The sequence below is a fragment of the Amycolatopsis sp. NPDC051758 genome (assembly GCF_044453095.1).
Classification (GTDB): domain Bacteria; phylum Actinomycetota; class Actinomycetes; order Mycobacteriales; family Pseudonocardiaceae; genus Amycolatopsis.
The window spans coordinates 1-115,343 of record NZ_JBITCJ010000012.1 but is presented as its reverse complement, the minus strand read 5'-3'; the positions used below and the strand labels follow the sequence as shown (position 1 = coordinate 115,343).

89 protein-coding genes and 2 pseudogenes (1 of these 91 running past the window's edge) are annotated in these 115,343 nt (G+C 67.9%); 48 read left to right on the top strand and 43 right to left on the bottom strand.

Going from position 1 to position 115,343, the window contains the following annotated elements; translation table 11 throughout:
• Together ACIA5G_RS42360 and ACIA5G_RS42355 are read left to right on the top strand one after the other, a co-directional pair.
• A pseudogene (locus ACIA5G_RS42360) lies at nt 1-3,284 on the top strand (type I polyketide synthase); its annotated part reaches 1,870 nt to the left of the window's first position; the annotation flags it as partial.
• Nucleotides 3,285-3,953, top strand: coding sequence for an alpha/beta fold hydrolase (locus tag ACIA5G_RS42355; RefSeq protein WP_395934426.1), 669 nt, complete (start codon nt 3,285-3,287; stop codon nt 3,951-3,953). It begins immediately after the preceding pseudogene.
• A gap of 280 nt (nt 3,954-4,233) precedes the next feature.
• Here the strand turns inward: ACIA5G_RS42355 and ACIA5G_RS42350 are convergent, their stop codons facing one another.
• The 9 genes from ACIA5G_RS42350 to ACIA5G_RS42310 form a co-directional block, all read right to left on the bottom strand.
• Nucleotides 4,234-6,963: an AAA family ATPase gene (locus ACIA5G_RS42350; RefSeq protein WP_395933994.1), complete on the bottom strand. Its 2,730-nt coding sequence runs from the start codon at nt 6,961-6,963 to the stop codon at nt 4,234-4,236.
• A gap of 1,067 nt (nt 6,964-8,030) precedes the next feature.
• Complete coding sequence (locus ACIA5G_RS42345) at nt 8,031-9,278, bottom strand: nucleotide sugar dehydrogenase (RefSeq protein WP_395933992.1); 1,248 nt, start codon at nt 9,276-9,278, stop codon at nt 8,031-8,033.
• 42 nt (nt 9,279-9,320) lie between these two features.
• Complete coding sequence (locus tag ACIA5G_RS42340) at nt 9,321-10,043, bottom strand: PIG-L deacetylase family protein (protein WP_395933990.1); 723 nt, start codon at nt 10,041-10,043, stop codon at nt 9,321-9,323.
• Between the two features lie 196 nt (nt 10,044-10,239).
• Nucleotides 10,240-10,911 (bottom strand): response regulator, encoded by a 672-nt coding sequence (locus ACIA5G_RS42335; RefSeq protein WP_395933988.1) that lies wholly within the window; start codon nt 10,909-10,911, stop codon nt 10,240-10,242.
• Nucleotides 10,908-12,071: a sensor histidine kinase gene (locus ACIA5G_RS42330; RefSeq protein ID WP_395933986.1), complete on the bottom strand. Its 1,164-nt coding sequence runs from the start codon at nt 12,069-12,071 to the stop codon at nt 10,908-10,910. Before ACIA5G_RS42330 ends, ACIA5G_RS42335 begins: the two co-directional genes overlap by 4 nt.
• Before the next feature lie 5 nt (nt 12,072-12,076).
• Nucleotides 12,077-12,223: a GGIII-like transmembrane region-containing protein gene (locus ACIA5G_RS42325; protein ID WP_395933985.1), complete on the bottom strand. Its 147-nt coding sequence runs from the start codon at nt 12,221-12,223 to the stop codon at nt 12,077-12,079.
• Nucleotides 12,224-12,257: 34 nt separating this feature from the next.
• The gene (locus ACIA5G_RS42320) at nt 12,258-12,521 is read right to left on the bottom strand and encodes a hypothetical protein (protein ID WP_395933983.1); all 264 of its coding nucleotides are present in this window, start codon (nt 12,519-12,521) and stop codon (nt 12,258-12,260) included.
• 324 nt (nt 12,522-12,845) lie between these two features.
• Nucleotides 12,846-14,537, bottom strand: coding sequence for a flavin monoamine oxidase family protein (locus ACIA5G_RS42315; RefSeq protein ID WP_395933981.1), 1,692 nt, complete (start codon nt 14,535-14,537; stop codon nt 12,846-12,848).
• Nucleotides 14,538-14,684: 147 nt separating this feature from the next.
• Complete coding sequence (locus ACIA5G_RS42310; RefSeq protein WP_395933979.1) at nt 14,685-14,897, bottom strand: DUF5988 family protein; 213 nt, start codon at nt 14,895-14,897, stop codon at nt 14,685-14,687.
• Nucleotides 14,898-15,114: 217 nt separating this feature from the next.
• Here ACIA5G_RS42310 and ACIA5G_RS42305 point away from each other — a divergent pair, with 217 nt between their 5' ends.
• The 5 genes from ACIA5G_RS42305 (at nt 15,115) to ACIA5G_RS42285 (ending at nt 19,236) form a co-directional block, all read left to right on the top strand.
• Nucleotides 15,115-15,864, top strand: coding sequence for a thioesterase II family protein (locus tag ACIA5G_RS42305; RefSeq protein WP_395933977.1), 750 nt, complete (start codon nt 15,115-15,117; stop codon nt 15,862-15,864).
• Between the two features lie 76 nt (nt 15,865-15,940).
• Nucleotides 15,941-17,137 carry a glycosyltransferase gene (locus tag ACIA5G_RS42300; RefSeq protein ID WP_395933975.1) on the top strand — a complete coding sequence of 399 codons (1,197 nt, stop codon included), beginning with the start codon at nt 15,941-15,943 and terminating at the stop codon, nt 17,135-17,137.
• Nucleotides 17,134-18,108, top strand: a complete 975-nt coding sequence (locus ACIA5G_RS42295; protein WP_395933973.1) for an ATP-binding cassette domain-containing protein — start codon at nt 17,134-17,136, stop codon at nt 18,106-18,108. The genes ACIA5G_RS42300 and ACIA5G_RS42295 overlap by 4 nt, the downstream gene beginning before the upstream one ends.
• The gene (locus ACIA5G_RS42290) at nt 18,105-18,956 is read left to right on the top strand and encodes an ABC transporter permease (RefSeq protein ID WP_395933971.1); all 852 of its coding nucleotides are present in this window, start codon (nt 18,105-18,107) and stop codon (nt 18,954-18,956) included. The genes ACIA5G_RS42295 and ACIA5G_RS42290 overlap by 4 nt, the downstream gene beginning before the upstream one ends.
• Before the next feature lie 154 nt (nt 18,957-19,110).
• Nucleotides 19,111-19,236 (top strand): hypothetical protein, encoded by a 126-nt coding sequence (locus ACIA5G_RS42285; protein WP_395933970.1) that lies wholly within the window; start codon nt 19,111-19,113, stop codon nt 19,234-19,236.
• Nucleotides 19,237-19,241: 5 nt separating this feature from the next.
• On the opposite strand, the gene ACIA5G_RS42280 is transcribed toward ACIA5G_RS42285, so the two are convergent.
• The 7 genes from ACIA5G_RS42280 to ACIA5G_RS42250 form a co-directional block, all read right to left on the bottom strand.
• Entirely contained in the window at nt 19,242-20,870 is a 1,629-nt protein-coding gene (locus ACIA5G_RS42280) for a helix-turn-helix domain-containing protein (RefSeq protein WP_395933968.1), read from the bottom strand.
• Nucleotides 20,870-22,255 carry a carboxylesterase/lipase family protein gene (locus ACIA5G_RS42275; protein WP_395933966.1) on the bottom strand — a complete coding sequence of 462 codons (1,386 nt, stop codon included), beginning with the start codon at nt 22,253-22,255 and terminating at the stop codon, nt 20,870-20,872. Before ACIA5G_RS42275 ends, ACIA5G_RS42280 begins: the two co-directional genes overlap by 1 nt.
• Nucleotides 22,252-23,634: an FAD-binding oxidoreductase gene (locus ACIA5G_RS42270; RefSeq protein ID WP_395933964.1), complete on the bottom strand. Its 1,383-nt coding sequence runs from the start codon at nt 23,632-23,634 to the stop codon at nt 22,252-22,254. Before ACIA5G_RS42270 ends, ACIA5G_RS42275 begins: the two co-directional genes overlap by 4 nt.
• Nucleotides 23,635-23,733: 99 nt before the next feature.
• Nucleotides 23,734-24,096 (bottom strand): nuclear transport factor 2 family protein, encoded by a 363-nt coding sequence (locus ACIA5G_RS42265; RefSeq protein WP_395933962.1) that lies wholly within the window; start codon nt 24,094-24,096, stop codon nt 23,734-23,736.
• On the bottom strand, nt 24,093-24,542 hold the full coding sequence (locus ACIA5G_RS42260; protein ID WP_395933960.1) for a cupin domain-containing protein: 450 nt from the start codon (nt 24,540-24,542) through the stop codon (nt 24,093-24,095). Before ACIA5G_RS42260 ends, ACIA5G_RS42265 begins: the two co-directional genes overlap by 4 nt.
• Nucleotides 24,539-26,035, bottom strand: a complete 1,497-nt coding sequence (locus ACIA5G_RS42255) for a flavin-containing monooxygenase (protein ID WP_395933958.1) — start codon at nt 26,033-26,035, stop codon at nt 24,539-24,541. The genes ACIA5G_RS42260 and ACIA5G_RS42255 overlap by 4 nt, the downstream gene beginning before the upstream one ends.
• 98 nt (nt 26,036-26,133) lie before the next feature.
• Entirely contained in the window at nt 26,134-26,934 is an 801-nt protein-coding gene (locus ACIA5G_RS42250; protein ID WP_395933956.1) for an IclR family transcriptional regulator, read from the bottom strand.
• A 41-nt stretch (nt 26,935-26,975) separates the two neighbouring features.
• On the opposite strand from ACIA5G_RS42250, the gene ACIA5G_RS42245 reads away from it, so the two are divergent.
• The 4 genes from ACIA5G_RS42245 to ACIA5G_RS42230 are packed head-to-tail and all read left to right on the top strand — an operon-like array spanning nt 26,976 to nt 30,104.
• Complete coding sequence (locus ACIA5G_RS42245; protein WP_395933954.1) at nt 26,976-27,752, top strand: SDR family oxidoreductase; 777 nt, start codon at nt 26,976-26,978, stop codon at nt 27,750-27,752.
• Between the two features lie 14 nt (nt 27,753-27,766).
• Complete coding sequence (locus tag ACIA5G_RS42240) at nt 27,767-28,273, top strand: cupin domain-containing protein (RefSeq protein WP_395933952.1); 507 nt, start codon at nt 27,767-27,769, stop codon at nt 28,271-28,273.
• Complete coding sequence (locus ACIA5G_RS42235) at nt 28,270-29,169, top strand: alpha/beta fold hydrolase (protein WP_395933950.1); 900 nt, start codon at nt 28,270-28,272, stop codon at nt 29,167-29,169. The genes ACIA5G_RS42240 and ACIA5G_RS42235 overlap by 4 nt, the downstream gene beginning before the upstream one ends.
• A complete protein-coding gene (locus tag ACIA5G_RS42230) occupies nt 29,169-30,104 on the top strand; it encodes a 2,3-dihydroxyphenylpropionate 1,2-dioxygenase (RefSeq protein ID WP_395933948.1) in 936 nt (311 codons plus the stop codon). The genes ACIA5G_RS42235 and ACIA5G_RS42230 overlap by 1 nt, the downstream gene beginning before the upstream one ends.
• Nucleotides 30,105-30,142: 38 nt before the next feature.
• Here ACIA5G_RS42230 and ACIA5G_RS42225 read toward each other — a convergent pair whose 3' ends face one another.
• The 5 genes from ACIA5G_RS42225 to ACIA5G_RS42205 all read right to left on the bottom strand — a co-directional run bounded on the left by ACIA5G_RS42225 (nt 30,143) and on the right by ACIA5G_RS42205 (nt 37,762).
• Nucleotides 30,143-31,498: a lamin tail domain-containing protein gene (locus tag ACIA5G_RS42225; protein WP_395933946.1), complete on the bottom strand. Its 1,356-nt coding sequence runs from the start codon at nt 31,496-31,498 to the stop codon at nt 30,143-30,145.
• 252 nt (nt 31,499-31,750) lie between these two features.
• On the bottom strand, nt 31,751-32,365 hold the full coding sequence (locus tag ACIA5G_RS42220) for a LysE family translocator (RefSeq protein ID WP_395933944.1): 615 nt from the start codon (nt 32,363-32,365) through the stop codon (nt 31,751-31,753).
• A gap of 2 nt (nt 32,366-32,367) precedes the next feature.
• Nucleotides 32,368-33,129: a thioesterase II family protein gene (locus tag ACIA5G_RS42215; protein ID WP_395933942.1), complete on the bottom strand. Its 762-nt coding sequence runs from the start codon at nt 33,127-33,129 to the stop codon at nt 32,368-32,370.
• Nucleotides 33,126-33,389: an acyl carrier protein gene (locus ACIA5G_RS42210; protein WP_395933940.1), complete on the bottom strand. Its 264-nt coding sequence runs from the start codon at nt 33,387-33,389 to the stop codon at nt 33,126-33,128. The genes ACIA5G_RS42215 and ACIA5G_RS42210 overlap by 4 nt, the downstream gene beginning before the upstream one ends.
• Nucleotides 33,386-37,762 (bottom strand): amino acid adenylation domain-containing protein, encoded by a 4,377-nt coding sequence (locus ACIA5G_RS42205; protein WP_395933938.1) that lies wholly within the window; start codon nt 37,760-37,762, stop codon nt 33,386-33,388. The genes ACIA5G_RS42210 and ACIA5G_RS42205 overlap by 4 nt, the downstream gene beginning before the upstream one ends.
• A 144-nt stretch (nt 37,763-37,906) precedes the next feature.
• Here ACIA5G_RS42205 and ACIA5G_RS42200 point away from each other — a divergent pair, with 144 nt between their 5' ends.
• Genes ACIA5G_RS42200 through ACIA5G_RS42180 form a run of 5 tightly spaced genes read left to right on the top strand, consistent with a single transcriptional unit; the run spans nt 37,907 to nt 43,156 of the window.
• The gene (locus tag ACIA5G_RS42200) at nt 37,907-39,106 is read left to right on the top strand and encodes a MalY/PatB family protein (RefSeq protein WP_395933936.1); all 1,200 of its coding nucleotides are present in this window, start codon (nt 37,907-37,909) and stop codon (nt 39,104-39,106) included.
• A gap of 12 nt (nt 39,107-39,118) precedes the next feature.
• Nucleotides 39,119-39,778 carry a winged helix-turn-helix transcriptional regulator gene (locus tag ACIA5G_RS42195; RefSeq protein WP_395933934.1) on the top strand — a complete coding sequence of 220 codons (660 nt, stop codon included), beginning with the start codon at nt 39,119-39,121 and terminating at the stop codon, nt 39,776-39,778.
• On the top strand, nt 39,775-40,764 hold the full coding sequence (locus ACIA5G_RS42190) for a PLP-dependent cysteine synthase family protein (protein ID WP_395933932.1): 990 nt from the start codon (nt 39,775-39,777) through the stop codon (nt 40,762-40,764). Before ACIA5G_RS42195 ends, ACIA5G_RS42190 begins: the two co-directional genes overlap by 4 nt.
• A gap of 50 nt (nt 40,765-40,814) precedes the next feature.
• Nucleotides 40,815-41,936 carry a serine hydrolase domain-containing protein gene (locus ACIA5G_RS42185; RefSeq protein WP_395933930.1) on the top strand — a complete coding sequence of 374 codons (1,122 nt, stop codon included), beginning with the start codon at nt 40,815-40,817 and terminating at the stop codon, nt 41,934-41,936.
• Nucleotides 41,937-41,941: 5 nt separating this feature from the next.
• Nucleotides 41,942-43,156, top strand: coding sequence for a GNAT family N-acetyltransferase (locus tag ACIA5G_RS42180; protein ID WP_395934424.1), 1,215 nt, complete (start codon nt 41,942-41,944; stop codon nt 43,154-43,156).
• A gap of 4 nt (nt 43,157-43,160) precedes the next feature.
• Here the strand turns inward: ACIA5G_RS42180 and ACIA5G_RS42175 are convergent, their stop codons facing one another.
• Complete coding sequence (locus ACIA5G_RS42175) at nt 43,161-44,837, bottom strand: MFS transporter (protein ID WP_395933928.1); 1,677 nt, start codon at nt 44,835-44,837, stop codon at nt 43,161-43,163.
• A gap of 231 nt (nt 44,838-45,068) precedes the next feature.
• Between ACIA5G_RS42175 and ACIA5G_RS42170 the strand changes: the two genes are divergently transcribed.
• From ACIA5G_RS42170 to ACIA5G_RS42155, 4 genes are read left to right on the top strand one after another with little or no spacing between them, the layout of a single operon-like run.
• Nucleotides 45,069-45,680, top strand: coding sequence for a dihydrofolate reductase family protein (locus tag ACIA5G_RS42170; RefSeq protein WP_395933926.1), 612 nt, complete (start codon nt 45,069-45,071; stop codon nt 45,678-45,680).
• A 30-nt stretch (nt 45,681-45,710) separates the two neighbouring features.
• Nucleotides 45,711-46,034 (top strand): YciI family protein, encoded by a 324-nt coding sequence (locus ACIA5G_RS42165; RefSeq protein ID WP_395933924.1) that lies wholly within the window; start codon nt 45,711-45,713, stop codon nt 46,032-46,034.
• A gap of 8 nt (nt 46,035-46,042) precedes the next feature.
• A complete protein-coding gene (locus ACIA5G_RS42160) occupies nt 46,043-47,305 on the top strand; it encodes an RNA polymerase sigma factor (RefSeq protein WP_395933922.1) in 1,263 nt (420 codons plus the stop codon).
• A gap of 12 nt (nt 47,306-47,317) precedes the next feature.
• Nucleotides 47,318-48,076 (top strand): MBL fold metallo-hydrolase, encoded by a 759-nt coding sequence (locus ACIA5G_RS42155; protein ID WP_395933920.1) that lies wholly within the window; start codon nt 47,318-47,320, stop codon nt 48,074-48,076.
• A gap of 7 nt (nt 48,077-48,083) precedes the next feature.
• Here ACIA5G_RS42155 and ACIA5G_RS42150 read toward each other — a convergent pair whose 3' ends face one another.
• Nucleotides 48,084-48,620, bottom strand: a complete 537-nt coding sequence (locus ACIA5G_RS42150) for an HPF/RaiA family ribosome-associated protein (RefSeq protein ID WP_395933918.1) — start codon at nt 48,618-48,620, stop codon at nt 48,084-48,086.
• Here ACIA5G_RS42150 and ACIA5G_RS42145 point away from each other — a divergent pair.
• The gene (locus tag ACIA5G_RS42145) at nt 48,595-49,551 is read left to right on the top strand and encodes a cyclase family protein (protein WP_395933916.1); all 957 of its coding nucleotides are present in this window, start codon (nt 48,595-48,597) and stop codon (nt 49,549-49,551) included. The two genes, ACIA5G_RS42150 and ACIA5G_RS42145, sit on opposite strands and share 26 nt — an antisense overlap.
• 16 nt (nt 49,552-49,567) lie before the next feature.
• Here the strand turns inward: ACIA5G_RS42145 and ACIA5G_RS42140 are convergent, their stop codons facing one another.
• Nucleotides 49,568-50,005: a VOC family protein gene (locus ACIA5G_RS42140; RefSeq protein WP_395933914.1), complete on the bottom strand. Its 438-nt coding sequence runs from the start codon at nt 50,003-50,005 to the stop codon at nt 49,568-49,570.
• A 182-nt stretch (nt 50,006-50,187) separates the two neighbouring features.
• On the opposite strand from ACIA5G_RS42140, the gene ACIA5G_RS42135 reads away from it, so the two are divergent.
• Together ACIA5G_RS42135 and ACIA5G_RS42130 are read left to right on the top strand one after the other, a co-directional pair.
• Entirely contained in the window at nt 50,188-51,222 is a 1,035-nt protein-coding gene (locus tag ACIA5G_RS42135; RefSeq protein ID WP_395933912.1) for a Gfo/Idh/MocA family protein, read from the top strand.
• Nucleotides 51,219-52,130, top strand: coding sequence for a TIGR03621 family F420-dependent LLM class oxidoreductase (locus ACIA5G_RS42130; protein WP_395933910.1), 912 nt, complete (start codon nt 51,219-51,221; stop codon nt 52,128-52,130). The genes ACIA5G_RS42135 and ACIA5G_RS42130 overlap by 4 nt, the downstream gene beginning before the upstream one ends.
• Before the next feature lie 117 nt (nt 52,131-52,247).
• Here the strand turns inward: ACIA5G_RS42130 and ACIA5G_RS42125 are convergent, their stop codons facing one another.
• The 5 genes from ACIA5G_RS42125 to ACIA5G_RS42105 all read right to left on the bottom strand — a co-directional run bounded on the left by ACIA5G_RS42125 (nt 52,248) and on the right by ACIA5G_RS42105 (nt 59,191).
• Nucleotides 52,248-53,252 (bottom strand): NAD-dependent epimerase/dehydratase family protein, encoded by a 1,005-nt coding sequence (locus tag ACIA5G_RS42125; protein ID WP_395933908.1) that lies wholly within the window; start codon nt 53,250-53,252, stop codon nt 52,248-52,250.
• Nucleotides 53,249-54,670, bottom strand: a complete 1,422-nt coding sequence (locus tag ACIA5G_RS42120) for a nucleotide sugar dehydrogenase (protein ID WP_395933906.1) — start codon at nt 54,668-54,670, stop codon at nt 53,249-53,251. Before ACIA5G_RS42120 ends, ACIA5G_RS42125 begins: the two co-directional genes overlap by 4 nt.
• Nucleotides 54,671-54,793: 123 nt before the next feature.
• Nucleotides 54,794-56,023 carry a class I SAM-dependent methyltransferase gene (locus tag ACIA5G_RS42115; protein ID WP_395933904.1) on the bottom strand — a complete coding sequence of 410 codons (1,230 nt, stop codon included), beginning with the start codon at nt 56,021-56,023 and terminating at the stop codon, nt 54,794-54,796.
• A gap of 328 nt (nt 56,024-56,351) precedes the next feature.
• On the bottom strand, nt 56,352-57,701 hold the full coding sequence (locus tag ACIA5G_RS42110; protein WP_395933902.1) for a nucleotide disphospho-sugar-binding domain-containing protein: 1,350 nt from the start codon (nt 57,699-57,701) through the stop codon (nt 56,352-56,354).
• Nucleotides 57,702-58,153: 452 nt separating this feature from the next.
• Nucleotides 58,154-59,191: an FkbM family methyltransferase gene (locus ACIA5G_RS42105; RefSeq protein ID WP_395933900.1), complete on the bottom strand. Its 1,038-nt coding sequence runs from the start codon at nt 59,189-59,191 to the stop codon at nt 58,154-58,156.
• A gap of 540 nt (nt 59,192-59,731) precedes the next feature.
• On the opposite strand from ACIA5G_RS42105, the gene ACIA5G_RS42100 reads away from it, so the two are divergent.
• The 3 genes from ACIA5G_RS42100 to ACIA5G_RS42090 all read left to right on the top strand — a co-directional run bounded on the left by ACIA5G_RS42100 (nt 59,732) and on the right by ACIA5G_RS42090 (nt 63,482).
• The gene (locus tag ACIA5G_RS42100; RefSeq protein ID WP_395933898.1) at nt 59,732-60,139 is read left to right on the top strand and encodes a hypothetical protein; all 408 of its coding nucleotides are present in this window, start codon (nt 59,732-59,734) and stop codon (nt 60,137-60,139) included.
• Nucleotides 60,140-60,847: 708 nt separating this feature from the next.
• On the top strand, nt 60,848-62,242 hold the full coding sequence (locus ACIA5G_RS42095) for a hypothetical protein (protein WP_395933896.1): 1,395 nt from the start codon (nt 60,848-60,850) through the stop codon (nt 62,240-62,242).
• 25 nt (nt 62,243-62,267) lie between these two features.
• Complete coding sequence (locus ACIA5G_RS42090; protein ID WP_395933895.1) at nt 62,268-63,482, top strand: hypothetical protein; 1,215 nt, start codon at nt 62,268-62,270, stop codon at nt 63,480-63,482.
• Nucleotides 63,483-64,440: 958 nt separating this feature from the next.
• Here ACIA5G_RS42090 and ACIA5G_RS42085 read toward each other — a convergent pair.
• Both ACIA5G_RS42085 and ACIA5G_RS42080 read right to left on the bottom strand, forming a co-directional pair.
• Nucleotides 64,441-65,373: a tetratricopeptide repeat protein gene (locus tag ACIA5G_RS42085; protein ID WP_395933893.1), complete on the bottom strand. Its 933-nt coding sequence runs from the start codon at nt 65,371-65,373 to the stop codon at nt 64,441-64,443.
• Nucleotides 65,366-67,846 (bottom strand): hypothetical protein, encoded by a 2,481-nt coding sequence (locus tag ACIA5G_RS42080; protein WP_395933891.1) that lies wholly within the window; start codon nt 67,844-67,846, stop codon nt 65,366-65,368. Before ACIA5G_RS42080 ends, ACIA5G_RS42085 begins: the two co-directional genes overlap by 8 nt.
• 14 nt (nt 67,847-67,860) lie before the next feature.
• Between ACIA5G_RS42080 and ACIA5G_RS42075 the strand changes: the two genes are divergently transcribed.
• The 7 genes from ACIA5G_RS42075 to ACIA5G_RS42045 all read left to right on the top strand — a co-directional run bounded on the left by ACIA5G_RS42075 (nt 67,861) and on the right by ACIA5G_RS42045 (nt 78,632).
• On the top strand, nt 67,861-70,314 hold the full coding sequence (locus ACIA5G_RS42075; RefSeq protein WP_395933889.1) for a tetratricopeptide repeat protein: 2,454 nt from the start codon (nt 67,861-67,863) through the stop codon (nt 70,312-70,314).
• 931 nt (nt 70,315-71,245) lie between these two features.
• On the top strand, nt 71,246-72,514 hold the full coding sequence (locus ACIA5G_RS42070) for a 7-cyano-7-deazaguanine synthase (protein WP_395933887.1): 1,269 nt from the start codon (nt 71,246-71,248) through the stop codon (nt 72,512-72,514).
• A gap of 49 nt (nt 72,515-72,563) precedes the next feature.
• Nucleotides 72,564-74,009, top strand: a complete 1,446-nt coding sequence (locus tag ACIA5G_RS42065) for an aldehyde dehydrogenase family protein (protein WP_395933885.1) — start codon at nt 72,564-72,566, stop codon at nt 74,007-74,009.
• Nucleotides 74,010-74,064: 55 nt separating this feature from the next.
• Complete coding sequence (locus ACIA5G_RS42060) at nt 74,065-75,072, top strand: hypothetical protein (protein WP_395933883.1); 1,008 nt, start codon at nt 74,065-74,067, stop codon at nt 75,070-75,072.
• 11 nt (nt 75,073-75,083) lie between these two features.
• Nucleotides 75,084-76,271, top strand: coding sequence for a radical SAM protein (locus tag ACIA5G_RS42055; protein ID WP_395933881.1), 1,188 nt, complete (start codon nt 75,084-75,086; stop codon nt 76,269-76,271).
• A gap of 15 nt (nt 76,272-76,286) precedes the next feature.
• Entirely contained in the window at nt 76,287-77,273 is a 987-nt protein-coding gene (locus ACIA5G_RS42050) for an asparaginase (protein ID WP_395933879.1), read from the top strand.
• A gap of 33 nt (nt 77,274-77,306) precedes the next feature.
• Nucleotides 77,307-78,632 (top strand): ATP-grasp domain-containing protein, encoded by a 1,326-nt coding sequence (locus ACIA5G_RS42045; RefSeq protein WP_395933877.1) that lies wholly within the window; start codon nt 77,307-77,309, stop codon nt 78,630-78,632.
• Nucleotides 78,633-78,936: 304 nt separating this feature from the next.
• Here ACIA5G_RS42045 and ACIA5G_RS42040 read toward each other — a convergent pair whose 3' ends face one another.
• From ACIA5G_RS42040 to ACIA5G_RS42015, 6 genes are read right to left on the bottom strand one after another with little or no spacing between them, the layout of a single operon-like run.
• Nucleotides 78,937-79,431 carry an NUDIX hydrolase gene (locus ACIA5G_RS42040; RefSeq protein ID WP_395933875.1) on the bottom strand — a complete coding sequence of 165 codons (495 nt, stop codon included), beginning with the start codon at nt 79,429-79,431 and terminating at the stop codon, nt 78,937-78,939.
• 58 nt (nt 79,432-79,489) lie between these two features.
• On the bottom strand, nt 79,490-80,305 hold the full coding sequence (locus ACIA5G_RS42035) for an endonuclease/exonuclease/phosphatase family protein (protein WP_395933873.1): 816 nt from the start codon (nt 80,303-80,305) through the stop codon (nt 79,490-79,492).
• Nucleotides 80,296-80,928 carry a dTMP kinase gene (tmk, locus tag ACIA5G_RS42030; RefSeq protein WP_395933871.1) on the bottom strand — a complete coding sequence of 211 codons (633 nt, stop codon included), beginning with the start codon at nt 80,926-80,928 and terminating at the stop codon, nt 80,296-80,298. The genes ACIA5G_RS42035 and tmk overlap by 10 nt, the downstream gene beginning before the upstream one ends.
• Nucleotides 80,925-82,031, bottom strand: coding sequence for a radical SAM protein (locus ACIA5G_RS42025; RefSeq protein WP_395933869.1), 1,107 nt, complete (start codon nt 82,029-82,031; stop codon nt 80,925-80,927). Before ACIA5G_RS42025 ends, tmk begins: the two co-directional genes overlap by 4 nt.
• Before the next feature lie 46 nt (nt 82,032-82,077).
• On the bottom strand, nt 82,078-82,338 hold the full coding sequence (locus ACIA5G_RS42020) for a hypothetical protein (protein ID WP_395933867.1): 261 nt from the start codon (nt 82,336-82,338) through the stop codon (nt 82,078-82,080).
• On the bottom strand, nt 82,335-83,165 hold the full coding sequence (locus ACIA5G_RS42015; RefSeq protein ID WP_395933865.1) for a Scr1 family TA system antitoxin-like transcriptional regulator: 831 nt from the start codon (nt 83,163-83,165) through the stop codon (nt 82,335-82,337). The genes ACIA5G_RS42020 and ACIA5G_RS42015 overlap by 4 nt, the downstream gene beginning before the upstream one ends.
• Nucleotides 83,166-83,763: 598 nt before the next feature.
• On the opposite strand from ACIA5G_RS42015, the gene ACIA5G_RS42010 reads away from it, so the two are divergent.
• A complete protein-coding gene (locus ACIA5G_RS42010; protein ID WP_395933863.1) occupies nt 83,764-85,125 on the top strand; it encodes a helix-turn-helix domain-containing protein in 1,362 nt (453 codons plus the stop codon).
• On the opposite strand, the gene ACIA5G_RS42005 is transcribed toward ACIA5G_RS42010, so the two are convergent.
• Complete coding sequence (locus ACIA5G_RS42005; RefSeq protein ID WP_395933861.1) at nt 85,116-85,673, bottom strand: NUDIX hydrolase; 558 nt, start codon at nt 85,671-85,673, stop codon at nt 85,116-85,118. The genes ACIA5G_RS42010 and ACIA5G_RS42005 overlap by 10 nt on opposite strands.
• 167 nt (nt 85,674-85,840) lie before the next feature.
• Here ACIA5G_RS42005 and ACIA5G_RS42000 point away from each other — a divergent pair, with 167 nt between their 5' ends.
• From ACIA5G_RS42000 to ACIA5G_RS41980, 5 genes are all read left to right on the top strand, one after another.
• Nucleotides 85,841-86,173, top strand: coding sequence for a hypothetical protein (locus ACIA5G_RS42000; RefSeq protein ID WP_395933859.1), 333 nt, complete (start codon nt 85,841-85,843; stop codon nt 86,171-86,173).
• 17 nt (nt 86,174-86,190) lie between these two features.
• A complete protein-coding gene (locus ACIA5G_RS41995; RefSeq protein WP_395934422.1) occupies nt 86,191-87,174 on the top strand; it encodes a TRM11 family SAM-dependent methyltransferase in 984 nt (327 codons plus the stop codon).
• A gap of 176 nt (nt 87,175-87,350) precedes the next feature.
• Nucleotides 87,351-88,058 (top strand): hypothetical protein, encoded by a 708-nt coding sequence (locus ACIA5G_RS41990; protein WP_395933857.1) that lies wholly within the window; start codon nt 87,351-87,353, stop codon nt 88,056-88,058.
• 290 nt (nt 88,059-88,348) lie between these two features.
• Complete coding sequence (locus ACIA5G_RS41985; RefSeq protein WP_395933855.1) at nt 88,349-90,661, top strand: Piwi domain-containing protein; 2,313 nt, start codon at nt 88,349-88,351, stop codon at nt 90,659-90,661.
• Nucleotides 90,658-91,923, top strand: a complete 1,266-nt coding sequence (locus ACIA5G_RS41980; RefSeq protein WP_395933853.1) for a hypothetical protein — start codon at nt 90,658-90,660, stop codon at nt 91,921-91,923. The genes ACIA5G_RS41985 and ACIA5G_RS41980 overlap by 4 nt, the downstream gene beginning before the upstream one ends.
• 307 nt (nt 91,924-92,230) lie before the next feature.
• On the opposite strand, the gene ACIA5G_RS41975 is transcribed toward ACIA5G_RS41980, so the two are convergent.
• Nucleotides 92,231-94,363, bottom strand: coding sequence for an AIPR family protein (locus ACIA5G_RS41975; protein WP_395933851.1), 2,133 nt, complete (start codon nt 94,361-94,363; stop codon nt 92,231-92,233).
• Between the two features lie 115 nt (nt 94,364-94,478).
• Complete coding sequence (locus ACIA5G_RS41970) at nt 94,479-95,705, bottom strand: hypothetical protein (protein ID WP_395933849.1); 1,227 nt, start codon at nt 95,703-95,705, stop codon at nt 94,479-94,481.
• Between the two features lie 1,385 nt (nt 95,706-97,090).
• Here ACIA5G_RS41970 and ACIA5G_RS41965 point away from each other — a divergent pair.
• From ACIA5G_RS41965 to ACIA5G_RS41955, 3 genes are read left to right on the top strand one after another with little or no spacing between them, the layout of a single operon-like run.
• Nucleotides 97,091-98,659 (top strand): N-6 DNA methylase, encoded by a 1,569-nt coding sequence (locus tag ACIA5G_RS41965; protein ID WP_395933847.1) that lies wholly within the window; start codon nt 97,091-97,093, stop codon nt 98,657-98,659.
• On the top strand, nt 98,652-99,848 hold the full coding sequence (locus ACIA5G_RS41960) for a restriction endonuclease subunit S (protein ID WP_395933845.1): 1,197 nt from the start codon (nt 98,652-98,654) through the stop codon (nt 99,846-99,848). Before ACIA5G_RS41965 ends, ACIA5G_RS41960 begins: the two co-directional genes overlap by 8 nt.
• Before the next feature lie 3 nt (nt 99,849-99,851).
• Entirely contained in the window at nt 99,852-102,929 is a 3,078-nt protein-coding gene (locus tag ACIA5G_RS41955) for a type I restriction endonuclease subunit R (protein WP_395933843.1), read from the top strand.
• 430 nt (nt 102,930-103,359) lie between these two features.
• Here the strand turns inward: ACIA5G_RS41955 and ACIA5G_RS41950 are convergent, their stop codons facing one another.
• Nucleotides 103,360-103,764, bottom strand: a complete 405-nt coding sequence (locus ACIA5G_RS41950) for an Lsr2 family protein (protein ID WP_395933841.1) — start codon at nt 103,762-103,764, stop codon at nt 103,360-103,362.
• Between the two features lie 199 nt (nt 103,765-103,963).
• Between ACIA5G_RS41950 and ACIA5G_RS41945 the strand changes: the two genes are divergently transcribed.
• Nucleotides 103,964-104,545, top strand: coding sequence for a hypothetical protein (locus tag ACIA5G_RS41945; RefSeq protein ID WP_395933839.1), 582 nt, complete (start codon nt 103,964-103,966; stop codon nt 104,543-104,545).
• Nucleotides 104,508-105,155, top strand: coding sequence for a hypothetical protein (locus tag ACIA5G_RS41940; protein ID WP_395933837.1), 648 nt, complete (start codon nt 104,508-104,510; stop codon nt 105,153-105,155). The genes ACIA5G_RS41945 and ACIA5G_RS41940 overlap by 38 nt, the downstream gene beginning before the upstream one ends.
• Before the next feature lie 56 nt (nt 105,156-105,211).
• On the opposite strand, the gene ACIA5G_RS41935 is transcribed toward ACIA5G_RS41940, so the two are convergent.
• Nucleotides 105,212-105,532, bottom strand: coding sequence for a helix-turn-helix domain-containing protein (locus ACIA5G_RS41935; RefSeq protein ID WP_395933835.1), 321 nt, complete (start codon nt 105,530-105,532; stop codon nt 105,212-105,214).
• Nucleotides 105,533-106,424: 892 nt separating this feature from the next.
• Between ACIA5G_RS41935 and ACIA5G_RS41930 the strand changes: the two genes are divergently transcribed.
• The 4 genes from ACIA5G_RS41930 to ACIA5G_RS41915 all read left to right on the top strand — a co-directional run bounded on the left by ACIA5G_RS41930 (nt 106,425) and on the right by ACIA5G_RS41915 (nt 114,797).
• Nucleotides 106,425-106,748, top strand: a complete 324-nt coding sequence (locus ACIA5G_RS41930; protein ID WP_395933833.1) for a trypco2 family protein — start codon at nt 106,425-106,427, stop codon at nt 106,746-106,748.
• Nucleotides 106,748-109,984 (top strand): trypsin-like peptidase domain-containing protein, encoded by a 3,237-nt coding sequence (locus ACIA5G_RS41925; protein ID WP_395933831.1) that lies wholly within the window; start codon nt 106,748-106,750, stop codon nt 109,982-109,984. The genes ACIA5G_RS41930 and ACIA5G_RS41925 overlap by 1 nt, the downstream gene beginning before the upstream one ends.
• 675 nt (nt 109,985-110,659) lie before the next feature.
• The gene (locus ACIA5G_RS41920; protein WP_395933829.1) at nt 110,660-113,572 is read left to right on the top strand and encodes a hypothetical protein; all 2,913 of its coding nucleotides are present in this window, start codon (nt 110,660-110,662) and stop codon (nt 113,570-113,572) included.
• A gap of 115 nt (nt 113,573-113,687) precedes the next feature.
• Nucleotides 113,688-114,797 carry a pentapeptide repeat-containing protein gene (locus ACIA5G_RS41915; protein WP_395933827.1) on the top strand — a complete coding sequence of 370 codons (1,110 nt, stop codon included), beginning with the start codon at nt 113,688-113,690 and terminating at the stop codon, nt 114,795-114,797.
• 193 nt (nt 114,798-114,990) lie between these two features.
• Here ACIA5G_RS41915 and ACIA5G_RS41910 read toward each other — a convergent pair.
• Nucleotides 114,991-115,343: pseudogene (locus ACIA5G_RS41910) on the bottom strand (hypothetical protein); the annotation flags it as partial.

Below are 115,343 nucleotides of genomic sequence, written 5' to 3'. Positions count from 1 at the left end.
TTGTCGGCCACTCCCAGGGTGAGGTTGCCGCCGCTTACGTCGCCGGCGGCCTGGACCTCGACGACGCGGCGCTGATCGTCGCCGCGCGCAGCAAGGTCTCGGCGCGGCTGTCCGGTCATGGTGCGATGGCGACCGTGGCATTGAGCCAGGACCAGCTGACGCCGCGCCTCGAGCCGTGGGGCGACCGGCTGTCGGTCGCGACGGTCAACAGCGCGTCCTCCTGCGGTGTCTCCGGGAACCCGGACGCGCTGACCGAGTTCCTCGCAGCGTGCGAAGCGGACGGCGTCTGGGCGAAGCGGGTGCCCGGCCTCGACACCGCCGCGCACTCCGCGCAGGTCGACGCCCTGCGCGACGACCTGCTGCGCAACCTGGCCGGGATCCGGCCCCGGCGGTCGTCGATCCCGATGTACTCGACGGTCACCGGCTCGGTGCAGGACACGGCGGGCTTCGACGCCGAGTACTGGTACCGCAACCTGCGTCAACCGGTGCTGTACCAGCCCGCGGTCGCCGCGCTGGCCGAAGACCGGCACACGGTGTTCGTCGAGTGCAGCCCGCACCCGGTGATCGTCATGCCCACCCGACAGACCCTCGAAGACGCCGGCGCCGAGGCGGCGGTGATCCCGTCCCTGCGCCGCGACGACGGCGGCCGCTTCCTCGCGGCCCTGGCCGAGGCCCACGTGCACGGCGCGGCCGTCGACTGGGCCGGCGCGATCGACGGCCGGCTCGCCGACCTGCCGACGTACCGCTTCCAGCGGCAGCGTTACTGGCTGGGCACGCTGAAGTCCGGCAATGTCGCGGCCGCGGGCCTCACCGGCACCGGCCACCCCCTGCTGGGCGCGGCGATGCCACTCCCGGAGTCGGACGCGGTGCGCTACACCGGCCGGGTTTCGCTGGCCACGCACCCGTGGCTGGCCGACCACGCGGCGATGGACGCCGTGCTGCTGCCGGGCACCGCGTTGGTCGAGATGGCCATTTCCGCTGGTGCCGAGTGGGGCTACGGAACTCTCGCCGATCTCACCCTGGCGGCTCCGCTGGTGTTGCCTCCCGAGTCTTCGGTGCAGCTGCACCTGGCACTGGGCCCGGCCGGAGACACGCGGTCGGTGGACATCTATTCGCGGACCGAGGGTTCTTCGTGGACTCTGCACGCGACGGGTTCGCTGGTTCCGACTTCTCCGCCGGTAACCTTCGATGCTTCGTGGCCGCCCGCGGACGCTTCGCCGGTGGATCTTGACCACATCTACGCCGAGCTTTCGGCGATCGGCCTGGTGTACGGGCCGGCGTTCCAGGGGCTGCGCGCCGCGTGGCGGCGGGGGGACGAGGTGTTCGCCGAGGTTGATCTCGAGTCCGCTTCGGACGGGTTCGCCGTTCATCCGGCGCTGATGGATGCTGCTTTGCACGGGGCTCTGCTGGGTGGGTTGCTCGGTGACGGACGTCCTGGGCTGCCGTTCTCGTTCAGCGGGGTGCGGGTGCTGTCATCTGCTGCCACTTCCTTGCGGGTCCGGCTCTCGCCGGGGGCGTCGGGGATGCGGCTGGAGGCAGCGGATTCGTCTGGTGCTCCGGTGTTTTCCGTGGATGCGGTGCAAACGCGGGATCTGCCGTCGACCGGGCTCGATCCGTTGTACCAGGTGGACTGGACGCCGGTGACGGTGCCGGAGTCCACTGTGGATGCCGCGGTGCTGGGCCCGGACCGGTTCGGCCTCGGTCTGCCGGTGGTCGAGTCGATGGTGTCGGCGCCGGCCGTCCTGCTGGCCACAGTGGACTCATCGGGTCCGGACCTCGCCGCCGCGGCGGGGAACGCGGCTCGGTCGGCACTCTCCCTCGTCCAGCGTTGGCTGGCCGAAGGACCGTCCGGCAGCAAGCTTGTTGTGGTCACCCGCGGGGTGGCCGCCGCGACGGCCCGCGGGCTCCTGCGTTCGGCGTCGGCGGAAGAGCCTGGCCGGTTCGGCCTGGTGGACCTCGACGAGGGTCCTGCCGGGGTGCTGCGCGCGGCGCTCAGCTCCGATGAACCCGAGCTGGCCCTGCGCGAAGGCGTTGTGCTCGCCCCTCGGCTGGCGAAGACTCCGCCGCCCGAGTCGGCAGCGAGCCTGGACCCCGACGGCACCGTGCTGATCACCGGCGGCACGGGCGCGGTGGGCGCCCTGCTGGCCCGGCACCTGGTCACGTCGTACGGCATCCGCAACCTGCTCCTGGTCAGCCGCCGGGGTCCCGAGGCACCCGGCGCCAACGCGCTGTCGGCCGACCTGGCCGCGCTCGGCGCCACGGTCACGATCGCCGCCTGTGACACCGCCGACCGCGATCGCCTGGCCGAAGTGCTGCGGACGATCCCTGCGGCACACCCGCTCACCGCCGTTGTGCACTCCGCCGTGGTTCTCGACGACGGCCTGGTCAGCAGCCTCACCCCGGACCGGCTGGAGCGCGTGCTGCGCGCGAAGGTCGACGCGGCGGTGGCCCTTCATGACCTGACGGCCGGGATGGACCTGGCGGCGTTTGTGCTGTTCTCGTCCGCGGCAGGCGTCTTCGGCAACCCGGGCCAGGGCGCGTACGCGGCGGCGAACGTCTTCCTCGACGCCTTCGCCGAACACCGCCGCGCTTCGGGACTGCCCGCGCACTCGATGGCGTGGGGCCTGTGGGAAGAACGCGGCGAGTCCACGGCCGCGGTCTCCGGCGGCGGCCTGTCCACCGGGTCGGGCCTCGCCCTGTTCGACGCGGCGCTCGCCGGGGAACAGGTGCTGTCGGTGCCGATCCGGCTGGACGTCCCGGCGATCCTGCGTGCCCAGGACGGTGACGTGCCGCCGCTGCTGCGTGGCCTGGTGCAGGCACCCGCCCGGCGCAAGGTGGCGTCGTCCTCGCAGTTCCGCACGCGGATCGCGGGCGCGAACCCGGCGGAGGTGGAGAAGCTCGTGGTCGACCTGGTGCGCGGGCACCTAGCCGACGTGCTCGGCCACGGCGACAGCACCGAGATCGAAGCGGGCGCCCGGTTCCTGGAGCTGGGGGTTGACTCGCTGACCGGCGTCGAGCTGCGCAACCGGATCAACGGCGCCACCGGCTTGACCCTGCCGGCGACGCTGGTGTTCGAGCAGCCGACGGTCCTCGACGTCGCCCAGACCGTGGCTTCAGCGCTGACTTCGCCGGTCCAGCCGGCTCCGGAGCCCGCGGGCTTGTTCGGTCCGATGCTGGCGGAAGCCGGCCGGACGGGCCGGTTCGGCGAGTTCGTCGAGCTCCTGGCCCGCGCGGCCCGGTTCCGCCCGGCGTTCGAGGCCGGCGCGCAGCCCGACGGTGTCGACGTGGTCCGCCTCGCCAAGGGCGGCGACGGGACCGAGCTGATCTGCGTGCCGTCCGTGCTGGCGATGTCCGGGCCGCAGGAGTACGCGCGGTTCGCCGCGGCCTTGCGGGATCTGCGGGACACGTCGGTGCTGACCCTGCCCGGCTACCACTCGGGTGAGCCGCTGCCGTCGTCCGTGCCGGCGCTGGTTTCCGTGCTGGCCGAGGTGCTGCTGCGGCACACCGAGGGACGTCCGTTCGCCTTGGCGGCCCACTCGTCCGGTGGCCCGGTGGCGCACGAACTGGCGCGGTTGCTGGAGACCCGCGGTGCTGCTCCTCGCGGAGTGGTGCTCCTGGACACGTACCTGCAGAGCGCGGACGTCCTGGCCGACGTCCAGGGCGAGCTGACGGGGGAGATGTCCGGCGCATCGGTCGGTGACGCCCGCCTGACGGCGATGGGCGGCTACCTGGAGATCTTCGACGGCTGGACGCCTTCTTCCCTTGCCACACCGACACTTCTGCTGCGGGCTTCGTCCCCGCTGCCGTCGTGGTCCGGCCGCCCGGACTGGCAGGCGACGTGGGAAACCCCGGGCAGTTCCGTCGCGGACACCCCGGGCGACCACTTCACGATGATGCGCGAACACGCGGCTTCCACCGCCCACCAGGTGAACAGCTGGCTCGCCACGCTGTAACCCCTACGTCGGGGGCAGCCCGGACGTCATGAACGACCCTTTCACCTCGTCCGACGAGGTGAAAGGGTCGTTCACTGCATCACTGCCGCCGACCCTCCAGGCACATGAGCCGACCCTCCGGGTACGCGAGCCGACCCTCCAGGTACGCGAGTCGTCCACCTGGGTACGCGTGTTGTCCGCCCGTGTACGCGAGTCGTCCCTTCGATCACGCGTGATGCCCTCGGCCGCCGGACATGGCAAAGCCGCGGTCCCCGAAGGAACCGCGGCCCGCCACTCCGTCCTACCAGGAAACCACTTCGTGACGCGGCATCTGCTCCACCTCACTGGCGTGCGACAGCCACCGATGCCCGCTCGGCAGCTCGGTCCGCCGATTGATGTTCAGCTTCCGGTACACCCGGGTCAGGTGCTGCTCCACCGTCGAAACGGTGATGTACAGCTTCCGCCCGATCTCCCGGTTCGTGTGCCCCAGCGACGCCAGTGAAGCGACCCGCTGCTCCGCCGCACTGAGCGCGGACGGGCTCAGATCCTCCGGCGCCTGCTCGGTCACCGCCGGCGCCCCGGCCGGAGTCAGGCTCCGCCACAACGGATCCGCGCCGCACGACTTCGCCAGCTGGACCGCCCGGCGCTGCGCCGTGCGGGCCCGGTTGTAGTCACCCAGCATCTGCGCACACTCGCTGAGCGCCGCGAACACGTGGGCCAGCTCGTACCGGTCGTCGCAGGTCTGGAGCTGCTCCGCCGCCTTGCGGAGCATCGGGAGACGCTCCTTGAACTCGCTCACCTCGGCCAGCGCCCGCAGGCACACGGCGTGGGCGCGGACCCGCTCGTCCCCGCACCGCTCCAGCTGGTCACGCAGGAGCTTGCGGGCCTGGTCGGCGTGGCCCAGGCGCGCGTGCGCCTTGGCCGCGCTCAGACGCCACGGGACCAGCTCCGGGTGATCGATTTCCCACCGCACGGCCAGCGTCCGGACCGTCGCGAAGTCCTCGAGGGCCGCGTGCAGCCGGTCCGTCGCCAGGTAGTGGTTGCCGCGCGCGGTCAGGTACTGCAGCCAGAACCCCGTGCGCCGCATGCCCGGCGGGATGTCCCGCTTGAGCTCGGCCGCCGCCTCCTCGTACCGGCCCATCCTGGTCAGCGCGTCGACCAGGTGCGCCAGCGGCAGGCCGATCAGCGTGCCCCAGCTCTGCGCCGGCAGGATCGTCAACGCCTCCCGCGCGCACCGCTCGGCCGCGTGCAGGTCACCCAGCCGCAGCGCCACGCCGGCCTTGACGTCGGTGATCACCGCGCGCAGGGTCGGCGAGCTCTGCACCGCCTTCATCCGCAGGAGCTCGTCGCACCAGCGGTCCGCGCGGTGCGGCTCGCCGGCGAGGATCAGCGCCTGCAGGGCCGCGACGACCTCCTCCAGCTGCGGGACCTCGATCAGCCAGCAGCTCTCCAGCACCTGCTCGGCGGCCGCCAGGGCCTCGTCGCGGTACTTCGACGACAGCGCGAGGCTGAGCGCCTGGCCCGAGCACGTGCCGTCGTAGCCGGCCGCCCCGCGGTCGCGACGGCGTTCGCCCGCCACCTCCGGGTACCAGACGCGCACCCACTGGTTGTCCGTGAAGCACTCCGCCTCGGGCCGGCCCAGCACGGTGGCGGCCCGGTCGAGCCGGCCGTGCCACAGCAGCGAGTAGACGTAGTCGGCGGTGTGCTGGGTGCTCAGGTGCCCCTGGTCGAAGGACTCGCCGAGGGGGCCGAGCCGCATCGCCGCCGCCGCGGGGTTGGTCCGGTTCTGGATCTGGACCAGCCGGGCGGTGAACGCGGCCGCTTCGCGCGGCCCCAGGTCCGCCGGCTTCGGCAGCGTCAGGCACGCCACCGCCACCTCGGCCCGGTCGTCCCGCAGCGCTTCCTGCGCCGCGTTCCACAGCACCGGCAGCGACCACGGCTCGGCCGCCCCGCCGCGCAGCAGGTAGTCCGCGACCACACCGTCCGGCTTGCCCTGCTGGTGCAGCCGCCGCGCGACCTCGAGGTTGAGCGCCCGGGCGTCCGCCTCGGGCAGCTCGGCCCGGACGGCCTTCGCGGCCCGCTCGTGGCGGAACCGGTGGTGCTCGATCAAGCCGCTGTGCTCGAGCATGTGGAGCGCCGCGGCCACTTTGGACTGGTCGAGCCGCAGGATCTGCGCCAGGTCCTCCTCGTCGCCGTGGCCGTCGAGGACCGCGACCGCCCGGGCCGTCCGCACCAGGTGCGAAGGGCTGCGGTGCAGGCAGCTCAGCACCGCGTGCTCGTACGCGATCCCGATGGTCGGCTCCGTCCCGCCCGCCGACTCGTAGTCGTCGGCGAGCGCGTGCGTGAGCAGCGGGTTGCCGCCGGTGAGCCGGTGGCACGCCCCGGCCAGCCGGCCGGCCGCCTCCGTGCCCAGCCGCTCGGCCAGCACCTGCGCGACCCCGCCGACCGACAGCGGGGGCACGGTCAGGTGCCGCGCGTGCGGCTGCCGGATGATCTCCGAGTGCAGCCGCGACCGGGCCGGCCGGGCACTCGCGCTCTCGGTCAGGATCATCAGGATGCGCGACACGCCGATGCGGTGCTGGATGTAGAGCAGTGTGCGCAGTGACGCCCGGTCGGCGAACTGCATGTCGTCGACCATGATCACCAGCGGCCGCTCCTTGGACAGCTCGAGCAGCGCCACGCAGATGCCGTGCGCGATCCGCGCGTCGAAGCGCAGGCCGTTGTTCGTGTCCGCGTCCGCCGCCGAGCCCATGATCCGGTGGGCCTGCGTGACGGTTTCGGGCGGGAGCAGCGGGTTGCCGAACAGCTGGTCCAGCATGCCCAGGTGCACGTCCTCTTCCGCGAACGAGCCGCAGGCGCTCAGCACGAGCGCCCCCGAGTCGCCGGCCCGTTCGGAGAACCGGCGGAGGAGGCTGGTCTTGCCGCTGGCCACGCCCCCGGTCAGGAGCGCCACGACCCCGTTGCCACGGCGGCTTTCGTCGAGGAGCTCGATCAGACTGTCTAGAACCTTTTCCCGTTCCACCAAAGCCATGTGCCTATCACCCCAGTGATGTTCCCCGCCGAAGGTGTGTGACCACCCCAGTGACAACCTTCGGCGTAGCTTGCTATCCCCAGTTACTTCCGGTGACGAAGAGCTCGTAACCATCAACGACGTTCTCTTCGACAAAAACAAACGTAGTCGCCTCGGCAGAGGTTGACCAGCGCAGGTGGAGGCGTCGGCGTGTTCGTCCCATCACCGTCGGACGCAGCTTTCCCCAGGGTGAAAAGCGTTCGTTTTTCGCGGTTCTCGACGGGGAGATCGATCCACTCAATCACCCGAAAGAGTGAAAATCTGGCTTCGGAGCGTCAGCTGGGCCCGATTTTTGACGGTTGGTGGCAAGGCCGTCACGGAGGGGTGCAGAGTGCACGAGCGGAGCAGGCGGGATGAATGGGTCGAATCGGGCACTCCGTCGGAATCGATCGAGGGTCTAACTCGTTCGGCCTAAACTGACGCGCTCCGTGGTCGAAGCTCGGGTCGAAGACTACCCAGAGTGTCTGCCACCAAGGGCGGAGACGGGCCGGCGACCCTGGCTCGGTGCGGTTTTCGGAGATGATCTCCAGGTCGGGGCGTTGCGAATTAGTCACCGTCGGGGACAAATCCTTGACCGGGAGTGAACTACCATCACCCGTTCGGACTAGAACTGGGCTCCACCTCGGGTGGCGACCGGCTCTCGGGGTCTCCACCCCGGACGACCTCGATCGTTGTGACCCAGATCTTCGATCGAACCTCGACGATAGGGGTCCGGTAGGGGTGTCACCCCGCACCGGTACCCCTGAACCGGGCAAAACGTCCGGGGGAGGCCGAGGGGGGATTTTGCCTCTCCACCCCCGGCGGCCGGCCTTTCCGGTGACGCCGGACGTCATGGTGTCACGGCCGGGCCCGAAACGAGAACGGCGGGAAAAGGGGGCGGGAATTCCCCGGGGCCCACTGAGCGGGAACATGCTCGCCTGCCACCCGACAGAAATTTTACAAGGCAGGCGGGCAACTCTTCCGCCAAAACGAAAAGCCGCCTTGAACAGCGTCGGACGCTGTCAAGGCGGCTCTCGGGGAGGGCGGAACTACAGGCTGGTCACCGTGGTGACGCCGGTGGCGGCGCCGGTCGTGTCGAAGAGCCGGGCCGCGCCGCCGAGCACCTCGGCGGTGTACTCCCGGTGCGGCTGGAGCAGCACGACCAGGTCCGCCGCGGCCAGCGCCGCGCCGAGGTCCGGGACACACTGCAGGCCGCCGAACACGTCGATGTACGGGTCGTGGAACGACACGTCGGCGCCGCGGTCGCGGAACTGCTGGATGATCGGCTCGGCCGGTGTCTCCCGGGTGTCGGCGACGTCCGGCTTGTAGGTGACGCCCAGCACCAGGACCTTGGCCCCGTCGACCGCGACGGAGTTGTCCTCCAGGTGCTTGCACACGCGGTCGGCCACCCAGAGCGGCATGCCCTTGTTCACGTTGTGCGCCGTCTCCGCCATCTTGAACCGCAGCCCGAGTGTGGTGGCGTGGTGCACCAGGTACAGCGGGTCGGCCGGGATGCAGTGCCCGCCGACCCCCGGACCCGGCCAGAACACCTTGAACCCGTACGGCTTGGTCGCCGCCGCGCGGATCGTGTCCCAGACGTCGAGCTCCATGCTGTGGCACAGCTGCGCGAACTCGTTCACCAGCGCGATGTTCACCTGGCGGAACGTGTTCTCCAGGATCTTGGCCGCCTCGGCCTCACGCATGCCCTTGGTCAGGTGCACGAGGGTGACGCCGCGGTAGAAGTCCGCCGCGCGGTCGCGCGAGGCGTCGGTCAGCCCGCCGACCAGGCGCGGGGTGTTGCTCAGGTCGAACTTCGCATTGCCCGGGTCGATCCGCTCGGGCGAGTACGCGAGGTCGAAGTCGACGCCGGCCAGCAGGCCCGACTCCTCCAGGATGGGCAGCAGCAGCGCGTCGGTGGTGCCCGGGTAGGTGGTGGACTCCACGATCACCAGCTGGCCCGGCTTCAGGTGGTCCCGCACGGTGGCCACCGCGGACTCCAGCGGCACCAGGTCGGGCTGGTCGTCCTCGCGGACCGGGGTCGGCGCGCACACGACGACGACGTCGGCCTCGGCGAGCACGGACGGATCGAGCGTGGCGCTGAGGTTTCCGGCCACTTCGGCCAGTTCGCTGTCGAGCACGGTGTCCACCGGCGACCGCAGCGCGTTGACGGCGTCGACGCGCTCGGCGTTGATGTCGAAACCGATGACCTGACGGCCGAGGCGCGCCTGCGCGACGGCCAAGGGCAGACCGGTGTACCCGATCCCCAGAATTACGATATGCCGATCGGTGTCAGCCATGGCGATATCCTCGGATTCTCAGTTGGTTTGATTCGCGAGCGGTTACCAGGACATCCGGTACGGCACGAACGATTCGCCGTATTCCCAGCAGTGCGACCCGCCGGTGGCGGCGTCGATGGTCCGGACGTGGTTCAGCGACCGGGGCTGGTTGCCCGGCCGCATCTGGGTGCCATAAGCGCGCAGCGCTTCTTCTTTGTCGCCCCAGTGCGCGGAGGTGTCGACGTGGACCCACCACGGCTCCGAGTCGGCGGACCAGCGGTCCTCGACACCGCGGTAGCCGAGCACCATCTCGGGGGTCGGCTTGAGGCCGGGGCCCTGGATCCGGGCGGCGGCGAAAGCGGCGCGGAACACCGCCTGGTGGTCCTGGTGGTAACCACCGGCCGCGGGGATGATCAACGCCTTCGGCCGCACCGCCGACAGCGAGCACTCCTCGTGCTTTTCGATGAGGTTGACCAGGTCACGCTGCTTGACGGTGATGTCGAGGTCGCCGGTCTCGTCGACCCAGGCGATCGTCTGCGTGGTGACGCCCAGCGCCTTGCACGCGGTTTCGAACTCGGCGAGCCGGGTGTTCGGATCGCTGTGGGAGCCCCACATCTTGGCGGCCCGCACCGTCACGCACAGGACGTGCACGCCGATGCCGGCGGCGGCCAGTCGCGCGACGGTGCCGCCGGGGCCGATGGTTTCGTCGTCGGGGTGCGGGGCGACAACGAGCACCTGGTCGCCCGTGGACAGCCCGAACGGGTGTCGTGAACTCTCGTTGGTCATCAGCGCCGGCTCTTTCGTCGTCGGCCCGCCGGATTTTTCCCGGAATGCACGCGGGATGCGGGCGGTGCGCATTCCCGGAATTCCGGGAACGAACGAAAGGCTAGTCAGCGTAATGAATGCCGGACAACCCCTGCCGGGATTCGGCGACCCCTAGCGGGCCCCTGGATCGGCGCCGGTGAAAATAGGGGTGCGCGGATTAGTCGGCGAGTCCGTGCTGGTAGACGTACCGTACCGCCTCGCTGCGGTTGCGCACGCCGATTTTCATGAAAACATTGTTGGCGTGCGTTTTCACGGTCGCCTCACCGATCAGCATGGCGGTGGCGATCTCGGCGTTGCTCAGCCCGCGGGCGATGTGGGAGAGCACTTCGGACTCGCGGGTCGTCAAACCGGGAATTCCGGTGCGCGGGGGCGGCGGTGTGCTCACCGCGGCGGTCCCGGTGTGGTTGAACGCGGCGACCAGCCGCTGCGAAACGGCGGCGTCGAAGGTGATCTGCCCCGCGGCGGCGGCGCGCAACGCGGCCGCGATCTGCTCGCGGCCGGCGTCCTTGGTCACGTAACCTCTGGCGCCCGCGTGCAGCGCGGCGGCGATCGACTCGTCGTCGACGTAGGTGGTGAGCACGAGCACCGCGATGCCGGGGTGCTCGGCGGCGATGCGCCGGGTGGTTTCGATGCCGTCGAGCACCGGCATGCGCAGGTCCATCAGGACCGCGTCGGGCGGGTCTTCGGCGATCACCCGCAGCGCCTCTTCGCCGTTGCCGACGTTGCCGATGACTTCGATGCCGTCCATCAGGTCGAGCAACGCGACGAGGCCTTCGCGCATGATCTGCTGGTCGTCCGCGACGATCACGCGGATCGCCTGGTCGCTCATTCGGGGACCTCGGCGGTGACCAGCCAGCCGCCGCGGGCCGAGTCGGCCGGCCGGGCGACCAGGGAGCCGCTGACCAGCGCCAGCCGTTCGCCCATCCCGACGAGGCCGTACCCCGAAGGCTCGGCGACCTGTTGCGGCGGAACGGACACCGGCTCGTTGTGCACCCGCAGGGTCACCTTCGCCGCCGAATAGTCGAGCACCATGCCGATGGGGGCGCCGGGTGCGTGCTTCGCGGCGTTGGTCAGCGCCTCACGACCCGCGCGCAGCAAGGAGATCGCGGTCTCCGGCCGCACCGGACGCGCGGTGCCGGTGGACTCGAAGGTGACCGGCACACCGTGGTCGGCCTCGTGTTCGGAAGCCAGCTCCTGCAGCGAAGCCGGCAACGGCGGCGAGTTGTGCCGCAGCGCGGCAACCGCCCGCCGGGCCTCGTTCAGGCCTTCGTTCGCCAGGCGCCGGGACCGGCGCAGCCGCTCCAGCGCGGCTTCGCGGTCACCTTTGACACTCAGCAGTCCTTCGGCGAGATCCAGCTGCACACTCAAGGCGCCGAGTGAATGTGCCAGCACGTCGTGGATCTCCCTTGCGATGCGGGCGCGTTCCTGCAGCGCCGCGGCTTTGGCGTGTTCGTCGTGCATCAGGCGCGTCTGCTCGAGCAGCAGTTCCGCCTGGTGCGCCTGGACCTGGTACTGCCGCCGGTTCAACCCGAACAGCGTGGAAATCAGCATCACGATCGCGTAGCCGAGCATCGTCACCCACGACTGGTGGGCGAGCGCGCAACTGGCCACGACCACGCCGACTTCGAGCCCGGCGAAGGCGATGATGAGGTTCGCGCTGACCCCGGCCAGCGCCGCGAACACGCCGAGCGGGACGCCGGCCATCAGCATCGCGGTGCCGTCGGTGCTCCACCCGACCACGAGCGTGGGCAGGACCGAGCACAGGGCGAGCGAGGCGGTCGAGAGCCGCGGCCACGTCCGGTCGGACAGCGCGAACAGCAGCCAGCAGAGGAAGCTGACGCCGCAGACCGTCCACACCAGCGGGGACGCCCGCGCCGTCAGCAACGCGCCGAGCAGCAGCAGCGTGCTGATGACCTGGACGACGAGCCACCCCGGTGCGACCCGTTCGGCCAGCCCCAGTTCGGTGTCCTCGTCGCCGGAGCCCTGCATGGTCCTTAGCTCTTCTTCTTGAACATCAGGACGATGACGCCCAGGAGCAGGATCGCGAGCAGCGCGACGCCGCCGATGATCAGGTACCGCTCGAACATGAGGTCCATGACGTCGCTCATGCTGGTGTCCGCGAGGACGGTGGTGGTGTTCATGGTGGTGCCTCCCCGTCAGCCGTTTCCGGCTGGGTCAGTCGTTTTCCTTGTGCTTGACGTTGCCCTGCTTCTCGCGCTCGCTCAGGTAGTCGAGCGCCTTGGTGCCGAGTGCGCCTTTGTAACCCTGGCTCTTGTTCAGCTTGTTGCGCACGACCGGCTCCACCATCTGCTTCGCCTGGTCGAACCGGCCCGTCTTCTTGAGGGCGAACACGACAACGCCGATGAGCAGCAGGAGCAAGATGATTCCGCCGCCGATCATGGCGAAGCGGAGAAGCATGAAACCGATTACTTCACCCATGGCAGATTTCCTCCGTATGACTGTCCCGGCACCCGTTTCCGGATGCTTTCCTCCGCCGGTTCCGACTGCTTCCGACACGTTGGACACTACTGCTCCACCCGGGTGGAGCAGGACCTCCGCACGGTGGAGATCCGGGTGGAGGTCCGGCGGCCGCGAAGGGGGGAGCCGGCCCCCGTCGACCGGGGGAACCGAGCGCTGAAACCGCCCCTGACCTGGATAGACAGCAGCCGGGCACGCGGTTCGCGTGCCCGGCTGCTGTCATGCCCCCGAGTTCGGCGCCGGGGGAGTGAGCGCCTGCTCCGGGGTGGCGCTTGTGATGGCCATTCACTCCATCGGCAGGTCCACCGGGGCGAGTTCGGAAAAGAGGTCACCCGGTCCCGGATTGCCCGGAACCGTGGTGCCGCCGAGGTGGTTCAGTACGCCCCAGACCGCATTCAGCGCCGTTGTCACGGCGCCTTCCGCAAAACCGCCTGTCCAAGATATGTCATCTCCGGCGAGAAAGAAACCCCGCTGTTCGGGTGGCAGCTCCTGCTGCATGAAATGGGTGTACAACCGCCGTTGGTAGCGGTAGTGGCCCGGCAGGTTCGCCTTGAACGCGCCGTTGAAGTTCGGCTCGTTCTCCCACGTCACGGTGATCGGCGGGCCGACCAGGCGGGCGCGGATGTCGACGCCGGGGTAGATGCGTTCCAGCGCGGCCAGGATGCTGTCGATCCGCTCGCCGTCGTCGAGCGTGGCCTGCTTCGCCGAGTCGTCGTTCCAGGTGTAGGACAGGCACATCACGCCGGGCCGGTCCGGGCCGTCGTCCATCAGGTAGACGCTGCGCGGCCCGCGGTCGGTCAGCGTCATGCTCAGCGTGTCTCGGCCGGTGCCGGGGTCGAGGTCACGCCAGAACGGCCGGTCGGTGAGCACGAAGACCTTGGACGAGCCCATGTAGTGGGTGCGCTCCACCGCGGTCCACAGTGGACGCGACAGCAGGCTTTCGTCGGTGCGGATCCGGGTGGTGAGCAGCCGGACGTGCGGGGTGAAGACCACCGCCGGGTACGTCCGCGCGTCACCGCAGGTGTCCCGCACCGTGATCGCCTCGCCGGCACGCTCGATGCGCGCGACGCCCGGTCGGGGCTGCCCGCCGTGCAGCTCGGCGAGCGACGTCCCGTCCGGCCAGTGGGCGAGGCCGCGGTGGCGGTGCGTCCAGAGCCGCTCGGGCAGCTGCTGGCAGCCGCCGACGATGCTGCGCTGCTCGTCGTCGGCCCCGCTGAACACCACCCGCAGGATCTCCAGGATCGAGTTGGGGAAGTCGGTGTCCCAGCCGCCGGTGCCGAAGCCGACCTGGCCGAAGATCTCGCGGTGGCGGAAGGAGGAGAAGGACGTCGAGTTCGCGATGAACTCGTAGAAGGACTGGTCGTCGAGCCGGGAGACGAGGCTGTTCCAGATGGCCTTGATGCTGCCGACGTCCCGGCGGCGGATGGCGTCCTCGATCGCCGGGCGCTCGGCGTTCTCCTGCAGTGCCTTGTCCCAGGCGTCGGACACCTGCTGGTAGACCGACGGCAGGTCGGCGGCGGTGCGCGCCCAGGTCGTGCGGCCCTCCAGGTCGATCACCGTGCTCGGCGTGGCCGGGTCGAGCGGGTTCGGGAACGCCTTCGTGTCCAGGCCCGCTTCGGTGATGTAGTGGTAGAGCGAGGTCGCCGACACGGGGAACCGCATGGCGCCGAGCTCGGCGACCGAATCCGGGTGGCCGTCGAAGGCCGCCGAGCGCATCCGGCCGCCGAGCTGCTGTTCCGCTTCGTAGACGACCGGGCGCAGGCCCAGGCGGAGGAGCTCGTGCGCGGCGACGAGGCCCGCGATGCCGCCGCCGATGACGGCCACCTCGGTGCCGTGGACCCCGTCGGGCAGGGTGCCCAGGCCGCCGGGGTGGGCGAGCCAGTCGTCGTAGGCGAACGGGAAGTCCGGCCCGAACATCGTCAAGGGTCCGGAAAGCGTCCCGTTCTCCCGCGGACGCTCGAGGGGGAAGGTAGTCATGAGCGATCGTGCCTTTCTGCGGGCCGGATCGAATTCGGTGGCCGAGCACGAGAAAGAATGGCGATGAACATGGACGGATACATCGTGCCCGTGCCGAAGGTATTCGCCGCCGCGTGCGGCCGGATACCCCTGGCCACCCCTAACCGATCACTCGGCGACCCGGGTGCGGCCGCACCAGGTGAACACCGGCACCTGGGCGCCGCCGGTGGTCGTGGTGAACTCCCCCTCGTGGGTGAAGTGCTCGTAGCCGGCGCCGTAGCTGACCTTGGCGACGTCGCCGATGCTGCCGACCGTCCACTCGCGGTGGCGCTCGATCAGCTCGGCGGGACCGCCGGAAAGCGTGACCGTGATCTTCGACATGGTTCGTCCTCCGTGGGTTCGGTTTCGAGGGGCAAGAATGCAGATAATGTGTTCTGCGTCTCTCGAGGATGCAGGTTCGCGGAACGCAGTGTCAAGGTGATCGGCTCCTATTCGTGAATGGCGCCGATCAGGGGTGACGCGGTATTCGGTAGGGGTTGTCCCCGGTCCGCGCGTCCTGCGAATCTGCCGGGGAAACCACTGGGAGAAGGGGAGTGCCGTGCACGAAAGCAGCTGGATCCGGAGTTTCCACCGGCGGCCCGGGGCCGGCCACCGGCTGGTGTGCTTCCCGCACGCCGGCGGTTCGGCCAGTTACTTCTACCGGATGGCGAAGGTGTTCGCCGCGGATCCCGACGGCCCGGCGGAAGTGGTCGCCGTGCAGTACCCCGGCCGTCAGGACCGGCGCGCCGAGCCGTTCGCGGCCGGCATCGGGGAGCTGGCCGAGAAGATCGCCGCGGTGCTGGCCGGCGCCGACGACCGGCCGATGACACTGCTGGGGCACAGCATGGGCGCCACGGTGGCGTTCGAAGTGGCGCTGCGGCTGCGGTCCGCGGTTGCGGCCGTCGTCGTCTCCGGCCGCGCGGCGCCGTCGGCGCATCGCGGCGGCACGTCACACCTGCTCGGTGACGACCAGCTCATCCGCGAGGTCCGGGCGCTGGCCGGCACGGACGCCGCCCTGTTCGGTGACGACGAACTGGTGCGCATGGTGCTGCCGGCGATCCGGGCCGACTACCGCGCGGTCGAGACGTACGAGCCCACCGCCGGCGCCGCGGTGGACGTCCCGATCACCGCGCTGACCGGCACCGAGGACCCGCGGGTCACCGTGGCGGAGATCGCCGCCTGGGAGCACCACACCCGCCGGGAGTTCGTGCTGCACACCTTCCGCGGCGGGCACTTCTACCTCGACCACCACCTGCCGGCGGTCGTCTCGCTGCTGCGCCCGGCCCTGCGGGAGCCCGCCGTCGCGTAGGGGTGCGTAAGGGTGTCGCCGGGCGTGGCCGCCGACCTAGGGTCCGAACCATCATCCACAAGGGAAGGTGTAGATCGTGCGGGTTCTGTGCACTGTGACCGGCTCGCCCTCGCACGCCAGGGCGATACTCCCGATCGCCAGGGGCCTGGCGGAGGCGGGGCACGAGATCCTCGTCGCCACCTCGGAGTACCTGGTGCCGACCTACGACGGTGAGCCGGTGAACGTCCAGGTCACCATGCCGGACCTCGGCGAGGTCATCTTGAACATCCGCGAGTACTCCGCCATCCACAACGGCGGGGTGCCGGACGAGCGGCTGGACATGATCTCGTTCGCCGGTGAGAAGCACGTCACCACCGCCTACGAGAAGACTTTCCCGCTCGCCAAGGACTTCGCGCCGGACCTGGTCCTGCGGGACGGCTCCGAGCTGTCGGGCTGCCTGATCGCCGAGGCGCTGGACGTGCCGCTGCTGTCCGTGCCGTCCGGCGCGGGCAACTCCCTCGACCCGGACGGCCTGCTGCCGCTGCTCAACGAGCGCCGCGCCGAGGTCGGCTTGCCGGAGAGCACCGACCGCAACGCGATCTACCGCAACGGCCGCATCGACTGCATGCCGCACCGCTACTCCTTCGCCAACTACTCGCCGCCGCAGGCGTTCGCCTACCGGCAGCCGCTGGACGTCAAGCGCAACCTGCGCCTGCCCGCGGAGGTCGCGGCCCTGTCCGGGGACAAGCCCCTCGTGATCGCGTCGATCGGCACCACCCTCGGGATGGTCAAGACGATCCGCGAACAGGGCGTGGCGGCCGACGAGCACTCACCGGAGGCGGCGACGCCGCTCGCCGCGATCGTCAGCGGACTGTCCGAAGTGGACTGCCACGCGGTGGTCGCGACCGGGGGCTACCCGGTCGAGGTCCCGGTGGGTGACAACGTGCACCTCTACGACTGGATCCCGCAGCCGCTGCTGCTGCAGTGCGCGCAGGTGTTCCTGACCCACTGCGGGTACAACAGCACCCGCGAGGCGGTCGGCGCCGGCGTTCCGATGGCCGGGCTGCCGCTGATGGGCGACCAGGAGTACCACGCCACCCGCGCCGAGGAGATGGGGCTGGGCAAGAAGGTCCCGGAGGAGAGCGGCGCCGCGATCGCGGAGACCGTGACGGCGCTGCTCGGTGACGGCGACGTGCGGGCCGAGATGCGCCGCGCACACCGCGAGATGCTCGCCCTGCCCGGGGTCGACGGTGTGGTCGAGCACCTCGAGAACCTGGTGGCGCGGAAGTCATGAGCACCGAGTTCGCCATCGAGGCGGCGGGGCTGACCAAGACGTTCGGGAAGGCCCGCGCGGTGGACGGCGTGGACCTGGTGGTCCGCACCGGCGGCGTCTACGCGATCCTCGGCCCGAACGGCGCCGGGAAGACGACCACGGTGCGGATGCTGTCCACCCTGCTGCCCCCGGACGGCGGCACCGCGCGGGTGCTCGGCCACGACGTGGTGACCGAAGCCGACCAGGTGCGCGGGCGGATCAGCCTCACCGGGCAGTTCGCCTCGCTGGACCAGGACCTGACCGGCCGCGAAAACCTGGTGCTGCTCGGCCGGCTCTTCGGGTTCCGCGGCCGGGAAGCCCGGGAACGGGCCGACGAGCTCCTGGAAGTCTTCGAGCTCACCGAAGCCGCGTCACGCCCGGTGAAGACGTATTCGGGCGGCATGCGGCGACGCGCCGACATCGCCGCCGGGCTGGTCGTCGCGCCCGACCTGATGTTCCTCGACGAGCCGACCACCGGGCTCGACCCCCGCAGCCGCAACCAGGTCTGGAACATCGTGCGCGCGCTGGTCGCCGCCGGCACCACGGTGCTGCTCACCACGCAGTACCTCGACGAAGCCGACCAGCTCGCCGACCGGATCGCGGTCATCGACCACGGCCGGGTCATCGCGGAAGGGACGTCCGGGGAGCTGAAGGCGTCGGTCGGCTCGGCCGCGCTGCGCCTGCGGCTCACCGATCCGGCCGACCGCGAGCGGGCCCACGGGGTGCTCGCGGTCGAACTCGGCGTCGCCGTGCACGCCGGTGCGGAGCCGGGCACGCTGACGGCCCAGGTCACCGAACGGGCGGCCGACCAGGCGTCCGCCGCCCTGGCCGGGCTGTCGCGGGCGGGCATCGGCATCGCCGGCTTCGGCCTCACCCACCCGAGCCTCGACGACGTCTTCCTGACCCTGACCGGGAAGCCGGTGGCGAGCGAGGAGAAAGGCGTGCTGACGTGACGGAAGTCCAGGCCCCGCCCCGCCCGGCGGACGAACTCGCGCTGGCGCACCTGCGCGGGGTGCTCACCTCGCGCCCGCGGCCGCCGCGGCCGGGCCCGCTCACGACGTCCCTGGTGTTCGGCAAGCGGACGCTGCTCAAGCTGAAGCACCTGCCCGAGCAGCTGATCGACGTGACGGCGTTCCCGATCATGCTCACCCTGATGTTCACCTACCTGTTCGGCGGCGCGATCGCCGGCTCGACCGGGGACTACCTGCAGTACCTGCAGCCGGGCATCCTCGTGCAGACCATCGTGATGATCACGATGACCACCGGCAGCGCGCTGAACACCGACCGCGTGTCCGGTGTGTTCGACCGCTTCCGTTCGCTGTCGATCTGGCGCCCGTCCGCGCTGGTCGGCGCGCTCCTCGGCGACGGCGCGCGGTACCTGCTCGGCTGCGTGATCGTGATGACGCTGAGCCTGGTCCTCGGCTTCCGGCCGGCGGGCGGGTTCGGCGGGGTGCTCGCCGGGGTCGCGCTGGTCCTGGTGTTCTCGTTCAGCCTCGGCTGGCTGTGGACGATGCTCGGCCTGCTGCTGCGGACCCCGCAGGCGGTGACGTCGTTGAGCATGTTCGTGATGCTCCCGCTCACCTTCGCCAGCAACATCTTCGTCGACCCGAAGACGATGCCGGGCTGGCTGGAAACCGTGGTGGGCCTCAACCCGATCACCCACCTGACCACCGCGGTCCGGGCGGCGATGCAGGGCACGCTGACCTCCGGGCAGACCGGCGTGGTGCTGCTCTGGTGCGCGGGGCTGGTCGGGGTCTTCGCGCCGGTCACCATGCGCCTTTACCGAACCGGCCAAAAGTAGGCCGCCCCCCACGCGGCACGTAACCTTTGGCACGAAGTCATTCGGCCGTGGCTGTGGTCGGATCGGTAATCATCGATACTGTATCGGACCAGGCACTGAGCGTGAACTTTTGGTACCCTGAAATCGAAGATCCACAACTGGGAGGAATCGGATAATGGGCTTGTTCTCGAAGGTCGCCGGGCTGCTGGGCGGCAAGAAGGGCATCGACCGCGAGCGCCACAACCGGGACAAGGACCTGGAGAAGGAGCGCCGCCGCGACAAGAACGGCAACCGTCGCTAGTCCACTTAGGACAGCTCTCGGCTCAGGCGGTGGAGGCGCAGGGCCAGCTGGACGTCCAGCGCCCGGTCGCCGTCCTGCCAGTCGTCGCCCAGCAGCGCGGTGATCCGGTCCAGGCGCTGGTACAGCGTGTTCGGGTGGATCGTCAGCTCTTCGGCCGCCGTGGCCTTGCGGCGGCCGCACCGCAGGAACACCTCCGCGGTGCGGACCAGATCCGTGCCGCGTTCCTCGTCGTGGGCCAGCAGTGGTGTGAGGGTGCGGGTGACAAACGTGCTGGCGTCCGCGCGCCCGGCCCGGCCGAGCAGGTAGCGGTACGGGCCGAGGTCCGCGGGTGCCGCCGTGGAACCACTGCGGCCCAAGGCTTCCAGGACGCGGACGCACGCCGCCGCGTCGTCGTGGGCCTCGGCCAGGGCCGTGGCTCCCGTCGCTGGGCCACCGAGGCCCGTTGTGCCCAGTCGTAGGGCTGCGCGGGCGGTTTCTTCGTCCGCGCGCACCAGGGCGATCGCACTTCCGTCCACTGTGGCCGCCAGACCGCCGTGGCGCGCGGCGAAGTCCCGCAACCGTGGCAGGGCTTCGACATTCGGCGTCACCACGGCCAGGTGCGGGCGGCGCAGGTCCAGGCCGAGGGAACGGGCGCGGCGGGCGAACGCCGCCTCGTCGCGCACCCGGCGCGTCACCAATTGCTCAACGAGTTCTTCCGCCGTCCGGCGCTCGGCGTCCGCCACCGCACGCTCGACCGACGCCACCAAGGCCACGGTCAGCGCCGACCGTTCGAGCAGGCGGACGTCCGCGTCGTCGAGCGGTTCGGTCACAACCACTTGCAGTGCCCCGAAATACGCGTTCGCCGAGGCGACCGGCACGGTCACCGTCCGCTCGGTGACGTCGGTGCGCCGCGCGGCCGGGTCCGCGAACCACACCGACGGCGTGCCGACGAGCGCCGCCTCCACCGGTACCCCGTCCCGGGCGGCGGCGCGGACTTCGTTGTGCTCGTCGGCCACCACGACCAGACCGGGGACCAGCTCCGACAACGGGACGACGACGTCTTCGGGAGCGCCGCCGTGCAGCGCCACCTCGGACAGCTGGTCGTGCAGCCGCACGGCGCGTTCCAGCCGGTTGTTCGCCGCCGCCAGCGCGGTCACCAGCTTCGCGTTCTCGATGGCGATCGCGGCGAACGAACCGAGCGAGGTCAGCAGCGACGACTCCGCCGCGGTGAACCGGCGGACGGCGCGCTGCGACACCATCAGCACCCCGGCCACCTTGCCCCGCAACCGCAACGGCACGCCGAGGATCGTGCGCAGGCCCTCGTCCTCGGCGACGCGGTCGACCTCACCGAGGTGCGTCAGGCCGCTGTCGCCGAGGTAATCGGTGCTCTGCACGGGTTCCCCGGTGTCGGCCACGCGCCCGGCCAGCCCGCTGTGCGGCGGCAGCACCACCCCGCGCAGCCGCGGGCCCAGCGAGCCGTCGGTGACCCGGATGACGAGCGAGCCGTCCGGTTCCGCCAGCGCCAGGTAGGCGACGTCGACACCGAGGAGCCGCCGTGCGTGGTCGACGACTTCCTGCACCAGCGCGTCGAAGTCGTGGACCGCCGACAGCCGCAGCACGAGGTCGTAGAGCTCGCGCAGCCCGTGGGTGTCCATCAGCCCAGGCGGGCCGTGGTGCCTTCGGCCCAGCCGGGGTCACCCGTGGCGGCGAAGGAGTACCACGCGGTGTTGAGCTCGCGGGCCAGCTCGGCCGGCGGGTGGTCGCCGACCATGCTGCGCGCCGCGTCCAGCGAGTCGAACACGAACGGCAGCTCCATGCCGTGGCAGGCGCCGAGCACCGGTGCGCGCCACTCGAACTCGTACCGGTACGACCGGCCCTGGTGGTTCTCGACGAGTTCCTCGACCCCGTCGCGGAAGACGAGGTCCGTCATCGCTTCGACGAACACCTCGCCCGCCGGCCGGCCCTGGCCCAGGCCGTAACCGGCGAGCACGGCCGCCGCGTCCGGGTGGGACGCCGACAGCATGGCGACCGCCTGTTCGTCGGTCAGCGTGTCCACCAGCCCGGTCGGGCCGAAGTACAGGAGCATTTCTTCCCGGCAGGTGCCGGCGACGAGGTCGACGTCGGCGCTCGCGCCGTTGCGGATCGCCGTACCCGGGTGCTCCGGGAGAACGTCGTCACCGACCAGCGGGAGGAACGGGCTGAGGCCGTGGCTGCGGTCCCGGCCGTCCTCGTCCCGCAGGTCCGGGGCGCCGCCGGGCTTGAGGACGGCGTCCTGCGCGTCGAGCAGCTGCTCGGTGGTCAGCTTGCGGAAGGCCGCGGCGGTGGGTTCGACACCCAGGCCACCGGCGACGACCTCGGCCAGCCGGTCGAGCTCCGCGCGCCCGCGCACCATGTTCGCGTGTCCACTTTGGACGACCGCGCGCCGGAAGAGCCCGGCGGACAGCGGTGAGCCGAGCAGGCAGGCGACGCTGACCGCGCCGGCGGACTCGCCGAACAGCGTGACGTTGGCGGGGTCGCCGCCGAACGCCGTGATGTTGTCCTGGACCCAGCGCAACGCGGCGAGCTGGTCACGCAGGCCGAGGTTGGTCGCGCCGCCGTCGAGCGGCAGGAAGCCTTCGATGCCGAGCCGGTACTGCAGTGTCACCAGCACCGCGCCGGCGCGGGTGAAGCCGGTGCCGTCGTAGACCGGGGCGGAGCCGGTGCCGCCGATGAACGCGCCACCGTGCACGAACACCAGCACCGGGAGGCCCTTCGCCTCGGGGTCCGGCGTCCAGACGTCGACCGTCAGGTAGTCGGAGCCGGCAGGCCCGGGGCGGCCGACCAGCGGCGTGAGGTCGAGACCCGGGATCTCGCGGTGCCGCTGCGAGGCCATCGGCCCGGCTTCGCGGGCGTCGCGGACGCCGTCCCACGCCGGCGCCGGGACGGGCGGTGCGAACCGCAGCTCGCCTTCGGGCGCGGCGGCGTAGGGGATGCCGCGGAACCGGGCGCCGGTGGTGATCGGTGCGCCCTGGACGTCGCCGGAGGTGGTGCGGACGATCATGCGGGTGTCCCTTCGGGGAAGACCTTGCCGGGGTTGAGGATGTGGTGCGGGTCGAGCGCGTGCTTGACCGCGCGGTGCAGGTCGAGCACACCGGGCCCGAGCTCGCGCGCGAGGCCGGGTTGCTTGAGCAGGCCGACGCCGTGCTCGCCGGTGACGGTGCCGCCGAGGTCGAGGGCGCCGGCGATGATGTCTTCGAACGCGGCTTGAGCGTTCTTCTTGGCCGTCTCGTCGCCGGCCGGCGTGACCAGCAGCGGGTGCAGGTTGCCGTCGCCGATGTGGGCGACGTTCGCGATGAGCACGCCGTGCCGCTTGGCCGCGGCGTCGATGCGGCCGAGCATCTCGGGCACGGCCTGCGTCGGGACGCAGACGTCCTCGGTGAGCACCGGGCCGAGGCGTTCCAGCGCGGGGTAGGCGAGGCGGCGGGCGGAGAACAGCGCGTCGGCCTCGGCCTGGTCGGTCGACTGCGCGGCCCAGGTCGCGCCCGCCTGCTCGAAGCAGTCGAGGATCTCCGCGGCTTCGTGCTCGCCGAGCGCGCCGGGGGCGTCGGTGCGGGCCAGGAGGACGACGTTGGCGTCGGCGCTGAGGCCCATGTTCTTCCACTTGTCCACCGCGGCCAGGCAGTGCCGGTCGACGAGCTCGAGCGCCGAGGGCAGCACACCCCGGGCGGCGACCGCGGCGGCGGCCTCCCCGGCGGCGACGGTGGTGTCGAAGTACCCGGCGACGGTGCGTTCCGCGGCGCGGGCGGGCCGCAGCCGCACGGTGACCTCGGTGACCACGCCGAGGGTGCCCTCGGAGCCGACCATCAGCCCGGTCAGGTCGTACCCGGCAACACCCTTGGCGGTGCGGCGGCCGAGCCGGACGAGCTCCCCGGTGCCGGTGACGACCTGCAGGCCCAGGACGTAGTCGCGGGTGACGCCGTACTTGACGCAGCAGACCCCGCCGGCGTTCGTGGCGACGTTCCCGCCGATCGTCGACCACGGTGAGCTGGCCGGATCGGGCGGGTACCAGAGCCCGCGCTCGGCACAGGCGGCACGAAGGTCGTCGTTGACCACGCCGGGTTCGACCACGGCGAGCCGTTCCTGGGTGTTGATCTCCTTGACCGCGGTCAGCCGGTCGGTGGCCAGCACCACACAGCCGTCGACGGCGTTCGCGCCCCCGGACAGCCCGGTCCCGGCCCCGCGGGTGACCAGCGGCGTCCGGTGGGTGATGCAGGCGCGGACGACGGCCTGGACCTCTTCCGCGGAGTGCGGCCGGACGACCACCGCGGGCAGCGCGTAGGGCGCCCACTCGGCCTCGTCGTGCGCGAAGCTCCGCACGACGTCAGGGTCGCGGACCAGCCGGTCGGCCGGCAGGGCGGCAGCCAGGTCGTCGATCAGCATCCGCGGGAACCTCCTCGTCACCGGCCTCCCACGCTAGGGCGGTGCGCGAGGTCTGGCCATGGGGAAAGTCCCCACCGGGTGACCGGGGAGATGTGCAGATCACCCAGTGAGCGCCGGTGTGAGGTCCATGTGGACGCGGTAGTCCGACACCAGGTCGCCGTCCAGCCACATCACCGTCACGCACGGCAGGGCCAGCGACTTGCCGTCCGGGGCCGCGGTGGTGATCGTGAAGCGGCAGAACAGCTGGTCGCCCACCGCGGCGACCTGGTCGACCACGTGGTGGACCCAGGGCAGGGCGCCCGCCGCGCCGGCCGTGGCCGCGGTGATCGCGGCCCGGCCGGTCAGCGGCTCGTTGTTGCCGAACACGTACGTCGCGTCGTCGGTGAACCACGCGGCGAAGGCCGGAGCGTCCCCCGCGTCGACCGCCGCGCACATCTCACGGACCATCCGCTCGCGGTTCACTTCTGCAGGGCCAGGCCGTAGCGGGTCATCACTTCCGCCACCAGCTTCATGTCGCGCCCGGGCGGCAGCTCGGACAGCTCCCGGTAGTAGCTCTCCAGCCCCGGCGGGGAAACCACCGCGATGATGCGGGTCTCCTCGTCGAACGGGTTGCGGAACACGTGCGGCACCCCGCGCGGCATGAGCAGGGAGTCCCCCTGGCCGAGGACGTGCCGGACGCCGTCGAGCTCGACCTCCACCTGGCCCTGGACGCAGGTGAACAGCTCGTCCTCACGGCTGTGGATGTGGGTCGGCGGGCCGCCGAGGCCGGGCGGCACGACGTATTCGAACAGCGAATACGCGCCGTTGGTGTCGGCGCCGGTCAGCCGGGCGTGGATGCCCAGCCCGATCGCGCCGAGGTTGGTGCCGTCGCCGGGGTGGATGACGTGGTGGCCGGTCGCGGTGCTCATCGGGGTCCTCCTGGGGTCAGAGCCGGTTCGGGGGTGTCCGCCAGCCGGGCCAGGACGGCGGGCGTGAGCGACCGGTAGGCCGCGGGGGCCACCGGGTTCAGCCAGTGCGTGAAGCGGGTGAAGCGGCCGATCTGCACACCGAGGTCACCGAGCACCTCGTCGACGTTGTGGATCGAGAACGGGATGATCTTGGTGCCGCGGCAGTGGTGCGCGGCGGTCGCGGTGTCCAGGAAGGCGAGCTGGGCGACGACGTCGGCGCGCCGGGCCGCCTCGTCCGGCAGGGTCAGCGCACCCGCGAGGTCGGCCGCGATCCACAGCGCCGCCATCTCGGCGTTGAGCGGGCTGAAGAACGAGGAGTTGTACCCGTTGAAGTACAAGCCCGGCGCGGCCAACGGCTGGATCTGCCGGTACAGCAGGAAGTTCCCGCGTTCGTCGAACAGCTCCTTCTGCACCGGGCCGGGCAGGAACGGGACGCCCTGGGTGAAACCGGTCGCGCAGACGACCAGGTCGGCGGGCAGCACCGTGCCGTCGGCCAGTTCGGCCTTCGGTCCGTTGTCGGCGAACAGCCGCTTGATCACCTGGTCACGACGGACGCGGATCGAACCGTCGGCGACCCCTTCGAAGAACCCTTCGGTCGCCAGGCCGATCGCGTTCTTGACGATGTCCTCCATCCGGCCGCGCGGCACCAGGTCGTGGCGGGCGAGCCCGAACTGCCGCACCGACACCGTCCCGATGGAGTTCAGCATCGCGCGCCGCATCCGGTTTCCGGGGCCGTGCAAGAACTTCTCGAAGCCGCGCAGCCACCGGTAGCGGAACAGCGCCTCGCCCATCCGGGTCAGCAGCAGCATCTTGAAGTTGAGCACCCCGGCGATCTTGCGCGGGACCTTCCACAGCAGCTGCCGGGCGATGACGTCGGTGCTCTCGGCGACTTCGGAGAGCGCCACGGTGACGTCGCAGGCCGACTTGCCGTAACCGACGACGAGCACGTGCTTGCCGCGCGCTTCCTCGACGTCGTGGAAGTCCGAACCGGCCAGCAGCCGCCCGCCCGCCGCCTCGAACTCCGCCCGGCCGGGGTACTCCGGCAGCGCGGGCTCGCAGAACACGCCGTTCGCGACGACCACCCGGTCGACCACCGAGGCCCCCTGCGCCCCGGTGGTCACCACCCACCGCGCGCCTTCGGGGACCACGGACTCGACCGTGGTTCCCAGCCGCACATGCGGGGTGACGCCGTACGCGTCGGCGTAGGCCGCGAGGTACTCCTGGATCTGGGCGCCCCCGGGCCATTCCGGGAACTCCCGCGGCATCGGGAAGTCCGAGAACGAGTACTGCGCCTTGGGGCTCTGCGTGGTCAGCCCGGGGTAGCGCCGGGTCCTGCTCCACACCCCGCCGACGTCCGGCGCCTTGTCGAAGACCTCGACCTCGTGCCCGGCCTGCAGCAGCACCTTGGCCGTGGTGAGCCCGGCCAGCCCGGCCCCGATGATCGCGACGCGCATGCCTGGTCCTCCTCGTCCGGCAGCCGTGCCGGGAACCCGGCTCGGCGTGCGCCACAGCGTGGAACAGCGGCGGCCGAGGGGCCAACCGGCAGTCCTAGTCACTGGGACGGCAGCTCCGGCCGGGTGACCGCCCACCGCCGGGCGGAGTACGCGCGGCTGGCCGCGGCGGCCGCCATCCGCACCGCGGGCCCGATCCGGTCGGGCTGCACGGCGGCGCTGGGCCCGGTGACCGACAGGGCGGCCGTCACGTTGCCGGTGAAGTCGAAGATCGGGGCCGCGACGCAGCTGATGCCGGGATTGCCCTCCTCGCGGTCGTAGGCCCAGCCGCTGTCGTGGACCACGGCGAGCTCGCGCGCCAGGGCGTCGGCGCTGGTGATCGTGCGCGGCGTACGCCGGGTGAGCCCGCCGGCGACCACCGCGTCCACCGTTTCGGCGTCCGACCAGGCGAGGATCGCGCGGCCGAGGCCGGAGCAGTGCGCCGGGATGAACCCGCCGACCTGGTCGAGCATGGGCAGCTGCCGGTGCCCGCTGATCTTCTCGACCACGAGCACCCGGGTGCCTTCGAGCACACCGAGCTGCACCGTGGTCTTGGCCGCGGCGTAGAGGTCCTGCAGGTAGGGCAGCACGGCTTCACGCAGCTCGTGCCGCACCGGCACCAGGCCGGACAGCTCGAACAGGCGCCGGCCGATCCGGTACTTCTCGCCCGGCTTGTCCAGCCAGCCGAGCTCGATCATCCGGGCCGCGGTGCGGTGCACGGTCGAGCGGGGCAGCCCCGAGCGTTCGACGAGCCGGGCCAGGGTCAGCTCGCGGTGCGACGCGTCGAAGGCGTCCAGGAGCGCGGCGGCGCGTTCCAGCGCCCCGGACGCCGAGGCGTCCGAGTCCCGGGCAGTGGGACTCATCCTTGGCCGTCGGAGGTCATGGCCCGAATGTAGGTCACATCATGGAGACCAACCAGACCCGCGTCGCCCTCGTCGGTGGCGGAGCCGGTGGCATCGGCGCCGCTTGCGCGACCGCGTTGCTCGCCAGGGGACACCGCGTGGTGCTCGCCGGCCGCACGGAGGCGACGCTCGCGGAAACCGCGTCGGCACTCGGCCAGGGTGTCGACCACGTCGTCTGCGACCTCGCCATCCCGGCCGCGTCGGCCGACGCGGTGCACCGCGTGCGGGCGCGCTACGGCTCGCTCGACGTGGTGGTCGCCAACGCGGGCGGCCCTGCGCCGGGCCGGGTGTTCGACGTCCCCGCCGAGCAGTGGCACCACAACCTCGACCTGCTGGTCCTCGGCCCGCTGGCGCTCATGGGCGCCGCGCTGCCCGGGATGGCCGAACGCGGGTTCGGCCGGGTCGTCGTGATCAGCTCCACGGCGGTGCGGCAGCCGCAGCCGGGGCTCGCCGCGTCGACGGTGCTGCGGTCGGCGACCACGTCGGCGGCGAAGCTGGCCGCCCTCGAATACGCCGACCGCGGTGTCACGGTCAACTGCGTGGCCGTCGGAGCGACGCTCACCGCGCGGCGCCTGGAGATCGTGCGCAGCCGGGCCGGCGCGGCCGGGGTCGACGTCGCGACCGCGATGGCCGAGGACCTCGCCGCCATTCCCGCCGGCCGGGCCGCGGCGCCCGGGGAGGTCGCGGCCGCGGTGGCGTTCCTGGCCTCGGCCGAAGCAGGGTATGTCAACGGAACCGTGCTGACCGTCGACGGCGGCCGCACGGAATGTCCCGCCTGAGCGGAAGGTGCGAGATGACCACGACCGGACCCGGCTTCGCCATGACCGACTTCCTCGCGAGCATCGCCCACACCGTTCGCCCGGGAGGTGAACGTCCGCTGGTGGTGCACGACGACGAGCTCGAAGAGATCCCGCCGGGCACCGTCCCGAACCCGACGTCACTGCGGATCGCCGGCACGCTGCCGACCACGACGTTCGAGCTGTTCCGCCAGGTCATCCCGGCCGGGGAGAGCTCGGACATGCAGCGTCACCACCACGAGACCGTCCATTTTGTCCTCACCGGGGACGGTCGCAGCGAGATCGAAGACGAAGTGGTCAGCTGGACGACCGGCTCGTTCGTCTACACCCCGCCGTGGACCTGGCACCGCCACCACAACAACTCGGCCGAGCACCCGGTCGAGTTCCTGACCATCGAGAACTCGCGGCTGCTGGGCCTGTTCGGGCTCGGCCGCCGCCAGAGCGCGGGCCTGGCGACGCTGGCCGAGGCCCGCGCCCGCTTCGACCACCGGGAGGACCAGTGACCACAACTCCGCCGATCCCCGACCACGTCGGCATCTGGGGTGAGCTGGGCGAGCTCGAGCACACCCTGCGCTACGTCGACGTGCCGGTGGACGGCCGTCCGGTGCGGACCCGGGTGCTGCAAGCGGGCGCCGGCCCGGACCTGGTGCTGCTGCACGGCACCGGCGGGCACCTCGAGGCCTACGCCCGCGACCTGGCCGGCCTGGCCCGCGACTTCCGCGTCACGGTTTACGACATGGTCGGCCACGGCTGGTCGGACCTGCCGGACCGGCCGTACACGATCGACGTCCTCTCGGCACACCTGGTGTCCCTTTTGGACGTTCTCGGTATCGAACGCGCGCACCTCTCCGGTGAGTCGCTCGGCGGCTGGGTGGTCGCCTGGACCGCCGCGCACCACCCGGACCGCGTGGACCGGCTGGTGCTGAACACCCCGGGCAACATCGCGAACAAGCCCGAGGTGATGGCGCGGATGCGCGACAGCACGATGGCGGCGGTGCTCGACCCCAGCGACGAAACCGTGCGCCGCCGGGTGGAGTTCCTGTTCCACCACAAGGAGATGGTGACCGACGAGCTGGTGAACCTGCGCCGCCGGATCTACTCCCGGCCGGGTTTCGTCCAGGCCATCGGCAACACCCTGGTGCTGCAGGATCCCGAGGTGCGCAAGGACTTCGCGTGGGACCCGTGGTGGGTGTCGCGGGTGAAGGCGCCGACGTTGCTGCTGTGGACGAGCCACGACCCGACCGGCGGGCTCGACGAGGCGGACCTCCTGCTCGGCTGGCTGCCCGACGCACGGCTGCACGTCATCAACGACGCCGGTCACTGGCCGCAGTGGGAGAAGGTTTCCGAGTTCCTCGACGTCCACCGCACCTGGCTGCTGTCCGGAGAGGACCCGTCCTGATGGCCGAGATCGCCGGGTTCGCCGGCATGTCGCACAGCCCGTTCGCGACGCTGCTGCCCCCGCCGGCCGACGGCGGGCCGGGCGCGAAGTTCCTCGCGGACGCCGCCCGGGTCCGCCGCGCGGTCGAAGTCCTCGCGCCCGACGCGATCGTCGTGCTCGGCCCCGACCACTTCCACGGCAACTTCTACGACGTGATGCCGCCCTTCGTCCTGGGTGTCGAACACGCGGTGGGGTTCGGGGACTTCGGCAGCACCGAAGGCCCGCTGCCGGTGGCGGGCCCGCTGGCCTGGTCCGTCCACAACGGACTGACCGATGCCGGGTTCGACGTGTCGCTGTCGTATTCGCTCACGGTCGACCACGGCATCGTGCAGACCTACGAGATGATCACCGGCGGCACGTCGCTGCCGATGGTGCCGCTGGTCGTCAACACGGCCGCGCCGCCGTTGCCGACCCTGCAGCGGTGTGTCGGATTGGGACACGCGCTCGGCGCGGCCCTGCGTGCGGCGGACTTCCCCGGCCGCGTCCTGGTGGCGGCGAGCGGCGGGCTGTCACACTGGCTGCCGTCGAACGACCCCCGCGACCCGGCGGTGGCGGGGGAGCGCCGCGAATCCCTGATCCACGGCCGGGCGGACGTCCACGCCTTCGCGGCGGCCCGCGAACCCCGTGTCCGCGCGATGGGTGGCGACCCGGGAGCCCGGGTGAACACCGACTGGGACAACTGGTTCCTGACTCGCCTGGCCGAGGACGACGCCGCAGCGGTGACGCAGCTCGGGCACGAGGGCCTGGAGGAGTCCGCGGGCACCGGCGGCCACGAGGTGCGCTGCTGGCTGATCGGCCAGGTCGCGGCGGGGGCGCCGCTGGTGTGGACCAGCTACGAGCCGGTGCCCGAGTGGATCACCGGCATGGGGATCGGCACCACCTTCCCGGTGGCCTGACCGGGCGGCGCCTTCCGGGGAAGACGCCGCCTCGCCGGTCAGCAGGTGATGGTGCCCTTGCGCAGGGCGTGGCCGCCGTCGTTGCTGTCGTCGGACCAGTAGACCGGCTTGGTGCCCCCGGCGCACTCGCTCGCGGGCGCCACCGAGAAGCCCTCGTTGTTGTAGTCGCCCATGCCGCTGGGCCGGTTGTAGACGGCTGCGGTGGTGAACTTCCCGGAAGCGTCGATCTTGAACGTGCGGTGCTGGCCGTGGCAGGTGTCGTCGCAGACGGCCCACAGGCGTGATGCCTGCGGCTCCCACTGCAGCTCCATGACCCCGCTCATCCCGCCGGCGAAGGAAGCCACGCGGGTGAAGGCGCCCGAGTCCAGCAGGACGTAACCGTGGGCCATGCCGGTGCCCTCGACCCCGACGAAGAACACCCCGCCGCCGTGGGCGCCGTAGTGCGCGGGGTCGTAGGCCGCGCCGGTCGAGGCGTCGGCGAACCCGGCGCCGGTCAGGGCCGCGTCGGGAACCCAGGTGATGCCCTCGAAACCGAGGTTGGCGCCCACCGGCGGCAGGTCGGCGGTCAGGTTCCACTCGCGCGTGGCGGTCAGGGTGGAGCCGGTCCCGCTGACGTCGTAACGCAGCACGGACGTGCGGCTGCTGCCGGAACCGTTGCGCTCACTGGCGACGAACACCCCGGCCCCGGTGACGGTCACGCCCTCGCTGTCCGGATTGCCCGAGCCGCCCGGGAACCGCAGCGTCTTCCCGGCCGACCAGCCGGACGCGGTGTCCGGCTTCCAGCCGCCCGAGCCGTTGGGCAGCAGGCGCCACAGCTTCCCGGAGTTCTGCGCGGCCCACAGCACCCCGCCGTCCTGGAACAGGCCGCTGAGGTCTTCACCGAAGACGTTCGACGCGTCCGCTGTGGTCACCGCGCTGCCGCCCGGCCAGGCCGCCGTGGTGCTTCCGCAGCTGTTCGCGGCGCCCAAGGTCACCGCGGCCTTCGCGAACGAGCCCGTGCCGTCGGGGCAGCGTGACCACGACGGATCGGACTGCTTGCTCCAGCTGAAGCTGTCGACCAGCGTGTCGCCACGGAACAGCCGGGCCTCGTCGTCGTCGCCGAGGCCGAAGGCGTTGTGGACGTCGAACGCGCGGAAGGCGCCGGCCGCCAGGGTTGTCCCGGCCGGGATCTTGAACTTCGAGCTGTCCTTGTCGTCCTTGAGGACCCACCCCGAGACGTCGACGGCGGCGCTGCCCGTGTTGTAGAGCTCCACCGAGTCGTTTCCGGTGGTCACGACCTCGTTGATGCGGACGGTCTCGGCCGCCGCCTGCGCCGGGCCCGTGAGGGTGACGGCGGCCAGCACCGGTCCGGCGATCAGGCAGAGGGCACGGCGGTGTGCACGCGATGGGAGCAAGGGGTCCGTCCTCGGAGGGTCGTGGGGACACGGCCCTCCGAGGTTTCCGGCACCGGCCGAACGGCGGTACCCCCGCAGGTGGGTTTCCCCTGAACTCCGGCCGAACTCCGGTGGTTCGGCCCGGCCGCCATGCACCCAATGTGGCATTGGGTGCGTTGGACGCACCGAACGCCACATTGGGTGCATCGCCCTGCTGTCGCCGAGGACCGGGCGTCTGCCTTCGCCTGCCCCGATGCGTCCCCGGGTGATTCCCTACGGAATCCCCTGGATCGCCAGCCCGACCCCGAAACCGAGCAGCAGCACACCGGTGCTGTACTCGATCCCGGAGCGCACCTTCGGCCGCCGAAGCACGGCGCCGATCCGGTCGACCGTGAACACGTACAGGCTGAACCAGGTCAGGTACAGCGCCGCGAACACCCCGCAGTAGGTCAGCGCCTTGCCCAGCACCGGCCCGTCCGTGGGCAGGAACTGCGGCAGGAACGTCAGGAAGAACACCGCGAGCTTCGGGTTGAGCGCGTTGGTCAGGAAGCCCTTGCGCAGGCAGCGCAACGGCTTCCGGTCGGTCGGCTCACCGGTCGGCTGGCTGGTCGCCGCCTTGCGGGCGATGCGGACGGTCTGCACGCCCATCCACACCAGGTAGATCGCGCCGACGACCTTCAGCACGGTGAACGCGATCGGGGACGCCACCAGGATCGCGGTCAGCCCGAGCGACGCCGCCGCGGCGTGCACGGACAGGCCGGTGGCGCCGCCCAGCGTGGTCATGAAGCCCGACCCCTTGCCGCGGACCAGGGCCTGCCGGGTGATCAGGGCCTGGTCCGGGCCGGGAATGATGATGATGACGAGCGCGGCCGCGATGAACACCCACATGGCTACGCCGCCCGATCCGCGACGGCGGTCGTCCGGACGACCGCGGCCAGCGCACGCAGGACCACTGCCGGGTTTTCCCGGAAGTAGAAGTGGTCACCGGGGAACTGCCGCACGGTGACCGCCTCCGTCACGTGCTCCTGCCACGCGCGCAGCTCGTCCTCGCCGATCGAGTCGTCCCGGCCGCCGAACACCGTCAGCGGCACGGGCAACGGCTCCTCGGGACGCCACTCGTACGTCTCGAGCACCTGGTAGTCGGCCCGCAGGTACCGGGCGACCATGGCCTTCAGCTCGGGATCGGTGAGGATCTCGCCGGGCAGGCCGCCGTGCCGCGTGGCCACCTCGGCGATCAGCTCGTCGTCGGGCAGGCCGTGCACGGGCGGTTCGGTGCGCTGCGTCGAGGGCGCCGGGAAGCCGGAGACGATCAGGCGGTCCGGCAGCCGGCGCCCGGTGCGGCGCAGTTCGCGGACGACCTCGTAGGCCACCAGCGCGCCGAGGCTGTGCCCGAACACCGTGTACGGCGCGGTGGTCGGCATGACCTCGACCACCGCGGCCACCACTTCGTCCATGGTGGACAACACCGGTTCGGACAGCCGCGACCCGCGCCCGGGCAGCTGGACGGCGCTCAGCTCGACGGAAGGCAGCTGGCGCGACCAGCGGACGAACTCCGCGGCCGACCCGCCGCCGTGCGGGAAGCAGAACAGCTTGGGCCGGCCGGGCCGCGCCTGGCCCTGGACGAACCACCGGCCGGTGGGGCGGGGCTTCACGAGCGTTCGCCTCCCACCGCTTCGAAGGTCACCAGGTGCTCGACGACCGCGTCGATCGTCGGGTTGCTGAGCACCTCGATCGGCTGCACGGTCCGGCCGAGCACCACCGACAGGTCGGCGACGAGCACCAGCGTCATCGCCGAGTCGACCCCGAGCGACTCCCACGGCGCGCCCGGGTCGACCTCCTCCGGGCCGATGTCGAGGACGTCGGCGACGAACGTCGTCAGCCACGCCCGCAGGTCCTCCTCGTGCGCGTTCACGATGCGATCTCCGTAACGTCGGGAAGCAGCTCGGAAGCGCCGAGGATCTGCTCCAGGTAACCGTCGAGGAGTTCGACGGTCGGGTATTCGAGCACCGTCGCGACCGCGACCGTGATGCCGAACGCCGAGGAGATGGTGGCGACCAGCCGGGCCGCGAGCAGCGAGTCGCCGCCGGCTTCCAGGAAGTCGTCACCGAGGTCGGCGTGGCTGAGGCCGAGCACCGTGCACCAGATCTCGACGAGCTTGCGCTGCCGTTCGGTGCGCGGCGGCTTGGCCGGCCGCCCGGCCGCCGACGCCCGGCCGCGCGCCTTGGCGAGCGAGGCGCGGTCGACCTTGCCGGTGCTGGTGAGCGGGAGCTCGTTGATGGCGTGGATCGTGCTGGGCACCATGTGCTTCGGCAGGTGCAGCCCGAGGAACGCGCGCAGCTGCTCGCCGTCGAACCGGCGGCTCTCGTTCGGCGCCTGCCCGACGATCACGTCGAAGCCGACCGAAGCCATCCCGCTGCCCTCGGGCGTCAGCACGGCCGTGTCCGCGAACCCGGCCTCCGCCAGCTCGGAACACCACGTGGCCGCGTCGAGCAGCGGGTGCGCCGACCGCAGCTCGGTGTCCTCGTACCCGTCGAAACCCTGCTGCAGCCCCATGGTCAGGTCGAACCAGTCGTGGAACGCGGTCTGCTCGACCAGCAGCAGCATCCCGCCCGGTGCCAGCACCGAGCGCAGGTTGCCCACGGCGCGCCGGATCTGCTTGGCGTCGTGCAGCATGCTGCCCGCGATGACGAGGTCGAACGCCTTGCCGTCGAGACCCTGGATGTCGGCCGGCTTGTCGACGTCGAAGAGGTCGAAGCCGATGTTCGGGTAGTCCGCGTACTGTTCCCGCGCCCGCTCGGTGAAGTAGGTCGAGATGTCGGTGAACGTGTACTCGGCCCGTTCGGGCAGCAGCGGCACGACGTGCTTGGTCAAGGTGCCGTAACCCGCGCCGACCTCCAGGATCCGCAGCGGCTTGTCCTCGGGCCAAGCCGCGGTGACCCGCCGGATGGCTTCGGCGGCGGCGTGGTGCACCGGGCCGAACAGGTGCTCGTAGACCGCGGGGGTGCGGTCGTTCGCGTACAGCTCGGCGGAGTGCATGTTCTGGGTGAGCACGCCTTCGACGTTCGCCGCGATGGTCATCAGCCAGTCGGTCAGGTCGCTCGGCACGCCCAGCTTGTCACCGAGCACACGGTGCGTGGCGGCGACCAGCTCGTCCGGAACGGCCGTGGGCAGCGAACCCGGCAGCATGCCCCGCTCGGTCAGGTTGACGGCCGCGCGGTGCAGCCACCGCTCGTACCGCGGGGCCACACCCGCGGAGCGCAGCAGCGCCGGGACGTCGACCTCGTCGGTCACGCCGAACGAGCTCAGGGCCACCGCGGCCGCGTGGGCGTACACGTCGTTCAGCTGCGCCCACGCCGCCTGCAGCTCCGCGGCCGACGGGCCGGGGGCGGGCAGCGCGCCCTCGCACAAGGCGCGCCACGTCTGCGCCGACTCGGCCGGGTCGGCGGTTTCCTTGCGGTACAAGGAATCCGGCCCGTCCACGGCGTCACGGCCGGGGATGACATAACCGAGCAGCCGGGCGCCGGCGCCGTCGTCGTCCGCCTTCACCGCGACCGCGCGGTCGACGCCGGGGTGCTGGCCGAGCACGGCTTCGATCTCGCCGAGCTCGATGCGGTGCCCGCGGATCTTGACCTGTCCGTCGCGGCGGCCGAGGAACTCGATGATGCCGCCGGGCAGGTACCGGCCGTAGTCGCCGGTGCGGTAGAGCCGGACGCCGGTCACCGGGTGCCGCAGGAAGCTGGCGTCGGTCTTCTCCGGGTCGCGCCAGTACCCGCGGGCCAGGCCGGTGCCCTCGATGTACAGCTCACCCGGCACCCAGTCCGGGCAGGGCCGCAGCCCCGCGTCGAGGACGTGGAACCGCTGGTTCCGCAGCGGGACGCCGTAGGGGATGCTGCGCGTGCCTTCGGGCACCTCGTCGACCTGGTGGTAGTTGGACCAGATCGACGCCTCGGTCGCGCCGCCCATGCTGATCACGGTGGCGTCCGGCCAGAGGTCGTGGATGCGGCCGGGCAGGTCGACCGGGATCCAGTCACCGCTGAGCATGACCAGCCGCAGGCCCTCGGGAACGTCACCGACGGCTTCCACGTGGTCGACCAGCATCTGCATCTGCGCCGGCACGGAGTTCCACACGGTCACGCCGTGCTCGCTCATCAGCTCGGCCCAGTGCGCGGGCTCCCCGGCCTGGTCCGGGTCGGGCAGCACGAGCGCCGCGCCCGTGCCCAGCGCGCCGAACAGGTCGTACACGGACAGGTCGAAGCTCAGCTCCGCCAGCCCGAACACGCGGTCGTCGGCGGTCACGCCGAACCGCTCGGTGATGTCGGCGACGGTGTTCAGCGCCGACCGGTGCTCGATCATCACGCCCTTGGGCCGCCCGGTCGAGCCGGACGTGAACAGCACGTAGGCCAGGTCCGACGGCTCGGCGGTGCTCGACGGCGGGGCGTCGACGGCCGTCAGCTTGTCGATCGGCACCAGCGTGGTGGCACAGCCGGTCCAGTCGAGCTGGTCGGCCAGCCGGGAGGTGGTGACGACCGTGGTCGCCTGGCCGTCGGTGAGGATCCCGTTGCGCCGCTGCGCCGGGAGCCCGGCGCCGGCCGGCAGGTACGCCGCCCCGGCGAGCAGGACGCCGTACGCGGCCGCGACCTGGTCGGGGCCCTTGTCCAGGCTGACGCCGACCAGCCGGTCGCGCACCGGGGAGCCGTCCCCCGAACGCCGGATCGCGTCGGCCACCGCGCCCGCCCGGCCGGCGAGCTCGCGGTAGGTGACGGTGCCCGCGCTGGTGATGACGGCGGGGGCGTCCGGGTGCTCGGCGGCCGCGGTCAGGAACGGCTCGTGCAGCAGGCCGGCGGGCAGCGGGCCCGCGGTCCGGTTGACCTCGTCGCGTTCGGTGAGCTGGTACTGCGGCGGGGTGACCCGCAGTTCGCCGTCCCAGCAGGCGCTTTCGGCCGCGAGCCGTTCCACCAGACCGGTGTAGGCGGCGAACATGTCGTCGAGCAGGTTCGCCGGGAACAGCTCCTCGACGACGTCCCACGTCAGGTCGAGCGAGCCGGTGAAGTCGACGACCTGGTGGTCGAACCAGACCTGCGGGGTCTGGCTGATCCGGTAGGTGATGTCGCCGAAGAAGTCGCGCGGGCCGGTGACGTCGGCGACCGTGCCCAGGCCGCTGGTGAACACGACCGGCATGGTGCCGAACGCGGTGTCCAGCCCGAGCCGGCGGCGTTCCCGCAGCGTGTGCAGCGCGCTGACGTGCCGGTGCCGCAGGTCCTGCTGGAGCTGGCGCTGGGTGCGGCGCACGCGCTCTTCGAACGTGCCCTCGGCGGTGTCGACCTCCAGCAGGCAGATCGAGGTGAAGTCGCCGACCACCCGGCGCAGGTGCGGGTGCAGGATCCGGTGGCCTTCACCGTCTTCGGCGAGCAGCAGCGGAAGGCGGTTGAACAGCGTCAGGTTCAGCGTGAACTTCAGCGTCCCGCTCCACGCGGCGAGAACCTCGGAGAACGCGGTCGCCAGCACGGTCGTCGGGGTCAGCCCGCGCTCCTCGGACCGGTCGCGCAGGCGCTTCCAGGCGTCCGGGTCGAGCTGGAACTCGCGGTGGGTGAACCGCGGCTTGTGCACCGCGACCGGCGACGCGGCCAGCGGCAGGTCCGGCGGCGGCGCGAGCGTGGCGGCGCGCGACGTCCAGTATTCGAGGGCCCGCTGGGTGCGCGGGGAGTCCGCGTTGCGTTCCAGCGCGAGCACGTAGTCCCGGAAGGACACGTCGATCGGCGGGAGCTCGTGCGCCGGGTTCTCGCAGAGCAGCTGCCATTCGCTGAACAGCACCGTGACGCTGGCCAGGTCCACCATCAGCAGGTCGAGGCTGATGTGCAGGCGGTCGGCGTCGGCCAGGCGGGTGATGCGCACGTCGAACAGCGGCCACTGCGAAGCGTCGTACACCCGATGCGACATGTCGGACCGGATCTCTTCGAGCTTGCCCTCGACCTCGGCCGCGGGCGCGTCCCGCAGGTCGACGACGTCGATCACGAACCGGGGCACCTCGGGCAGCATGCGCTGGTTCCCGTCGGTGCCGACCACCGCGCGCAGCATGGGGTGCCGGTCGATGAGCCGGTTCCACGCCGTGGTCAGCGCGCCGGGGTCCAGCCGCCGGCCTTCGAGCTCGAAGTAGGCGTGCGGCGCGACGTTGCCCAGCACGAAGTTCGGCCCGCGACCGACCCAGTACGCGTACTGGATTTCGGTCAGCGGAAAGGGACTGTCGCTGTTGCCCTCGGCGGGTTCGCTCGTTTGTTGCGCGGCCATCCGGATCGCGTTCCTCTCCGTCTCCGACACAGGTCACTGCTGGTCAGCATGGTGTGTCCACGCAGTGGGAAGCACCTCCGGGTGTGCTATGCGCTGAGCACCTCCGGAGATGACATTCCGTTGCCGGCACGGTGTTCTTGACCCATGCGCGCATCGCACGGGGCCCGGTACGTCGTCTTCGACCGGCTCGACGAACACACCCTGCGGTTCCGCCCCGGGGTGAAGTGGGGTGCACCGGCGCCGGACGTGCTCCCGGCGTCGATCGCGGACATGGACTTCCCGGTCGCCGAGCCGATTTTGGCTTCCCTGCGGGGATATCTCGACCTGGGGGACCTCGGCTATCCGAATTGGACGGACAACGCGAGTCCGTTGCGCGAAGCCTTCGCCCAGCGGATGAACGCCCGCTACGACTGGTTTCCCGCCGCGGAGCACGTCCGTGAGTTCACCGACGTGACCCACGCCGTGCGGACGTCGCTGGAGCTGAGCACCCGGCCCGGGGACGGCGTCGCGATCCACACGCCGGCGTTCGGGCCGTTCCCGGCGATGATCAGGCAGCTGGGCCTGCGGATGGTCCCGATCCCGATGCTCGACACCCCGGCGGGCTGGGTGTTCGACGCCGAGGACTTCGCCCGCCGCGTCGCGCGCGAAGGGTGCCGGGCGCTGATCCTGGTCAACCCGCACAACCCGACCGGCCGGGTGTTCACCCGGGCCGAGCTGCTCGCGCTCGGCGAGGTCGCCGAACGCCACGACCTGACGGTGATCTCCGACGACCTGCACGCCGATCTGACCTACGCACCCCACCGGCACGTGCCGTTCGCGTCGATCGGCTCCGCGCTCGAAGCCCGGACGGTGACGCTGTACGGCGCGAGCAAGGCGTACAACCTCGCCGGCATGCGCTGCGCGGTCGGCCACGTGGGACCGGTGGCACTGCGGGAAAAGCTCGCCGCGCTGCCGGCCGGGCCGAACGTCAACGTGCTCGGCATGCGCGCGAGCCTCGCCGCCTGGACCGAGGCCTCCGACTGGCTGGACACCGTGGTCGGCTACCTCGACGACAACCGGCGGCTCATCGCCGGCATGCTCGCCGAGCGGCTGCCGGAAGTCCGGTACCACCTGCCGGAAGCGACCTACCTGGCCTGGCTGGACTGCCGGGCGCTCGGCTGCGGTGACAACCCCGCCGGGTACTTCCTGGAGCGGGCCCGGGTCGAGCTGGCCGCGGGCACCAAGTACAACCCCGGCGGCGACGGCTTCGTGCGGCTCAACTTCGGCACCGCGACCCCGGTGCTGCGCGCGATCCTCGACCGGATGACCGACTCGGTCGCGACCCCGCGACGACTGGCGAGCTGAAGGGGACCCGGCATGACAGACCGATCGCTCGGCCAGCACTGCGGCCTGGCGCGGGCATTCGAGATCATCGGCTCGCGGTGGTCGGTGCTCGTCGTCCGGGACCTGATCCTGGGCCCGAAGCACTTCGCCGAGCTGCACGAGACGCTGCCGCGCGTCACCGCGGAGATCCTGGAGCGCCGGCTCGGCGACCTCGTCGAGGACGGCGTGATCCGGGTCGGCGCGTCCGGCGCCTACGAGCTGACGGACTACGGCCGGGCGCTGGAGCCGGTCCTGATCCAGCTCGGCCTGTGGGGCGCGCGCTCGCTCGGCGACCCCCGCCCCGGTGACCTCTTCTCGCTGGACATCGTCATCCTCGCGCTGCGCTCGACGTTCCGCCCCGACCGCGCCCGCGGCGTCCGGGCGAGCTTCGAGATCCGCTTCGGGGAAATGGTCGTCGGCGCCCGCGTCGACGACGGTGTGCTCACGGTCGAGGAAGGCGAGCTCCCCGGTGCCGACCTCGTCATCGAGACGCCGTTGCTCAAGCACCTGATGGCCGGCGAGCTGAGCCCGACCGACGCGCTGTGGCTCGGCCTGATCGAGGCGAAGGGCGACCCCGGCCTGATCGCGACGTTCGTCCGGCTCTTCCACATCCCGGCGGCTCCCGAGACCCCAGCGGAAAGGATCCCCTCGTGATCGAGGACTGGAACGGCATCGAAGACCCGCGGCTCGTCGCGGAGAGGATGCTCGAGGGCTTCGCCGATCTCCCGGTCCTCGACTGCGGCCCGATCGCGGGCGGCCGGGGCCGGCTGCGCGCCATCTACGGCATGACCACGACCGAGTCGAGCTTCAAGTCGATCCTCGGGTTCGGGATCCTGCTGCTGGCCTACGAAGCCGGGCTGCTCGAGCCCGGCCAGACGGTGATCGAGTCGACGTCGGGCTCGCTCGGCGTCAGCCTGGCGCTGGCCGGGAAGATCCTCGGCAACCCGATCGAGCTCGTCACCGACCCGAACATCCCGGCGATCACCCGGCGCAAGATCGAGCTGCTCGGCGCCAAGCTGCACATCGTCAGCGGCCCGCACCCCACCGGCGGCACCCAGCAGTCCCGCGTCGAGCTCCTCGAGGCGCTGCTGCGGGAGCGTCCCGGCATGCACTGGACCGACCAGAACAACTCGGACCTCAACCCGGCGGTGTACCGCCGCTGGCTGGTGCCGAGCGTCACGCCGAAGCTGGACCTGGACTGGATCGACGCGGCGATCTTCGTCGTCGGCACCGGCGGCCACTTCGTCGGCCTGTCGGAAATGCTGCGCAGCAAGGGAATCCCGTGTTACGTGGCGGACCGGGTCGGCTCGGCGACGTTCGGCCTCGAGCCCGGCCCGAGCGTCCTGCGCGGCATCGGCAACATGAACTGCGTGCCGAAGGTGATCGGGTCCGGCATGCACCTGGTGGAGGACGTGTACTACTCGGACGACGAGGAAGCGGCCGAAGGGGTGCGTGAGCTCGCCGGCCGCGGCATCTACGCGGGCGGCACGTCGGGCATCGCGCTGCAGGGCGCGGTCAAGCTGGTCGAGGCCACCGGCGCGCGCAACATCCTGACGTTCTTCCCGGACCGCGGTGACCTCTACGGTGACCAGTTCCTCGGCGCGTCCCCGGAGACCGAGCTGGTGAAGGTGGCCGCCTAGCCGCGGTAATTCGGTACGACCCGCTCGCCGGAGCGTCTACATTCGGCGACATGGTCGTGCAGGGGTTCGCCCGGGACGCGTATGCGCCGGTGAAGGCCGCCTTCGCGGAGAATCTGGCCGGCGGCACGGACCTCGGCGCGGCCCTGTGCGTGACGGTCGAGGGGGAGCCGGTCGTCGACCTCTGGGGCGGCTTCGCCGACGCGGCGGGCGCCCGCCCGTGGGACCGCGACACCATCGTCAACGTCTACTCGACCACCAAGACCGTGACCGCCCTGACCGCGCTGCTGCTCGCCGACCGCGGTGAGCTCGACCTCGACGCGCCGGTGGCCCGCTACTGGCCCGAGTTCGCGGCGAACGGCAAGCAGGACGTCAAGGTCAGCCACGTGCTGAGCCACTCGGCCGGGCTGCCCGGCTGGCGGCAGCCGATGCGCACCGAAGACCTCTACGACTGGGAAAAGGCCACCACGCTGCTGGCCGCGCAGGAGCTCGACTGGGCGCCCGGCACGGCGTGCGGGTACCACGGGCTGACCCACGGTTACCTCGTCGGCGAGGTGGTGCGCCGCATCACCGGGCGTTCGCTGGGGACGGTGCTGCGCGAGGAGATCACCGGGCCGCTGGCCGCCGACTTCCACATCGGACTGCCGGCGGCCGAAGAGCCGCGCGTCGCCGAACTGGTGGCGCCGCCGGACGGGCCGCCGCCCGAGCTCGCCGTGACCGAACTGCAGAAACGTGTGGGCGGCAACCCGGCGCCCGAGGTGGCGGAGGTCAACTCCCGCGCCTGGCGGGCCGCCGAAATCCCGGCCGCCGGCGGGACCGGCAACGCGCGTGCGGTGGCGCGGATCCACACCATCCTCGCCAACGGCGGTGTCGCGGACGGGCGGCGCTTCATGTCCGAGGCCGGCTGCCGGCGTGCGCTCGAACTGCAGGTCTCGGGGCAGGACCTGATTCTGAACATGCCCGTGCGGTTCGGCCTCGGGTTCGCGCTCGGCGATCGTCTGATGCCCAACCCGAACACCCTCTACTGGGGCGGTTACGGTGGTTCGCTGACCATCGTCGACCTCGACGCCCGCACCGCCTTCTGCTACGTGATGAACCGGATGTCCGGCAAGGTCGGCGACCTGCGGGGCGTCGGCCTCGCGATGGTCCTGTGGGAAGCGATGGGAATCCTTTGACAGCAGTGGAAATCCGGGCCACGACGGACAACGACCGAGACGTCTTCCTCGACACGTTCCACACCGCCCTCGGGCGCTTCACGGAACCCCAGGCCGACGGCGGCGGCGCCTGGTGGTCGGCCCTCGAAATGGACCGCAACCTGCTCGCGGTGACGGCGGACGGGCGGCCCGTCGGCACCGCCGGGGCGTACTCCTTCGAGCTCACCCTGCCCGGGGAGGTCATCGTCCCGGCCGCCGGGGTGACCGCCGTCGGCGTCCTGCCCTCGCACCGGCGGCGGGGTGTGCTCAGCGCGATGATGCGTCACCAGCTCGGCGAACTGCGGGCGCGCGGGGAGTTCCTCTCCGTGCTGCTGGCCTCCGAGGCCTTGATCTACCGCAGGTTCGGCTACGGACCGGCGACCTACACCTCCCGGCTGACCGTGCCGCGCCACCGGGCCGCCTTCGCGGCGACCCGGGCGCCCGGCACCCCGGACGCCGGCTCGATCGAGGTGGTGCGCCGGGCCGGCTCCGGTGAGCTGATGGAAGAGATCTACGACCGGTACCGCCGCGCCCAGCCCGGCGCGCTGTCCCGGCCACACCGCTGGTGGGCTTCGCGTGCGGGGCAGCCGCCCACCTCGCCGGCGCCGCGTCACATCGCCGTCCACCGGGACGCCGACGGCGTCGCGGACGGGTACGCCAGCTACTCGCTCGACCCGCCCGGCACCACCTTGACGGTCGACGAGACCATCACCGCCGACGACACCGTCTCGACGGCCTTGGCCCGGTTCGTGCTCGAACACGACCTGGTCACCCAGATCGTGTTCAAGCACTGCCCGCCCGGGCACCCGCTGCGCTGGCAGCTCACGGACTTCCGCGCCGGCCAGCCGAGCGACGAGACCGACTGGCTCTGGGTGCGGCTGCTGGACGTCCCGCGGGCGCTGACCGCGCGCGGCTGGTTCACCGACGGCGAGCTGGTCCTCGACGTCGACGACCCGATCGGCGGCGAGCACGGCCGCCACCTGCTGACCGTCCGCGACGGCAAGGCCGAGTGCGTTCCGACGGACCGCGAGCCCGACCTGTCCCTGGACGTGAGCGACCTCGGCTCGATCTACCTCGGCGGAACGGCCCCGAGCACGCTGGTGCGCGCCGGCCACATCCGCGCCCACCGCCCCGGTGTGGCCGACCTCGCGGACACCCTCTTCCGTGGCGAGCGGCCGCCGCACTGCGTGCACTGGTTCTGAGCCGTCACTCCGAGCCCTGCTGCGAGTGCCTCGGCAGGAGCCCGACCAGCACGAACACCAGGACGTAGACGCCGGCGCAGATGCCGAAAACCAGTTCGGCGGCGGTGAGGTACGACGTGGTGGACGGCTGCCCGACGCGGGCGAAGAACACGGTGCCCAGCGCGGCGACGCCGATGGCGTTGGCGAACTGCTGGGCGGCGTTGAGCACACCCGCGCCGGTGCCGACCTCCTCGGTCGTGGCGTCGCCGAGGACGAAGTCGAACAGCGGGACGAACAGCAGCCCGGAGCCGAAGCCGGTCACGAGCAAGGCCGGCGCCAGCTTCCACGCGGTGAGATCGGCACCCCAGTGCGCGGTCGACCACCAGAGGGCGAGCAGGCCGAGGACGGCGATGGCCAGTCCTGAGTGGAGGTTGGCGCGCCCGAGCTTTGCGGCGAGCACCGCGCCGGAGAGCAGGGTGGCGGCCGCGGTGCCCGCCGCCCAGGGGATCAGCGCAAGGCCGGTCTGCAGTGGTGTCCAGCCCAGCCCGGACTGGAGCAGCAGGTTGACCACCAGGACGAACGCGCTGAGCGCGGCGTAGAACCCGCCGACGATCAGCAGGCCGACGACGAAGCTGCGGTTGCCGAACAGCGACCGGGTGATGACGGGGTGGCTGCTGCGGCGTTCGGATCCGGCGAACAGGCCGAACACCACCAGTGAAGCGGCGATCATCGTGTACGTCCACAGTGGCCAGCCCAGCTCGCGGCCCTGGATGAGCGGCACGATCAGCAGCGCCGAACCGGCGGTGAGCAGGCCGACCCCGCGGAGGTCGAGACGGGCACCGCGGTCTTCGCCGCTGTGCCGCGGCAGGACGAACCAGCCGAGCGCGGCGGCGAGGATGCCGAACGGGACGTTGATCAGGAAGATCGAGCGCCACTGGCTGCCGAACAGGTCCAGGTGCAGCAGCCAGCCGGCGAGGATCGGGCCGGCCACCATGGCCAGCCCCATGATCGGCCCGAACGGCATCAGCGCCTTGCGCAGGTGCTCGGGCGGGAAGACGATCTTCACCAGCGCCAGGCCCTGCGGGATCATCACCGACCCGAACAGGCCCTGGAACACGCGGGCGGCGATCAGGAACCCGGCGCTCGGCGCGAGCCCGCAGGCCAGCGACGCGACGGTGAAGCCGGCCATCCCGAGCTGGAACAGCCGGCGGCGGCCGATCAGGTCGCCGAGCCGGCCGGAGGTGACCAGGCCGAGCGCGAAGGCCGCGGTGTAGGCGGACAGCACCCATTGCAGCGTCATCGGCCCGCCGCCGAGGTCGGCGCGGATCGAGGGGCCGGCGAGGTTGGCGACGCTGGTGTCGACGAGGTCCATGAGCTCGGCGACGATCACGACCACCAGGACCAGCCAAGCCTGGCCGAGGGGGAGTGGTGCCACTCGTGGCGAACTAAGTTCGAGGTTCACGAACTCATCGGCGCCTTCACGCGGGCCCTGGCCGGCACTTTCGCCGCCCACGACCGGATCTTCCCGGAGCTCCTCGACGGCCAGCGCGCCGACGGCCGTGACCGGGGCCTGCAGGCGTTGGCGACGATCCAGCAGGCCCTCGTCGAAGCGGCCCAGCCGTACCTCGGGGAGATCCGGCGGGCGGACCGCGCGCCGGCTGTTCAGGTGGCCGCTCGATCGATCATCGGGGCGTGCGTGCACCGAGCCGCCACGTGCCGCTACTGGCCGGACGACCTGTCTTGGACGACGTGGGCAGCGGAAACCACCGAGATGGCGCTCGCCTACCTGACCTCACCGGATCGGTGACGAACAGCGCCCCGAAAAACTTCTCGAAAAAAATCCTGGCCGCGTTGTCGGATCCCAGCAGCGGTCTTCGTAGCAGGGGTGAGGCCGCCCGCAAGGGGACGGCGCCGAGGCGAAGGAACCGCGATCATGAAGCTCACGACCATCACCCAGATCACCCTCGACGGAGTCACGCAGGGAAACGGCGGCGCGTCGGACGAGGACCGCAAAAACGGGTTCGAGCGGGGCGGCTGGGCGCTCGGGAAGGGTGACGACGAGACCCGCGCCTTCATCACGCAGACCTACCAGCGCGCCGAGGCGTTCCTGTTCGGCCGACGCACCTACGACCTGTTCGCCGGCTCCTGGGGTTCGAACGACCAGATGCGCGCGCACCCCGTCGGCGTGGCCTTGGCCGAGGCCCCCAAGTACGTCGCCTCGACCACGCTCACCGAGCCGGGCTGGGCGGACACGACCGTTCTCGGCGGTGACCTCGCGGCGGCCGTCGGGGAACTGAAGGCCAAGCCCGGGGGTGAGCTGCAGGTGCACGGCAGCAGCACCCTGGTCCGGTGGCTGTTGGCGAACGAGCTGGTCGACGAGATGATCCTGATCGTGGTCCCGGTGATCCTCGGCCAGGGCGCGAGACTGTTCCCGGAGAACGGTCCGGATCTCGCGCTCGGCCTGGTCGAGTCGCGGGCCGACTCGAAGGGCGTGCTGACCCAGGTCTACCGGCCGGCCGGGCGCCCGCAGTACGCGGGAAACTGACCTGCCCACACCACAGGAGAGGATCTTCGGATGCAGTACCTGGTTTCCGTGATCGACGACAAGAGCAATCCCGGCAGCGCGGACCGGCAGCCCGCCATCAGCGAGTTCAACGACCGGCTGATCGCCGAGGGCTACTGGGTTTTTGCGGGCGGCCTGGCGGACACCGACTCGGCCACGGTGATCGACAACCGGGGCGAGCAGGCGGTGCTCAGCGACGGGCCGTTCGTGGAGTCGAAGGAGTACCTCGCGGGCGTCTGGGTGTGGGAGGCCCCCGATCTGGACGTGGCGCTCAAGCTCGCCACCGAGGCGTCGAAGATCTGCGACCGGAAGATCGAGGTGCGGCCGTTCCGGTGAGTGTGAGCGTGAGCGAAGTCGAAGCGGCGATCACCCGGGTGCACCAGGAGGAGTGGGCCCGCGTGGTCGCCGCGCTGACCAGGCGGTTCGGTGACCTCGACATCGCCGAGGAGGCGGCCGCCGAGGCGTTCGCGACCGCCGTCGAGCGGTGGCCGGCCGATGGTGTGCCGCCCAATCCCGGCGCGTGGCTGACCACCACCGCCACCCGCAAGGCCATCGACCGGATCCGGCGCGAGAGCAAGCGCGACGACAAGCACAAGGAGGCTCTGATGGTGTCCGACGACGACCCGCTCGAGCCTCCCGCCGCCATCGGCGACGACCGGCTCCGGCTGGTCTTCACCTGCTGTCACCCGGCGCTGGCGATGGACGCCCGTCTGGCGCTGACCCTGCGGATGGTCGGCGGGCTGACCGTGCCCGAGATCGCCCGCGCGTTCCTGGTCGCGGAGCCGGCCATGGGGCAGCGGATCACCCGCGCGAAGGCCAAGATCAAGGCGGCCCGCATCCCTTATCGCGTGCCGGAAGCGGAAGATCTCCCGGCTCGCGTGACCGGCGTGCTCGCCGTCCTGTTCCTCGTCTTCAACGAGGGTTACCTGGCCACCGGCGCCGGCACCGATCCGGTGCGGCACGAGCTGACCGCCGAGGCGATCCGGCTCACGCGGCTGGTCCGCGCCCTCCTGCCGGACGACGGCGAGGTGGCCGGGCTACTGGCGATGATGCTCCTCATCGAGGCCCGCCGCCCCGCTCGCGTCTCGGCCGGCGGTGAACTGGTCGCCCTCGACGAGCAGGACCGCGGGGCCTGGGACACGGCGCTGATCGCCGAGGGGCACCGGCTGGTGCGCGAGCGCCTCGTCGCGGCCGCCGCCGGGGTCCCGCCGGGCCGCTACCAGATCCTCGCCGCGATCAACGCCGTGCACACCTCCGCCCGCGACGTCCGCGACACCGACTGGTCGCAGGTCGTCGCGCTCTACGACCAGCTCGTCCGCCTCGACCCCTCGCCGGTCGTCACGCTCAACCGGGCCATCGCGGTCGCCGAGCTCGACGGCCCGGAGGTGGCGCTGGCGGCTGTCGACCGGCTCGAGGACAAGCTGGCCGGCTACCACGCCTTCCACGTCACCCGCGCCGACCTCCTGCGCCGGCTGGGCCGGAGCCAGGAGTCGCGCGCGGCGTACGACAAGGCCATCGAGCTGGCGGGCAACACCGCCGAGACCGCCTACCTGACCCGCCGCCGTGACCAGCTGGGCCGGCCGCTCGCGTCCGAGGGGGACACCTGACAGAGTGAGCCGATGTTCAAGCAGGTGGCCGACGGCGTCTGGGTCCGGCAGAGCGAGTGGGTCTGGAGCAACGCCGTCGTGGTGCGCGGGGAGGCCGGCCTGATCGTGGTCGATCCCGGCATCAGCGGCTCCGATCTCGACCAGCTCGCCGACGAAGTCGACCGGCTCGGCATTCCGGTGGTCGCCGGGTTTTCCACCCACCCGCACTGGGACCACCTGCTCTGGCACGCGCGGTTCGGCGACGTGCCGCGCTACGCCACCGCCGCCTGCGCCCGGGTTGCCGGTGAAGCCCGGGAGCGGGCGCAGAAGATGGCGGCGGAAAGCGCGTCAGGCATCCCGCTCGACCTGATCGGGCTCCTCACCCCGCTGCCCGCGGACGGGGGACCGGTGCCGGGCGAGCTCATCGAGCACGACGCGCACGCCGTCGGCCACGCCGCGATCCTCCTCGCGGACCGGGGTGTCCTGCTCGCCGGCGACATGCTTTCCGACGTCCTGATCCCGCTGCTCGACGCTCGCCGGCCCGATCAGGTGAGCGCCTACGAAGCGGCCCTCGACCGGCTGGACGAGGCTGCCCGCCACGTCGACGTCCTGGTCCCCGGCCACGGCGCAGTGGCCCGGGGACCGGAGGTGGCGGCCCGCGTCGCCGCCGATCGCGCCTACCTCGACGCGGTGCGGCGGGGAGACGAACCGGTCGACGTGCGGCTCGACCAGGACTGGCTCGCCGGCCCCCACCAGTCGAACGTGGCGCAGGTCCGCCACTCGTCCGAGTGAACTTCGCTCAGGCCCGCGGCTCGTCTTCGAGCACGCCGACCTGGTCCGGGTCCTCCGGCGCGGGCATGTGCCGGATGCTCTCACTGCCCTTGTGATCGTGGGCGCGGTTGTACCGGGAATCCAGCACCCGGCCCAATTTGTGCGCCGCGCCGGCGTACGCGTCGTCCACGGTCGTCGCGTGATGGGTCACCGCAACCGGTTGTTTGCCACCGGGCCGTGCCTCGATCACGCACTTCTTGTCGTCCGGTTTGCCGCCGCCGTCTTCGCTGAGGTGCACCTCCACCCGGGTCAACCATCCGCCGAACCGGGAGAGGCTGTTCTCCAGATCGGTGGTCACAAAGGTGGCCAGTCGTTCGCCACCGTGGATGTTGTGGTCGGTGTTGACCTGGATCTGCACGAGCACCCTCCAAAGCGGGACAGCGATGAACTCCGTCAGTACCACGGGGGCCGCCGGCTCAAACTCGCCGGCGGGATACCCTGCTTGCTCCGAACCGCGTGACCGAGGAGCCGATGCCGGGATGACGTCAGAGCGAACGCTGCCCACGCAGGACGACGTGCTCGGCTACTTCGACACGCTGTCGAACTGGGGCCGGTGGGGCGAAGACGACGAGCTCGGCACCCTGAACCACATCACCGACGACGTCCGGCTGGCGGCGGCGCGGGCCGTGCGCCACGGCAAGAGCGTGTCGTGTGCCTGGGAAGTCGCCGTGCCGGACGAAATGGAGCGCTCGACGACGACGTGCCCGTGCGCCGCCGAGATGCCGGGCGCCGAACACATGCCGCTGGCCGCGTTCCGCAACGACCGGCGCTGGGGTTACTCCAACGAGCACCTCGGAATCCTGTTCCACGGCAACACGATCACCCACGTCGACTCGCCGTGCCACATCTTCTGGGACGGCCAGATGTACAACGGGCGGTCGCACTCGTTGGTCGACGCCGCAACGGGATCGTCGTGGGCGGCCGTCACGGCGGCGGCGAACGGGATCGTCACCCGGGGTGTCCTGCTGGACGTCGCGCAGGTCCGCGACGTGCCGTGGCTGGAATCGGGGGAGGGCGTGTTCCCCGAAGATCTCGAAGAGGCCGAACGTCGCCAGGGTGTGCAGGTGCGTCCCGGCGACGCGGTGCTCCTGCGGACCGGCTACGGCCGTTCCCGGCACGAGTCCGGTGACGCCGGCGGCTTCACGCAGGCCGGCTGGCACGCGTCCTGCCTGCCGTGGCTGCACGAACGGGGAGTCGCGCTGATCGGCGCGGACACCCCGCAGGACGTTCAGCCGTCGGGGTACGACGACCTGCTGATGCCGGTGCACGCCGTGAGCCTCGTCGCGATGGGCCTGTGGCTGCTCGACAACTGCGACCTGGAAGCGTGCGCGACGACGGCGGCCGAGCTCGGCCAGTGGGACTTCCAGCTCGCGGTCGCGCCGGTCCGCTTCGCCGGCACGTCCGGCAGCCCGGTCAACCCGATCGCCACGTTCTGACGGCCGGAGCCGCGCTTCAGCCGAGCTGCTCGACCAGCCCGACGATGATGCCCTCGGGACCGCGGACGTAGCAGTACCGGCAGAAGTCCTCGTACTGCGCCACTTCGCGGACGAGTTTGGCGCCGTGGAGGGCCAGCCGCGCGAGGAGGTCGTCGAGGTCCTCGACGGCGAACGTGAGGCGAGTGCCGCCGAGGGTGTTCACCGGCGCGTCCGGGAAGCCCGGGCCGGCGGCCGGCGTGTGGAACTTCGTCAGCTCGATCCGGCCGTGACCGTCCGGGGTCCGCACGGCGGCGATGTCGGCCCGGACGTCGTCGAGCCCGACCACCTGATCCACCCACTCGCCCTGGAGCGGGGCCTCACCTTCCTTTTCCAGGCCCAGTTCGAGAAAGAACGCGACAGCTGCCGGAAGGTCACCGACAACCACGCCGACGTGGTCGAATCGCTGGATTGTCATGCCGGGAGGGTAATTCCACTCGCTAGTGGCTCACTCAATGCGAATCCGGTGCGGAGAAACCCCGTTTTGAGCAATGACGGAGTCGCCCGCCCGGATCCGGCGGTCGTACCGTCGCCCCAGGGGAGCCCGTCCGCGAAAGATCAAGAAGGACGTGCGCGACCCGCTGAGCGAAGGAGTAGTTCGTGAGTGACGCAACAGCTCCCGGCGGCGATCCGCTGCGGTTCGGGATCCTCGGCGCGGCCACGATCGCCACCTACGCGATGGGCCAGGCCGCGGCGGAAAGTGGCGACCGGCTGGTCGCCATCGCCGCGCGGGACCGTGTCCGGGCCGAGGGGTTCGCCGCGGCCCATGGTGTGGAACGGGTCCACGACGACTACGCGGCGGTCCTCGCCGATCCCGACGTCGAAGTGGTCTACGTCCCGCTCCCGAACGGCATGCACGGGGCGTGGACCCGGGCGGCCGTGGCGGCCGGCAAGCACGTGCTGGTCGAGAAGCCGTTCGCGGCGAACGCGGCGGAGGCCAAGGAAGTCGCCGCGATCGCCAGGGAAGCCGGCGTGGTCGTGGTGGAAGCCGTGCACAACATGCACCACCCGGTGCTGCGCCGGCTGTTCGAGATCGTCGGCTCCGGCGAGCTGGGCCCGCTCACCCGGGTCGAGACGACGGTGCGCATGCTGCCGCCGCCCGCGGACGACCTGAGGTGGTCGTTCGACCTCGCCGGCGGCACGCTCATGGACCTCGGTTGTTACGCGCTGCACCTCCAGCGCCGCCTCGGCGAGTTCGCCGATGGGGAGCCGGCGGTGGTCAGCGCGACCGGGACCGAGCGCTCGCCCGGCGTGGACAGCTCGATCACCGCCGACCTGGTGTTCCCCTCGGGCGCCACCGGGCACGTGCACTGCGACATGGACGCCGACGTCGTGTGGTCGAGCACCGCCCGGGTGATCGGCGAGCGGGGTGAGGCGCTCGTCTGCGACCCGGTCCTCCCGCAGTTCGACGACCGGATCGTCGTCACCGGCCCCGACGGTGAACGCACCGAGCGGCTCGGCACCAGCGCGAGTTACTACCACCAGCTCGAAGCACTCCGGGCGCACCTGCGCGGCGGGACGGAGTTCCCGTTCGGACTCGACGACACCGTGGCCAACGCCGAGCTGATCGACGCGGTGTACCACGCGGCCGGGTTCCCGTTGCGCCAGAGCACAACCCTGAGGAGCTCCTCATGACCGACCCGACCGAACGGCCGTTCCGCTTCGGCGTGAACATGACGTACCCGGCGCCGGGCGCGAAGTGGGCGGAGAAGTGCCGAGCGGCCGAGGCGGCCGGGTACACCGTGATCGACGTGCCCGACCACCTGGTGGCGCCCGACCCCCGGGTGGCGCGTGACCACCCGGCGACGCCGTCGCCGTTCCCGGGCCTCGTTCTCGCCGCCGCGGCAACGGAAAAAGCACGCGCCGGCACGTTGGTCCTCAACACCGCGTTTTACAACCCGCTGCTCCTCGCGCGTGATGTCGCGACAACGGCGACCCTGCTGGAGGGCCGGCTCGAGCTGGGGCTGGGCACCGGTTACGACCGCACGGAGGTCGAGACCGCGGGACTGGAGTGGAAGCAGCCGGGTGAGCGCATCGCCCACCTCAAGACGATCGTCGACACGATCAACGCGGCCGTGGCCGAGGCCGGCGCACCGCCGCCGCCCCTGCTGATCGGCGCTCGAGGTGACCGCATGCTGCGCTACGCCGCTGAGGTGGCGGACATCATCGGCTTCACCGGAATCGAAAAGGCGGCCGACGGGGTCACCCTGAGGATCGCCGACCACGACGAGGTGGGCCACCACGTCACCACCGCCCGAGCGGCGCTGGGTTCCCGGATCGCCGACGTCGAGTTCAACCTCCAGATCGCGAAGCTGATCATCACCGACGACCGCGAGACGGCGGTCGCCGAGTTCGCGAAGCTGCTGGGGATGGACGCCGGACAGGTGTCCAGCGCGCCGAGCCTGCTCATCGGCTCGGTGGAAGAGATCGCCCAGCAGGTGCAGAACAACCGCAAGGAGTTCGGCTTCAGCTACTTCACGGTGATCGAGGCCGATCACCTGGAGTTCGCGAAGGTCCTGGAGTACCTGCAGCGAACCGCCTGACAGAGCCGGTTGAAAATCGGCCGTTCCCTTCGGGGAGCGGCCGATTTTCTTTTCCCGCCATGAAAAAACCTTCGCCCCGCCTACCTGTGGCAGGCGGGGCGAAAGTGTGGCGGACGCTCAGGCGGCTCCGCTGTCGGGCTGTTGAAGCCACCAGTCGTTCTCACGGGCCCATGCGATGGTGGCCGCGAGGCCGTCACGCAGCGACGTGCTGCACTCCCAGCCCAGGAGCTCACGGGCCTTGGTGGTGTCCGGGATCCGGCGCGGCAGGTCCTCGTAGGACACCAGCTTCTTGTCCGTGTCGACGTCGATGACCTCGGTCCGGGCCCCGGTCAGCTCGGCGATCAGGCCGACGACCTCACCGACCGTGGTCTCCAGCATGCTGCCGATGTTGAACGCCTCGCCCCGGGCGGCGGGGTGCGTCGCGGCCAGGATGGTGCCCTCCACCGCGTCCTCGACGTAGGTGAAGCAGCGGGTCTGCGTGCCCTCGTCGTAGACCACCATGGACTCGCCGTTGAGGGCCCGGTGGACGGAACGGCTGACGATGTAGGCGGGCCGCTGGCCCGGGCCGTAGGCGTTGAAGAACCGCACGATCGTCGCGTCCAGCCCGAGCTGGCGGACGAACGCGAAGGTCAGGTGCTCGGTCACCGACTTGGTGGAGGAGTAGACCCACCGGGTCGAGGAGGTGGAGCCGAGCACCCGGTCGTCGTCCTCGCGCCACGGCACGGCCGGGTTCTTGCCGAAGACCTCGCTGGTGCTGGCCAGGATCAGCTTCGCGCCCGCGCGATGGGCCGCCTCCAGCACGTTGCGGGTGCCGATGACGTTGACGTCGATGACGTCCAGCGGACGGGCCAGGTACTGGTCCACACCGACCACCGCGGCCAGGTGGTACACGACGTCGACGTCGTCGGTGATGACCGCCGCCGTCGCGGCCGCGTCGCGGATGTCGCCCTGGACGTACCGGACCCGGCCGCCGCCGACCGGTCGCGCGGGCGGCGTCCCGTCGAAGACGATGACCCGGTCGCCCCGTTCGACCAGCCGCTTCACGAGGTGGCCCCCGATGAAGCCGTTGCCCCCGGTGACCACGACCCGGCTGCCGGTGGAGAGCTCGACGACGTTGGTCATGCCGCCAACTCCCCTTGTCTCGGCGATCCGTGGTCCAGGCCGGCGGAAGCGGCCGTCGGCGCCAGCGCGCTGCCCCGGCCGATTCCCTGGTAGACGTACCCCAGGTCCCGGAGCTTTTCGATCTTTTCCTTGGCGTAGTAGGCACGGCCGTCCAGCACCAGGCAGGATTCGCCGACCGGCAGCGCCGCGAAGTCGATGTCCTCGAAGTCGCGGTGCAGGGCCAGCACGGCGATGCAGTCGGCGTCCCGGACGGCGTCGTCGAGGTTCTCGGTGAGCGCGAAGCCGAACATCTGCTCGGCCAGCCCCGGGTCGACGAGCGGGTCGTGGATCCGCACGTCGGCGCCGATCCGGCGGAGCGCCTCGATCACCCCCAGCGTGGGCGTGGACCGCAGGTCGCCGGTGTTGTTCTTGAACGCGAGGCCGAGCACGGCCACCTTGGCGCGGGACGGGTCCTTGCCGAGGCCGGTCAGCGTGTTGACGGCCAGTTGCGCGGTGTACTCGGGCATCGCGGCGTTCACGTCCCGGCCGGCCGCCGCGGTGCGGATTTCGACACCCTGCCGGCGGGCCGCCGACCACACCATCCACGGGTCCTTGGTCAGGCACGAGCCACCCACGCCGACACTGGGCAGCAGGATGTTGACCCGCCCGTTGCCCTTCGTGATCGTGTTGGCCGCCCGGACCACGTCCAGCACGTCCACGCCGTAGAGCGCGCAGAACTTGGCCAGCTCGTTGGCCAGCGCGATGTTCAGGTCGATCCACCAGTTGTTGGCCAGCTTGACGACCTCGGCCGCCTCCAAGCTGTCCAGCGGGATGACCTCGACCCCCAGGGTCCGGCTCCAGAACCGGGTGACGGCCTGGGTGCTGATCTCGTCCAGCCCGCCCGCCACGATCGGGAGGGTCTGGACCTCCTTCATGGCGGTGCCTTCGGCCAGCCGCTCCGGGGTGAACGCGAGGCCGAAGTCGGCGCCCGCGGTCAGCCCGCTCTGCTCGAGCAGCGGCCGCACCACGCTCCGGGTGGTGCCCGGCGGGACGGTGCTCTTGAGCACCACCAGCTGGCCCTCGCGCAGGTACTTGCTCACTTCGAGGCAGGCGCCCCGAAGCTGGGCGTCGGCCAGGGATCCGTCGTCGAGCACCGGAGTGCCCACCGTGATCAGCACGACGTCCGCGGCGCCGATCTCACTGGTGTCGGTGGTGATCCGCAGTTTGCCGGTGGCCTTGGCGCGTCCGATCGCCTCGGCCAGTCCCGCTTCCTGGAAGCGGCAGTGGCCACGCTCGAACTCCTCGACCAGTTCCGGGTTGGCGTCCACGCCGACGACGTCGAAGCCGCGGTCGGCCAGCGTGGCGGCGATGCACGACCCCACGTAGCCGAAGCCCAGGACTGCCACCGAGGGATCCTGGTGGTCGGATACAGCTCGCATCTCGTCTCCATCGAGTGAAAGTGCTCGATCTAAAAAAAATCGTTGGGCATTCGGTCAGGCGAATGATCGTGAACAACGGGACAGCGGGCCGGGCAATTGCCCGGCCCGAGCCACGCGGTGTTGTCAGTCGATGATCTTCAGGTCGGGGAACGGCAGGATCAGCTTTCCGCGGAATCCCGACTTCCGCAGGTTCGCGGCCACTTCGTCGGCGATGTGCCAGGACAGCAGCAGGGCGTAGTCCGGCTGCCCGTCCCCGCACAGTTCTTCCTGGCTGATGATCGGGACGTGGGTGCCCGGGAAGAGCTTGCCGACCTTGCGCGGGCTGATTTCGGAGATTACGTCGATCTCGTCGGCGCCCAGCTCGCAGTAGTTGAGCAGCGTCACCGCACGCGCCGGAGCGGAGACCGCGCCGACCCGCGCACCGGTGCTCTTCAGCTCCTTGATCAGCCGGCGGAGGCGGTCCTTGTGGTCCTCGACGCGCTTGGCGAACTCGGTGTAGATCATCGAGTCCGTGAGCTTCAGGCCGTGCTCGTACTCGCGGAGTTCCGTGACCGACTCGTGGATCTCGTGCGCGCCCGCGAAGCCCGCGTAGACCCGGATCGATCCGCCGTGGGTCGGAATGCGCTCGACGCGGACGGTTTCGAGACCGTGGAGCCGGAAGGCCGCGTCCAGCGCCGTCAGCGAGTAGTACCGCGAGTGCTCGTGGTAGGCGAAGTCGTACTGCAGGTCCTCGATGAGGTCCGGCAGGTAGTGCGACTCGGTCACGAACAGCCCGTCGTCGGCCAGGATCGTGCACACGCCGTCGAGCACGTCCTGCAGGTTGGTGACGTGGGCGAACGTGTTGAGCGCGATCACGATGTCCGCCGGGCCCTTGGACGACCGCAGCTCCGTCGCGACGGACGAGTCGAAGTAGTCCCGGACCACGGGGGACCCGCCGGGCGACACCGCGCCGACCGGGTCGACCCCGAGGACGTCGAACGAGCGCGTGGCCAGCTCGTCCAGCAGGGTGCCGTCGTTGCTGCCGATTTCGACGACGGACCGGCCGGCGGGCGCCGAGTCGTACAGCCCCGCGAGCTTGTCCGCGAGCCCCCGCAGGTGCTTCCGGTAGCCGGCGGTCAGGCCCGCCATGTGGTGGTAGTCGTCGCCCGCGAACAGGATGCGCTCACTGACCGACTCCATCACCTGCACGAGGCTGCACTGCTCGCAGAACCCGAGCGCGAGCGGCCAGACCTGTTCGTTGTCCGCTTCTTCCTGGTTCGCCAGGAAGTGGACCGAAGGCTGTGTGCCGAGCGACAGGAACTCGCGGACCGGGACGTCCTGGCACGTCTGGCATAACGTTCGACTGTCACTCACGACGTAACTCCTTGGCACTAGAAACTCGTCGACAACAACGCGGAGTAAGAAACAAGAACACGCGACCCCAGTCGCACGGTTCTGCAGTAGCGCAACCGTACGGCGCGCAGATTCCGGCTGCGTCTCCGTTATTGCTTCGCCGGAACAAGCGTCTACATCGGACTCGGAATTGTCGTTTTGCCTGGTATCCGGTGACTGTGTCCCGAGTGCGTTGGTGATTATCTCACGGTCGGATTGATCAAATGAAACGGCCTCACGGTGATGTCCGGCAGTGCCGGAAACATCACCGTGAGGCCGGGAAAACCATTTCTTCAGGCGATGGTGCGGATTATCCGCGGCGGTGCTCGGCGGTGAGGCGCTCGAGGATCGGGACGAACTCGCTGGGGCTCGGCGTGGACAGCCAGTCCCTGCGCATCCGGTCCGCGCCCTGCTGGAACGACGGGTCGGCGAGGACCTTCTGGATCTGCTCGCGCATCTCCAGCGGGTCCGGATCGGCGATGTTCATGACGAGGCCGGCGCCGGACTCGGTGGCGTACCGGGCCAGCGCCGGGCCGAGGCTGTAGCGCGACCGGCCCAGCTTCCCCTCACCCGAGTCCGGGGTCGCGAAGATGGCGTTGCCGATGAAGTCGACGACGATCTGGCGCACGCCGTTGGCGATGGCGGGCAGGACGGTGCCCATGCCGCCGTGGTGGATGAGCAGGTCGCAGGTCGAGATGAGCTGGTTGAGCGGGACGTACTCGACCACACGCACGTTGTCGGGGATCTTGTCGACGGCGGACAGCTGCTTGTCGTTGAGGGTGGCGACCACGTCGATGTCGAGCACGGACACGGCTTCGAGCAGGGCGGGGATGTGGTCCCAGCCACCGGCCATGAAGGACCGTTCGGACAGTCCGAGCGAGATGGCGACGCGGGGGCGCTCCGGCTTCGGGTAGATCCAGTCGGGGAGGATCTGCTGCTTGGCGTGGGGGATCCAGCGCAGCGGCAGCACGTGGGCGGAGACCTCGGGGCCGATCGCCGGCGGCTGCGGGTTCACCGTCCACTGCCCGACGAGCAGCTCCTGGTTGATTTCGACGTCGTAGCGCTCGGCCATGGCCCGGATGGTTTCGAGGAGCGGGTTGGCCACCGGCTCGGCGCCGGGCCGGGTGTTGGCCTTGGCGATGGTGTCCATGCTGCGGCAGAAGACGTCCGGTGCGGTCCACCACCGGGCGTGCGCGGCACCGGCCGCGACCGCGGCGACCGCGGCGCCGGGCATGCACGGGTCCCAGAGCACGAGGTCGGGCTTCCAGGTGCGGAAGAAGTCGACCATGCCGTCCATCGCGGGCATCGGCTGGGTCGGGTCGCCCCGGTAGGGCAGGAAGTCCCACATGGACGGCACGTAGTACTGGGTCAGCACGTCCCAGTGCTCGCGGTCCGGGTCGTCCGGCGCGAAGTCCAGGCCGGCGGTGATCTTCGCGAGGTCGGCCCGCTCGGAGACGTAGGGCGACGCGGGCCCCAGGAGCGCGGTGCTGTCGGCTTCGCAGGTCGCCACCGGGGTCAGGCCCATCGACGCGGTCTCTTCGGCGATCGCCGGGTGCGTCGAGACGACGACCTCGTGGCCGGCTGCCTTGAGCGCCCACGCGAGCGGGACGATCGGATACAGATGGGCCGGTGCCGGCCAGATCACGAATGCTACGCGCATGGAGAACTCCTTGGACGTCTTTCGGTGCGGTGGGGAATTCAGGTACCTGAAGTGCTGTCGTGTTCGAATCGGGGTGGCGACGTAGCCGATCATTTCGGTGCGGCGGATCGGATTTCGCCGGGTGAAGGGGCGCCTTCCGGCGCCGCGCCGAAGGTCCTGGTCAACGGTCGGCCGCAGCGGAGGCCGACGGCGTCACAGCAATTTCTCCTCACGGTCGTTCATCGTCATCCCCCCGATCAAGGCCGGCCGTCGGACGGCAGCACATGACCATGAGCTGGTCGGACAACAAGAGCGACGTGCATTGAGGCCCGGTTCCCGGATCAGGAGTGTCGACGCGTGTTCAGATCCGCCCCAGTGTCCGGCCCGCCACGACCACCGGTCATCTCCTGAACTGCGGCCACGGACCGGATCCACGCCCGTACAACCGGCAACAGCCTGCTGTTGAACGGTGTTCAGCGCTGTAAGTGGTCGCGTTCGGCAGTGACGCGGGCCAGCTCCTGCTCGAGATGCTTGGCGTAGCCGTCGGCGGATTTCCAGGCGCGATCGGCGTCGGCCCTCGCCGACAGCGCGGCGGCGAGGTCGTACTCGGTTTCGCCGAAGAGGGACTCGCGGTGGCGGGCGTGGCTGACCGCAACGGTGAGGTCCTCGTCGCGCGGGTCGAACGACACCGCGATGAGGCCGTCGCCGCTGAAGGACTCGCCGACCGTGTGCTCCGCGATGAGGTGGGCGCCGGTGTCGAGCAGGGTCCGGAGGGCGTTCTGGTGGGTGAGCGGGTCACCGGAGATCGTGTGGTGGTGCGTCGAGACGACCAGGAACCGCACCCGGCCCGCTTCGAGGTCACCGCGGGCGCGGTCGAGCAGCAGTGTCTCGGCGCCTTGGACGTCCGCCAGGACGAGATCGGCTTGGGGGAGATCTGCTTCGCTCAGCAGGGAAGCGAGGTCGTGCTGGGCGACGGGGTAGGTCCGGCCGTCGCTCTCGGCCTCGAAGTCCATCGGCTCGCCGGGCCGGTCGCCGATCGCCGCCCGGACGAACCGGACGCGGTCGCCGTAGCCATTGAGTTCGGCATTGCGGCGCCCGACCTCGAGGTAGGCGGGATCCGGTTCGACGGCGACGACGCGGCCGGCGGGAAGCGCCTGGCAGAACCAGAGACCGTAGTACGTCCAGAAGCTGCCGAACTCGAGCATGACCGGGTCGCGGCCGCCGCCGGTCGCCAGGCGCTCGACGATCCGGTGGAAGACCAGCTCTTCCTGCGGTTCGTGGTGGCCGCGCAGCGAACGGATGATCTCGGTCATCCAAGCGCCGTAGTAGCCGCCTTCCTCGACGAGCAGGCCGTTGTGCATGACCTGCACCCGCCCACCCTCGTGGTCACGGCATTCGCCGGCGTGCCCGACCTTGGGGATGCCGTCGGCGTCCGGGCACCCCACGGTGGCCCGCACCCGGCGGGCCAGTGCCGGCTTGAAACCGGACACATCGGGAACCAGCCGCTCCATGAACCCTCCACCGAGGCGAAACACAGAAAACCCCTCCGGTCAGCCAGGAAGGCCGAACGAAGGGGTTCTTACGATTGTGGAGCTAAGGGGACTCGAACCCCTGACCCCCTCACTGCCAGTGAGATGCGCGTGGCTTCTTGACCTGCGTTTTTGGTGAATCCGCAGATCAGCTGGGGCAGTCTGAGGCAGTTAGGAGCACTCCAGTGCTGTTGAGCGCGGTTCTGGAAGGGTGTTTGCCCCAGCTGTGCCCCAGTAAAAATCGTGAGAGGACTGGCCGCAGTCGTTTCGAACGGCTGTGCGGCTGGCACGCGACCGGGGGTCTGACGCCAGCTGAGCCGCACCAAGTCGAGCGGGCACCGCGCAGCCGGAGCCTCGCAATGACCAGGGATGTCAGTCGCTTGGCAGGCCCCCGCGTTGAGCTGCCGAACGTGACGTGCCGAGCCGCACGCTCTGGAGCCATAAGCGGATACGACGGGAGGTGTAGCGGCGGCGGGACATCGAGCGACTCCAGCAGCAGCCGGTCATGGTAGAAAAAGGAGCGTGAGACTCGTGCAGTACGGGCGTTCTGAAGACGAGTGGGCGCAGCTGACGTCAGTCGGAAAGGAGTTCCTCATCGAGCGAGCTCGCATGGGCCGTACCACCTCGTACACTGAGTTCAACGCGGCGCTGGTCAACCGGACGGGCGCCAAGAGCTTCGACTTCGACCTCGACAGTGACCGGGCTGCTGTCGGTGCGCTGCTTGGCCAGATCTCCGAAGACACCGCCGAGGAGATTGGCGGGTTGCTGATCAGCGCACTCGTCCAGTACCTCGACACCAACGACGCCGGCCCCGGCTTCTATGCCTTGGCTCGCAGTAAGGGCTTTGCCGTCCCCGCCTCGTCGGACGATCGCCAACTCTTCTGGGCCGGCCATGTCGGCCATGTGCACAAGTACTATTCCCGGCGCTGAGACTTCACTGCGGCCGGGATCGAGCGAGGCGCGGTAGAGTCAGCCGCCGTCACCGCCACTGACGGCCGTTCACGCAGGAACGCACGGTGCCAGCGAGCCCGAGGACCAACCCGTTTCGCTTAGTGAACGACTTGTCCCGGCGTCGCCTTCGAGGAACAACCCGGCGAAGGCTGGCGGATCCGGACTAATTCAGGAACTTTCTGGCTCGCGCGGAACCGGACCGCGCGACGCGCGGCCTCCGGGGTTCGACCGGGACAATCTCTTGTCGGAGAGCCGGAGGCCGCTTGTTACAGATCGGCTCGAGGTGCAATGCCGCTGTCCAGGGCCGGACTGTGGCACTCAGGGCGGAGGGCGACATTTCACCGGGTATGCCCATGGCAGGTGAGTTATTTCTGGCCGATGTCCGGCGCAGGATGGTAGTCAGTAACGCGTGTCAGCACAGGTGTCGCCGCGACTCGGCGATATACTGGGCCTCGAAGACCATTGCTCGGGAACTCTGGAGGACCGTTGTCCGCGTCGCGTGGGAACTATGTTTCTACCGAGAACCAGCTGGTCCTTGATCAGTTTCGTCGCAGGTTCGCCGCGGAGACGAGGTACGGAGAAGCGCTTCTCAAATATTTGTCTCGTTCCGAATGCGGAATATGGCGGCTCGAGCCGGAAAAGGGTGACTCTCACCGCTGGTGGTTGAACATAACGCTACCTCCATACGTGGCCGAGATGTTCGACGCTCACGCGGAGATCCAATTGGTCTACGTGGAGTACAAGCAAGTCGAACCTCGCCTGCTCGAGCAGGTGCAACAGCGAATTCGGAGCAACGCCCGGCTCGACCCCGGCCTGATGGTGATCGCCGGTCTCGACCCTCAGGTCGATGCGCTCACTCGTCGGCGGCGAGGTGAGTTCGCCGCGATCAACCTTTTGCTGACCGATCTTGCGACGGACGCACCGGATATCCGAAACCGGATGTCTTCGGTGCTCACCTCCGTCGACCACTACGACATCACGGCGCCGGTTCGGGCTGCCAGCGGCTTCTTCGGCCGCCGCGCGGAGCGTGACCAGATCATCGCCGCGATCGAGCGTCGCCAGTCGGTCGGGATCTTCGGCCTGCGAAAGGCCGGGAAGACCTCGTTGATGAATCTGGTTAGCGACCTTCGGCGCGAGGCCGGAAAGCCGGTCGTCTGGCTGGACATTAGCGGCGTGACGGGGGCGGACGACTTCCGGGGCCGCGTCCTGGAAGGCATGTTCACCGCGGCGAAGGCGTCCGCGGTTGAATGTTCGATGCCGAGACTGCGAACTATCTCCCGGCGCGGAGAGGTGACGACAGACAGTGCTCTGGTGCGACAGAGCTGGCTCCGCGACGTGGAAGTGCTTGCCGAGTTCATTGGCGTCACCATCGAGCTCTTCATCGATGAGGTGGACCAGCTGTTTCCCGTCCGGTCCTACCTTGGCGAACAGGAAGCGGCGCAACTGTTCGTTGCGCTGACCCAATTGCGCGGAATGATCCAGGGCGCGCGTCCCGGTGCGGAAATTGTGCTTGTCTGCGCGGGAGTAGATCCGGCGATCTTCGAAATGCCGTTGCTGTCCAACGGCACGGACAACCTGTTGTACAAACTCGTTCGCCTGCACTATCTGGCTCCGCTGCACCGGGACGAAATGGCCGAGATGGTGCGTGATCTCGGTCGTCGAATGGGTGTGCGCGTGCGGGACTACCGGGTGATCGACTTCCTCTACGCGGAGTACGGGGGGCATCCGCTGTTGACCCGCAAGGCATGTTCGCTTGCCGCGATGGATCGTCCACGGGGTGAAGTCCCGTGGAACATGACGGTGGAGGCGGTCGAGCTGGCGACGAACACGACGGGTTCGGGTACGCCACTTCAGCAGGCAGCCGAGATCTTGGAATCCTTCGGCGGATGGTTCCCTGGCGAGGCCGCTTTGCTTCAACAGCTTTGGTCTTCCGACAACGAGGAAGCGGAATTCGCACGTGAGCTGATCCAGGAGGACGTGAGCCAGATCGCGCACGCTGCGCCCTACGGTTTACTTTGGCAGGACACGCTTCAGCCTAGGATTCGCGCGGTGAAGAGGGCGGTCGGTAGTGTCTCGCGCTGAACTGCTGCCCAGTGAACTGGCTTGGGTGCACCACGTCGCCGGTCGACTAATCGACGGCAGTCTGCTGGTGGTCCGGGGATTGCCCCGTTCGGGCAAGACGATTTTGTCGAAGGCGGTCGCTGATGAGCTGGGCGGCTCCGCCTTCTATTTCGACGGCGCAGCGGTCGATGACGTGAACCAAAAGCATGAACACGCGCGCTTGCGGTCGGAAGTCGAGCGCCGGCTGGCCGAGCATGGGTGCGCCCAGCTCGTCTTCGACAGCTATGGCAATGCGGTCCGGCAGTCGCGGGGCGGTGTACTGCACTCGCAGCTCTACGGTCAGCTGGTCGACGGACCGGGTGGCCGGGATATCGGAGCATTGTTTACCAGCCGCTACGCGGACGCTCTCGACTTGAGAGTCAGCGGCAGCCCACTTCTCGGGCGCGCGGACTTTATCGAGCTTCCCAGGCTCTCAGTGGAGGACGCGGCAGTCCTCGGATTGTCTGTCGATCAAGCGCGTTCGTACTACGGAGACACGACATCGCTGGCGCACGCCGCCTTCCGCTCCGGTGCGCTTTCCGGTCCGGACGCGGTCTCGGATTTCGTGTCGGCGAACGCTGCATCGTATACGCGTGACCTGCCTCCGGATGCGGCGCGCGTCCTGCTGGGAGCCCGCACCTTCTCCGACGCCGATGGCGCAGGCCGTCAAGCCCTTCGCGGCCTCGGCGCCGAGGCCGACGGGACATACGAAGTCGCACGGGCGGTCACGCAGTCGACGTTGCTAACCGAACTGCGGCGCAGAAACCCAGGCTGGCCGAAGGTCAGGGCCGACTCGGTCGCCCGGTTCGCCGAACTGCTCGACGACGTACCCAATGCCCTGTGGGTGGACCGCTATGTCTATGAGAAGCCCGACCAGCTGGCCCACTTCCTCAAGGAAGTGAGAAGCGCGACCGACGCCCCCGTCCGACTGCTCGGCAAGCCGGTCAACGACCATGCGAATGTGCGACGCGATATCGGCAGGTCGCTCGAAGGTATCGCTGGTGTCGATGCGCGCGTGATGGCATATTCGGACTGTCCCCGTCTGCACGACAGGCACCTGGTTTCGCCAAGTCTCGACGCCGGTTACATCCTGCCGACCGCGGGGGTGATTCTGGGCATGGACGATCCCGGATCGGCGGTCATCGTCAGGATGCCGAGTATTGCGTTCAACTACGAAGCGTGTTGGAAACGGGGTAACCCATTAATATTTCCAGCGCAATGACACATACCTAATAGGCACAACCGCTGATGGATCTACGTTATTCTCCGCCATTGCGCCGGATTGGTCTCGTTCAGCTCGCACCTCGCAGCTCGACTTTGTTCGACTCCAGAGTGGGTGATGGTGACCGTAGGCGCGTTAGGCAAGTGGGGGTCGACGCGGTGGCTGAGCAGCCGAAGACCCAGGCCGCCGCCCAGAGGATCGAACTCCCGCCGTCGCTCGGGGAGTTGCTGCGAGCCATCTGCCCTTCCTCTTCTGCCTGATTTCGCAGTGGCCAGGAGCGGCCCGGCGCGTAGGCGATGCTGAAGCTGTTGCCCAGAGGCAGCCGCGGTGTCGGGTTCGCTACCTTGACCTCGGAGCCAGGTGAACGCCTCCTCGAAGTTCGTCAGCTTGATGCCATTGCGCCTTCTCGTGCCCGGTAGAGGAAGGAGTCGGCGCAGTGGATCTTTCTGTTACGTCCTTCGGGGGAGACTTGCTCAGGACTTCGGCCTGGCTTGTACAGGCTGGACGGGATGCCCTGGTCGTCGTGGAAGTGGGTGACGTGGCCGACGCCGGGACCCAGTTGACGTTTTCGGCCATGGTGGGTCCTCTCGGTGGTCGGTGCTGGCACGGGAGGACGCCTGGCCATGGACGTTTTTCGGTACCTCTCAGCTATGGACCGGGGCGCGGTCGGCTCCGAAACTTGTCGATGTCGGCACCGATGACCTTGTAAAGGGCGCTGCGGACAGTGCGGCGGGCGTAGTACGGCAATGGCGTGGGCAGGCCGCCGGCCGCGGCCGTTGTGATGTTGCGGCGTCGTCTAGCCAGGGCTTTCAGAACCGTGACCCCCTCACTGCCAGGTCGTATGCAGGAACGAGCAACTGGACAGCTCGCCCTCCACCGACGTCAGCCCACGCTCCCTCACGTTGACCTGTTGAAAGCTTCGAACAATACCGGCGTGTGAGTGATACATACCAGCAGATCACTCACAGAGCCTCCGAAGATTGTCGAGCGCGATTGTCTCACCATGCCTGTCGCCGATTTCGCGGTATTCAGCGACCGCCTGTTCGAGATAGCCGACGGCTTGCTCGTTGTCGCCAGCCGCGGCACTGGTCAGCGCCATATTCGCCAGCGTTCGCGCGATGTTGCTGCGGTCTTTGTGCGCAACGAAGATTGCCAATGCGGTTCGGTACGTCTCATCGGCCTCGGGGAGCCGTCCCGCCGTGTGGTAAGTCAGCGCCAGGCTGGCGATCGCTGTGGCCATGGCCGTAGCCCGGCCGAGATCCCGGAAGATCACCACAGCGCGGGCGAGGTGGTTGACGGCGTCCTGCAGCGCGCCGTCGTCGCGGGCGAGGCTGGCCAGCCCGACAAGGACAGCGGCGAGATTGTAGCGGTCATCGGTCTGTTCGAGGAGGTCCTTCGCCTCCTCGAAGTGCTTGCGGGCTTCCGCGTTCTGTCCACGAAGTGCATACAGGCCGCCGAGGTTGTTGAACACCAGCGCGCGTTCGTGGCCTTCCGCGTGATCGAGCGCCTGAGCGTAGGCGTCCCGTGCCTCGTCAAAGCGTCCCTGGTCCTGGTAGAGCGACCCGATCTGCATGAGGATGGTGGCACGCAGTGGCACGTTCACCGCGCTGAACGCCAGGAGCGCGGCTTCGTACCGCTTGATCGCGTTTTCCCAGTCGCCACTCCGGTCGAGCGTCCATCCTTCGGCGTACCGGACAATGCCCAATCCGTACCCAGGCAGGTCCAGGCCCTTGATGGCCAGGAGCATGTCGTCGCAGAAGTCGAAGTGGCCTCGCTGCGCAAGCTCGGTGTGCAAGGCGGCCCACCGTCTAAAGCCCTCGATGGGGTCTCGCTCGATCAGCAACCTGATCTCTTCGACGAAGTGGCGCAGCGCGCCTTCGACTTCACTCATAGGCTGGTTTCAACCCACTTGTCTTGGACGAGTGGTACGAGAGCAGCCGCTCCTGGAGTCGGTTGTGCTCGGCCTGGCTGGTGAACTTCAGCCGTTCCACGAGCAGTTCCCTGATCTTGTCGTGAAATCGGACGCCTTCGGGATGCCGGTCCACGAAGGAGTGCTGACTGACCAGCTCGAACTGCTCCCTGGCATCGGCTTCGCCGACACCGAGCAACGCCTGGATGATCTCCGGGTTGATCCAGGCCGCGACGGCGCATTTTTCGATCACCTCGCGAACGGCGTGCACGCGTTCCTCGCGGAGGATCCGGTCAAGGAGCTGACCAGCGATCTGGTCGCGGTCCGCGCTGTGTTCCAGCTCGCCGACCGCCTGCCATCCGCCGACCTCCTTCGCGAGCTTACGCACGAGCACGAGCACGAGCGGATAGCCGCCGGTGAAGCGGTAGACCTTGTCGAGCGCAGCACCGTCCGTCAAGCCGTAGTGACGGAGGTAGGACTTCGCGTCGTCCTCAGACAGCTCAGACAGCGGGTGGCTCAGGATCTCGTCGTGGTCGCTCCAGTCGATGTTCTGCCGCGCCAGCTTGTTGCGACCGAGGACGACGATCCTGGTCTGGGGTGGCAAGGCGGGAAGGAGCTGCTGCCGCACCCAGGGGTCGAGTTTGCCAGCCTCTTCGTAGGTGTCGAGCAGCACCGCCGCAGGCGCGTCGTCCATTACGGCACCGAGTGCCTCGCCGAACAAAACGGTTAGATCGCGGTCGGAAGAGCGAAGGAAGCGGTCCAGGCTGAACCGGTTGTTCAGCACCGCTCGCAGGTTCGGCGGAAGGGCTACTTCGCAGCAGTCGACGGTGGCCTGCAGGGTCTCCGGGGCCTTCGGCGAGCCGACCGCGTCGAACATCGTGTCGACGCCTCCACTCGCGCGCACGACGTCCCAAACGGCGTCATGGATATCGAGCAGGTCCAACACGCCGTGCAGCGGCTCGGCAGGTTCCCCGTCGAGGAAAGTGCGGCACAGCTCGCGCAGTACCGCGCTCGGACGTCCGCCGCACACCGCGACGTCGGCCGTCCCGAACCGCAACCCGTGTTGTCCCGCGTTCCCCCTGAACTTCTTGAAGACCTCCGTCTTGCCGATACCGCCAGGGCCGTAGATGTTGAGCAACGACTCTTCAGCTCGGCCCTCGACCAGGCCGGCGAACATCGACGACTCGGCCTCCCTGCCCACCACAAACTTCTCTCCTGGCGGCTCCGGCCGGGGCTCAACCGGCTTTCGTCGGGTCGCCGGTACGACAGTTGCGGGCTCTGCACGCGGCTTCACCGTCCCGAGGAAGGTGTGGGCCGCATTGCGGATGAGGTCGGCGAGCCACGGCTTGTCCTCAGGTCGCGTCGATCGCCGCACGTAGACCATCAAAGCCGCCGCGTACAAGGAGAGCGGGCGCTGCCGCCGCCAGTCCGGCCCGTAGCCTGAGGGTTCGATCCACTGCTCGGCGGCTGCGTACGTCCGGGCGATAATATCGCGCAGCCACGTCGGCAGCTGGTCCCGCCGGTCGTTCTCCGGATCGAGCAGAACCAGTCGCAACGCTGTGAGCTGGCTGGTGCCAAGGTGTCGCAGCGACAGGTTGACCATGTGCACGAGAAGGTGGATCGGGTCGCGGCCGAGGGGCGCGCGATCTTCGCGGTTGGCCAGGTCGATCAGGCGGAAGTCGGCAGGGACGACGGTGGGCTGGACCCGCACCAGCACGTTCTCCACGTGGAGGTCGCCGTGCGAGCTGCCGACCGGGACCGCCAGCTCGATCCCATTGGTGAGGGACGGGTCGCGGAGCAGCATCAGCAGAGGCTCTGCCCCGGTGTCCAGCAGCTTCCGCAAAGGTTTGCCCTCGGCGAGCCGGTAGACGAAGTGCGCCCGGAGAAGGTCCGGCACCGAAAGGTAGTCGATCTTCGGCTTCCCAGCCCAGTCGCTGAGCATACCGCTGATGACGGCCTCGTAGACGTCGACCAGCTGCGCCGGAATGCAACTCGGTTCGGCGCCGTCGTACAACTCACGCATCAGCGAGCCCAGAACACGGAATTGGTCGAGGTTGCCCGCCACGCCCTGGAACGTCAGCCACCAGCTGTCCCCGACGGGGATCGGCGGATCGACGAGCCTCGCCAGGTGCCGGTCGGCCCACTCCCCGGAGTCGTGCACCGCTTGGCGGTGGCGCGCGTACTCTGTGGTGCCGAAGTCGCTTCCGGTGAAGCGGTCGAGCTTCAGCACCAGCCGTTGCGAAGTACCTTCCAGCAGGTCTCGCCGATCCACGACGCAGACTTTTGCGTCCGTCCCACCGTTGTCGAACGTGCGGACGAGTTTGTGGGCCAGATGGCCCTGCCCGGACCACTCTGTGAGACGCTTATAAGCGCGCGACCCGAGCCACTGCTCCAAGTTACCGTCGTGCACCCAAGCCTCCTCCGCCCGGTCAGCGGCATCGAGCGTACCGGGCATCCGAAGGAGCCGAGATGACCAGTGCCGGGCCGGATGATACCCGCGAGGAGCTGTCCCGCGCCCTGGATCTGATGCGCCGCCAAGCCGGCTTCACCGTTCGCGAGCTCGCGAAGTCAACCGGAATCCCTTCGGGTACCCTGGGCGGCTACCTCACCGGGGGGCACCTCCCTCGGGTTCAGGACCGTGACCGGCTCCTCGCCGTGGTCCGTGCCTGCGGCGTGACTGATCCGGTCCGGCTCGGCGAATGGTCGCTGTGGATCGATGGGGTCTACGGGCTGGAGTCGCCGGTAGCTCCGCCGGCAAAAACCTTGGGGGACGACAACACCGTCGTGGGACCGTTAGTCTCGCTGCGGCCGCCGGTGGAACGCCTGGTGAGCGAGCCACGGATGCGCGGCCGCGACGCGGTGTTCCGGATTGTGGCCGGTGCGATGCGCGACCGCTCCGCACCACGTGTCCACGTTCTGCACGGCCTCGGCGGGGTCGGCAAGAGCTTTCTGGCCCTGAACATCGCGGCGTGGGCGCGCAACCGCGGTGTCACGACTTGGTGGTCCATGCCGGGGGGCCCGACTTCCACCGCCGTGACCATGCGAGCGCTCGCTCTCGAACTGGGGGCCATGCCGCAGCAGTTCGACCTCGGTAGCTCGGTGGACGTCGCCTGGCGTTTGCTCCAAAGCCGCGCCCGTCCGTGGTTGCTTGTGATCGACGGCGCCGACGACCCGGCGATCGACTTCGCCGCGGGAGAGGATCCGATCAGCGACGCCACCGGCTGGCTCCGGCCGCTCACGGGCCAGTACGGGACCATCGTGGTCACGACCCGCGACGGGAGCCCCGGCACTTGGGGCCATATGCCGTCGTGGATCAGGCTGCACCACCTGACCTCGTTGTCACCGGAGGATGCGACCGGGGTGCTGTGCGAGGTCGCTCCGACCTCGGCCGGCTCGCCGGAGGAGGCGGCCGAGGTCGCGGTCCGGCTGGGCGGGCTTCCCTGGGCGTTACGACGGGCGGGCCGGCACCTGCACGAGGCGAGCAGCGTTCCGGCGCACCTGGCGTGGCCGGGCCTGGCCCGCACGTTCGCACAGTACCGATCCGGGCTGGACCAGGGCAGATACGAGGAACTGCTCGGACCACCTGCCCAGCCGCAACAGTCGCGCACACCGGTCACACGCACCTGGGACCTCTCACTCGATCGCCTCGACTCCCGCGGAGTCCGGAACGCCCGCGCGCTATTCCAGGTGCTGAGCTGCTTCGCGCCGGCACCGATCCCGTACGCGCTGCTCCTCGACCCGGTCATGCTCGAAGCCTCCCCGCTCGCACCGATCGGGTCGCCGGAGACAGGCTCGGCTGCGGAGCGGCTGTGGACCTCACTCGCCGCGATGGACGGCGTCAGCCTGGTCGGCCTGTCGCATGACCCGGCGGATCCCGGCCCGGTCGGCCCCACCGTCACACTCCATCCGCTGCTCAAAGAGGTATACCGCCCCCACACCGGCCCTGCGTTCGAGGAGTACGTCCGGCTCCTGATCGCTCTGCTGGACGGCGGGGCACACGGGTGCTACCCGAGCGATCCAGCATCCTGGCCGCGGTGGCGCGCCATCGCCACGCACAGCAACAGCCCCCTCGAGCTCCTGTCGAACCAGGACAGCCTGAACAAGCACCTGGCAGACGGGGCACTCCGGCCAGCGATCGCCGCGGCGCAGTATCTCCGCGCTTCAGGACGGCTGAAGGAAGCCGAGTCGGCCTACACCTTACTCGTGGCGCGTGCCGAGGAGGTGTTCGGCGCTGTGCACCCGACGACCCTGGCCGCCCGGCACGGACTCTGCCGGACTTACTACGCCATGGGGCACTGGGACCGTGCCGAGCAGGACCTGCGCGTGCTGGTAGCGGCTCGGTCCCACCTGCTGGGCGACGAGCATCCCGACACCCTGGCGTCGCGGCACTACCTGGCGCGGGTGCGCCACGACCAGGGTGCCATCGGCGAGGCGGAGCGGCTGTTCGCGGCGGTTCTGGACGCGCGGAAACGGGCTCTGGGTCCAGCGGCACCCGAAACACTCAGCAGCATGAGCAACCTGGCCGAGGTCTGGCGTGCGGCAGGGCGACTCGACGAGGCGGAGTCCGTGCTGACGCAGGTGTTGCGCCGACGCCGGGAGCTTCTGGGAGACGACTACCCGTCGACGCTGATCACTCGTCAGCATCTCCTCAGGGTGCGCCTCGACCGCGGCGTGATGCCTGATGACGAACCCGGCTTTCGCGTCTTCGCCGCAGATGCCCGGCGAGTCTTCGGCCCTGCCCACCTCCGTGCGGTACTTGCGGCATGCCTTTGCGCCGAGGCATGCGCGCAACTCGGTCAGGAGGACGAGGGATGCGCCGTCTTGGCCGAACTCCTGCCTCAAGCGGAGCGATCTCTAGGGCCTGGACATCCGGTGATCCGTGACGCGGCCGCATTGCTCGACCGTCTCGGCGCGCCCGCCTGATCGCTGTTCGACTTCGTACGACTTCGGTCATCTGCGTGCCGCGAGCTGGTTGAATGGCGCGAATCGCGAGCACCGAGTCGTTCAAGGACAGGACCCATGAGAACTCGGGGTTCTTCTCGAGGCAGAGAAAGGCGCCGTGAAGCGTGGCGGGACTGGGCATTGGTGGCAGCTGCGGTGCACGTCCCACTGGTTGTTCTCGCAACCGGGGTTGGAGAACCCGGTCAACGTGGTCCTGGCAACCGCGCTTCGGAGTCGGTTTGGCTATGGGTGGTGTGATCGTGCTGCACCACGCCCGCGCATCACCGGTTCGGCAGGTCCTGGCAGGCCAACGCCGTGGCACTCCGCTCGGCCGTGCCGACAGGTTTCTGGCTGCGGCATTGGGCGGCCAAACACCAAGTGCATTACCGAGTGCCGGCGGTGTATCCCGATGACGCGTTCACCAACGTGGCTGCGGGTGTCCTGTGATTCCACCCGATGGCACGGTTAGATCGTACTCTGTTGCCGTCACGCTACGCTATTCGGGTGAACCCGTAACAGAGCCATCCGATGGGGCGACTGTTCAAGCAATCCAGTGACCACGGCCCGTGAACGACGAGCTTACACCCAAATGGGTGAATTTATGACCTTGCTTGATTGATTCGCTCTTCGTTTTGACTACTAGTTACCCCGGGGTAAATAGAGATGCCATCAGTTGTCGCAGCAGACTCATTTATGACCGCAGTACCAGGGAGCCATGCCTGCGACGCTCGGCAGTGTGCGGTAGATCAACTGAATGCTTCGAGGCACAGTGGTATGGTGCTCAGTTCGATGCAACTGCTCTTCAGGTCGGTCTCCTTCCGACGGATACTCGAAAACTTGCCTGGTCGACGTACGATAGCTTCTGGGAAGCCGAAACGTCGCTCGCGAAAAATGATCCTTCGGAAGTGATACCATGATCAGAGTCGATTCTAGTCACGACGAGATATCGGTCCGGGCGAGCATCTCTTATCGAGGCGGACGCATAGGGGAAACGGCTCTTACGTTCCGATCACTTACTCCTGCGCTCGACGCGGACGAAGCGCATCTCATCGCGGGGGCTTATGCGATCATCGCCGGTCAGGCACTCTTAGCTCCACGCATTTCTATGGGCTTCCCGATCTCAGCCGCTGCCGCGCGGCCGATCATCGCACTCGCGGGCATGCTGTACGGGGCTCACGCCTACGTCCAACGCCGATCCTGGCGCGATCCTGAGATTGACTTTCCCGTTCTGCGCCAGCGCGCCCAGACGTCGCACACGCTTAACCGACGCAGGGCGGTTCTGCTTTGGAGCGGCGGCAAGGACGCCCTGGCGGCGTTGAAGGTCCTGCGCCAGAACGGCTTTGAGGTCCACGGCCTCCATGCGAACGCCAGCTTCTCTTGCGCCGAACACGAACGCGAAGCCGCCGTAGCACTGGCTGATTCCTTCGATCTACCCCTGCTAGATATCGAACTGGACTGGGATCTCATTCGGGCGCTGGGCAAGGAGAACTCGAACAGCTTCGACCGCTATCCCCTGGACAACGCAGTGCCCCACGGCCGGGACCTGGTTCTCCTAGTTGCCGCGGCAATCATAGCGCGACGGATCGAAGCGGCCTACGTCTGTGCAGGTTACGAATTTGATTTGTGGAATAAGACCGTGACCTGGCAGCGACGTGAAGTGGTCCGGCATGACATTCAGTCGAGGCTGGCGTGTACGCAGGTCGACCGCCTTATGCGACTAGCTCTCGGCGTTGGTTTCTTCTCTCCGATCGCGCCACTGCGGGAGTTTGCAATCTTGAAAAACTTGTTGACGACAGAACGGGCATGCTGGCGGCATATGCAGTCATGCTTCTGGGGTGCGTGGTGTGGCGAGTGTACCAAGTGTCTCCGGTATGAACTCGCCCAACAGGCTATCGGAATCCCTGCAATTACGTTCCGGAAAAACCCTTTGTGCTCACCCGCGTTGGCCTTAGAGAATCTCGTCTCTTCCATTGAAGACCGGTCGATACCCTACTGGGAACAGCAAGTGTTCTGCATTTTTGAACTGCACGCAAGAGGATTCTTTGGCCATCGCGAAAAGACCTGCTCCCGGCTTGGTGAACTGCGCCCGTGGTACGGCGGGTTGCGTGCGAGCCTTCGCGCGAGTCTCACCTCCGTAACGCCAGACCCCATGGCGCCGCCACGGTTCCACTGGGATCTGTAGAATTCCCGCGATCCGCAGGAGCATCACCGAACAAAGAAGGGTACCGAGTATGACAGACAGCTTCATCCGACCGGTCGACCCGGCCAGCGGCATCGTCGCCGAACCGCTGAAGTCCACGTCGGCCGAAGAGGTGGCAACGGCCGTCGAACGCTCGCGCGCGGCTTTTCGATCATGGCGATTCACGACCGTCGAGGAGCGTAAGGCGCTGATCCTCAAAGCAGCGGAGTCGCTGGAGTCGCGAGCTGAGGCGATCGGTCGGGTCATCACGTCCGAGATGGGTCGTGTTCTCGCCGAATCCGTTCCGGAAGTGACGAAGTCAGCTGCTTTCCTTCGATACTTCGCTGGAATCGCCGAGGATGCGTTGGCGCCGACTGAGCTCGACTTGACTCCGCTCGGCATCACCGCGAAGACGGCGCGGACGATTCACGAACCGAGGGGCGTGGCTGCGATCGTCAAGCCGTGGAACGCCCCGGTCCAGCAGATCGTGTGGGCACTCGCGCCCGCGCTCATGGCCGGCTGCACCGCCATCGTCAAGCCGTCCGAGTACACGCCGCGGAGTGCGCTGGAACTCCAGCGAGCCTTCGATGACGCGGGCTTTCCCGAAGATGTCGTGATCACGCTGCCCGGCGACGGAGCGACGGGCAAGGCTTTGATCGAAGCTGACATCGATGTGGCCGCGTTTACCGGCAGCATCGCCACTGGTCGCGCGGTCGCCGAGATCATGGGCCGAAAGATTCGGAAGTGCGTTCTCGAACTCTCCGGCAAGGACGCATTGATCGTCGATCGGGACGTCGCCGGTGCTGACCTCGTCGCTGCGGGCATCGTCTACGGCGCGTTCTCGAACTGCGGTCACTGGTGCAGCTCGATCGAGCGGGTCTACCTACCGAACGACCTTGCCGATTCCTTGGTAGAAAATGTTTTGGTCAAAACGAATGCGCTCCGAGTGGGCCCCGGGGACCGGCCCGGGGTGGACGTCGGCCCGGTGGCCAACCGCGCGCAGTTCGACATCGTCAAGGAGATTGTCGAAGACGCCGTCGCCCGTGGGGCCGAAGTTCTGTGTGGCGGAGGTCCGCTCGACGTGCCCGGTCATGAGGGCGGGCTCTTTTTCGCGCCGACCGTCCTCACCAACGTGCCGGCTGATGCTCGCCTTAGCACCGAAAATGTGTTCGGCCCAGTGGTTGCCATCGAGACGTACGCAGACATCGACGACGCCATCGCCGAAGCCAACAAGAGCAATTACGGCCTGGGTGCTTCTGTGTGGACAGACGATCCGGAACGCGCCGACTACATCACGCGGCGGCTCGACACAGGGATGGTCTGGGTCAACGAACCGCTGCAGTCGCTCGCTGCGTGCCCGTGGTCGGTGTACAAGGACAGTGGGATCGGCGTCGAGTTGGGCGCTTCGGGCGTCCGTGAGTTCACGTTCGAGAAGGTCGTGCAGTCCCAAATGAGCGACAATGCGGCGCCGCGAGCGTGGTACTTCCCCTACAAGTAGGAAGGTACGTCAACTCTTTTGAAATACCGGACAGTCGAGGGAAGCGAGAGAGGCAGTGCCGAAACCGCGCAAAGCATCTCCGTCGGCACATGCCTCTTCCGCGACATCCGGCCACTCAGAACGAACGGACGTCACGCCGGACAACAAGCCCGGTAAGCTTGCCCGTGTCATCACCTGGATCGTGGAGGAATTCAGCACCATAGCCGTTCTGGTGAGCGCGGCTGTGGTGGCGATCGGAAACCGGATCGGAAAGCTCAACGAGTTTAGCGGGCCCGCGCTGTTTGCAATTTTCATCGCGCTCAGTATTCGGGTGTTACAAATTAAGTACCAGTTGTCCAATATTTCGGCGGCGGTGGATAAGAAAAGCGATGAGGTCCGCGCGGACTTCTCCGCATTGAAGGGACTCTTCGAGTCCGATCGGATGCACGAGGCGGAGATGTGCGACCGCGAGGGCTTCTACAGTCACATGCTGTCGGCTCTGCGTGCTGCTGGCCGCAGCGTTGACCTGACCCAACTCGACGCCTATCCGCCGAAGCATTACGGCACCCCCGAAATGGTGGAATACTTCCAGCTGCAGACAAAGATGGTCCGAGACTTTCCTGGCATCAAGTTCCGCCGTATCGTGGCGATCCCGACGCTGGAAAAACTTGAATGGACGATTGACATTCTCGACAAGGTAAAGGACTGTCCCAACTTTCAAATTAACCTTATCGATATCTCCCGGTCCGCTGACCTGCCGCCGCCGCTTAGCCTCCAGATCTTCGACCATAAGGAGATGTGCCTCGTTGATCCGACCCTCGGGTTCATGCTTCCTGAAGATCAGCGGCACATGTTGTGGGTACGCGGCAGTGGGGTCTGTGGCGTGTTTTCGGTGTACTACGACAGCCTGTGGAACCTGGCACAACGGGTCAAGGAGGGCAGCATCATTTACTGGCCCGTGCTCCACGAGGTGCACCGGGAGCTGGCGACACGCCATCCCGAAAAGCGTGCGTTGGCGGACAAGATCGCGACCAGGATTAGTCGGTTTCGGGGCAGAGCTGAAACGGGCGAATCCGACACTTAAAGGGAGAGAAGATGCACGAAACCCGCCGTCCGGACGCGTTCCGGATCACCGAGAAATTCGCCGAACTGCTGACGTCCCACGGGCTTGCCGACAATGAGCAGCTGCTCCGGGCCGCACTCAAGTTCGAGATATTGGCGAACGGAGTCCGTCCGACAGCCCGTGCGGCGGAGCGGCTCAACCTCGGCAGCCCGCAGTCGCCGAGCCGGCCTCGCCGAACACGTTCGGGCGTGTCCGGCGGACTGGATCTGGACTTCGGCTCCGGTATCTTCGTGAACGCCCCGGTACTCGAGAGGTATGCGACGGATTCGTTGATCGAACTCGACTTCCGCGACGGGTTCGTGCTGACCTGGCCTTCCGGCGGAATCTCGGTCTCCGTGCTCCCACCGCCGCACTTCTACGGCCGGCCGCTCGACGGAGGTGGGCAACCGTTGGAGAAGGTCGCGCAGATGTGTTCTGGCGACCGTCTCTGCTTCGGCATCACAGGCCCGGGTTGTTCATTCTGGCCGGCCGCCGAACGCTGCGCCTACTGCTCGATTGGCATGAACCGCGAAGCGGACATGTCGAAGAAGACCACCGACGAGCTGCTCCAGGTTGTCGACGCGGCCGTGGCCGATCCGGCTCGGCCAGCTCGTCACCTCCTACTGGGCGGTGGGACACCGCGCGGCGACGACATGGGGGCCTCGATTTGCGCCCGGTTGACCAGACTCGTGAAGGCGAAGCACGACCTTCCTGTCTACGTCATGATCGCCGCACCGCTGCAGGACGCTTCTATCCGGGAACTGGCCGACGCCGGCGTTGATGAGCTCGGCATGAACCTCGAGTTCTGGACGGAAGAGTCGTGGCGGACCATCATTCCCGGCAAAAACCGCCGGATCGGTAAAGACCGTTATCTAAAAGCGCTGGAGTACGCGGGCGAGGTCTTCGGGCCGGTCCGGGCTCGCTCGATCGTCATCGTCGGTCTCGAGCATCGGAGCGCAAGCCTGCAGGCGGTGACCGAGCTCGCGTCGAGGAATGTCATGCCGATTCTTTCGCCGTTCCGGCCGCTGGATGGGACCACGTTGCAGGACTCTCGTGGCTTCGACGGGCCGACGTATCAGGACCTATACGCAGACGCGGTCGTGGCGGCGGCGAAGTTCGGGTTGCCGGTGGGGCCCACTTGCCTGCCCTGCCAGAACAACGTACTAGCGCTCCCGGTGTGAGCGCGGTCTGCGACGATGTCCCTCACAGAAGACGAAGAGCCACAGGATCAACCGCTAGCGATCCAGCGAAGACCCGGTGCCCCCGACCGAATATTTACCGGCGCCGCGTTGGTCACTAGTGCCGAGGGAGAAGTTCTGTTCTCGGTTGGTAGCCCGGACCGGATCTTCGCCATGAGGTCGGTTACCAAGCCGCTGCGGGCCTTGGCGTTGATCCGGGAGCGTGTCTTCGAGCCTGGCGTACATCTATTCGACGAACTCGCTATGGCTTCCGGTTCCCACAGCGGAACACAGATGCATCTGGAGTCACTGGCCGCCATGGCCGCGCGTAACAAGGTCGACTTGGAGGACCTTAGGTGCCCGCCGAGGCGCCCCCTCGGGCACGACGCGCAGGACGGGCTCACCCGCTCCGGCGGCGCGCTAACCAGCCTACATTCTGACTGCTCGGGCGAGCACATCGCGGCGCTGGCCTTATGCAGTCGGCTTGGGACCGACCCAGCGGGCTATCTCGACCGTGCGCATCCGGCACAGCAAAGCTATGAATACTACATTGCACAGGCGCTCGGCATCCCCGACTGCTCGTCGGTTCACGTCGGCCGGGACGGCTGCGGCATGCCTTCCTACGCGGTGTCCATGCGGCAGGTCGCCCAGGCTTATGCCGGATTGGAACGTCATCCCGTGCACGGTGGGGCCGGGCTCATCGTGGCGGACGCGATCCGGAACCGCGCCACCTTGTACGCCGGTCACAACCGATACATCACGTCGGTGATCCGGATGTCCGAGGGCAGGATCCTCGGTAAATGTGGCTCGGACGGCGTCTACGTCCTCTGGTGGGCGCAGGAGGGCGTGTCTGCCGTGGTTAAGGTGGCGGACGGGTTCCATGGGGCTGCGCAGCCGGTGTTCCCTCGGCTGGCCGCCGAGACTGGCCTATATTTTCCCTCCCCCGCGCCTCCGTTCTTCACTAGCCGAACTGAGGTCCTGCAGGACGTCGGCTGTGCGTTCTGACAATCGACGAGAGAGAAAAGGTGACCGACCACGATGATGACGGATCGGAGCGAAGGGAAGCTCGACGTCTGGATCGGCCATCGGGCCAGCGACGCCGCGATCGTCTCGGCCGCGTCCGACCGTGTCCTGAGCGTCTCGTGTTTCGGGTCCGCATGGCCCGATCGGCATCACTCCGTGGAGCAAACCTGGGAGAATGCGCTGAGCGTCCGCGAGCGATGGACAAGCCTGGACCAGCACTACGCATCCCGCATGTTCGAGAACCTCGCCCACGGCGGCCTTGGTACCGTGTTCGCGTTCCGGTCGGAACCCACGCTGGGCAGGATTTTCCGCGTCACCGGGCTGGATGCGTGCGTCCTCCCGGAGAAGGCATTCCGGATGTTCAGCCGGAAGTCGTTTTTGCTGCGGTTCTCCGATGGTACCGGAGCGCTGACGCCGGACGGCTGCATCGTAGACGTGCGGGCTACGAGCTACTCCGAATTACGCCGTCGGCTAGGCATGCCGTTCGTCCTAAAGACTGAAGACACCGTGTCCGGCGCTGGCGTCTACTTGGTAGATTCTGCCACCGGGTGGGTGAAGGTGGCTCAGATTCACCAGAGAACCCTCTTGACGGCCTGGAGACTGGTCGATGGCGTATCGCTGAACTTTCACTTCTGCGTGTCCGGGGACGACAAGGTCCGACTGTTCGAGCCGTCGGTGCAGCTTCTCACACCTGTCAGCGGCCTCCGCTTGTTTACGTTCGGAGGTAGCAGCTTCGACGTACGCGACCGATGTTCGACGGCAGCACTCGCGCAGGCGAGCGCCGTGGCTACGGAGTTCACCGGTGCCATCGCCGCGCTCGGCTACCGCGGCGTCGGGGGCATCGACGTCGTTGCTTCCGCTGAGCGGGCCTGGGTGGTCGACCTGAATCCCCGGTTCCAGGGCTCCTCGGCCGCCTTGGCACTGGACTTGCGCTACCAAGATGTAGAGCTCGCGGACTTCCAGCGTGCCGCGTTCGGTCTGCTCGATCCGGCAGCCTGCGCGCTGCCAGCGCAGACGCACTCAACTGCCGTGGTGGGAGGTCAGTTGATCCTGAGCTTTGACGGCCGTCTGCCCGGCCGCGCGAAGCAGCGCGTCAAAGCCGGCGTATACGACATGACAAGTGGTCAGCCGGTGCACGCCCGATCTTTCGACGGCCGCTTTCCGTTAGAATCGGGTCAGATTCTGATGCTTGACCCGGTCCCGGCTGGATTCACGCTCGCGCCGGGGGCTCCGTTGGCGAGGATCCTGTACCCGAAGGGCAGCGTACTCGGGACGTCTTCGGACCGCGTGTCTGACCTGGGCAAGCTCGTTACAGCCTTGTTCGATATCCAATACTCGTGACTTTCGTCTCCGCTATGCGAAGTCAATTGCAGCTGTTCGGGCGGGACGAGGCTGTAACCCGAGGCGCGGTCCTGCTCGCGCCCGGGTCCGTAGCTCGGCGCAGATCTTGAGCTGCATGTCGAACGTGCGGTCTCACCGACGGCTTCGGACACCTGAAGTTCCGTGACGTCGTCGTAACCAGCCGCGGCCGTCGCGTCGCAGCTCGTCCGTTCATCAGCGCGCTGCAGCTCTCAGGTGCCGACGGTGCTGTCGCCATCGTCGAGGCAGCCGCCATCTGCAGGCTGACCGAGGTTGCCGGGTGAGTTCAGGCGTTGAGCGTCAGGGGCGAATCCGGGAAGCTGCCATCGAGCAGCGCTTGCAGCAGGTTTGGTAAGTCGGCCGGCAGGAGCTTGTCCCTGCACTCTGCCAGCGCAGCGGCTGACCACCAGCGGCGCTCGATGAGGCCGACGCGTTCGTTGGCGGTGTGGCGGAGGGCGACCTGTGGTGCGTCGTGGTCGGTGCGAGCGAGGTAGACGTGGTCGAGGCGGTGGTGCTCTTGGCCGCGGTAGGTGAAGCGGCTTTCGCGGGTCCAGAGTTTGTGGCCGATGTCGTCCAGGACGAGCCCGGTTTCCTCGGCGATCTCGCGCCGGGCGGTGTCCTCGAGCTTTTCGCCGGGGTCTTGGCCGCCGCCGGGGAGTTCCCACCAGTGGTGGCCGGGGTCGTCTGGGTCGCGGGCGTGGATGAGCAGGACTTCGTCGTCGCCGTTGAGGAGCAGGACGCGGGCGCCGACCCGTAGGGCCGGTTCGCTGGCGACGGTCATCCGGTGGGGCCCCTTGTGCTCGGCGGCTGGTGTGGCGGCCGGACACGAGCACCCAGGTTCAGAAGAGCGTTGCCTCGCGGTCCGCGGCCGGATCGGACGTTATCAGCGGCACGGTCGCGGTCAGCGACAGCGCGACGGCGAGTCCCGAATGGTCCGTGAGGGCCGGGTTGCCGATGCGGGTGTCGTGGACGTAGGAGCAGCTGGTGAGGTGGGTAAGGAGCGGGCTTGAGGAGTGGGCGTGGTCGTAGCGGTAGCCGAGTTCGGCGCGGCGGGCCCAGCTGTGCTCGACAGCGGTCGGATGCAGGGCACGAAAGGCGTCGGTGAGGCCGTGCCGGTGGGTCAGCGCGGTGTAGAAGGCGGTCTCGAACGGTGCGAACTGCCCCGGATGCGGTGGCACGTGCCCGGGCTCGAGAACGTTGAGATCACCCAGCAGAAGAACGGCGGCTTTATCGTCGGTGGCTTTGTACGCCCGGTGGAAGGCCTCGATCCACTCGCGTTTGCGAGTGGTCTTCGCTTCGGTGGCGTCGCGGGAGGGAACGTATGCGCCGAGGATGCGCAGCGGACCGTCGTCGGTGTCCACCACGATGCCGGCCAGCCGCGCGGACAGGTAGGACATCGCCGCACCGATGGGGTCCACCGTGCATTCGAATCTGGACAGCAGCATGACGCCGCGTTCCTTGTCGGGGTGCTCGGGGAACGTGACCGACCAGCCGGCGTCGCGGTAGGACTCGGCGATCAGCTGGGTGCCGGGGCCGGAGCCGGTCTCGGTGAGCACGAAGACGTCTTCGCTACGCTGGGCGAGCCAGTCGCGTTGGCGGCGGGCTCGTTCGAGGGCGGGGTTGCCGACGTTGAGGGTGAGGACGGTCAGGGGCATGCCGGGCTCTCCGTGAGGGTGCGGTGGATCAGGTCGACGATGGTGCCAGCCGTGGCGCGGGGATCTTCGGCGCACTCGATCATCTCGACGGGCCAGCCCTGGTCGCGCAGGAAAGTCATGGCCGCCAGGTAGCCGAGGGTTTCGCGAAAGCTGCTTCCGGGGGTGCGCTCGAAGCGGCTGTGTCCGCCGCGGGCGCGGAGCCGCTGTTCGACGTCCGCGGGTGGAGCTTTGAGCGCGCACACGAGGGCGGGGCGGTACACATCGTGGTTGAGCGCCCAGACGACATCGAGCGGGATGTCGTCGAGCCCCTGCAGGACCAGCGACGATGCCGCGTATCGGTCGCAGAGCACGACCCTGCCCTCGGCCAGGGCCGGAAGGATCTCGCTGGCCAGCTGGTGGTGACGGTCGGCCGCGCAGAGGCAGGCCAGAGCCATGTCGCGGTAGGTGTCGGTGCCATGCCGAGCCAGTTCGCCCAGCGGGGAGCGCGACGGCTGGACGGTGGCGTGCACGGGAACGCCGTCCGCCCCGAGGACCTCGGCGACCAGCGCAGTGATCGTTGTCTTGCCGACGCCGCCGGGGCCTTCGAATGCCACCAGCTTGCCCGGCCGCCGCGGCGCACTCATGCGACGTCCAGGGGCAGCAGACGGCGGGTCTCGGCGGTGACCGGGCACAGCTCGGCATCGACGTCGCCGATGCGTCCGCCCGCGGCGACGACCGCGGCCGGGCAGCCTTTGCCACATCGTGGTTCGAGGCTGCAGGACGTACAGGTCGGATTTGCGCCGACCTGGAACCGCTCGTGGAACCGGTACGCGTCGAGGCGAGCGGCGAGGTCGCGATCGGTGAAGATGTTGCCGACGATGAAGTCGGTGTCGGGGTGGCGAGAGATCGGGGTGCGGGCGGCGAAGACGAGGTAGGGGCAGACGGTGACCTCGCCTGGCGTGAAGACGTAGATGATCGTTCCGGCTTCGCAGCCGGCGAGGGGTTTGCGGTCGGTGTTGGGAAAGCGGATGTGGGCGATGTCGAGGTCAGGGCCGTCGAATGGGGTAGTCAGCTCGAAGATCTCCTGCATGTGCATGGTGGTCTTCGCGAGCTTCCGCTGGGACTTCACGCCGCGGCCCATGCTGCCCAGCGGGTTGAGCAGCACGTAGCGGGCGCCGTTCTCGCGGGCGAACTCGCACAGCTGCACGTACTCCTCGTTGACGGCCAGGGAGTTCGGCGTGCACAGCAGCCCTTGCAGGAGTCCGGCCGCGGCGAGCTTTCGGACGTTGGCCACGGTCACGTCAAACGAGGCGCGGTCGCCGCGGAACAAGCCGTGCGAGTCGGCGGCGAACCCGTCGAGCGAGACGTTGACGTGGACTCCGGCCGTCGCCAGCTGCTGGATGAGTTTGTCGTCGAGCTCGGTGGCGTTGGTGCAGATGCCGACGTCGATGCCGGCGTTGCGGAAGGCGTGCACGATGCCGAGGAAGTCCGGGTGAACGGTCGGCTCGCCGCCGGTCAGCGTCACCCGCCGGACCCGGGCGTCGGCCAGCCGAGGGACGACCTTCTTCACGACCTCGGTCAGCGGCATGTCCTTGCCACGCTTGGTCGCGGAGACGAAGCAGTGCGCGCAGCGCAAATTGCACCGCTCGGTAATCTGGACGAGCGCCTTGCGGTACGGAGTGTCGACGGTGGTACGGAAGTAGCAGCTCGACGCCTGCTCGTCGACGGCGATCGGACGGACGGTCATCGTTGACTCCTTTGAAGATGATGCGAACGGCTGTGGCTAGGTCGAGTCAGTTGCGCCCGACTCTTTGTCGCCACAGTGGAATTCCGCGCTGTTGCCGGACGATCGCGTCGCAACGTTCGCACTGACGGGGGATGCTGTGATGCTGTCGCTGGTTCAATGGCAGGAATGCCGCGACGCCTGTGACACCGCAAAGCATGGTGATCGCCTCGCCCGCGGTGGGGATGCCTTCAAGGCGTGCGTGATGCCACACGCCGTCCATCACCGGGTGAATCATGAGGGGATCGATGTAGATCACCGCGACTGTCATGACACTCGGTCCCACGGGAAGCCGCCCAGCGCGTCGGCTGTGGCTGACTTGCTGAGTGCCTTGCGCTGAAGGGCTTCTGCGGTGCCCGAGTATTTATCGAGTAGCGGCTTCTCGGTGAGGTAGGCGGTGCAATGAACGTTCTTGAACGCTACCGCCATCGACGTTCGTCGGCTCTCGTAGAGAGTGAAAGCGTGAGGCGGGTTCAGTCCTTTCGCCTTCGTCGGCACGATTCGGACGCTGACATGGTGCAGACTTGCCACCGTTCGGAGGTGTCGAACCTGCTCTTCTGAGTCAGCTTCGCTGCTCGCCGCACGTACGGCTTCCTCGCCGATGAGGAAGAGATAGCGGCGAGGACCGTTCAGCATCGCTTGCTGGCGAACGGCACGCTCAAGTGGTTCAAGTTCTCCGCTGCCGGGCGGCTCCTCGCCGGTGCCCGGGTCGCGATCGAAGTGTTGCCGAAGCCGAAGTTGATCGGGAAGGTAGAAAGGGGACCATTCCACCACACGGTCCGACAATTGCTCGTATGTCCACATCTGACTGAAAGCCTGCATGTCTTCATGTGTGATGAGGTTTTCGTCGCGAACCTGTTTGGCCAGCTTGATGAGTTTCTCGTACTCGGAGCCGCTGATCCCGAGGAAGCCGAGAATGTGGGCGACGTCGGATGCATGGGGGACGTGGGTTCCCAGCTCCAAGCCGGACAGACGCGCCGGTGACATGCTGAGCTTGTCAGCGAGGCGGCGCAGTCCGATCTTCCGCCGTTCGCGTTCCTCGCGGAGGCTGGCGCTGACGAGCAGCGCAGCAGGGCGGCGGATGGTTGGCAAAGACATGGTTGATCTTTCTGCAGGTGGTCGTGGTAGTTCTGCGGTCGCAAGCGAGGGTGCGGCCCGGTTATCGCCAGCGCTCCGGTAGTGGTCGCGGAGTGCCGAACTTCGGCCAGAAGGCTTCGAGTGCCAGTCCCGCCGCTTGGAGGTCCATTTCGGTCAGCTGCTCGCCGTGTCCGCGCGGTCGCCTGAACTGCCGGAACGCGACCCTCAGGCGGGTCGCGGCCTCCGGTTGGGGAGCCGCAGGCAGCGACGTTCGCTCCGACGCGGTAAGTCGGATCCGGGTATGGCACCTGATTCGTGGGTGACCTTGTTGTCGCTGCGTGTCACTTCTGCTGCTTGCATGGGTCGAGCGTGCAGCGGAAGGTTTCGGCTGCAAACGACGTCGACGTATGAGTTTCAGCAGGTAGGAGTCGTGTGTCGCCGGATTCCATACATCCGGAGGATGAAATCCGGCACTGTGTTGTGTTCGATCGAATACACTGCGTGTCAGGTAGTGGGTAGGAAGGGAACGACCGTGCAGATGCCGACGAGAAGGTGCGAGAAATGCGGCGCGCGCCTGGCTCGTGACCGCGTGAGCAACCACTGCGGACCCTGCATCCGCTTGTTGATCGCGAACGAGGCGCCACCCCAGCCGGACACTTTCTGGGCTGCGGAAAGCATCAGCGCCGCGCTGAAGGCTCGTCACTTCGGCCGGCTCTTCGCCGCCTACCGCAAGGAATCCAACCCGCACGTGTCCCAAGCCGCGCTCGGCCGGTGGCTCGGTCTGACGCAAGCGCAAGTCAGCCGCCTGGAAGCGCCGGGCGCCCGCCCTCCGAGCAACCTGGTGAACCTCGAACGCTGGGCGAAGGCCCTGCAGGTTCCCCCGGCACTGCTGTGGTTCAACGTTTCCCATACCGTCGAGGAATTGGCCGGCGCAGGCGACGACATTAGCCTCGGACGCGTGCAAAGGCGACAGTTCTTCAAGACCGCAGGTGTCGGTGCCACGGCGATCGGCGCGTCATTGCTCGGCGCCGGGCCGGCCGTCGCGGCCAGTCTGCCCAAGCCCCGCAGCACGGACGTCGAGATCGTGCGCGATATGACAGCGACGTTCCGCCGTCTAGACAATCGATTCGGAGGCGGACACAGTCGCGCGACGACGACCATCACGAACTATCTGACATCGACCGTCACGCCGATGCTGAAGGACACGACCAGAAGAGCTGCGGCACGGGAAGAACTGCTCGGTGCGGCCGCCGAACTGCACCAGGTTGCCGGCTGGATCGCGTTCGACGTCGGCAACGCCGCGGAAGGACAGCGGCGCCTGCGCGATGCGTTGAAGCTGTCGCAGGACGCGGGCGACGATGCGCTCGAGGCCGAGATGCTCGCGGCGATGAGCCATCACGCCGCATTCAATGGTGCTCGCGAGGTCGCCGTCGACATGGCGCTCGCCGCGAGGCGTACGTCGAAGAGGTCGGGTTTGGCCGCTCTGCAGGCGGAGGCTGCGGTGCTCGAAGCGCACGGCCACGCGCTGCAGGCCAACCCCTCAGCTTGCTTCGCGGCTCTTCATGAGGCCGAACGCGCCTTCGAACGCTTCTCACCCGGCGCTGGACCGGCGTGGCTCAACTACTTCGACAGCGCGTATCTCTCGGCGAAGTTCGCTCACGTGTTCCGAGACCTCGGTTCCGCGGCTGAAGCCGAGCAGTTCGCTCGCCGGGCACTGGGAATGGACGACGGGTACGAGCGAGGGAGGTTGTTCAACACCGCGTTGCTTGCGTCGACGTTGGCCGACCAGGGCCGTGTTGACGAAGCGTGTGCGGAGGCCACCGTCGCGGTGCGCATGAGCGAGCAGGTCCGGTCGATCCGAGGTGGTGCCTACCTCGCCGACGTCGGTCGTCGACTCAGCCCCTACCGCGCCGATCGGCGGGTGCGTGCGCTCTACGCGCAAATGGAGGACGCCGGCGTGCCGACCCCGGTTCAGCGGTAGAACGCGAGGACGTGGAGCAAGGCGACCTGTGACGCCGCGCCGACGATCTCACCTTTGGTGATGTGGTCACGGACCGAGTCGAGCGGTATCCAGGCCACTCGCTCGGCCTCGTTGATGTCTTCGGGCTCGCCGACATACTCCGCTCCGCGGGCCACGAACAGCAGGTTCTCGGCGTCGGCGCTGCCGACGGTGGGCTGCATCGATCCGAGCGGCTCGACGTTCAGTGGCCGCCAACCGGTCTCTTCCTCGACCTCGCGGATAGCGGTCGTCGCGGGGTCCTCACCTGGGTCGACGTAGCCGCCAGGCAGCTCCCAGACCCACCGGTCGATGATGAACCGGTGCCGCCACATCATGAGAACGCGGTCTTGGTCGTCGAGGACAGCCATCATCGCGGCTTTGGGCATGCGGAGCACGTACTGCTCGAACTTCACGCCGTCCGGTAGCTCGACCGAGGCAATGCTGAGGCGGAGTCGGCGGGTGTCGTCGACGACTCGCTCGCCGTGGATCGTCCAGCGTGTCAGCTCTTGCCCGTTCGATTCGGTGGCCACATCACGAGATGTTACGGCGTTTGTCCCGGGTGCGCGCTGTCTTCGATGGCCCTGCCTCTCACGCCGCCGGCGAGGCGCCGTCGGCTTCGTTGTCGGCCGACGAGCGAGTCGACTTGGTCATCACGTCGCTGCCGCCAGACCGCGGAGCCGACGGTTCGACGGAGGCGGTGGCGATCGCAGCAGCTCGGGCGCTCGCGTTCGGCGGAATTCTCGCGGTCTACACCCACAGTGACTGGTCGAGCGGCCGGCTGATCGACCCGTCAGGACCGATGATCGCGGCCGCGCAGAACGCCGACCTGCTCTACCTCCAGCACATCGTCACCCTCCACACCCCCATCAGGAACGGCCGCCTGCAGCCACCCACTGCGACAGACCGAACCGCCCTCGCACCCGGCGGCCGAGAACCCGCCGCACCGATGACGCACACGCGGGCGCACGGCGACGTCCTGGTCTTCGCCCAAGCCCACGCCGACGCCACGCAGCCGGAAGACCTCCGATGACCAGCCAACCGAAAGGCATGGGCACCGCCATGACCACCACGCAATCGAACACTCCGCCCTCATCGGCCGATGAGCCGACCATGCCGCTGCCCCGCGCGTTCATCGACGCCCTCGACACCACCCCGCCCGCCGACGACCCGACGGACTTCGGCGAGCTGCCGGTCTCGGTGTGGGCGACCGCGCAGACCTCGCCGGCCGCGCAGCGCAAGGACAGGTATGTGCCGGAGTCGACCGCGCACCCGGCCAAGATGCTGCCCGCCGTCGCTGCACACGCCATCGAGCACTACACGAAGCCGGGGGAGGTGGTACTGGATCCGATGTGCGGGATCGGCACCACCCTGGTCGAGGCAATCGACCTCGGCCGCCGCGCGGTCGGCGTCGAGTACGAGCCGCACTGGGCCGACATCGCCCGCGCGAACCTCCGCCTCGCGCATAAGCGCGGCCACGACAACGACGGCCAGGTCGTCCGCGGCGACGCACGCCAGCTCGAGACACTTCTGCCTGGTGAGTATGTCGGTCAGGTTGCGCTGGTGGTCACGTCGCCGCCGTACGGCCCGTCGGTGCACGGCCAGGTTTCGACCGGTAAGGAAACCGAGGACGGCAAGGTGCGCAAGCACCATTACCGCTACGGCAGTGCACTCGACCGCGGCAATCTCGCCAACATCGGCCACCACCGGCTGCTGGCTGGCTTCACCCGGATCCTCACCGCCTGCGCCCACGTCCTGCGCCCCGGCGGCCACGTCGCGATCACGGTCCGGCCATGGCGTGAGCACGTCGAGCTGATGGACCTGCCCTCCCAGGTCATCGCCTGCGGTGCCGCGGCCGGGCTGGTACCGGTCGAGCGGTGCGTCGGGCTGCTCGCCCGAGTCGCGGACAGTGAGCTGGTCGCGCGCGGCAGCTTCTTCCAGCGCGACTTCATCCGGAAACAGCGCGACGCCGGACTGCCGCTACACCTGATCGCACACGAAGACGTCATCGTCCTGGGTGCCAGTGTGGAGTGATCAAGTAGTTTGGAGCGCCGGGTCGAGGTACACGAGCTGTCACGATTGGCCAGGTCGGGGTTACCAGCCGCCGACCTTAACCGTAGTAAAACCAAGCCGAAGGGAACGGCCTCGGACGCCACCGCGGGTGGTCGCTGATTGCTTGGCTCACGTGCCGTCGTCAGCGAGGATGTGTCATGACCGTCGCCACCCTGCAGCTGCGTGAACCCGGCCCGGCGCAGTCCAACCTCATCTATCACTTCTGCGGCCGACCACCGGGTACGGGGGTCTCTCCTCGGCTGGACGTCAATATCGCCGCCATGCCGCCCCAGGATCGGCTGACGAGCATCCTGTGGGACGGGATGCTCCGTGGCTCGCCTCCCTTCGGCGCCGCGAACCCGATGGTGTGTTTCTCCGAGAGCCCTGTGCGGCACCTACATTGGTTGCTCGGTGAGCGGTCGTTTCCGCCGTGGGCGCTGCTGTTCAGCAGACAGTGGGTTTACAACTTCGGCGGGGGCCCGGTCTGGTACGCCCGTGATGCTCAATACAGGACCCTCTCAGCACCCGAGCTGGATTGGGCCGTGCGGTTCGAAGCTTACTCCAGCGATTGGCTGCATGAGCGAGAGTGGCGTATACCGGTTCAGCCCGGCTACGGCGGACTGCGGGTTACCTCCGCCGACGTCCAGGTCGTAATCGTCGGTGAGCCAGATTGGCAGCCTTGGCGCCAGGTCCGCGAGTGGACCGGCTCGATGCTCGACGAGTACGGCCAGCCCAGTCCGTACGGCCAAGAACCGGAGATGTACCCACAGTGGCGGCTGTCGCCTCTGTGGAATCAAATTCACGCATTCTGGTGGGACCGCGTGAACCGCCGATTCGTTCACGTTCACGCGCCTGCGCAGAGATGAACGCCGGCACACGACCGGCGCGTGACTTGCACACCGCATGTTCAGCCTCGTCGATCAGCATGGGATGCGCTCCGTCGTCGAGGCTCACTGGCGCCGACCTGCAGATTCTTTCATGAGAGGGGGCGCTTGGCACTTGCCGCAGCTCAGGCGCAGGCCGCTTTGGCGCTTGCGCTTCCGCGCGGTGATGACCGGATCTGCCGGTTCCCAGTGAGATGATGGTCATAGGAAAGGCCGCAAGGCGAAGAAACTGCGACTGCAGTTCGCCGCGACGTTGGCGGAGGGGGAGACACATGACCGCCGGATGGGGACCGCGGCTGGGAGCACCCCAGTTGGCGTTCAACTTTGTACCGGTCAACTTCTCGACGGAGACGTTCGACGGCGGCTTGGTCGACTTTGAGTCGTCGGACCAGCTCAACGCGCTACGCAGGGATCTGGAGGGCACTCACGTGGTTTCCCGGACACGCGGTGGCATCGCCTGCATCCCATTGATTGCCGACGCTGCGGTGCACGGCACACCGACAACATTCATCACAAAAGAGTATCGGCGGCTGACGATGCGGCTGGTTCAGCAGGCTCTCCTGCGGTCGGTACTGGAGTGGGGTTACACGCTGCGCAAGCCCGGGCGCGCGAGCTTCGTGTCTCGGCGCGCGGGTAAGGACCTAATGGCCACGGCCTCCCGGGTCCGCAGCACTGACCCCCTGAGTCGGCTGCACGTGTTCCCGCAGTATGTACTGGACAGCAGAGTCGCCGGCCCATCCGATGCTCCTGGAGTCATCATCGGAGCGAAGACCCGGTACGAAATCGATCTGACGGTCGAAGAGCTGATCGGCCTCGGCGTCGACGTCCGCGGCTTCTACGTCGTGGCCGACGACGGTGCCCACGCGCCGTTCGCGTATATGGATCTTTACGCGACTCGTCACAACGTCGGAGCGGTCGACCACGTCGACGGCCCCGATCTTGTGCTGCGCGATGCGGTCGGGGATCAGCGCATCGCGGCGAGGACAGCGTGGCTGGAGAGTCGTCGCGATATTTTCCACACGGTCATCAACACGGTCGCAGGCACAGACTCCACGCAGATCATCAAGGAGTTGGATAAGGCCACGTTCGGGCTGCTCGGCGCCTTCGGCCGTTTCGAGAAGACGATCGAGATTGCCGGCAACCTGGCCCGCCGCGGCGCCCTGGATATCGCCCAGGGACTGTCAGTGACGCTCGGCCCACCTGTCGGCTCGTCGAGCACTGCCCGCACTAGTCAGTGGACCCGCTGCGAGTCCCCGACGTTCACCTTCGACCAAGCTGGCGACAAGACCCACCCCTCGGCCGACCGAGGGTTGGACGAGTTCGGGCCATTTGACGTCGAGTTCTTCGCGAAGAAGAAGCCGCGGATCGTGGTCATAACGCCCCGTGCTCATAAGGGCATCGTCGAGCAGTTCATGACCAAGTTCCTGCACGGAGTCACAGGCGAGAAGGTTTACAACCAGGGTTTCATCCGGAAGTACCACCTGAGCGGCTGCGACGTGCGCATGGAGCCTTTCGACGGCAGCCCGACTGACGCCCCGGCCTATCGGCAAGCGTGCCAAGTGGCGCTCCAAGCTGGTGATGCCGACCTGGCCATCGTCATCACCAGTGAGACCCAGGTCAACCTCACCGGCGACGACAGCCCTTACCTCGTCGCCAAGTCGACATTGATGGGTCAAGGCGTCCCAGTCCAGGAGGTGCGGATCGAGACCGCTCGCTTACACAAGCTCGGCTACCCGCTCAACAGCATCGCGCTGGCCTGCTATGCCAAGCTCGGCGGTATCCCTTTTGTGATCGCCTCGCCACGCGCCCTGACCCAGGAGCTGGTCATCGGGATCGGCAGCGCGCACGTCAAGGCCAGCCGCAACACCGCCGCCGAGCGGGTCGTAGGTATCACCACCGTCTTCACAGCCGACGGCAACTACCTGCTGTCGAATACCTCCCGCGAAGCCGACTACGCCGACTATCCCCGCGAACTCTTGCGATCACTGACCGAATGCATCGACGAGGTCAAGGCCCGAAACGCCTGGCAGCCCGGCGACGAGGTGCGGCTCGTCTTCCACGTGTTCAAGCCGCTCAAGGACACTGAGACGACCGCGGTCAAGAACCTCGTGCAACGCCTTGCCGGCCAGTACGCCAAGGTCGAGTTTGCTTTCGTGCACATCAGCACCGACCACGAATGGGTGATGTTCGACCGCGCCAGCAAGGGCATCATCGGCTGGGGCAGCAACGGACAGGCAAAGGGCCACTACGTGCCCGACCGCGGCTACGCCGTGCCCATCGGCACTCACGAGATGCTCTTGGCCGTCAGCGGACCAATGGACCTCAAGAGCGCCCGGCACGGAGCACCGAAGCCGTTGCTGTTGAAACTGCACCACCAGTCCACCTTCACCGACATCGAATACCTCACCCGGCAGACGTTCCGATTCACCTCGATGTCGTGGCGCAGCATGTACCCGTCCAGCACACCGGTCACGATCCTGTACTCCAGCCTGATCGCCGACCTGCTCGGCCACCTGCGCCACGTGCGCAACTGGAACCCCGACACGCTCGCCACCCGGCTGCGTTCCAGCAGGTGGTTCCTGTGACCGCTCCGGACACTCCACACCCCACCAGCCCAGCCGGGCAGCTGGCTGCGCAGGTCGCCAGCCTGGAACGCACCGTCGTACGTGCGAATCTTCCGGGCAACCTCGACGGTCTGCTGGCCCACCACATCCTGGGGGACCAGCCGGTGAGCTTCACCTGGAACGTCGCCCCCACTCCGCAATGGCTCCATGACAACCAGGATCGCCTCGCCTACGCTCCCTCGCTGGCCGTCCTGGGCTACGCGCTCGCGAAATTCGCCTCCGCTGCTTCCCAATCCGCTCGCCGTCACCTCATCGAGTGGATGCCAGCGCTGATGCGCAAGGACCCATTCCAGGCCGACGGCGTCACCTTCGTCAACGACCCGCGCCAAGTTGTCGGGCTCGCGCTCGCTGTCAACGCCATCGGCGACAGCGCTCCCGAGGCCCGCACCTGGATGGCCGGGATATTGGCTGACCCGCGTGTGCGGACCGCGACCGCGCTGCTCGGCATATTCCATCAGCACGCACGGCACCTCCTTGCGGTGCCCGCGGGTCACCGGCCTGACCCTCACGATCTCCACGACCCCGTCGACCTGGCCGGACTGCACTGGCTGGCCAGCACCGACCGAGGTATGCACCCCTTCGACGCCAATACTCTGCGTGATTTGCGCGCTCGGCTACTGGGAGGCCTCATCCTCGGGCAAGCCGATCCCTCGTCGGCCCCACGAGCCGCGCTTCTCCTAGCAGCTGCAGCGCACATCGTCACCGCTAGCGTCGATGACCTCATCCTCGGACACAGCCACGTCGGACTGCTGCTGAGCCGATTCGAGGACGCCATGCGCCAATGGCGCTACGACAGCGACGCACTCGAACGGCCCATCCGGTGGGAGATCACCTCCGAACGTGAGGTACAGAACATTGTCTGGCTCATGCTCCGCCCGGTCTTCGACGACCTCATCGACGAAGAGACCCTGCACAAACTCGGTCACAGCACCTACCGCGCCGACTTCGCCATCCCGTCCCTCGGCCTGCTCATCGAGGTCAAGTACGCGCGCAAGGCGGCAGACTTCAAGATCTTCGAGAAAGAGATCATCCAGGATTACGTCGGCTACCTGACCGACAACGAGCCCTACCGCAAGCTCGCCGTGTTCGTCTACGATGAATCCGCCTCCGTCCAAGAACACGGGACCACCCGCAACGCCCTACTGAAGCTGCCCGATGTCACCGACGTCATCATCGTCAGCCGCCCCAGTCACGTACCTACCCCGGCCCGTCCCAAGCGCTAAGGCGCAACCGCACATCGCCTGCTCGGCTGTCCGTCCGACGAGGTCCTGGTGACTGTTCGACCGTCGCCGGTGGCAGGGGATTGATCAGCACTGCGCTCGAACTTTTCGATCAGCTGCACGGAATCGGGAATGGCGCGCCCGGCTCGGTCCAGCACCCGTCGCGAGGTGCTGCCGGACGAGGCCGAACGCGCCAAGGGGTCCCCGCCCACCGGTTGATGGCCGGCTCGGATGCTTCCGGCCCGACTGGCCGCTGGCAGCACGGGTTAGGGAGCGCGGCGCCCAGCGCGTTCTGGCGGTTTTCATAGTTCTACGCAGTCAGGTCCGGTTCGGTCTCTTCCCCCTGCAGACGTAGGGCTAAGGTCCACAAGCTTTCACCCCCCTCAACTAACCACCTTGTGGTGCCCTGGTTCGCGACGGGTTGCTCCTTCCAATCGGCAAGCCGCCACATCTCGCGGATGAGACCGGAGGGGGAGTACTGCTGCTGGTCGGCCTGCCACAGAATTGGCTTGGTGCGGCTGTTGACCCAGGTTGCTCGGCTTCGGCGGGGGTCCTCGGCGAGCCAGTCGGCGAGTGCCGCCTGCTCGGTGGTGACGGAGCTGAAGTAGACGAGTGTGGTACCTTCGGCAATTGCGTGCGCGTCGACAAGGTATGGGACTGTGTTCGGGCGACGCGGCTTGCGCTCAGGCTTGGCCCGTACGTAACCGGCTGGCAGCGTCGGGGCGTTCTTTCCCGTTTCCGCAGAGCGCAACGTGAGTCGGCTTAGGTGTCGTGTCTGTTCCGGGTTTGCGAGAATAGTTCGTATCTGCGTGCCCGCGCCGTATTCGGCGTCGGCGTGGTGTATAAGCCACGGCACGAGAATGGCCACTGTGTCGGCAATGCGCGGAAAAATTTCGCTTTCCCACGGGTACTCATGCTCGTCTATTTGCGAGACGCCGAGGTGTTTCAAGACAAGGTGGGCAATCAGGTACTCACTGTGTTGCGCTACGGCGGCAGCCCGGCCCTCCCTTTGGGAACGCGTCGCATGCAGGATTTCGCGTACGGCTCGCACCGCAGTAACGGCTCTCCAGATCTGTAGGGCTGAGGGGCGTGGATCGAACAGTACCTCGTATGCGCCGCGCTCGCCGCGCTCCCAAAGCGGATCAAGCGAGCGAGTCAAGCGCGCGGAGTAGTCGGCAGTAGGGTGAAGGCAGGCGAGCGCGGCAGCGGCCTCCACGATTGAGCAGCCGGACTCGGGCGAGGGATCGGGAGCGCCGCGCTTGATTGTGTACTGCTTATCCAGGTCGGCGGCGAAGTCCTCCCGAATCTCGCTCTGAATCGGATCGAGTGCAATAAAGTCGCGGGCTTCTACGCTGTTTTGCAGGTTGGTGGCCTTCGTGACGTCCTCGGCGAACCCGGCGACCCCGTTGGTCGCGATGACTCGGACACTAACCTTCGCCTGTGCGGCGATCTCCGGATGGGTGCTTATCGCCTCTGCAATTGCAGTGACGGTTTGGGCGCCGTTGACGACGCTCGCATTCACGGCGGTCAATTGCATTGGTAGATTGTGTGCAAACTGCATCGAACCGGGTCGGGCGACGATGCTGTCACAAAGTACGGTGATTCCATTATTGCGATACCAGAAGTTGCCCGGCTCAGTGATCAGTGACTTCACGATCCCACTGTTCGTCCGTGTCGCGCCGAGCGGGTCGCGGATGTTCGCGCGGAACAGGCTCGCGCCATGCTTCGCTGACCAGGCGGCGACATCCTCGACTCGCACCGAGCCCTGAAAGGAGGTGTGCAACCCGTCATGTTGATGCCACGGCCCCAGCGTGACATCCAGAGTGATCGGCTCGGGTTCACGGTCCTCACGGGCCTGCCGACTGAAATCTTGAGCATGTAAGAAGCTGTACGTTAGCCGGGGGCCATGCTGGTTGAACCGCGCCAACGCATCCTCGAGCACCCGTATCACGGTGGGACCGGGAGTCGCTGTACCCATCAGCGCAATCACCAGGGTGACCGGCGCGTTGCCCTCGACCATCAAGGCAGACGCCGCTTCCCCAAGAGCCTCACCACGCGCGTTAAACTCTTCGAACCGCTCACAATCGAGATAGTCCAGGCCGCTCACCAGCTCTCTCGCAGCCTCCCGGTCGATTTTCGCCGCGCCAGTATCGCTCCATTTCGCCTGTACCAGGTAGACATGTGGGGGCTGCTTACGCAGCGCGATCCCGTCGATGCCCTGGTCGGCAATGCCGTCTATGACAAAACTGCCCGCCGTGGTCGGGTCCACTCCGGCGACGATCCGCACGGCCAGTGCAGTCAGTGCCCGCGAAAGTAGTCGTTGCTCCGCGCCCGCCGCGCCGTATTGTCGAAGATCGCCACCGTAGACATGGCTGGTGTAGTTGCGCTCCAGCGCCGCTCGCACTTGGCGCGCGTAACGCTGCGCGTCCCTGTCATCAGCCATCTACCCAACCCTATTTCGCGAACAGTTGATTACAGCGTGTGGTCCTGGTTGACTACACGTAGGAAGATTGACCCTTGCCTATGTCCCGAACTTGCCGTGGTCGGCCTGATGCTCATCAGAAGAGCCGGCCCTCGGAGGACGCCGGTCGTGTGGCATAGTCCCAATCGCTGTGTACCGCGATCATGACGACCCGATTGGTCGAAAGCGACAGTTCGACGACCTCGCGGACCTGCGCGTAGTCAGCCGCGCGCCCCCCGAGCCAGCCGCCACCCAGCAGCGCGGCGAACGTGCTGTTACTGAGGTGTCGTTGAGAGTTGAATTGACCGTCCCGGCGGCACTTCCAATCCCGAAGATCCCTCGCGGCATGGATGGTGCCGTTCAGCAATCGTTCTTTCGTAGCCTCAAAGTGCCGTTTCGTCGTGAACTTGACGAACCCCGGCCTTGGCACAAGGCGCGGATCGGTCAGGTTATCTTCGCCGGCGTAAAGCCTGTCGACATCGTCGACGTACTCGGGAAACGACCTGTCCGAGCTGTAATGAAGCAACGCGAGGGCGCCGAACCTTGGATGGAAGTAGACGAGGTCCACGCCGGATGGTTCGCTATTGCCGATGAGTCTGACGTCGACTAAGGTGACGCCGAGCCCGTAGCCGTCCTCGTCCCGTGCCATTCGCATCCAGCCGAAAACACGTGTTCCGTTCCGTGCTGGCAATAGCACCTCGTTTTCCGGGCAAGACCAGAAATCGTCCGGCTTGCGAGCCTCTTTTAGGCCCGAGATTAACGGTGGGCATGGAGAGTCAGCTGTCCAGGTCGACAGCTTCGACAACTGTGTGTGTAAGTTGGCCGCTTTCAACGAGAGTGCGACAGCATCTTGTTCGCACGCCAGTAGAAACCCTGTCTCGCCATCGACCCTGTTCGGCTCCATGTGGCTACGCAGTTGTTTCACTATGTGCGCAGCGTGCTTGCTGGATTGTGAGATCAGGGCCAGTAGCTTGTCGCTCTTGAGAGGAGTCAGTGTTGTTCGATTCCTAAGCGCATGAGTAATGTCGGAGTACATGTCGGTATTCGGCGTTACGGGAACGCCGGGTGTCACCATGTCGCATAGGTCGAACTCTAGAATTCTGTAGGACTTCCCGGATAGGTCGCCGGGCATGACGCGTCCGAGTGCGACGATCATGACTAAATCAGCGGTTCTTTCAACGAAGACGGCCATGGACTGCTTGCCCCGCTTCAACGCGCGATACGGGTAAGCGTCCAAGCCGATGAGCCCGTCTCTCTGAAACGCCTGGCGCTGCATAGCCTGCTCAACCTGGTCAGTGACGTCGAAAATGACCGCGATCGACAAAGCCCATCCCCCTTACTTGAGGCGCTCGAATACTAACGCACGTACCCCGCACCGTGGTGAAGGCCTTGTGCTTCGACCGCTACGCGAACTCGGACCTGTTCGCGGTCGGGACCCCTGGACTGGGCGCTGTTCGCGTTCACCGGTACTGGCCTGAACTGTTCGACGAACTCGCCGAGCGGCACGCCGTCAAGATCGTCGAACTCGCCCGTAACCACCGATGCGTCACGGAGATCATCAAGATTGCGAAACGCATGAGGGACGATCGTCGCCCGATCGCCGGTGACCGCCTGGCAGTGTGGTGTCGGCCGCCTACCACGCCGATGGCCTGGCTCGCCAGTAACTATGGGTGGTCGCCGCGGTGCGGAACGCTCACGCGTCCGGGCTGGTCTGCGCGAGAGTGCAACAACACCCTGTCCGTTAACGGACGGCTCCAGTCAGCGGGAATGCGGCGGCGACGTGCCGGTACTTCGGGATCGGTGGCAACATCTCCTCCGGTGGAAACGCCGCTGGTAGGGCGAGGGTCTGGACGGGCTGAAGGGCCGATCGAGCGCCCCGTTGCACTGTCCCGACCAGCACTCACCCTGAGGTGGTCGAGAAGATCATCCGTCTGCGGCGGCACTACCACTTCGGCCCGATGAAGATCGAGATATACCTGCGCCGCTACCACGACGTCGAGATTGCTGCGTCGACGATCTGCCGCATCCTCAAACGCCTGGGCACGAACCGGCTGCCCGCCTTACAGCCTGCAAGCGTCACCAGGCGCGATGGAAGCGCTACAAAAACAACGCCCGGCCACCAGTTGCAGATCGACGTCAAGTTCGGTCGAACCCGATCACCGCCGACACCAGCCGACAGAAGCGGTACTACCAGTACACCACGACCGACGACTGCACTAGCCTGCGGATTCTGTGAATCTACCCCCTCTGCGATTGGAAGAGTCAGACCAACGTCGGCGCCGACCTCAGCGAACGGGCGTGGCCGACGATGACATAAAGTAGCTAGTTAATCACTTTCCGAAGCAGGTCTCGTTTTTTGTCGGTGGGCTGACGCAGCCGGTACCTCATCTATCGCGTTCTCGACGCCGGCTCGCAGAAACCCCGGATGTCCAGTCTCGCGATCCAGTCAGCCGGCTTCTCGACGGAGCGAGCGCGCTCATGGTGACCAGCGCCAAGATCCGCCTCACCGCGGGCACCTAGATGTACGAGGCCATGGTGTGGGCGACGCCGACGCGGAGCCGCGTGCTGGGTGACCGGACTCCCGTGTGCGTTCACTCTGGCAGGAGGCACCCGGCGTGTGGGAGCCCGACGCGCCCGAAATAGGGTGACCAGCAGAAACACCACGGCCTTCGGGTCGCCACCCATTGACGAGCAAGGACACCCCGACTGATGGCAGTGACCCAGCAGGAGATCGAGAACCGACTGTGGGATGCCGCTGACGAGCTGCGCGTGGCGATGCCCGAAGCGCAATACTCGTCGGTGGTCTTCCCGCTGATGTTCTGGAAGTACCTGTCGGACACCTGGGAGCACCACCACCAGGAGTTTCTGGCCGACAACGAGGGCCTGGACGGACTCTCCGCCGAGGAGGCTCGCGAGATCGAGTACCGCGACTACCAGTCGTTCGAGATCCCGTTCATCCACCGCGGCACCGTCGGGGAGCGCCGCGCCTCCTGGTCGTCCATCCTTGCCACGATCACCAAGCCCGGCCTCGGTCTGAGGGTTCGCGCCTCCCTGCAAGCCATCGAGACGGCCAACCCTGACAAGTTCTCCCGCCTGTTCGGCGCCATGACCTGGACCTCCGAAGCAGTGCTGTCAGGCGAGGTGCTGGCGGCCGTCATGCAGGCGATGGATCGCACTCCGAAGATGCACGAGGGCAACATGTCCCACGACGTGCTCGGTGGAGCGTACGAGTACCTGCTGAAGCGGTTCTCGGACGGGTCCGGCACCCGCGCGGGTCAGTTCTTCACTCCGCGCGAGGTCGTCGAGCTGATCGTCGAAGTCCTGGACCCCAAGGGCTTCGAATCGGTGTACGACCCGACCTGCGGGTCGGGTGGCATGCTCATCGCTTCCGCGAACCTTCTGAAGGCCCGCGGCGGGCGTGGCTACACCCTCAAGCTGCACGGGCAGGAGGCCGTACCGGACACTGCAGGTGTGGCGCGTATGAACCTCTTCATGCACAACCTCACCCAATTTCAGATCGAGGTCGGCGACACCCTTAAGGACCCACGCTTCAAGAAGCCGAACGGGTCCATCGCGCAGTTCGATGTGATTCTCGCTAACCCGCCCTACAGCCTGAAATGGAAGCCCTGGACCAACGATCCACGCGCTCTCGGCGGGGTCGCCCCGCAATCATCAGCGGACTGGGCGTTCGTGCAGCACATGATCGCCAGCATGGGCCCCAAGAAGGGGCGAGCCGGCGTCGTCCTGCCCCATGGTGTCCTCTTCCGGGGCGGCCAGGAAGCAGCCATCCGCCAGCGTGTCGTGGATGACGACCTCTTAGAGGCGGTGATCGGGCTGCCGGCGAACCTCTTCTATTCGACTGCCATTCCGACTTGCATCCTCGTGTTTCGTGCCCCCGGTACCAAGGCCGCGGAGCGCCGGGAAGGGGTGTTGTTTATCGATGCCTCCACGCGGTTCACTAAGGCCAAGAACCGCAATGTCCTGACCGAGGGGGACATCGCCGATGTGGTGACCGCCTACCACTCGAATTTCGCCACCGACGGCAACCCGGTCGACCCTGACGGCGGACTCGCGGCGCGTTTCGTCCCCGCCGCAGAGATCGTGGCGAACGGGTACGACCTCAACATCGGGCGGTACATCAAGCAGGCCACCGCCGAGCAGGAAGACCTCGGTACCCTCATCGACGCCTACAACATCGCCCGAGTTGAGCGCCAGAAAACCGAGCAGCGCATGCTCGCCGTTCTCGCTGCCGCTGGGATCGAGGGCATCGATGAGTGACGGTTATCCTCTTCGTTCCCTCGGCGAGGTGATGCACCTGGATATCCAGCGCACGCCGATGATGCCTGCAACTACCTACCGTCTGGCCGGGGTCTTGAACGCAGGACAGGGGCTTGTCGCCAAAGGAGAATTTGACGGCGGAGACACAGAGTACACGGCGATGAATGTTCTGTGCGTCGACCAGGTTGTGATGCGAAAACTGACCGCGTGGGAAGGCCCGATCACCGTAGTGCCCGCCGAGTTCGACGGATTCGTTGTCAGCAGCGAGTTCCCGACATTCACCCTCGGTCCCGAGTTGGTGCCCGACTGGATGAGGCACGTCTGTCGCTCACCGCGACTATGGGCAGAAATGAAGAACCGAGTGAGCGGGACAGTTCAGCGACGCAAGCGCCTCAACCCAGAGCAACTATTACAGATCCAACTCCCGATCCCGCCACGCGAGATACAAGCGCGGATCGTCGAGATACTCAACGCAGTGGACCACCAGATCGCCGCACTCAACGAAGAGGGCCAGGTGCTAGACCGCGTATCGATGGCCGCGGCCCAGGACCTGCTCTCCAACGAACCGCTTGTAGCGCTCGGAACGATGCTCGATGCCATTCAAGGAGGCAGGAGCCCCCAGGCGGATAAAAGGTCCCCGAACGCTGACGAATTTGGCGTGTTGAAGGTCAGTGCGGTCACGCCCTTCCGCTTCCTCCCCGAGGAGTCCAAGGCCCTTCTCCCTGGCACTTCCATGCCTAAGTCTGCACTTGTTCAGCCCGGCGACGTACTGATTACGCGGGCGAACACGCCTCTGCGAGTCGGGGCGGTCGCGCGAGTACCTGTTGATGTTCGGGATGGCCTTTACCTTGCCGACAAGACCCTCCGTCTTGTGCCGTCACCGAAGTTGGATCCGGATTTCCTGGTGGTTGCGATGGCGTTGAAATCGGCCCGGACCCACATCACGAGTTCGGCCACCGGCACAAGCGCTTCAATGTTTAACGTCAGCCAGGATCGTATTCGTGAGACACCGATACCGCTTCCTGACCTCGACAGGCAGGAAGAGGTTTCTTCCACCGTGCTGTCCATTCGCACGAACGCCGACGCAGTCCATGCAGAGGCCCAACGCCTCCGAGCTTTGCGCTCCGGCCTGCTTGCGGGCTTGCTGGACCGCACCATCGACATCGAGTCCGCCGAGTCAGAGGTCTGAGCCGTGGCGAAGGGTATTCGGGAGCGCGAGTTTCAGAACTTAATGATCCAGTGGTCCCTTCCGATGGGCTGGGGATTCACGGCAGGCAGGTCGTTGTCGCGTGCGGCGACGCAGACGGTAGTCACGGATCAGCTGCGGGACGCTATCGTCCGACTCAACCCTGGGGTGATCGCCGGGTTCGATGTGGACGCGGTGGTCGAGGAGATCGCTGCCACGGTCAACGCCGTCGAAGGCGGGCTGGTGCGGGCCAACGAGCAGGTGCTCCGTCTGCTGCGCGGGCTTAAGGAGTTCCGGGACGCCGACGGCGTGTGGCACGCCCTGAAAGTCATAGACCTCGAGCACCCGACCGCCAACACGTTGGTCGTGTCGGACGAGGTGACCATTACCGTGCCCGGCAAGACCTCCCGCCGATTTGATCTCGTGTACTGGGCCAACGGCTTGCCACTGGTCGTGGTCGAGGTGAAGTCCCCGACCGCGAGGTCCGGGTGGGCGGATGCCGCCCGCGAGATCAATGACGTGTACGCCACCGAGTACCCGTGGTTCTTCACCCCGAACGTCTTCGCCGTCGCCACTGACGGGCTGAAGCTGCGATTCGGTGCCGCCGGCGCGCCCACGAACCTGTGGCAGCCGTTCCGATCCACCGCCGACGACGAGAACCTATCCGGGCAGGCCGACGTGCATCGCTCCGTCGAGCTGCTGCTCAACCCGGCCACGATCCTGGACATCCTCGCCAACTTCGCTCTCTTCGACACCTCCGGGGGCGGCGCAGACAAGAAGTACTTGCCCCGCTACCCGCAGATGGAAGCTGCGCACCTGATCCACAAGCGGGTCCTGGAGGGTGGATCGAAGGGCCTGATCTGGCATCACCAGGGGTCCGGGAAGACGCTGCTAATGGTGTTCGCCGCCTCACTGCTGCTGGCCGACACCCGCACCGAGTCGCCCACGATCATCTTGCTCTCGGACCGGACCCAGCTCGTTCGACAGACTTCCGGCGTGTTCACCTCCGCGATGGGGGATGCCTACTTCCACCAGCCCGCCACCAGCCAGGAGCTGCGTTCCCTGCTGTCCGCCGATGTGCGCGGCGTCATCTCCACGACCGTCCACAAGTTCGCCGATGCCGGCAAGAACCTGTCGACCCGGGGCAACATCATCGTGATGGTCGATGAGGCACACCGGACTCAGTCCGCCAAGACGACGTCGCTGGCCGGGCAGATGCGCGCGGCGTTGCCGCGCGCGAAGTTCTTCGGCATGACCGGTACTCCTGTCCGCAACCTCGCTACCGACACTTTCGCCCTCTTCGGCGAAGAAACTGACCCCGGTAGGGTGCTGCATCGGTACTCGGTGTCCCGTTCTGTGCTGGACGAGGCGACTGTCCCGGTGATGCTGGACCCGCGCCCGGTGGCTTTCGAGATGAACGACCAGGAGTTGCAGGCCGAGTTCGACCAGTTCGCTGACGACTTCGACCTCGACAACCCCGACCGTGAGGCGCTCTCCCGTAAGTTCGGACGTCTCACCTCGGTGTTCGCCAACCCCGACCGCATCGACGCGGTCTGCCAGGACATCGTCGACCATTACTTGGCCAGCGCCTATCGCAACGGCCTCAAAGCCCAGGTCGTCGCCTACAACCGCGAACTGGCCGTAGCGTACACAGACAAGATCAACGAGCTGCTGGCTGGCTTCGAAGTGTCACAGGTATTCGCCGAGGTCGGGAAGCATGATCGGATCGCCGCCGAGGTGAACATCTCGGTTTCCGACGCCAAGGACGAAGACCCCGCCATGCGGAAGTTTCAGCTCTCGGAGGCTGCGGAGGAGGAGCAGAAGCGGCGGTTCCTCACCCCGGACGACCCGCTGTGCTTCCTGGTGGTGACCGCGAAGCTGATGACCGGGTTCGACGCGCCGAACGAGGGCGTTCTCTACCTGGACAAGCCGCTGAAGGCTCACAACCTGTTTCAGACGATCACCCGTCCCAACCGCACCTGGGTGTCCCCGAGCGGGTTCGTGAAGACCTCCGGCGTGGTAGTGGACTACATTGGCCTGGCCGAAGAGGTTCAGCGGGCCGTGGCCGACCCCAGCTCGAAGGGAACCGGAAAGGGTGGCGGGTTCGTCACCGACTTGTCAGAGCTGGTTGCCGAGTTCCGCACGACATTTGCCCGCATCGAAGACCTCCTCGTCGACGTGGACGACCTCGATCTCACCGTCCACGGATACGAGTCCGTGCGGGCCATCAACACTTTCCTGGACGCCAACGCCGGCGCGGCCGAGGTGTTCACCAAGGACTACCGGCTGCTGGCCCGTCTGTACCCGCTCATCAGCACCGACAAGCGGATCACCAAGTACCAGGACGGCTTCGCGCTGTTCGGGTCCGTGTACACGACCTTGTTCAAGAAATCCTCCGACGAGGAGAGAAAGGAACGGCTAGCCGAGCTGGGGCCGATGGTTCTGGAGATCATCAACGCCCACGTGCATTCCTTCGCCGTGGCCGCCGCCCAGGAGGAAGCCCTCGTCCTGGATGCTCACGGCATCGCCGTTCTCAAGGAGCTTCTGGCCCTCGTTCGCCCTGAGCACGACCAGGACGCCGGTGAGGACAAGACTTCGCCCTCCGCGGCGGAAATCCTCGACCGTATCAAGGCATCCCTCGATGAGGGCGTCGAACCGGGGTCGGCGAAGTACATAGCCCTCGCGGAGCGGATCAGGCTGCTGCGGGACCGGATCATCCAGAATGCCCAGGACGCCCTGGAGTTCTTGTCCGAAGCGCTCCGAGTCGCCAGCGCCGTCGTTGACGCCGCTAAGCACCCCGACGAAGCCGTCATCGTGCTCGACGACGACCACGTGGGCGTGCTGTCGCGGATCATCCACGACCACGCACCAGCTGGACTCACGATCACGGAGCGGAACCTGGCCAGGGAGATAGACCAGGTGGTCACCCGCACCCTCGCCCGGTTGTGGGACAACGCCGACGCTCGCAACCGAGGTGTCCGACGCGCCACTGCCGCCGTCTTCCGCCGGTACAGGTTGAAGCCCTTGGGAGAGCCGTATGACTCCACCGTCGCCTACATCGAAGCCCACTATCTCGTTGACTGACGGATGGGACTGCGCCGAGTTTGGTTGACTCGCAGGAGGAGCGAGACAAGTCGTTCAGCTCGACGTCGTGCTGGAAGGTGGGCGGCGGCCGAGGCTGTTAGGCGTTAAAGCCGCGGCCAGAAGTCCTCTTATTGCATACGGTGCCTTCGAACGCTTGATGGCACCATTTCGAGTCTTTGTGCAGTTCAGAGCCTTCAGGCTCTTCGCTGTCGAGATGTGCTTGCGGTGGGTGGACCCGCGGGTAGCCCGCGTCGAGCACCGGTGCGCGCGGCGGCCTCGTCGTTAAAAGCCGTCGGCTCGTTCGATTCGTATCGCGGGCGCGGTGCGTGGCCCATAGGAAGCGGGCGGGCGAAGGGGGCGACATCCGCCGCGGCCCGCGCGATGCTTGCGGGCCGCGGCGGATATTTGCCGTCGGTTTCCGGGGTCAGAGCTACTTCTTGGCTGCGGCAACTTTCCTGCGCCGCGTACGTTCATGGGCTGGCACTGAAAGCTGTTGCTGCTGCGCGTGTTCGTAGGCCATGACGACCTCGGACGAGAGTCGCCCTCGGCCGGAGATCTCGTAGCCGCTCTCGCTCGCCCAAGTACGGATGGCTCGATTCCGTTCACGGTCGACCGGGCTGCTTGGAGTTTCCTGGCCCGTGTTGACACGAACTTTGCGTCCACCCGTCTTTCGCGCCGCCACGATGTAGTGGCCGAGTTCGTTGCGCAGGGCGACTGCGTTCTCATCGGACAGATCGATCTCGTAGTTGACGCCGTCGAGGCTGAACGGGACGGTGTGCGCGACCGGACTGCCGTCGATGTCGTCAAGTATTTCAACGGGGACCTTCTGGGCCATCGGCACTCATTGCGGTGACTAATATTGAACTAGTTTGTGCCGTAAACACTATTACGGGCAGATTGGGATTATTATGTGGATCTATCGTAAAAAGACTAATAGAGATGATCGCCTGTTTGCGTGTCTTTCACGCGTGCTCGCGCCAGAGTGCTTCTTCGGTCGTTGTTTTGGAGTCTGCTACTGCCTTGTCCCATCGGGCTTGCAGGCTGTCGAGGAGTCGTTGTTCGACGGCGGCGGCGACGTGGGAGTGGGTCTCTTGGACTTTGTCTTGGAGGACGTGGCCGAGGCGGAGGGCTTGGGCGATTTCGGGGATGCCGTCGTCGATCATCCAGGTTTTGTGGCTGTGGCGGAGGCCGTGGAAGGTGAGGCCGGGCTTGGCTGGTTGGAGGCGGATGGCTGGGTTGGGGATGTGGAGGTTGCCGTCGGCGGCGGGGCGGAAGGCGCGGCGGGAGAAGTTGCTGCGGCGGTGCCATTCGAGGTTGGGGGTGACGAAGAGCTGGCGGTGGTTGTGGGTGGTCAGGTGCCTGCGAAGGAGGCGGACGAGGAATGGGGGCAGGCTGATGGTGCGTTCGGATTCGTCGGTTTTGAGGTGGCCGAGGTAGAGCGGGCCGCTGCAGGGTTCGTGGAGGGCGCCGATGTCGGGGTCGAGGTAGATGGAGCCGGTGTCGTCGTCGTCGTAGAGGTGGACGTTGTCGCGGTCGAGGCCGGTGAGTTCGCCCCAGCGGGCTCCGGTCCATCCGCCGGTGACGATGAGGACGGCGCCGCAGGGAACCGTATTTGAGCGCGGCTTGGTCGGCGACGTGGAGGACTTCGGCGGGTTCGCCCCAGACCTTGCGCGGGGTGCGCTGAGCGCGGCGGCGGCGCCCGCGACGGCGGGCGATGAGGGGGTTGGCGGCGATCAGCTTCTCCGGTACGGCGTCGGTGAGCAGGAGCGAGAAGCATTTGATGATGCTGTCGACCGTGGTTTTCGCGAGTCCGGAGGCGCGGAGTTTCTTTTCCCAGGTGCGGATGCTGAGGTTGGTGAGTTCGGCGAAGGCGGTGTTGCCCCAGTGGGGGAGGATGTGGACTTTGAGGAAGCTGCGGTAGTTCTCTTCGGTGCGTTGGTCGATGTCGAGGGAGTCGAGCCAGGCGGGGGCGAATTGGGCGATGGTGGTGCGGCCGTCTTCGGGGTCGATCCAGGTGCCGGCTCGTTGCTCGTGGAGCATCGTGCTGATGTGGTCGTCGGCGGCGGTGGCGTTGGGGAAGCCGGAGATGGCGCCTTTGGTGCCGTCGGTGCGGCGGTAGCGGACTCGCCAGGTGTCGTCGCCGGCGGGTTCGGTCCAGGGCACGGTGAACTCCTGCGCTGTGGTGAGAGGGTCGCGTGGTGGTGCGTGTCCAGGGCCGCTCCATAAGCGACAGAGAGGAAGCTAATTCGGCGAAGAACCTCGTTGTGGTACCGGAACGGGTGCTAACGGCGAATCCGGTGCCGTCGGCCGGGCCGACTCGGAGTTTGGTCCCGGAGGCGCGGTCCGCGGCTCCCGGCGGCGACGATCGCGCGAAGGTCCTCGTCGGAGAAGCGCAGGTGTTTGCCGATGAAGGTGCAGGGGATGAGTCGCTGCCCGGCTTTGCGGCGAAGCCAGGATTCGCCGACGGTGAGCCGCTCGGCCGCGGCTGCGGGCGTGTAGAGAAGTCGACCCGCTTCTTCGGCGGCGGAGTCGGTGGGCTCGGAGTGCCTCGATGGCTCGGGTGCTCTGACGCCGGGCTGGCGATGAAGATCGTCGGTCTGCATGGCGGCCTCGAAGTGCGCGACGGGTTGTGGTCGCTGCTAACTCCGCTCAGCCGCGTCGGAGGAGACAGGACGGCAGTGATCCGCGGCGAACTGCATCGAGGCTTCTGGGCCAGAGGCCGGCACCTGCGGCCCACGCCGCGAAGGCGCTGCGTCAAAGAACCTTTGACGATCCACCTGTCCGGGGGACGCTACTGGGGCGGTTCGCGTGACCCCATTTCGCCGCCATCGGGCCGGTGTCCCAGTTTTGCCCCAGCTACCGACCGGTAGCTGAACTTCTTCTTGACGAAACTCAAGATCCGGTACAACGAAAAAACCGCCCTACCTGGATTTTCGGATCCGGTGGGCGGTGTTTCGTCACTGTGGAGCTAAGGGGACTCGAACCCCTGACCCCCTCACTGCCAGTATGGGCCGATCATGGCTCTGACCTGCGGTTATGGAGAACCTGCTGGTCGCGTGGTGCAGTTGGCTGCCATTGAGCGCAGTCCGGTGCAGTTGGATGCGGTTGGCATCGTGGCTGTGCTCCAGGTTTGCTCCACGGTAATTAGTGAGAGATCGTTGCCAGCGGGCCTGCGCGGGCTTGCATGTGCAGCAGGTTCATGCACGGGAGCGTTACCCTCCCGGTGGGTTACCGCGACCATGGTGTCGATCGTGTTCCTCGGCGCTGCCGTCAGAACGTCTGTGATGCCAGGCCCTCAACTCGACCTTGACTAGCGTCCTCATCGCGGCATGAGAGTGCGTTTGTGCGACTCGCCCGAAACCACATATCGACGCGAGGCTCGGTGTAACGCTGTGTGGCTCATTGCCGACTTAACGCTGTTAGAGGGACTCTGGCGTCACCGTCTTCTCTTACCCAGAGCGTGGTGGAAATGCGACCAGGTGGGATCGTGGTCCGATGGATGTTGAACTGACCGACGCCGTGGCCGCCCTGCGGGACGAACTGATCGCCGCGGCGGCCAAGGGGGTTGGTGCTGGTGTGGGGTTCGTGGTCGGCCCGATCGAGCTGGAGTTCGGTGTCGAGCTGAAGAAGGACGCCAAGCTCAAGACCGGGTTCAAGGCGTGGGTTGTCTCGGGAGACGCTGAGGTAGGGGTCGCGCATGCTCGCACGCATCGGGTGCGGATCACGTTGACGCCGAAGACCGAAACTGGTGAGGACATTTTGATCTCGGGTAGTCCGCGCTCCGGTCCTGGCGATGTCTCGGGCCACATCCCGGACTGATGGACTGGGAGCGCGTCACCGTGGTCGGCTCCGGGTCAGGCTATCTGGTCCGGTCCGACCTGGTGCTCACCGCCGCGCACGTCGTCGAGGGTCGCTCGACCGTCGACGTCTTTCGTCCTGGCCGTCCGGAGGTTGTCACCGGGTCGGTGGTGTGGTCGGGTACGCCGGGCGGGCGCGACGACGCAGCGCTGATCTCGGTGCCCCCGTTCGCGGACGTCGACGGTCCGGTCCGGTGGGGACGCGCCGTGACCCGCCGCCCTGGCGTGCGGTGGGAGTCGTGGGGCAGTCCCGAAGCGGTGCAGCGCGGAAACACACCCATCGAGGTGTCACAGCCCTCAGGACATCTGAACCCGGGCGACCGGCTGGTGGGCAACCGCTACGTTCTGGGTCTCGATCGGCACCGATACACCAGTGCGGACTCGCCGTGGGCCGGTATGTCAGGTGCAGCGGCGTTCAGCGGCGACCTGTTGATCGGGGTCGTGGCCATCGACCCGGCGCACTCGAAGGGCGAGCTACTCGCGGTGCCCGCGTACGCGCTTTGGCACGATCCCCGCTTCCGCGCCGCGTTGGGCTACGACGGTCGCCTCGAGCCAGTCGAACTGACCGGGCCGCGCAGGCGACATCGCCGCGGTCCGGCTTCCACTCCCGCCGCGCTGCTAGTGGCCGGACGCGAAGTGGTTCCGTGGCAGGACCGCCCCGACCTGATGGCCGAGCTAAAGGACTGGCTGGCCAAGGCTGGCCCCGGCGTATGGCTGCTGCACGGCCCGGGAGGACAGGGCAAGACTCGGTTGGCGATGCAGTTGGCACGCGACCTCGAACCTGGGTGGTGTGTGAGCTGGCTGTCCCCCGAGCTCGACGTGTCCGCGCTCGGCGAGATCGTCACCCCGACGCTGCTCGTGGTCGACTACGCCGAAGCGAACATCGCGCGGTTGCACGCGGTGTTCGACGAATTGCCCGCCCGTAGGCAGGTCAAGGTGCTCCTACTCGCCAGAACAGCCGGGACCTGGTGGGAGCAACTGCGGCAAGTCAGCGACGACACCGCCGACCTGCTCGACCTGGCCATCACCCGGAAACTGGAGCCGCCGGCAGTCACGGGTGACGAGCAGTACCGGGAAGTGGTGGCGGCGTTCGCAGCGGCGCTGCCCGAGGTCCGGAGCGTGGGTGAGCACCAGTGGCACAACCTGGCCGATACGCTCACCGCACCCACTGAGCCCGCCGCGAGCGTGCTGGAGCTGCACATGACCGCGCTCGCCGACCTGCTCGACGCCGCCGACCTGCCGCACAACGCGGCGTGCTCGGCCGAAGACCGGGTGCTGAACCACGAGCTGCGTTACTGGCACACCACCGCAGTCGACTTGTTGGCCACGGTTACCAGTCAGACCTTGCACGACGTAATGGCGGTTGAGACCCTGTTCGGTGCGGACGACGAGTCCGAGACGACGCTGCGCCTGCTTCCGGCGCTGGCCGACCAGCCCACAGCCGTGGTCGAGCGGGTGGAGGCCTGGTCCCGGAGTTTATTCCCAGACGGAGGGATGCAGCCCGACCGCCTCGCCGAACACTTCGTCGGCAAGCACCTGCTCGCAAACCCCCGGCTCGGTGACAGGCTGGCCCGGCACGCGACAGAGGCGCAGGCCGAGACCATGCTGACGGTGCTCGCCCGCGCTGCCGCGCATCACCAGTTCGCCAGCGCCCTCGACGAGCCTCTGACCGCGCTCTGCCAGGCCGACGTCGCAGCGGTCCGGGCCGCAGCGGTGGTCGCGCACCGAGTGGAACGCCCCGGACCACTGATCGCCGCGGTGGCGGCGATGGTCGATGCCCGACAGATCACCACGGCCGACCTGGAGGCGATCGCAGAACGCATCCCGTTCGAAAGCCACCTGCTCGGTGTCCCGGCAGCGCGCGCGACCGCCCGAGTGATCGCTGCGCTCCGGACCGGCTCCGACCCGGCTGAGGTCCGAGCCCGGCTGGCGCGGAACCTGACCAACCAGTCGGCGCGGCTGCTCTACCTCGGCGAGAATCCGACGGCGATGGTGGCGGCGGCGGAGGAAGCCGTGCTGCTCTACCGCGAGCTGAGCCGGACCGAACCACGCCAGCACACTCATTCCTTGGTCGCTGCCTTGGCGAACCTCGCTATGACCGCGCGCAGCCGCAGCAGCCCCAGGGCCGCACTGGATCACATCACCGAGGCGGTCAATCTCCAGCGAGGGCTGGCCAGGTCCGCTGACAAAGACCAGCTGGCGTTGCTCGCAACGTGCCTGAGCAATCAGGCGGTGATGCTCGCGGACTCCGAGGAAGAGCCGGCGGCGCTGGCCGCCATCACGGACGCCGTAGACATTCTGCGGGCGCTGCACCGGGCCGAACCGGAGCGTTACCGACGGCGCCTGGCCTCTGCCCTGCGAAACCGTGCGACCCTGCTGGATGAGGTCGGCGAACTGGCCGAAGCGATCGCTGTAAACGCCGAAGCGGTCGCGATTCGGCGGGACCTGGTCGAGGAAGACCCCAGTCGGCACCTGCCTGAGCTGGCCGACGTCCTGCTTAAAGACGCCGCTCTACAGAGCGCCGCCGGCAAGACCGAAGCGGCGCTGACCGCCATCATCGAAGCCGAAGGCATCTTTACCAGATTGGCCCAGGAAAGGCACGGCTACCAGAGTAAGTTGGCCAGGGCACTGCACATCCTGTCGGTCGGCTTGAGCACGCACGAGCGGTTCGAGGAAGCCGCGGTCGCTGCCGAACGTGCCGTGGTCCTACGCCGGGATCTCGCCGGGCACGGCTCGGTCCGACGGCTGCGCGAACTCGCCGAGGCGCACCAGAACCTGGCCGACCGACTCTGGGACCTCGGCCGCGTCACCGACGGCGTGGCGGCAGCGGAGGAGGCGGTGCGGCTCCAACGGCAACTCGGCAACCGCCGCGACCGGCTGGTCCTCGCCCGCGCGTTGGCCGGGTTATCGCTCCATCTCGATACCCTCGACCGCGCCAACGAGGGCCTGACCGCAGTCACGGAAGCAGTCGACCTCCTGCGCGAACTCGTCGCAGAAGGCGACGTAGAGCTGCGTCCCGGGCTTGCGCACTGGCTGCACAACCAAGCCATCGACCTCTACCACGCCAACCGCCTGGCCGAAGCGATCGCGGCGGCCGACCAGTCGGTCACGCAGTGGCAGCTGGCGGGCGAGGAGATACACCAGGAGGAGTTGACCAAGGCCGTCCACGTCGCCGAACAGTTGCGGTCTGTTCTTTGATGCGTGTCCTCTGTAAGTGATTACTGCGGTGGCAACCGCAGTAATTTGCCCATCTCGAACATGGTGGAACGGTCAAGGTCGTAGTCACGGCCAGCGTAGAGGCCGAAGAGATCGTTGCTGGACCAGACATCACCCGGCGCCCGCGGATTTACGAAGGCCTCCTATTCACCGTCGAGTAAGATATTCACCATCTGGATTAATCAATCCGAACCCGAGGGAGTGGCGACTAGCGCTCTGCCGCGACTAGCTCTTGCGATTGACTCAGGTCCGCTGCTTAGTTGCAGGTCGGGAGCCGAAGTGATCTTCAAAGGCGTGAGATCTGCCCGACGGTGGTCACCTGATCGGGTATATGTGCGGGAAAGTGCTAACGAAGTGGTTTGAGCAGTTGGGCGGACCAAACCGACCGTCTACGGCTCTACTCGGCGGTAGGCGGTGAGGCTGAGTTCCTGACCGGGCATCGTGGAGTTTAAGCCCGGCCGGTGGCGGAGTCAGGCTGAGAGAGGAACCACGGATGTGACTGCGCCTAAGGTGCTGACGACGCCGCAGGCGGGGACGATGTTCGGGGTCGGGATTGCCTTGTCGAGCTGTGCTCCCGACCGACTTGAAGTTGTCCCGCTGCGCCGCTACGTCGCTGCTCATGAGCCTGCGTCTGCGTCACTGCAGCGGTATGCCTCGTTGCCGTACTACATCGAGCGTGATCACGACCGCCGCCTCCGAGAGCGGGTCGCGCGGGCGGCTGCGGGCGAAAGCCAGATCGCGACGCTGATCAGCAATTCCACTGCTGGCAAGAAACGGGCGATGTACGAGGCGATCACATGCGTCGGCCCGGGTGAGGTCGGCTCGTTGCTGAGCGACTGGCGCATATGCCCGGGAACGAGCCCGGAAGAACCTGACACCCTGCTAGGCCAGATCACCGCCGTGGCGCCCCGCACCGTCTTATGGCTACCCGGGGCGGAGCGGTACTTCCTGGAGCCTGGAGACGCGGTCGGCGATGCGATCGCCAAGGCCCTGCGAGAATTGCTGACCGACGTCCGGCGGCGTCCGTCGCTGGTGCTCTGCGCGATGCGGTCGCGCGCGTGGCAGCAGCTGATCGCCCGTAGGCCGCCCGGTGCGTCGGATTCATTGCAACATGCCCGCACGCTGCTCGACGGGAGCGAAATCGTCGTTCCCGACGCCTTCACCGCCGAGGAACAGAAGCGGGCAATGGTGTCGGGCGATCCGATGCTCGCGGACGCGGCCGCCCACGCGCTTGAGCGGTATGTCATCCAATACGTGCGGGCAATCCCGGAGTTGGAAACACGGTTCGCTACCGGGACACCGGAGCAACGCGCGGTCATGCAGTGCGCCATCGACGTCCGGCTCGCGGGCCACGGCCCGTGGATCCCGACGACGCTGCTCGAGCGCGGAGCAGTCGGATACCTCTCGTCACGTGATCGCGAGATGCTCCCCGCGAACTGGTTCCCGCTTGCCGTCGCCGAGCTCACCCGGCGTGGCGCCGCAGACGCGAGCCTGTTGATTGCCCATCACGCCGAGGGCGGCCCGGAAGCACGCGGGTCGATGCGGCTGGCCGACTATCTGGAACGGCAGTGGATCACCGACGTCGGGCACCCTCCGTTGCCGGCCGTCCACCTGTGGTCGGTTCTGGTGGACCACGCCGCGCCAGAGAACTTACTGGCACTGGCCCGGGAGTGCTGGCGCCGCCAGATGCTGCGGGAGGGCTGCCAGTTCTATCTCCGCGCGGCCGCCGCTGGTGACGTGGCCGCCCGGCATGAGCTCGCCGATCGGCTCCGCAGCGCCCGCCGCATCGACGAGGCGCTCGCGCAGCTGAAGGTGCTGATCGAGGACGGCGACACCACCGCGGTCGTGGAAGCGGCCACAATCCTGCTCGCCGAAGATCGCCCGGGCGAGATGATCGAGCTGCTGAAACCGTGGGCCGCCGACAACCACCAGGAGTCGATCGCGCTGACGGCGATGGCGTACGCCAAGCGGGCCGAGCGAGCCAAACCTGGCAGTGCGATGCACAGCGATCGGCTCTATCAGGCACTGGCCGATCGCGGTCGTGCGCTCGAGCTCTACCGCGGCCTGGGGGAGCAGGGGAATCTGCGGGCGGCGCTGGCCTACGCCGACATGCTCGCCGATGATCCTCATGGCATCGACGCCGATTGCTGCGACACCGCCGCGACGTGGCTGATGCGCGTGGCCGACGAGCAGGGCCTGGACACGATCTCTGCTGCCGCTGAACTCCTGGTCCGCGCACACGGCCCCGATGCCGCGCTGGCAATGCTCCACCACCGCGCAACACGAGAAGACGAATACTCGGCGTACCTGCTGGGCGCGCAGATTCTCAATGACCATGACCGTGACGAAGAGGCGCTGGAGTGGATCACCTCGGCCGCCGAATACCGGGCTCCGGGAGCGGTGTTCCTGGCCGCGAAGATGCACGCGGACGCCGGCTTGTTCCCCGCCGCGGTCAGCCACGCCGAGGTCGCCGCCGCCGTCGGCGACTGCCGAGGCTTCATCGTCATCGGAGAGGCCTACGCCGCTCGCAGGCTGCCGCAGCGCTCGCTGGACTGCTTCCGACGTGCTGCCGAGAACGGCGACAGCTCGGCATGGGCCAAAGCGGCGCTCGTCGCTGCCGAAGTCGGCTGGATCAGCGATGCGACGGGGCTGGTGCGGAATGCACAACGTGCGACGGGTTCCCCCGACACCCAGCTCGTGCGCGGGGTGGCCGTCGCGCTGTGCCGGGCCCGGAAAGCGGATGACGCCATCCCCTGGTACCTGCAGAACACCGATACCGGTGCCCGGGACGTCCTGGTACCCGTCAGCAAATTCATCCTCGCGCCGGACACCGCCGAGGTGACGGTGACGACGTACATGCGGCTTGCTGGGGTCACGCGAGGGCAGGCTTGTGCCTGGATGGCCGAGGGCCTGGTGCGCGCCGACGCTCACGACCAGGCGCTGGTCGCCCGGTGCCGGACCACCACCAGCGCGGAGCCGGCACGCAGCAAGCTGTCGGCGGCCGCTGAATGGTTTCGGGAGGCAGACGACGAGGGGTATGCCCCCGCTGTTGTCCGTGCCGCCGAAGTCCTCATTCAGCTTCGACGCTTCGAAGCGGCAGACAGTCTGTTGGAGGAGGCTGAACACACGCGACGTCTGGACGCGTGCAGGGCCATCGTGCACGCTCACCAAGGGAACGTCGAGCAGGCGATGGCCGTCCTGGACAGCCAGTTGACGGCCGGCAACACGTCGGCGGTCGTACCGATCGCCACGGTGCTGTTCCAGAGCAGGCAGTCCAAATTCGCCCTAGACGTACTCCGGCGTGGCGCTGAGGCAGGGGACAGGTCCGCCCAGATCGCGCTGGCAGACCATCATCGGCGCCGCCGCCGCAACGAACAAGCCCTTGAGCTCTACCTGGTGGCTCTCGCTCACGGGCAGGACGACGCTCTCGACGGCATCCGGCGCTTGCTCACCGGGTGGCGACGCGAACGCGACATCGCCACCTTGGAGGACATCATCACCCACGGCGTCACCGCGGAAGGGCGCCTTTCGCCACCATGGAGCATTGAGTCGTTGACCAGCACTACGTGACGATCGCCCGCTGAGGCACTCGGCTCGTCCCGGAAAGACTGAACGGGTGCGGCAGGTTGGCGTGCGTGCGTCAGCTGCTGCGACCGTCGGTGCACGAGCTGCTCCAGGAGGTGGGATGAAGGTTCCGCAGGTTGGTTCGCGCGTACGTCCAGACCCTGTAACGGCCCGCCGTGTAGCGGCCGACCGCAGATTGGCCGCGGTGGGAAGGACGGCCCTGGCCACCACCGCGCTGGTGATTGCCGCCGTCGGCTTCGTCCTCCTTCTTCTCGGTCCGCTCTCGTGGTGGCTCGCGACCGACAACGTGCGGAACCTGCGAGGTAAGGAGCAAGCCGACGCCCTCAACGCTGTCCGTCAGACCGTGCTGCTGGCCCTTGCTGGCGGCGCGACTCTCAGCGGAGCAGCTTTCACTGCACGATCGTTTGTGCTGGCCCGACGCGGCCAGGTCACCGAACGGTTCCATAAGGCGACCGCGCAACTCGGCGCCGCTACCCCGGAAGAGCGCCTCGGCGGAATCTACGCCCTTGAGCAGATCTGGAGAGAGTCGACGCGCGAGCACGCGGCAATCCTCGAGCTGTTGTGCAGCTACGTCCGCACTCGATCGACTGTTCCGCTGCTCCCCGACGACTCCGAAGACCTGATCCCACCGTGGCTTGATCCGGCGCAGCCGGTGTACCCGCCCGAGCTGGTGCGCCTGGCCATCGACGTGCAAGCCGTGATGACCGTCATCGCCCGTCGCCCTGCCCGACCGGAACCGCACCGACCGATGCTCATCGGCGCCTCGCTGCCGCGCGTCGCGGTACGGGTGCTCGAATTCGATCACCCGCCGCGACTGTCGTCGATCTTCTTCACCGGCGCGGACCTGCGCATGGCCGACCTGCGCGGAGCAGACCTCACGAAGACGATCATGAACTACGCGGACATGCGGGGCGCTGCGCTTGAAGGCGCGTGCCTGCACGGAGCTCGGCTGTACCGAGCCGATCTACGCCGCGTTTCGTGGGCTGGTGCCAGCTTGACGGGTGCGGACCTGTCCGGAGCGAATCTCAGCGACTCCGATATCGTCGATGCTAGTCAGTTGGCGGACGTGGTGATCGACAGTACGACGATCCTGCCGCAGATCCTGCGAGAGGACCCGTGGGTAGCTGCGCGAATCGAGGACTGCGAGAGCGTTAGTGCTGCCGGAGGTCGCCGCTGCCCGCCGCGCACTCCCGAACCTTTGTCAGGCTAGGTTCGCCGGCCGTGCGGACGCGGCTGTCACCAGCGTAAGAACCGATTATCGGCTACGTTCGTGTTGATCGACAACGGATGAGCTTCGGATGTCTGCAACCTGAAGAAGTGCGCTGTCAGCGGCATGAGCGGACGTTGGCGTCGCACGCAGGCTGGCCATGGATGGACGTCGCGGGGCGCTGTCTGCCTGGTGCTCAGCTGAGCAATGCGTGCTTCCAGTCAGGAGTGTGCTGGTCGATGTAGTCCGCGTCGGCCTGCCAGACCTCGCCGTGTCCGTCGTTCCACAGCTGTGTCCACGGTTGCCGCCGCGCTGCGGCTCCGGCGGCGAGGAAGGTGGCCATGGATCGGGCGCGGGCGGCGAGCAGGGGGATGAGCTCGTGCCGTTGAGTTTCGTCCAAGCCGTAGGCGTCGGCGAACACGCGTATGCGGTGGCCGGCGTCTGCTCGGTTCCGTCGTGGATCGGCAGAGAGTGGAACGAAGCCGTGCAGGGCGTAGGCGACATCCCAGAGGCGGGTGCCCGGCGCCGCGGTGTCCCAGTCGATGAACG

Bases quoted from the DNA above. Each gene is read 5' to 3' on its own strand.
- ACIA5G_RS42055 (WP_395933881.1), top strand. From the start codon at position 75,084: ATGCACGAAACCCGCCGTCCGGACGCGTTCCGGATCACCGAGAAATTC.
- tmk (WP_395933871.1), bottom strand. From the start codon at position 80,928: ATGAGTGCGCCGCGGCGGCCGGGCAAGCTGGTGGCATTCGAAGGCCCC.
- ACIA5G_RS42335 (WP_395933988.1), bottom strand. From the start codon at position 10,911: ATGAGCGACCAGGCGATCCGCGTGATCGTCGCGGACGACCAGCAGATC.
- ACIA5G_RS42070 (WP_395933887.1), top strand. From the start codon at position 71,246: ATGATCAGAGTCGATTCTAGTCACGACGAGATATCGGTCCGGGCGAGC.
- ACIA5G_RS42025 (WP_395933869.1), bottom strand. From the start codon at position 82,031: ATGACCGTCCGTCCGATCGCCGTCGACGAGCAGGCGTCGAGCTGCTAC.
- ACIA5G_RS41995 (WP_395934422.1), top strand. From the start codon at position 86,191: ATGGGCACCGCCATGACCACCACGCAATCGAACACTCCGCCCTCATCG.
- ACIA5G_RS42130 (WP_395933910.1), top strand. From the start codon at position 51,219: ATGACCGACCCGACCGAACGGCCGTTCCGCTTCGGCGTGAACATGACG.
- ACIA5G_RS42320 (WP_395933983.1), bottom strand. From the start codon at position 12,521: ATGGGTGAAGTAATCGGTTTCATGCTTCTCCGCTTCGCCATGATCGGC.
- ACIA5G_RS42075 (WP_395933889.1), top strand. From the start codon at position 67,861: ATGACCAGTGCCGGGCCGGATGATACCCGCGAGGAGCTGTCCCGCGCC.
- ACIA5G_RS41990 (WP_395933857.1), top strand. From the start codon at position 87,351: ATGACCGTCGCCACCCTGCAGCTGCGTGAACCCGGCCCGGCGCAGTCC.
- ACIA5G_RS42200 (WP_395933936.1), top strand. From the start codon at position 37,907: ATGCGCGCATCGCACGGGGCCCGGTACGTCGTCTTCGACCGGCTCGAC.
- ACIA5G_RS42085 (WP_395933893.1), bottom strand. From the start codon at position 65,373: ATGAGTGAAGTCGAAGGCGCGCTGCGCCACTTCGTCGAAGAGATCAGG.
- ACIA5G_RS42230 (WP_395933948.1), top strand. From the start codon at position 29,169: ATGGCCGAGATCGCCGGGTTCGCCGGCATGTCGCACAGCCCGTTCGCG.
- ACIA5G_RS42020 (WP_395933867.1), bottom strand. From the start codon at position 82,338: ATGACAGTCGCGGTGATCTACATCGATCCCCTCATGATTCACCCGGTG.
- ACIA5G_RS42040 (WP_395933875.1), bottom strand. From the start codon at position 79,431: ATGACCGTCGCCAGCGAACCGGCCCTACGGGTCGGCGCCCGCGTCCTG.
- ACIA5G_RS42345 (WP_395933992.1), bottom strand. From the start codon at position 9,278: ATGGCTGACACCGATCGGCATATCGTAATTCTGGGGATCGGGTACACC.
- ACIA5G_RS42195 (WP_395933934.1), top strand. From the start codon at position 39,119: ATGACAGACCGATCGCTCGGCCAGCACTGCGGCCTGGCGCGGGCATTC.
- ACIA5G_RS42105 (WP_395933900.1), bottom strand. From the start codon at position 59,191: ATGGAGCGGCTGGTTCCCGATGTGTCCGGTTTCAAGCCGGCACTGGCC.
- ACIA5G_RS41930 (WP_395933833.1), top strand. From the start codon at position 106,425: ATGGATGTTGAACTGACCGACGCCGTGGCCGCCCTGCGGGACGAACTG.
- ACIA5G_RS42280 (WP_395933968.1), bottom strand. From the start codon at position 20,870: ATGGACACCCACGGGCTGCGCGAGCTCTACGACCTCGTGCTGCGGCTG.
- ACIA5G_RS42120 (WP_395933906.1), bottom strand. From the start codon at position 54,670: ATGCGAGCTGTATCCGACCACCAGGATCCCTCGGTGGCAGTCCTGGGC.
- ACIA5G_RS42050 (WP_395933879.1), top strand. From the start codon at position 76,287: ATGTCCCTCACAGAAGACGAAGAGCCACAGGATCAACCGCTAGCGATC.
- ACIA5G_RS42185 (WP_395933930.1), top strand. From the start codon at position 40,815: ATGGTCGTGCAGGGGTTCGCCCGGGACGCGTATGCGCCGGTGAAGGCC.
- ACIA5G_RS42325 (WP_395933985.1), bottom strand. From the start codon at position 12,223: ATGAACACCACCACCGTCCTCGCGGACACCAGCATGAGCGACGTCATG.
- ACIA5G_RS41985 (WP_395933855.1), top strand. From the start codon at position 88,349: ATGACCGCCGGATGGGGACCGCGGCTGGGAGCACCCCAGTTGGCGTTC.
- ACIA5G_RS42155 (WP_395933920.1), top strand. From the start codon at position 47,318: ATGTTCAAGCAGGTGGCCGACGGCGTCTGGGTCCGGCAGAGCGAGTGG.
- ACIA5G_RS42080 (WP_395933891.1), bottom strand. From the start codon at position 67,846: ATGCCCGGTACGCTCGATGCCGCTGACCGGGCGGAGGAGGCTTGGGTG.
- ACIA5G_RS42295 (WP_395933973.1), top strand. From the start codon at position 17,134: ATGAGCACCGAGTTCGCCATCGAGGCGGCGGGGCTGACCAAGACGTTC.
- ACIA5G_RS42145 (WP_395933916.1), top strand. From the start codon at position 48,595: ATGACGTCAGAGCGAACGCTGCCCACGCAGGACGACGTGCTCGGCTAC.
- ACIA5G_RS42205 (WP_395933938.1), bottom strand. From the start codon at position 37,762: ATGGCCGCGCAACAAACGAGCGAACCCGCCGAGGGCAACAGCGACAGT.
- ACIA5G_RS42045 (WP_395933877.1), top strand. From the start codon at position 77,307: ATGATGACGGATCGGAGCGAAGGGAAGCTCGACGTCTGGATCGGCCAT.
- ACIA5G_RS42260 (WP_395933960.1), bottom strand. From the start codon at position 24,542: ATGAGCACCGCGACCGGCCACCACGTCATCCACCCCGGCGACGGCACC.
- ACIA5G_RS41975 (WP_395933851.1), bottom strand. From the start codon at position 94,363: ATGGCTGATGACAGGGACGCGCAGCGTTACGCGCGCCAAGTGCGAGCG.
- ACIA5G_RS42310 (WP_395933979.1), bottom strand. From the start codon at position 14,897: ATGTCGAAGATCACGGTCACGCTTTCCGGCGGTCCCGCCGAGCTGATC.
- ACIA5G_RS42270 (WP_395933964.1), bottom strand. From the start codon at position 23,634: ATGCTGATCGACGACCTGGCTGCCGCCCTGCCGGCCGACCGGCTGGTC.
- ACIA5G_RS42170 (WP_395933926.1), top strand. From the start codon at position 45,069: ATGAAGCTCACGACCATCACCCAGATCACCCTCGACGGAGTCACGCAG.
- ACIA5G_RS42330 (WP_395933986.1), bottom strand. From the start codon at position 12,071: ATGCAGGGCTCCGGCGACGAGGACACCGAACTGGGGCTGGCCGAACGG.
- ACIA5G_RS42240 (WP_395933952.1), top strand. From the start codon at position 27,767: ATGACCACGACCGGACCCGGCTTCGCCATGACCGACTTCCTCGCGAGC.
- ACIA5G_RS42165 (WP_395933924.1), top strand. From the start codon at position 45,711: ATGCAGTACCTGGTTTCCGTGATCGACGACAAGAGCAATCCCGGCAGC.
- ACIA5G_RS41960 (WP_395933845.1), top strand. From the start codon at position 98,652: ATGAGTGACGGTTATCCTCTTCGTTCCCTCGGCGAGGTGATGCACCTG.
- ACIA5G_RS41935 (WP_395933835.1), bottom strand. From the start codon at position 105,532: ATGCAGACCGACGATCTTCATCGCCAGCCCGGCGTCAGAGCACCCGAG.
- ACIA5G_RS41965 (WP_395933847.1), top strand. From the start codon at position 97,091: ATGGCAGTGACCCAGCAGGAGATCGAGAACCGACTGTGGGATGCCGCT.
- ACIA5G_RS42315 (WP_395933981.1), bottom strand. From the start codon at position 14,537: ATGACTACCTTCCCCCTCGAGCGTCCGCGGGAGAACGGGACGCTTTCC.
- ACIA5G_RS41950 (WP_395933841.1), bottom strand. From the start codon at position 103,764: ATGGCCCAGAAGGTCCCCGTTGAAATACTTGACGACATCGACGGCAGT.
- ACIA5G_RS42125 (WP_395933908.1), bottom strand. From the start codon at position 53,252: ATGACCAACGTCGTCGAGCTCTCCACCGGCAGCCGGGTCGTGGTCACC.
- ACIA5G_RS42015 (WP_395933865.1), bottom strand. From the start codon at position 83,165: ATGTCTTTGCCAACCATCCGCCGCCCTGCTGCGCTGCTCGTCAGCGCC.
- ACIA5G_RS42245 (WP_395933954.1), top strand. From the start codon at position 26,976: ATGGAGACCAACCAGACCCGCGTCGCCCTCGTCGGTGGCGGAGCCGGT.
- ACIA5G_RS42285 (WP_395933970.1), top strand. From the start codon at position 19,111: ATGGGCTTGTTCTCGAAGGTCGCCGGGCTGCTGGGCGGCAAGAAGGGC.
- ACIA5G_RS42035 (WP_395933873.1), bottom strand. From the start codon at position 80,305: ATGCCCCTGACCGTCCTCACCCTCAACGTCGGCAACCCCGCCCTCGAA.
- ACIA5G_RS41925 (WP_395933831.1), top strand. From the start codon at position 106,748: ATGGACTGGGAGCGCGTCACCGTGGTCGGCTCCGGGTCAGGCTATCTG.
- ACIA5G_RS42340 (WP_395933990.1), bottom strand. From the start codon at position 10,043: ATGACCAACGAGAGTTCACGACACCCGTTCGGGCTGTCCACGGGCGAC.
- ACIA5G_RS42140 (WP_395933914.1), bottom strand. From the start codon at position 50,005: ATGACAATCCAGCGATTCGACCACGTCGGCGTGGTTGTCGGTGACCTT.
- ACIA5G_RS42350 (WP_395933994.1), bottom strand. From the start codon at position 6,963: ATGGCTTTGGTGGAACGGGAAAAGGTTCTAGACAGTCTGATCGAGCTC.
- ACIA5G_RS42065 (WP_395933885.1), top strand. From the start codon at position 72,564: ATGACAGACAGCTTCATCCGACCGGTCGACCCGGCCAGCGGCATCGTC.
- ACIA5G_RS42255 (WP_395933958.1), bottom strand. From the start codon at position 26,035: ATGCGCGTCGCGATCATCGGGGCCGGGCTGGCCGGGCTCACCACGGCC.
- ACIA5G_RS42110 (WP_395933902.1), bottom strand. From the start codon at position 57,701: ATGCGCGTAGCATTCGTGATCTGGCCGGCACCGGCCCATCTGTATCCG.
- ACIA5G_RS42275 (WP_395933966.1), bottom strand. From the start codon at position 22,255: ATGATCGTCCGCACCACCTCCGGCGACGTCCAGGGCGCACCGATCACC.
- ACIA5G_RS42220 (WP_395933944.1), bottom strand. From the start codon at position 32,365: ATGTGGGTGTTCATCGCGGCCGCGCTCGTCATCATCATCATTCCCGGC.
- ACIA5G_RS42250 (WP_395933956.1), bottom strand. From the start codon at position 26,934: ATGAGTCCCACTGCCCGGGACTCGGACGCCTCGGCGTCCGGGGCGCTG.
- ACIA5G_RS41915 (WP_395933827.1), top strand. From the start codon at position 113,688: ATGAAGGTTCCGCAGGTTGGTTCGCGCGTACGTCCAGACCCTGTAACG.